Genomic DNA, 88,998 nt, shown 5'->3' with positions numbered 1-88,998 from the left:
GTAATGCCATTGAATCATTAAAGAAGCTAAAAGACACATATGCTGAATTACGAAATACAAATGAATAATTCAGAAAAAAATCGTGAGGCTTATGGTAATGCCATTGAATCATTAAAGAAGCTAAAAGACACATATGCTGAATTACGAAATACAAATGAATAATTCAGAAAAATTTGATATCGAGTGGTAAACATCAATTTAAAAAATCAAAAAACAAACAATTATGAAATTAATTAAAAGTAAAAAAAGGAATTAGACTTGCAATTGGCATAGTTTCAGGAGTATTATTAGGCGTATTAACCTCAAACATAGCTTTGTGGCTTCCCATTGGAATTACCATTGGCGCAGCGTTAGAATACTCAAAAAAAAAATTAATGTATTAACTAAGAATACGAAATAAATCATCAATCAAAAACAAACAATTATGAAATCTATTAAAAAACAAATCTTATCAAGAATGGCTTGTGTAGCCTTTACATTATTATCAAGTATAACCTATGCACAAAACACAAATTCAGAAACAACAACACAAAGGGATGGTTTCATCTTCGAATTCGTAGTAGGTGGTGGCATTATCAGCATAGAAGATAGTGCAGGTATTCAAACCTTTGACAAGGCTCAAGGAACCTTTGTTTTTCCAGATCTAAAGTTTGGCTATATGTTAAACGAAAGACTTGCTATTACTGCCTCTTTACCAGGAAACATCTACGAATTTCAGGACAATGACAGAAATTTTGGAGCATTTATCCCATCTGTACAGTATTGGGTAAAAGATCGTTGGTGGATTCATGGTGGAATTGGATTAGCCATAGACTCACCTGCACTATATGATATTAAAGACAATGTAAATGACGATTGGAATTTTGGTGCCGCTGTTATGGCAAGCACAGGTTATGAGATTTACAAAAAGAAAAATTTTGCGCTCAATATTCAGTCTAAATTGGTGCTTGGTAGTGTGTCTTTAGATGGAGGTGCGGATAGAGATGCCGTAATCTTTAATGTAGGATTAGGGTTCAGCTGGTTATAATGTTGAATTTGACTTAAACACGAATAGAAAACTAATTTTTAATTGAAACATTATGAAACGTACAATAATAATATTAGCGCTAATTATCTTTTCCACGACGATTGGTGTTGCTCAAACAACAAGTGTAGAAAAATCAACATTCGGATTACAAACTGGAGTTTTAGGAATCTGGGCATATAATGAAGCAAAACTATCAAATACTATAGCACTGAGAATTGAACTTGGTTTTGATTTTGGTATTTGGGAATCTACGTTTTACGATGATTATGATTCTCCATTTTTGCTAACACCTGTAATAGTTATGGAGCCAAGATTCTATTACAATCTCAAAAAACGCTCAGAGAACTCAAAACTAATTGAAGGAAATAGTGGCAATTTTATTGCTTTAAAAATGGGTTATCATCCAGAATTGGCGCTGTTCAATACTGACGATGCTCCTGTGGTGAGTGATTTTTCTATCATACCTACTTGGGGAATTAGAAGAAATTTAGGCAAACACTTTAATTATGAAGCAGGTCTTGGTGCCGGATTTAGCTACACATTTGCTAAACGTGCTGGTTATTTAAAGAACAAAAGTGAACTGGAATTAAATATGCACTTGCGAATAGGGTATAGGTTTTAGCAAAAACAATTATGAAAGCAATAAAATGTCTAAAATATGGCGATGTAGATAATCTGGTGCTAGGTAATGTTGAAAAACCAACACCTAAAGCTAATGAAGTACTTATAAAGATACGTGCTACTTCAGTTACCACAAGCGATGTTCTTATTCGGAGATTAAATGAACCTTTGATCTCTAGATTTATACTTCAACTCATATTTGGTTTTGGTCGTCCAAGGAATCCTGTGTTGGGAATGGTATCAGCTGGAATTATTGAGGCTAAAGGCAAGGAGGTGACAATGTTTGAAAATGGTGATGAGGTTTTTGCCTATGGTTCTATCTCGCCTACTAAACGTCGTTTTGGTTCTTACGCAGAATATATTTGTTTACCAGAAGTTTGGAATCTAGCCCTAAAACCTATAGATCTTAGTTTTGAGGAAGCTGCAGCAATCCCTTATGGTGGCTTACTTGCTTCTCACTTATTAAAAAAGACGAGCATAAACAAAGGCGACAATGTTTTAATTTATGGAGCGTCAGGAAGTATAGGTACAATGGCGATACAATTGGCGAAGTATATGGGTGCTCATGTTACAAGTGTATGCAGTAGTCGAAATTTTGAATTAGTAACCTCTTTAGGAAGTGATAAGGTGATTGACTACACAATAGAAAATGCTGAAAAACAATTAGAAACATATAAATATGTGATTGATGCTGTAGGCAATTCGAAATCATCGAAACTAAAAGAAATGAGCAAAAAAGCGTTGACTTTGAATGGCAAATATATATCCATTGATCATGGGACTCCATTAACTCCAAAAGAAGCTTTTTTGAATTTAAAAAGGTTAGCCGAACAAGAGAAACTTAGACCTGTTATTGATAGAGTATATTCTTTAGAAGAAATGGCCGAAGCTCACAAATATGTGGAGATGGGTCATAAAAGAGGAAATGTGGTAATCACTATTTAGTTGGACTATAGATAATCTCAATCCATAAATCATTAATAAAAAAACGAACAGCACATGTTTTTTAAATCACAAGAAGGTAAATCAAAAATTTTAAGTCTTTACAATCAAAAGTTGAATGAGCTGAATATTGAATATTCAGAAAAATTGATACAGAACCAATTTGGGGCTACTAATGTTATAATTACTGGGGACACTAAAAACCCTCCATTAGTGCTGATTCACGGCACAGGTGGTTGTGCACCACAAATTTTAGATTCGTTTCCAAATCTAAGCTCTAAATATTGTGTTTATGCAGTTGATGTCTTAGCCCAACCCACCAAAAGTGCTGAGAATCGATTAGATATGAAATCTTTGGATTATGGCAAATGGTTGGTTGAAGTCATTCAGAAGTTAGACCTTACGGCAGTAACATTGGTTGGGTTTTCATTTGGTGGATTTATTTCTTTAAAGACTTTAGAATTTGATGAAACCCTTATAAAAAAGGCGTACCTCATTGCGCCAGTTTACATCGTAAACGGTAACCCTTTTACAGGATTGTTTAAAATGTTTATACCCTTAAAGAAATTCACAAAAACGAATAAAAGTAAGTATCTCAAAAAAGTCATGAATGTCCTCTTTAGTGAAGCCGATGATTTTGCTTTTCAATTCATGGGGACTACGTTTCAAAATTGCAACATGGATTTTTCGCCGTTGCCGGTTATTTCAAAAAATTCAGCAAAAGAAATTAATACACCAATTACCATTTTCGCTTCAGAAAAGGATATCCTGTTTCCAGGCAAAAAAATGGTAAAACGCGCCGAAAGAGTTTTTCCGACACTAAGCGAAACAGTATTACTGGAAGGTTCAAAACATGTCCCGAATGCTAAGAATTTTAAAAAAATAGAAGATTTAATTATTGATAAAAACTAACATTGAAATGACACAAGAATTTAAATTTTCAAATTTTCCCAAATCCAATATAATTTCAATAAATGGAATTGAGTTAGAAGTATTTGAAGCAGGTAAAGAAAATATGGGTAATCCAATTGTACTTTGTCATGGCTTTCCCGAACATGCTTTCTCTTGGCGCTATCAAATACCAGCGCTTGTTCAAGCTGGTTATCATGTCATTGTTCCAAATCAAAGAGGATATGGTAATTCATCGCGCCCTAAAGAAGTAACGGCATATGATATAATCCATTTAACAGGTGATTTAGTAGCTTTACTTGATTATTACAACTACAGAGATGCTGTTTTTGTGGGACATGATTGGGGTGCAAATGTAGTCTGGAACTTGGCACTATTACATCCAGATCGTGCCAATAAAATTATAAATCTTGCCTTGCCTTACCAAGAACGAGGTGAAAAACCATGGATTCAATTCATGGAAGAGCTTTTTGGTGAAGAGTTCTATTTTGTTCACTTCAATAAAAAACCCGGAGTGGCAGATGCTGTGTTAGATAACCATGCAGAAAACTTTCTTCATAATTTATTTCGTAAAAATGTACCTCTAGCGCCACCAGAATCAGGAATGTTAATGATGAATCTTGCCAAAGCTGAAAAACCACTTGGTGAGCCTATTTTGAACGACGATGATTTGTCTGTATTTGTGACGGCCTTTAAAAATTCTGGATTTAATGGCGCTATTAATTGGTATAGAAATCTAGACCGAAACTGGCACTTAATAGCAGATATAGACCCAATCATCAAACAGCCTACACTTATGATCTATGGTAATCTAGATATGATTCCAAAATTTGAAAGGCTCCAGGATTTTGTTCCTGATTTGGATATGATTTGTTTGGATTGTGGTCATCATATTCAACAAGAATTACCACAAGAAACTAATCAATCAATTTTAAAATGGTTGACAAAATTTAATGGTTCACAAAGAATTGAAAACAAGAATGGTAATTTATAGAGAGTAGGATGAATTGAAATAAGCAATTTTGAAGGTCTCGCTTTCGCGAAAGCGGAAACTATAATAGGTATGAGTTACTTAAGAAACAGCTTAGAAAACACAGGATTTTAATTCCGAGTTTATAAAGTGTTAGATTTGCTAACTTTAAGTAGAGAGCTGTAGATCTCTGGGCATCAATAAATTAAATATAAAATTAATTAAAATAATAAAATGAAAAAACGATTAAAAATAGTATTAACAATAGGGCTACTTATTGTCTTTCAAGAAATATCGGCACAATCAAAGTTGATTCAATCGAGTGAATTTGAAACTGAAATTATTGATACCGTATATTCAGAGACATTGAAAGAATATCGAGAGTTTTGGGTTAAACTCCCTGAGAATTATAACCCAAATAGTAGTGTAAAATATCCTGTTGTTTATTTGTTAGATGGATTTTCTTTGAAAGAAAATTTAGAAGCAGTTTATGACAATTATTGGGGACATTATTTGCCTCATATGATTCTAATTGGAGTTTCTAACAAAACTGACAGGATACGGGACTTAACTACTTCACAGATTAAAATGAGACGTGGGCAGGCAATGGATAAAGAAACTGGCGGTGCTGAAAACTTTACCCAATTTATTGGAAGAGAATTAATCCCATACATTGACAATAAATATCCCTCTTCGCCTTACCGTACCTTAATTGGCCATTCATATGCAGGACTGTTTACGATACATATGCTGGTTAATCATAAACATCTCTTTCAAAACTATATAGCCATAGATCCAAGTTTGGATTGGGACGACCAAAAATTATTGAAGGAGGCAAAAGAAAAGCTGAGTTCAGAAAGTTATAATGGCAAATCTCTTTATGTGTCTTTAGCAGCAGAACAGCTACACATGTGGGATGAAGAAATAACCATGGAGAATATTATGGACGACACTTCAGAATTCACTTTGTTTACACGTTCAATCATTGACTTTTCAACTTTTGCGACCTCTCAAAAACAGAGTGGATTAAATTTCTCATGGAAGGTGTACAATGAAGATTTACATGGTACTGTTCCGCTCCCAACGATGAGAGATGGATTGATTTTTCTTTTTAAATGGTACCAGTTTCAATCTCCACAAAAATATAATAATCCTGAAACAAAAGTAGAAGAATTGGTTAAGCTATTGGAAAAACAAGAAGAAATCTATTCAACTCATTTCGGTTATCCCTTCCCTCCAATGATTGAGGAAATGTTTAGTGGCTATGGCTATATGAATTTACAAATGGGGCAACCTGAAAAGGCTTTTATATTTTTCAAATCGAATATTGATTATTATCCCAACAGCGCAAGTGCCTATAATTCAATGGCAGACTATTATGAAGCTCAAAATGATATTACTAATGCACTAAGGTTTGTGCAAAAAGCTGCTGAATTAAGTAATGACGAATACTATAAAAACAGAATTCAAGAACTAAAAAACAAATAACAAAGGCTAATATTTTGTTTAACCCGCATTATGCATTAGAACTTTGTGATGAGAATCAAAAACACAATAAATCAGGATGTTAGATTTGAAAAGCATAGCACCGCTATGGTTAGAGAAGACAACGAAACGAAGTGGCTGATTTGCAGTGTTTTTGGTTCGTAATAGATTTTCTAATTCATAATGCGGGTTTAAGTAATGCCAAAGTAGAAGTCTTATAGGAAACTACCAAGCAATCTGCCACTACTCCTACAATTTATCGTTAGCACTTATTTGAGAAAAAAATGAAACCATTAATAAAATTCATAGAAAAGAATATTTCAGGCAAAAAGGTTTTAGGACTTTTTATCTTGACCAATCTTGTTTACACCTTTATGCTGACTGTTACAATTCCCAAAACAATGAAATTCTCTAACGGAATGAAATTGTTGGATATGATGCCAACGGGATATGATTTGAATTATGTCAATGAATTATTCACTTCGCTTGGAGAAAATGGACGTTTGACGTATCTAACCAATCAAATACCTGTTGATATGATTTACCCACTGCTATTTGGACTTTCTTACTGTCTGCTAATGGGTTATTTCTTGAAAAAATTGAACAAATTAAATTCCCCATATAGTTATCTCTGCATAATACCAATAATTGCCGGAATTACAGATTATTTGGAAAATATCGGGATTATCACAATGCTAAAAATCTATCCCGAATTGAAAGAATCTGCAGTGTATACAACCAATATATTTTCAGTTATAAAAAGCATTTCAACAAGTATAGTTTTTATTGCATTCATAGTAATCTTAATAACACTTGGAATTAAAGTATTAAACAGAAAAAAAAGTGCTAACACCGTATAAAATTAATTGCTTGTATTAGCCAATTTACGAAAGTCCTCGCTGACTTTCTATCTGTGATTTATTTGTTAAATCAGGTGCTTAAACACGCAACTGACCTTATACAAAACCCTTACCAAACATATAAAACAAACTATGAAAAATTTGACATTTGTAATTTTATATATTCTTCTTTCAGGAGTACAAACCACATTTGGACAAAATGAAACAGATATTATAGTAGGAAGTAAGTTCGTTATTAAATCTAATATTTTAGATGAAGAAAGAACCTGTTTAATAAGTCTTCCTGATTCATACAATAATTCATCTGAAGTTGATAAAAAATATCCAGTTATCATATTATTGGATGGATATACTCATTTTAAAACAGCATCTGGAATAGTACATTTTATGAGTTCTAATAGGAATCGAAACAATTTAATGCCTGAAAGTATTATTATAGCCATAGAGAATGTTGACCGAGAACGAGATTTTACAGTTACAAAAATTAAGACCAAACGACCGAATAATATGGGAGGTGGAAGGAATTTTTTGAATTTCATTGAGAAAGAACTAATACCTTATATTGATAAAAAGTATAAGACAGAAGCGTTTAGAACTCTTGTTGGGCACTCTTTAGGAGGACTACTTACACTAAATTCCTATATGGATGAAAATAGCGTATTCAATGCTTACATTTCTATAGACCCAAGTATATGGTGGAATGAGGAGATGATGAAAAACAAAGTTGATTCTATTTCCTCAATATCATTAGATAAAAAACTTTATATCGCTACTGCCAATCAAGGAGAGGCTAATTACGAAAGGAATAAACAAAGACACGACTCTCTCTATACTTTAATAACAAAGAAATCGGATAAACCTCTAAATATCGAAATAGAATATTTTGAAAAAGAAAACCATCGCTCTGTACCATTAGTAGCTTTATACGAAGGGTTAAAATATATTAATCAAGAGGAATGATTTCGAAGCTGGTAATATCAACAAATACGTTTGGTAACACCGTATATAATTTATTGCTGGCTTTTTGCCTACTTGCGAAAGTCTTTGCGGACTTTCTTGGTCGGTAATTAGTTGCTTAAAACACGCAACAAACCATATACAAACACGTTGTGTGCCATTAGGGCAAAACTGTAACAATTAATCTTTTACAGAGTCCGAATTAGTATAAAATAATAAAAATAAATAATCTATGATTGCAAATACAGAACAGAAAAATTTAATTAAGACCGCTAGAATAACTGGCTTATGGTATTTAATGATGGCTATTACAGGAATTCTAGGGTTTATGGTCTTTCATTCTCAAATATTTGTGTCTGGTAATCCTGAACAAACGCTAACAAATTTAGTAGAATTAGAATCTACAGCAAGAATTAGGTTGCTATTAGAATTTGGTATAGTAATTTCTCAGGCTCTTACCGCAGTTTGGTTCTTCAAATTATTTAAAGATAATTATGAATGGGAAGCTTGGACTCTAGGTATATGGGGAATGGTAAATGCTTTAGCCATTATGATAAGTGCAATTTCAATCGCCTCAGCAATAGGTATTGCAAATTCAGAAATAAGTGCTATGGAAGACAAAGTTTTACTAATTCAGGTTTTTCAAAATATTATTTCGAATGCTTGGGGTATTGGTGGCCTATTTTTCGGGTTATGGCTATTTCCAATGGGATACATAGTTATCAAATCTAAAAGGTTGCCTGTTTGGTTAGGAAGAATAATTATTTTAGGTGGTATAGGCTATCTAATTTCTACAGTTATACACTACGCAGGAATTGATTTTAGCTTCAATAGATTTCTAACTCTACCTGCAACCATTGGAGAATTTTGGATGATAGGTTATTTACTAATTTTTGGCATAAGACCTAGCTATAAGTAATTGCTTTGCTCTCCTACTTCTGAAAATCCTCACGAATTTTTAGTTTGGTTTATACTTGCAACGTTAAGTGATTATTCACGAAACTACTCATAGCCGAAATCGTTGTGGGTAATGAGAAAAATTGAACTTTCTTGAATAAAAGTAAACAAAAAATGATTAATAAAAGTTTTGAAAAAGCAAAAGAGCGAAGCAAATTATTAGAAAATGATTTGTATAAGAATCCTCAAAAGTACCGCGTATTAACGGGAGATAGACCTACAGGTAATTTGCATCTTGGACACTATTTTGGCTCAATTATAAACCGATTAAAATTACAAAGCTTAGGAATTGAGACTTATATTTTAATTGCTGATTATCAAGTGTTGACAGATAGAAATGTTTTTAATGAAATTTCAAAATTCACCTATGAACTAACTTTGGACTATTTAGCCTGTGGATTAGACCCTGAAAATTATAAAACTCATATTTTTCCACATAGTCATATTCCTGAATTAAATCAACTAACTATTCCATTTCTGACATTAGTTTCCAGTTCAGAATTAAACAAAAATCCAACTGTTAAAGAAGAAATTACTGCTTCAGGACTGAGAAATATTAATGCAGGAATGTATATCTATCCAGTTCATCAAGCTGCTGACATTTTGTTTTGTAAAAGTAATGTGGTTCCTGTTGGAAAAGACCAATTACCTCATATAGAATTAACTCGGAAAATTGCAAAGCGCTTTAATACCAAATTCAATAAAAATATTTTTACAGAACCAGTTGCACTTTTTACTGATACCCCTACTATTCTTGGGTTAGACGGTATTCAAAAAATGAGCAAAAGTCGCAACAATTCAATTATGATAAAGTCAACAGCTGACGAAACAGCAAAACTAATAAAATCTGCCAAAACTGATTCAAGTCGTTACATATCTTACGACCCCGAAAACAGACCAGAGGTTTCCAACTTACTTAAGTTAGCTTCCTTATGTTCAGATAAAAGTCCATCCGATATTGCTCATAAAATTGGCGACCAAGGATCAGGAAAACTTAAACAGCTAACAGAAGAAGCCATAAACACATATTTTGAGCCTATTAGAAAAAAAAGAATAGAGCTTGAAAAAAATAAAGATTATGTCAGGGATATTTTGCTTAAAGGTATAAGTAAGGCGAGAGAAACAGCGATTGAAACGCTGAGCGAAGTCACTGAAGCAATGAATATGAAAATATAATGGCACCATAAAAAAAAACTACTCATCATGATAAAATCTATAGAAAATAAAAAACAAACCTGGATAACAATATTCTTATTTCTGGGTCTTGTATTTGCTCTTACTTCACCATTCCATTATGCAATAGTTAATTTATATCCATCACGAATATATGTTGGCGCTATCATGTGGTGTCCTGCAATAGCTGCATTTATTACCTTAAAAATAAGAGGTCGTAAGATTTCATCTCTAAATTGGAATTGGGGAAATTGGAAATATATACGAATGTCGTACGTTATCCCAGCCTTATATGGTATAATCACTTATGTGCTTATTTGGATTTTCGGTTTTGGAAATTTAGCCAATAGCGAAGACATTACAGAATGGGGAAAAGAACTTGGCTTATTTGGCATAGGCACTTTAAGCCCAACATCAATAACTATCATAGCTATAATGTTGTTAGCAACTATAGAGGTTATTAGAGCCTCTGCAACAACATTAGGGGAAGAAATTGGATGGCGAGGATTTTTCATCTATGAATTAAGAAAGGTTCTTTCATATACTGGTGTATCAATTTTTAGTGGATTGATTTGGTCTTTTTGGCATTGGCCATTGCTTGTTTACTATAGTAACAATGTCCTATTAGAATTTACAACGTTCACTGTCGTAATTGTTTCTATGTCACTTATTATGACGTATTACACGTTTAAATCTAAAAGCCTATGGCCAGCTGTAATATTTCACGCAGTAAGCAATGTATATATTCAAAAAATATTACCTGAATTAACCATTAAAAATGAAGGAACGGAACATTGGCTTGGCGAAAACGGAATTATGTTTGCAATTGTGACTTGTGTTTTTGGAATTTACTTTTGGAGAAAAGCAATTAAAGAAAAATTATAAATAAAAATACAGTGAGAAATACCGTGTATAATTGCTTGCCAGTTCGCTGCGCTCGTTTCATTGCTAGTTCTAGCCTACTTACGAAAGTCCTCGCTGACTTTCTATCTGCGATTTATTTGTTAAATCAGTTGCTTAAATACATAACGAATCATACACAATCACATTAAAGCCAATATAGACCAACATATGAAAACAAAAATCACAATCTTACTATCAGCACTAATTCTGATTTTGTCATGCCAACCATCAATCGAAGACACTGTTGATTTAAATGTTCAAAATTGGATTCATGGTTCTGAAAACTGTGAAGATAATATTGACCCACCAATTCAGGTCGTTAAGTATAATAGCAATACTTATATTTTACGCCAAAACAAGTGTACAAATTACGAAGCACCTTTTATGTTTCTGTTTTTTGGTGAAAACAAAGCGCTATTAATGGATACTGGAGCTACTCAAGAAGATGATATTTTTCCGATTTATGAAACTGTAAATAGAATTGTTAACGACTGGTCTAAAAAGAATGGAGTGGTCAAATTAATTGTTGCGCATACTCATAAGCATGGAGACCACTTTGCAGGCGATGGACAATTCAAAGGAAAACCGAACACTTCTGTAATAGACCTTGAGGTTAAAGATGTACAAGATTTTTTTAAGATTTCAAACTGGCCCGAAGAAATTGTAGATTATGATTTAGGAAATCGTATGATGAAAATAATACCAATTCCTGGACACCAAGCTTCTTCAATTGCGGTTTATGATACTTCGACTAAAATTCTCTTGACTGGAGACACCTTTTATCCTGGTAGACTATACATAAATGATTGGATTGCTTTTAAAATGAGTATTGAAAGACTTGTAAAATTCACCGACATTAATGAGGTTTCAACCATACTTGGAAATCACATTGAAATGACTCAAACAGCTGGTGTTGATTACCCCATGGGAACTATCTACCAGCCTAAAGAACACCAACTTCCGTTAAGTGTATTCACATTAAAAGAACTTTCAAGTGCTCTAACAAAATTAGGAGATACGCCGACAAAACAAATTCATGATAGCTTTATAATATATCCAGTTAATTAAAAATACTGACACTAACAAAGACGTATACAGCTCACAACTAATTAGATAAATGATATGGAACCACAAAAGAAATACTTTAATATTAAAATACTTGTAGAAATAGCAATTGTATTCCTAACTATATTGAGCATAAAACACCTTGCGGATTATTTCGACGTAATTGGTGCTGGCTCAATAGCAATTTGGTGTGGTATTATAGTTAGTACGATTTTCATGAAACAAAAAAAAATAAACTGGAAAGAGCTTGGGCCTAAGATTCCAAAAGGCACAAAAAATTGGATGATTAATATATTGATAGCACTTGGCACTGTAATACTAGTTTTTTCAATTATGGGACTAATTGTAAAACCAATATTGGAAAGCTTTGGTCTAACGAACCCAGCAGGTGTAGCTGATAGATTTGCCTTTTTTATGGGAAAACCTCTTGTTTTTATAGGTTACCTAATTACAGTTGTTTGGTTTGGTGCAGCCTTAGGTGAAGAATTGTTATTTCGCGGATATTTACTAAATAGATTGGTTGATTGTACTGGAAATAATACATTGGGAATAATTATAGCATTAATTATACATGCTGTAATATTTGGAATGTTACACATTTACCAAGGATTAGCAGGTGTTATTGCCACTGGTTGTATTGCCCTTATATTTGGTTCAGTCTATTTTATAATTAAGCGAAAACTTTTTCCTATAATAATTGCACATGGAATTATTAACTCCTTCAGCCTTATTGGATTATACCTAAATAATGGCGTTGTAAGTTAGAGATAAAGAATTGAATAAAACTTAAGCCAACAAAGATGGATATAAAAAAGAGGAATCCTCTACTGAGACTATCATGAAGAAAGACAATCTTTAAGTCATGAATTCTCTTGTCTTCAATCTGTAAATTTTCTTTTTAGTAATTTATCCAAGCCTCATATATTCCATAGCCTAAATTCTTAAAATTAATAACAAACGCTTATCTCTTCTTATTCGCGCTCATGTATTTCTTTTTTCTATTTTTAAAGAAAATACGTTGCTTTGCTGTTCATATGAGTTTAAGTTATACCAATAAAATATCAAAAACCCGTTTATATTGGCTTTGCCAATTGATGGGCTGGTGCTTGGTGTCAACTTATTGGGCATACACCGTATATACCAGAGATAATTATGGAATTTTTTATACATTTTTAAATTATGTTTTGGATGTGGCAATTGGAATATTCTTAACACATATGTATAGAATGTATGCTTTAAAAGCTAACTGGAGTCAGTTGCCAATTAAAAAGTTACTTATTCGTGTTATTCCAAGTATACTTTTATTAGCGCTTCTATATGTATTAATAAACAACTTAAAATGGTATGCGTATTGGACTTTTATTGCAGGCGAGGATAAAAATTTCTTTGAAGCCATCATGTACTGGGATCCAATTTTACTTACAGGACTGCGACTAATGTCTATTTGGATATTGGCGTATCACTTATATCATTACTATCAAAAAGAAGTGGTTACGGCAAGAGAGAATGCTCAACTTTCCTTAATCGCAAAACAAGCCCAGTTAGATAATTTATCAGCGCAATTGAATCCACATTTCTTATTCAACTCATTAAATTCTATTAAATCATTAGTCATCGAAAACCCAAACGTTGCAAGAAGAGCTATTGATTTATTATCAGATTTGCTGAGGTCATCCTTATATGAAAAAGACAAAGATTTAACACCTATTAAAAATGAATTGGCTTTAGTTTATGATTACATTGAATTAGAAAAGCTGCGTTTTGAGGAACGACTTCAACTAAAAACCAGTATTGAAGAAGGCGTTATTAATTATAAGATTCCTGCGTTAAGTATTCAGTTATTGATAGAAAATGCCATTAAACATGGCATTGATTTAATAGTTGATGGTGGTATTATTTACTTAAAAATTAAAAAGAAGGATAGCCATATTCATATTACAGTTGAGAATCCTGGAATAATTAATCAAAATAAAAGTGTTGGATTAGGTCTCGAAAATTTAAAAAAACGCTTAGAAATTCAATATAAAGGTAAGGCTGTTTTTAGTTTAACAGAGAATGAAAATAACCATGTCTGCGCAGAACTAATAATTCCAATGCATATAAACGATGAAAAGATATAAAACCATAATCATTGATGATGAACGTTTAGCGAGAGAAGAAGTAAAACGTGCACTAGAAAAACATAAAGAGTTTGAAATTATAGCTGAAGCTAGTCATGTAGATGAAGCCATAACTTTAATTGAAGACTTACAACCAGACCTATTGTTTTTAGATATTCATATGCCTGGGAAATCTGGGTTTGATTTATTGGAAGAACTAACCAATGTGCCTGACGTCGTTTTTACAACGGCCTATGATCAATATGCTGTAAAAGCGTTTGAGATGAATGCTTTAGATTATTTGGTAAAGCCTTTAAGAGATGAACGTTTTTCTAAAACTATTGAAAAGGTAAAGGAAGAATTGTCTAATAGGGTAAAATTAGAGCCTACCACCTTACCGATGCATCAAAAGATATTTATAAAAGATGGTGAAAAATGTCATTTTATTCCTCTCACAGATATTTATTTTATTGAATCTTTAGAAAATTATGCACGTCTCTATTTTGGTTCGGATAAAGCAATGATAAAGCGTTCTTTAAATTTATTAGCAGAAAAATTAGACCCTAAAGTCTTTTTCCGTGTGAATCGAAGCCAAATGATTAACATACATTACATCAAAGAGATTCACCCCTACTTCAATAATAAATTACAAATTATGTTAACGACTGGGAAAAAAGTAGAAGTGTCTAGCAGGCAGTCCGTTAAGTTTAAAAACTGGAATAGTTTATAAAGAGAAAATCGCTAAATTTTCTAACGTTCATTGACTTTTTATTACGCTCATGTACTTTTCCTTTTTTGATAGAAACAGACTTCTTTACTTTGTACTATAATTAATTTAAAAGCCATATTATGAAGTATTTAAAAGTAGTATTTAATATAGAAAGAATCGTATATCTAGTGCTAATTTCAGTGTTGATATCTTGTAATGAAAACACTGTTTCAGTAGCAGAACAACCTATCCTATCCGATTATACAGTTGGAGAAAAATGGACTTGGAAATATAAAGGCGTAACCACTGAAGGCGAAGTACGTTCAGAAGGGGAAGACACAAGAGAAATAGTTAATATGAATGGCGGTTTAGGTATGGTGATTGAAAAAGATACGATTCCAGTTTCGGACATTGTAAAGCCAGAAGAAAGCGAAACACCAAGATACAAATGGCCTTTAGAGGTTGGTAAAACGTGGCGATATGAAAAAAATTGGACAAGTCAAGATGGTACCACAGGAACACAAAGTCAAGATGCAAAAGTATTATCCTACAAAGAAGAAACGGTAGACGCTGGTACCTTTATGGCGTACACCATAGAATACAAGGGAACGGTTTCTAATTCTAGAGGATACAACGCACAAACAGATGAAGTTTGGTTGTATGCACCAGAACTAAAAAACTTTATTAAAATGACGCAAACTCAAGACGGCTTTTTATACAATGAAGAGTTAATCAAATATGTATACCCAAATAAGAAATAGTTCTGTTTGCTATCAATTTTCAAACGTAAAACAATGAAAAAATTAGTCCTGATATTATTTTTAATCTCAATTAGCGTTACTTCTTTTGCACAAGAATTGCCATTTAAAAAGGTGAAACTATCAGATTCAGTAGCGCTTGAAAACCAAATGCAGCAATTAGCAATACAATGTGACATTCAAAGTCTATCAGCAATAGACCAGTTTAAGTTCCAGTTAATAAGAGGTGAATATAAAGACGCCTTAACTTCAATAAAAAAAAGAATAGCAGAAACACCAAGAGATCAAAGTCAGTATTTAGATGTCTACAAGTATTATGTAGAGGCAAAGCTTTCTACGAACTTTAAAGATGCGTTTAAAAACTCTTACAGCAAATACATAAAGAATTCTGATGACATACAAGTTATTAACTTAGATAAGGCTCTGATAGTTAGAGATCCTACAGATTATTATGTGAGTAAATTTAATAATACGTATACTAGTATTAAATCAGAAAAAATAACACAGGCAACAGCTACGGATTTAGTAAAAAAATATTTTTTAAGCACTGTATTTTCATCAACTAGAGTTATTTATTTTGATGAAATTAAACAAGATCATAAACGCAGATATGTCATAAATGATAGTATCGTCATTCCTATGAAAGATGGTGCCGAAGTTTCAATGGTAGTAGTTAAACGCAAGGGAAATTCAACAGCTAAAAAATCTGCCATACTAGTGTCTTCTATTTACGCAGGCACCAATGAGGCCTCTGCCATGTTATCAGCTTCCAAAGGCTATATTGGCGTGATTGCCAATACAAGAGGAAAAAGATTGAGTCATAGCGACATAAAACCACTTGAATATGAACATACTGATGTGTATGAAGTCATTGATTGGATTAGTAAACAAGCTTGGTCTAATCAAAAAGTAGCCATGTTTGGAGGTAGTTACAATGGTTTTACACAATGGGCTTCTATGAAACACAATGTGCATCCTGCATTAAAAACCATTGTACCCATGGTTGCTATTGCACCAGGAATTGACTACCCCATGGAAAATAATGTCCTACACAATTATTCGTATTCCTGGAATTTTTATGTCACCAATAACAAGTTTTTAGATTTTGAAGCTTCAAATAATTTTAATCGTTGGAATAACTTAAAAAACACCTGGTACAAAACAGGCATTGCGTTTAACAAGTTAGATAGTTTAGATGGACAGACAAATACATTATGGAACACCTATATGCAACATCCTAGTTATGATGATTTCTGGAAAAAAATGATTCCATACAAGCAAGAATTTGCAAAAATTGACATTCCGATTTTAACCATAACAGGGTATTATGATGACTCACAAGGAGGAGCCATGTATTATTTCAATGAGCATTATAAATACGCAAAAAATCCGAATCATTATTTGTTAGTTGGGCCTTATGACCATTGGACTGCACAAACGAAACCCGAAGAAAGTCTAAGAAATTACAAATTAGACAAAGCTGCTTTAATACATATTGAAGAAGATCTAATTTATCAATGGTTTGATTATATTTTAAACGGAAAAGCAAAACCGAGTATTTTAAAAGATAAAGTCAACTTCCAAGTCATGGGTACGAATACCTGGATGCACAAACCAAGTTTAAGCGCCATGACCAATGATACTTTAACATTTCATTTAAGTGCTGATAAAACCAACGATTTTTATGCCTTAAAATCAAAAGCAAATAATTTAGAGATTCAAATGTCTGTTGATTTTAAGGATCGAAAGAGTATGACTAACACAGAGTATTATCCTTGGCCTTTGGAACGTGACCAAATCAATTTAAAAGATGGTTTAATTTTTAATTCTGAAGCGCTAAAGGAAGATGTAATTATAAATGGCTCTTTTTTAGGGAATCTTGAATTTTCAATAAATAAAAAAGATGTTGATTATTCTGTAATCGTATATGAATTGACTCCAGAAGGGAACTATTTTCATTTAAGCTATTATATTGGTAGAGCGAGCTATGCTAAAGATAGAGAACAAAGAAATTTATTGATACCGAATCAAAAGACGAAAGTGTCTTTCGACAATTCGAAACTAATCAGTAAAAAATTAGAAAAAGGGAGTCGCATTGTAGTGGTGGTTAATGTCAATAAAAACAATAATGCTCAAATTAATTATGGTACTGGAAAGGATGTTAATAAAGAAAGTATTAAAGATGCTGAAATTCCATTAGAGATAATTTTTACAGGAAACAGCAGTATTTCTTTGCCAATTTGGAACTGATTTCAATAACTGTTAGAATCTCATCTCTTAAGTAAAATAAAGTTTAAATGTGCCTTTATTTAAAGGAATAAGCGCAGATGTCATAAAGATGTCATAAGCTTGGCGCAAGTGCCAGTAAGGTTTGTATTTAATTTTGTCCCATGAACATTAAATACAAATCAATGAATAATTTTTTTACAACACTCACTTTTCTTTTCATTACATATTTTAGCGTTAGTCAGAGCTATGAATCAAAAATAGATTCCATAGTTGCTATAAGTTACAATCAAAACGAGCCTGGTATTTCAATTCTGGTAGCAAAAGAAGGAGCATCTATTTATAGTAAATCTTTTGGAAAAGCTAATTTAGAATTAAATACACCTTTACAAAAGAGTAGTGTATTTCAGATTGGTTCAATTACAAAACAATTTACCGCAGTTTCAATTTTAATGCTAGCAGAGCAAGGCAAACTGAATATTGAGGATAATATTGGAAAATACATTCCTGAATATGTCGAGATTGGAAAAGATATTACCATTCACAATCTATTGAATCATACTTCGGGAATAAAAAACAGAACACCTGTTGGTGACAAGGGTTTTATTTCTAAAACTAATATGTCACCTACAGAACTTATTGCATATTTTAAAGATGAACCTTTGGAGTTTAAACCAGGAGAGCGTTTTAAATACAGCAATGCCGGCTATATTATACTAGGGCGAATTATTGAAATCGTTTCTGGACAACCTTACAGTGATTTTATAGAACAACATATTTTTGATAAAATAGGAATGAAGAATTCATCCTGTGGAGATACGAAACAAGGTATTCCAAACCCTACTAAGGGTTATATCATTGAACAAAATGATTTTGTAAAATCAGATGATATCAATTTGTCTTTAGCATATTCCGCGGGAGCTATTTTATCTACCACAGAGGATCTTTTAAAATGGCAAAATGCATTACTTTCAAACACACTTTTAAAAGCTTCTAGTATAAAACAAGCTATGACACCAACCTCATTAAACAGTGGGAAAAGAGTACCTTATGGATATGGTTTTCGATTTTCGAAATTGGGGAATTCTCCTGTAATTGCCCACACAGGAAGTACGAAGGGGTTTACCAGTATTGCGCTGTTTTTACCTAAAGAGAAACTGTATATAACTGCATTAACCAACTGTAATTGTAAGAATGTAAATAACGTGGCGAAACAAGTTGCTGAATTATTTGTAAGTATACCAGATGATAAAATAACAGAGGCTAAGCATAATCAACCTGAGAGAAAATCAATTAATGTACCTTCTGAAATATTAAGTGACTATACAGGTACTTACGAGGTTAAACCAAATGTAAACCTTACTATAGGATTGGATAACACAAATCAATTATACTTATTAGCTCCAGGTCAAACTAAAAAGGTTGAATTATTTGCTGAAACTCAAAATCATTTTTTTGTAAAAATTGTAGATGCAGAAATCACGTTTAATAAAAATGAAGCGAATAATGTTATTAGCTTAACGATGAATCAATCTGGTCGTAAAATTATCGCAAAAAAGAATTAGGATGAAAAACAAGGAAAAAACATCTTTACAGCAAGCCATTTATTATGGTAAAGCACCCATCATAATTGCATTAATTTTAACTCCAGTTAGATATGGTTTAGAATTATTGGGATTGCCTGAAAATGCTATTTTTATTATCGGGCTACTTTGGCTTACCTTAGGGATTGCTATATATCTAGGTATTAAATTAGGTAATCAAAAACAAGCTTACAAGATTCTTTTATTAAGCTTACTTATTTACTCACCTATTTCAAGGATTCCAGTTGCTATACTTTGGTGGGTAGATACAAAATGGGAAATTGGCACTCATTATGGATTATATTATGATAATTTTGGGCAAGCGCTATTAAATCATGTGATTTATGGGTCGTTAGTTCAATTGGTTCCTGGATTTTTATTAGGAATAGTAACCATAACAATAATGAGGTACAGAAAAACTTTAACTAAAAACAAACCTTTAGAAAATGGATAATAACTATTTAGCTTTAAGAGTAAAAGAATTGAGAAACCAGAAAGGGATGTCACAAGAATTTCTAGCAGAAGAATCTGGTTTAAGTTTACGAACTATTCAACGCATCGAAAAAGGGGAATCAAACCCTACAGGTGAGTCATTGAAGCGATTAGCCAATGCCTTAAATGTAAGTCCAGATGAGTTGATAGATTGGTCCGTAAAAGAAGATAAAAAGTATTTAACGTATCTCAATCTCTCTGCACTGTTATTTCTGGTCTTTCCATTGCTAGGGGTTTTAATTCCATTTATACTTTGGACATCAAAAAAAGGTAAGATAAAAAATAGTAATAAGTTGGGTAAAGATTTAATCAATTTCGAAATCACGTGGACCATTCTGTTATTTTTTATCCCAATAGTATTGTTCACCATATCAAAAATTGGACTCACAGACCAAATAACGTTAAGTACATTTTTTATGGTTATTGGCTTTTTGTATGTCGCCAATTTAATTTTAATATTGATCAACACACTGAGAATAAACAATGAAAAAGAGGTGATATATAGTCCTCGATTTAAGTTTTTAAAATAAAAGGCAATGAATATCATCGTTAACAGCCATATAGTATCAACTCAAAAAATATAAAACTATGAAATACAAATGTCCGAAGTGTGATAATACCACTTATGAAATTGGAGAAATGAAAGCCACAGGTGGTACGTTGTCGAAAATATTTGTTACCAAACATATAAAGCAAACTATGAGAACTTTTACATTTGTGATTTTATGTATTCTTCTTTTTGGAGCACAAACGACGTTCGGACAGAATAAAACGGATATTATAATTGGAAGTCAGTTCATTATTAAATCTAGTATTTTAAATGAAGAAAGAACTTGTTTAATAAGTATTCCTGATTCATATAATGATTCAACTGAAGTGGCGAAAAAATATCCAATTATCATATTATTGGATGGATATACTCATTTTAAAACAGCATCTGGAATAGTACATTTTATGAGTTCCAATAGATACCGAAACAATTTAATGCCAGAAAGTATTATTATAGCCATAAAAAATGTTGACCGTGAACGAGATTTTACCGTTACAAAAATTAAGACATTAAATTAATTACTTCCATGCCATTTTGCCCAATCTTGCAGGTTTCCAAATAAAACGTTTTTTCCATTAGAGCCGTTGGTAAGGATAATAATACCTGATTTTGATTCAAAATCGAGCATAAAACCAGATTGCCATCCTTCATTAGAACCACCATGACCAGATAATGTAAAATCCCCAAAACGATTCATAATCATATAACCCATTCCGTAATTCCCTTTGGATAGTTCGGTAGGTTTTATCAAAAGAGCAATGCTTTCTTCTGACAAAACAGGATTTTTTGAAAATGATGCTTTTGCAAAAAGAATAAGATCATCTATTGTTGTATGCAAACCTGCTGCTGCTTGCGCATTAAAAAGGCGTAATGGGATTTCATTTCCTTCTTCATCATAGGCCTTTGCAGAATTTTTTAAAACCTTTTTACTAATATTAAAACTTGTTTGTTTCATTTTTAAAGGCTTAAAAATATGTTCTTTCATGTAATCCGCAAAAGATTTCCCACTAACGTCTTCAATAACTAATTGCAATATAGAATAACCACCACCTGAATATTTCCATTTGCTTTCTGGTTCCATAACGAGTTCTACTTTCTCATCTAGATTAGTAGTTCCGGATAACGATGCATCAATTGAAGTTAATTCATCTTTAGTTTCATAACCGTTGTAACCATGAACAGACAAACCTGCAGTATGTTGCAATAGATTCCTGATAGTTACTTTATCTGAATCAAATTCACTAGATGGTAATTTCCAATTCAAAAGATATTTTGAAGCTGGAGCATCTAAATTAAGTTTTTGGTCTTCTACCAATTTCATAATTCCCCAAGCTGTAAACATTTTTGATATAGAACCAATATTAAAGCCTGTTTTACTATTTACAATCTCGTTTTCTGATACATCAGAAAACCCATATTCTTTTTTAATAATAACGTCGCCATTTTTAATAATAGCCAATGCCAATCCAGGTACTTTATTGTCTTGCAATGCCTTTGGTGTAGTTTCATTTAAAGTTTTTAATAGTTCTTTCTCAGAACTCGTTTGAGCATTTACAAATAAGGTTGATAATGCGATTGTAATAATTGTAATTAAAGTTTTCATATGTATTTAGTTTTAAATTCGATGTAAACCTAGAGCTGAATATTCGTTAATTAGAACTATTTTGATGAAGCTAGCGTATCAAATGGTAATCAGCTCATTATGATATTTAAAGTACCTTTATCATTAAATTTGATACGTTTACAATATGAAAAGAGACGTTCATAAAATAAAAGCTGTAACCTTGAATATGCAATATAGATTTGTGTCAAAATCATAAATAAATTAAAATCATGACACATAAAAAACTTTATAAAGCAGCAGCAGTTCTATCTGTAATCATTATTATTTTGATGCTAATCTTAAGAAACGCTCAAAGCGAAATATTCGCAGTGCTTTCAAGTTCATTGGGTTTAGTAGTCTTTTACACCCTTTTGAATTATCTCTTTCAAACTGAAAAAATAAAATTTGGGACTTCTAACCTTCGATTAAAATATCTCTTTTTAGGAATAAGTATTCCGCTTTTAATATTTGCTATTGATGCTACTACAGATTTAGATGGAGGCTTTCTAAAGAATAGCGTAAGAATTCTTTTAGCAATTGCAGTTGCTTATTTAATTTTCTATTGGACCTACGAATACCGAAAAAGTATTCAAAAACTTAAAAAGGATAAATTAGAAGCCGAATTGATGCTATTAAAAAATCAAATAAATCCTCATTTTTTCTTTAACACACTTAACAATTTGTATGCCTTAATAAAAAAGGATGCTGATGCAGCTCAAGACTATGTCCTAAAATTATCAGATTTAATGCGATTCACTATTTACGATAGCGGAAAGGAAAACGTGCAGTTAAAAGATGAAATAGATTATTTAATAAATTTTATTGATTTACAAACTGCCAGATACCATAAAGACATTGATGTGAATTTTGAAAAATCAATTAAAAATCCAGAAACAAAAGTGGCACCTTTGTTATTCATTATCTTGCTAGAAAATGCTTTTAAACATGGCATTGAAAAAGCAACAGATAATGCATTTGTTCATTTACAACTTATTGAAGATGAAAATAAAATAAGTTTCACAGTTAAAAACAATTATGATGCTGAAGAATCATCAGAAGACAAAGGTATTGGGCTCAAAAATTTAAAAGATCGCTTAAATTTATTATATCCAAACACACATCAATTGTATAATAAAATTGAAGAAAACACCTATTCAACAACATTAGATATATATAAGAAATGATAAAATATATAATTGTAGACGACGAAACTGCCTCTCATGATAATATTAAAGATTATGCGAGTAATTTGTCTTATCTATCATTCCAAAAAAGTTGTTATAATGCTTTTGAAGCCCTAGACTATTTAAATAAGCATTCTATTGATCTTATTTTTTTAGATATAAATATGCCAAAGCTTTCTGGTTTAGAGTTTTTAAAAACACTTTCTAATCCGCCAAAAATTATCATTACTACAGCCTACAAGGAATTTGCCTTAGAAGGTTATGAATTGAATATTGACGATTATTTATTAAAACCATTTAATTTCAGTCGTTTTGTAAAATCTGTTAGTAAAGTTTCCGATGCATTATCAATTAAAGCCAGCCCAATACAAAATACGGAAACCATAGAAGACACTAAGATTTTTATAAAGGAAGATAAAAAATACTACCAGATAAAGTTAAAGGACATTCTGTTTTTAGAAGCCTATGGAAACTATGTAAAGATTAATATGGTTGATAAAGTGATTGTTTCTCATCAAACGCTAACATCCTTTACACATAATTTACCAGAGACACAATTTATAAGGATTCACAAATCTTTTATTATCTCAATAGATAAAATAGAATTAATTGAAGGTAATAGAATACATCTAAGGAATCACAAAATTCCAATAGGAAAAATGTATAAGCTTAATGTAAATCGATTAATAAAATAAAATCAATTTTGACATTAACCTGTAATAATTCCTAATTTAAGCCACCAACCAATAAAACAACACTATTGAGTAGCGATTTTTACAACACATCCATTTTACCATTCGCAGGAATAATTATCAAATTATGTCGAGCTTACACCAGTTCACAACAAGATTTTGAAGACTATTACCAAGAAGTGTGTTTACAAATCTGGAGGAGTAAGGACAATTTTCGCGAAGAATCGCAATGGAGCACTTGGGTGTATCGCATTTCATTAAACGTCTGTTTAACCTTACTTAAGAAAAAGAAAAACAATGTTCAGCATTTTGTGTCTGATTCTATAACTGCTGAAGAAACCGAAAACAACTACGCGTTTTCAGACGAATCTCTAAATTTATTATATGATGCCATAAGAAAACTATCGGAAATAGATAGAGCCGTTATCATGCTTTATTTGGAAGAAAAATCGCAAAAGGAAATTGCTGAAATTATAGGAACGAACCCAAATAATATTGGTGTACGTGTTAAAAGAATTAAAACTAGATTAAAAAAATTATTAGATGGAAAAATCAATTGAAAACATTTGGAAAGAAGGTTTTCTCAAGAGCGACGCACTAGTAGTCCCAAAAATAAACAATCTTTACAACCAAAAATCAATTCATATCATTGATAAATTTAAAAGAATGTTTAAAATAAATTTGATTGCCATTGTGGCATTCTCGTTTGCTTTTTTAGTCGTCTCTTTCATTATAGGAATTCCCATAACAGGTATCATATTTTTTGTTACTCTTTCAGTTCTTGTTGTTATTAATAAGAGGTTATTAAACGATTTAGAGAAAATCGATATAGGTATTAGCAGTTATCAATACTTAAAAGCATTTAACCAATGGATAAACAAACAGGTATCTATCAACAAGAGATTTTCAAGGTTTTTGTATCCAATTATATTCATGTCATTGGTTTTAGGCTTTTGGTTTAAAGATGCCGAAGGCATGCCTTTAGGTGAAAGACTTGTAAATGAAATACTTGTTGGTTTTCCAGATACCTATTTAATATTTGGAATCCCACTCATCGGAATTGTTATCGTGGCAGTCATCTTGGTTTTGCTATTCCTTGTTGGAGGTCGAATTTATAAATGGGATTTAAACATCGTTTATGGAAGACTATTCAAAAAACTAGAAGAATTGATGACAGATATAGAAAGTTTAAGAAGCTAAACACCTGAATATAAGGTGTTTTAGTGTGATTTTTTAAAATAAATAAATTTTTGGTGTAATATTTTTTGGTTTGGGCCACTAACCAAGAAAACAGTAAAAATTATGACACTATTAAATGCAATTAACTTTTTTGAAAGTTTAAAAACTGAATCCTCTAAAAAATCTGAAATTAAGATTTATACTCAATTTATTGAGATTCTTAAAAAATTAGAAAATAGAGCATTCACCGCTAATGAAATTCATTCTATAGAAATGGAACTGGATAGCTTAAAACTAAACTCAAATCCAGACAATAGAAAAAAAATCTTTAAAAACGCACTGAGTAAATTTGAGACCTATTTAAAGGACACCTTTTCCTTGACTTCTCAAGGATACTATACAAACCTGAGTGTAACTTTAGGAATGTTATTCGGAGTTATAGCTGGAATTCTAATAGGTGAGCGTTTTGAAAGGTCTTTAGGGATTTCCGTTGGCATTTGTATGGGACTATTTATTGGCGCATTAATAGGTCGCCGTAAGGATGCTCAAGCTAAAGAAGCTGGAAACGTGCTCTAAAGTAAATCTAACTAAATCTCTCTTCAAATAGCTTCGATTACTAAATTAGTAATACTATTTTTTAATACCACAAGGCTAACGAAAATTTGGCCTAGACATCACCAATCAAAATTTAACGAACATGAAAACATTAACAATTATCATACTTTTAAATTTACTCGCCATTACTAGTGCACGTTCTCAAGATATTTCAGGACATTGGAACGGAACAACCAAAAGAGGCGATAAAGAAATCACTTTTGTTTTTAATATAAAACAAGAAAACGCTACGTATTCAACTACTATGGATGTTCCAACGTTTAGAATTGCTGGCATCAAACCATCAGCTACAACTTTTACAAATGGAAAGCTAATTATTGATGGCTCTAATGTTGGAATGAACTATACAGGAGTTTTTAATACTGAAGCACAACAATTTGAAGGTATTTACAAGGAAGGTGGCATAGAAATGGTCCTAAACTTAAAAAAAGGAACTATAAAAATAGAGGATTCGAAACGGCCGCAGGAACCTGTAAAACCCTACCCTTATTATGAAGAAGAAGTCATTTTTAAAAATAATGAAGCCAACATAACATTAGCAGGTACTTTAACCTTACCCAATAAAAACGGAAAATTTCCAGTAGTAATTTTAATTAGCGGAAGTGGTCCACAAGACAGAGATGAAAGTTTTATGGGACACAAACCTTTTTTAGTATTATCAGATTATTTAACAAGACAAGGCATTGGCGTATTGCGTTTTGATGATCGTGGAGTTGGAGAATCTACAGGAAATTTTGGTAAAGCAACCACAGAAGATTTTTCCAAAGACGTTTTGAGTGCCATCGCATACTTAAAAACTAGAAACGATGTAGATATTAAAAATATAGGTTTGATTGGTCATAGTGAAGGTGGTATTATCGCACCTCTAGCGGCTAACAACTCTAAAGATGTCGCTTTTATGGTGTTATTAGCTTCTACCGGAATTTCGGGAACAGAACTATCTGTAATGCAATCTAAAACATTGAGAGAATTTCCTGTTAAAGATGAGGTGGCTTATGAAAAAAACACAAGAAAAGCGATTGCAATTGTAATCTCTAATAAGAGTAAAACAGAAATTAAAATCGAATTGACAACTCATTATAATGAGTTTTTAAGACCCATTTTAACATCATTAAACGTACCAGAAAAGAATATCAATGCATTTATAGAAAACCAACTTAAAACAAGTATACAACCTTGGTCACGCTATTTTTTACAATACAATCCTGCTGATGAAATTGAAAAATTACAAATTCCAGTGTTGTCATTAAATGGCAGTAAAGACACGCAAGTAAATGCAAAAATTAATCAAGAAGCTATAAGACAAGCACTAATCAAAGGCCAGAATAAAAATTATAAAATAGTGGAATTAGAAAACTTAAACCACTTCTTTCAGGAGTGTGAAACTGGAAAGATGGATGAATATAGAAAAATAGAACAAACATTTTCCCCAACAGCATTGAACGAAATAAAAAAATGGGTAATAGAACATCTGAAATAAGATATAAAATACTTGTAGTAACCTCTTGAGTAATTCATTGCTAGTACTCACCTACTCATGAAAATCCTTACGAATTTTCAGACTAGATTATATATTGACATGGCAATAGCAATTACCTCAATAATTGATTAATGTTTGTTTTATATAGCTTGCCAATAGGTACAACATGATCGCCCATATAAATTCTATTTCCTTCTACTCTAAAGATGTGCTTTTTTGCAACCGCAAATGATTTATGAACTTGTATGAAATCATTATCAGAAAGCAGTTCTATGGTATCCGATATTTTTTCTCGAATGCTGATAGTACTAGTACTCGTAACAACTTTGGTATAATTGCCTGAGGCTTCAATAAATAGAATATCATCTACATCTACCTGAATATGACTATTATTCTGTTTTAAAAAAATATGTTGTCCTTCAGGTTTTATAGTCTCTTTACTTTCTTTTCTTATTGTACTGGTATCAGAAGAGGTCACTTTATTAATAGCACTCAAAAAGCGTTCAAAACTAAACGGTTTTAACAAGTAATCAACAACGTTTAATTCGTAGCCTTCAATCGCAAATTCACTATACGCAGTGGTTACAATAACTTTTGGTGGAGATGATAAGGTTTTTAAAAATTGAAATCCTTTTAATTTAGGCATATTCAAATCTAAAAAAATGAGATCTATATCATGTTTGCTTAAGTAGTCAATAGCTTCTATAGCATCATAACAATCTGCTTTGAATTCTAAATTTGGTAGCATATCACAATAGCCTTTTATAATATCGTGTGCAATATGTTCGTCGTCTATAATGATATATGTAATCATAAGCCCTTAATATTCAATGTAGCGTTATAGATGGTATCTGTTTTGGAAATTGTTAAGGTATGCTTTTTTGGATATACCAATTCTAATCGTCGTTTTAGGTTTTTTAATCCAATTCCTGTTTCAGGGTTATCTTGTGTTTCATCAAAATTGTTTTCTATTTCAAAGGTCAATTCACTATTATGCGCTGTTAATGTGATATGAACATAAGCATTTTCTCTTAAATTTTCCACACCATGCTTAAAGGCATTTTCTAAAAGAATAATGAAAAGAAGTGGCATAATCTCATAATTAGTGTCGTTTGTTTCAATATTGAATTGTATATCAATCGCTTTATGATAACGCATTTTATGAAGTTCAATATAATTCTCGAGATAAGCTATTTCTTCAGACAGTAAAACCCTGTCTTTTTCGCCATCATAAATACTATAGCGCATCATATCAGAAAGTTTTAGAATGAGCTCTTGAGCTTTCTTAGAATCCTTATCCACTAATCCATAAAGGTTATTAAGCATATTAAAAAAGAAATGTGGATTCACTTGACTCTTTAAATGCATTAATTCTGTTTTTACTTTTTCATTCTTCAATCTTATTAGTGATTTGATTTGTTTAAATAGCCAATGTGCAATGGTAATAAACACAAGGATAAAGTACAATGCAATAAATTCTACAAACCCTTCTAGTTTTCCAAAAGTGTCATTAAAAATGACGATGGCTAAGCCTATAATAACCAGCGCTATTTTATATAACCGCTTGATAGTTTTCCTTTTTCTTTCTGGTATTTTAAAATTCATAATTCAATATTAATTAAATAAAACACCTCAGACAAATAAGTTGACAAACAGTATCTCATCAGTGACAAACAATCCTAAATGTGTTTTGAGGTGTCTTTATACCTTAAAAAAATGTGTTTGTCACTAATGCATGTGTTTGTGTCACTAACACTTTTTAAAGGCTAAAAACGCTTATATGTTTGTCTCAATCAATCAAAAAATGAACAGTATGGAACTCAGAATTGACAATCTATCAAAAACGTATTCAAACGGGATTAAAGCTTTACAAAACATTTCACTTGATATACCAAAAGGGATGTTTGGTCTATTAGGCCCAAATGGTGCAGGCAAGTCTACGTTAATGCGAACTATTGCAACACTGCAAGAAGCCGATTCTGGTTCCATTGTTCTTGGAGACATCGATGTCTTACAACAAAAAAATGAATTGCGACAGGTATTAGGGTATTTGCCGCAACAATTTGGCTTGTATCCAAAAATATCGGCAGAAGTATTACTCAATCATTTCGCAGTGCTTAAAGGCATCACCAATAAAAACGAACGTAAAGAATTAGTGAAAGCACTTTTGTATAAAACCAATTTATATGACGTGCGACAACAAAATCTGAAAGGGTTTTCTGGTGGGATGAAGCAACGATTTGGCATTGCACAAGCCTTACTTAACAATCCGAAGTTACTTATTGTAGATGAACCAACAGCAGGATTGGATCCTGTAGAACGCAATCGCTTTTACAATGTTTTAAGCGAGCTCGGAGAACATACTGTGGTTATTTTATCTACGCATATTGTTGACGATGTCAAAGAACTCTGCACAAATATGGCCATTATTAATCAAGGTCAAGTATGCTTAAAAGGGCAGCCGTTGCAGATACTAGAAGGCCTAAAAGATAAAGTCTATAAAAAAACAATCGAGAAATCAGAATTGAACCTATATAAAGAAAATTATCAGGTCATCAGTGAACGATTATTTCTTGGTAAACCAACCATTCATATAATAAGCGAGATCAATCCTGGAGATGGATTTACAGCCATTAATGCAGAATTAGAAGATGTGTATTTCTCAGAAATTTTCAATAGAACTAAAACTAAATCTATTTAATTATGTGGTATGAAATTTTTAAGTTCGAAATTCAATATCGAATTAAACGACCAGACACTTATGTATTCTTTTTATTTATATTTCTGTTTTCAATTGTTGGTGTAGATTTTATTTTTCAAGGTACTGAATTAGGTCTAATGAAAAGAAATTCACCCGTAGTCATAGCGAAAACAATGGGAGCTATAACCGGATTCTTTATGATTTTAGCCTCAATGATTATGGGCGTTTCTGTGTTGCGAGATTTTGAGTATGAGATAGAATCATTACTATTTTCTACACCAATCAAAAAAAGAGATTATTTAATTGGTCGGTTTTTAGGCGCATTTACTGTTTTGCTGTTTGTATTTACAGGAATTATTTTGGGTATGATGTTGGGTGAATTTATGCCCTGGAATAGTCCAGATGATCAATTGGCTTTTAATGCATTTGTTTATATGAAGACCTTTCTAATGGTAACGCTACCAACGTTGTTTTTTGGTGCATCATTGTTTTTTGTAACTGGAGCTTTAACTAGAAATTTAGTAGTTGTATACACTCAGGGTGTTATTTTGTTTGTGGTGTTTTTGTTAACCAAAGCAATTACTAATGATTTCTGGCAAGCTATTTTTGATCCATTTTCATTAACAACAACAACCTATATTACAAAAACTTGGTCGGTCTTAGAAAAGAGCACTCAAGAACTTCCATTTATTAGTGCCTTGTTATACAACAAATTATTTTGGGTTTTATTAGGTGTTATCGCATTAATCTATGGATATAAAAAATTCAATTTCAATCTGGTTAAAGAAAAGAAATCAAAACGAAAGCAAGTTCAAAAGCTGGTAGATAAAAGTACTAATTTAGTTGGTGATGTGATGATTCCTAAAGCTAAAAAACAATATGGTTTACAATCTAAATGGACACAATTAAAAGAGTTTTCGTGGTTTTATTTTATAAGTATTTTTAAACAACCATCATTTTGGGGAATAGTTATTTGCGGAATGATTATCATCTTAATCAATTCTGTAAATCTTGGAACGGTATATGGAGTTGATAGTTATCCTGCAACCTATTTTATAGTTGAGGAACTTCAGGAAACCTCTTATTTTTTCTTTATCATCATCCTTGTTTTTTATTCAGGAGAATTGGTGTGGAAAGAAAGAGGTGCGAAGTTGAATTTAATTTATGATGCTACATCCATGTCAAGTTTTGTAAGGTTAGCTGGAAAGTTTATTGGATTAAACATAATTTATGTCGTATTAATACTTGCTTTAATAAGTTCAGGGATATTATTCCAAACGCTAAGTGGCTATTATAACTATGAATTGCAAGTGTATTTTAATGGATTCTTTTTAGAAATTCTACCCCTATTATCCATTTTTACTTGCTTAGCGTTTTTCATACAATCTTTAGTGAATAATAAGTTTGTAGGTATCATTTTGGTGATTGTATTTAGTATTGTCAATGTAGCTATTGCCGTGTTGGGGTTTGATCATGATTTACACTTTTTTGGAGGAAGTTCCTTAGGTGCTTATTCAGAGATGAATGGTTATGGGCATTTTTTACAACCCTATTTACTCATTAAATTGTATTGGTTTCTTTTCGGAATCCTTTTATTAATCATAGGATCTTTAGTCGCTGTTAGAGGAAATGAAACCAATTTAATAAAACGAACAAGAATTGCTAAGTATAAGTTCAGCAAGCCACTCATAAAGTTTACTGACATCATTCTTTTTGCTTTTATAATTATTGGAGGGTTTATATTTTACAATACGAATATTTTAAATGAATATTGGAGCAATTCTGAAGCTACTGAATTTAGAGTAGCGTATGAAAAAGAATTGAAACAATTTGAATATATAACGCAACCAAAAATAGTAGACTTAAACTTACAATTAGAGCTATATCCTTCTAAACGAGACTACACAGTAGAAGGGTATTATATGTTAAAAAACACATCAATTGAAAACATAAAATCCATCCATATTCAAAAACTTCTCGAAGAAAATGTTACGATAGACAGTATCGCTTTCGAAGGTGGTTTTACGACGAATCATCAATATAAAAAGTTTGATTATTCAATTTTTAACCTGAAGAAAGCTTTACAACCTGGTGATTCTGTAAAAATGTATTTTAAGCAAAGTTTTACAACCAAAGGCTTTGAGCAAGGTCGTTCTAATACCAATATAGTTTACAATGGTACATTTTTCAACAATGAACAGTTTCCAACCTTGGGTTACAATAAAAAATATGAACTTCAAGATGAAGATGAACGACGAGATCATAACTTATCAAGGAGATCTAAAAAAGCTAAAATAGATGACCCTAAAGAATTAGTCAATGCAAGATCTGGTGGTGATTCTGATGGTATTAATTTTGAAATGATTATTGGTACATCCAAAGATCAAACGGCTTTGGTTCCTGGAGATTTATTGCAGGAATGGACAGAAAATAATCGTAATTATTTTCACTATAAAACAAATACCCCTATTATTAATTTTTACGCAATAGTTTCTGCTGACTATGAAATTAAAAAAGACAAATGGATGACAAGCAATAAGGGGATTACTGAGCCTGTCGACCTTGAAATTTATTTTCAAAAAGGACATGAATATAACATCGATAGAATGATGAAGTCTATGAAAGCTTCATTAGATTATTGTAGTAACAACTTCAGTCCTTATCAATACCAGCAACTACGTATTATGGAGTTTCCACGTTATGCAACATTTGCACAATCGTTTCCTGGAACTATTCCATTTTCAGAATCTATTGGATTTGTGTTAGATATAGATGACGAAAAAGATGTTGATATGGCTTTTTATGTGACTGCGCATGAAGTAGCTCACCAATGGTTTGGTATGCAAGTGGAAGCTGCAAATGTACAAGGACAATTGATGGTCTTAGAAACCTTATCTCAATATGCAGCATTGATGGTTTTAAAGCAACATTATTCCGAAGAAAAAGTGCAACAGTTTTTAGCGCTTCAAATGGATAAATATAAAGAAGGAATACAACAAGAAAGTAAAAAAGAACCATCTCTTACTCTCGTAGAAAATCAAGATTATGTCTATTACGCAAAAGGAGCAATCAATATGTACGAATTTCAAAAAGCAATTGGCGAAGAGAATGTGAATTTAGCATTAAAATATTTTCTTGAAGATTGGAATACAAAAAACGGCAAACTAAAAATGCAGACTGATAGATATGCGACAACTCAAGACTTACTAGAGTATTTCAGAGCAGTTACACCAAGCAATCTCCAGCATATCATCGAGGAGCTTTTTGAATCTGTGGGTGTATTAAAAAATCACTAAGGTTAAATAAATCAACTTCTCATAAAAGCATAAAACCTGTGCTTATTGTGGCAAACCATTAAAAATCTTACGTTAGCTAAGAAGATGATCAAACAAGCGGAACACATTTATAATAAAGAAAGAACATATCTAAGCTTAAAATAAAACGAACCACCATATGTTTAGATCAATAAGGAGAGGTATGCTACCATTTTCACAAAAGAATAAAGAAAATCTGCAATTTTTGACCTTCTAAAAATCCAGAAATTAACGCTAAAAAGGTTAACTTACTTGCGTATAATAAAGACATTAACAATTCATAAAACTTGAAAAGCATTTATGTCAATTTATGATAAAAACAAGTCTAGATTCTTTCAAAGAATAGTCGATATTGGCGCTGAGTACAATTTTTCTATAACTGAACTCAGATATTTACGTGTTACGAATATTGCATCTCTTTTAGGTGTAGTTTATAATGTAACTTGGATGCTAATTGCATTATTCTTGACAGACGCATTAATAATTTACGGAAGTAATACTTTTTTGGGATTAATGTTTCTAATGGCGTTAATTTTCAATTGGAAAGGGTTACGAGTCCTGGCTTCCGTTTGGCTTATTCTAGCATCTTATATGTCTGTTCTCTTATTTCTTTACTTGCTAGGGTTTTCCTCAGGAGTTGGAGTTGTTTGTTTCCTAATTATTATTCTGCCATATATGACTTTTCCTCGTAAGGCTAGGAATATAGCCCATGTCTTTAGTATTCTAGCTTGCCTAACGTTGATTGCTACAGTAATATTTCAATCAAATATAAAATCCCATTTTGGAGGATTAGATCCCTATATATCACAAATAGTTAATATCAGTATTACTGCATTGATTTGCTTCATACTAATAGCAAGTATGTCTATTTTAATAGATCAATCTGAGGAATCTTTAATGGTTGAACAGAAAAAATCAGATGATCTTCTGCACAATATATTACCCGCAAACATAATAAGAGACTTAAAAGAAAGCGGTAAAACAATTCCAAAAAGACACAAAAATATCACTGTCCTGTTTACTGATTTTGAAGGATTTACAAATCTTGTGGCGTCCATGTCAGCAATCACTTTAGTCAATGAACTCAATGATATTTTTGGTCGATTCGATGAAATTATGGAAGAAACGAAAGTAGAAAAAATTGAAACGATTGGTGATGCGTATATGGCAGCGTGTGGCCTTGAAAAAGAAACGATAAATCATGCTACTAACTGCATCAAAGCCGCACAAAAGATGCTATCCTATCTTGAGGAGAGAAATCAAAGCCATGTCATAAAATGGAGAATGAGGGTTGGTATACATTCTGGATCTGTAGTAGCAGGGGTTGTGGGCAAGAAGAAGTTCGCATACGACCTTTTTGGAGACACGATAAATACCGCCAGCAGGATGGAATCTGCAGGTGAAGTAGGTAAAATCAATATATCTTCATCCACCTATAAACTGATTAAAAATGAATTTTCGTGTATTTCTCGTGGAAAGATCCATGCAAAGGGAAAAGGGAAATTGGACATGTACTTTCTGAATCAAACTTAAAACGCATAAAATTAATCAAGAAAACAAATAGTATTTTTATGTTGCATATAATAGGATCATATTTCCAAACATAAACTTTGAAACCCTGAACTTTTCTGAACTGTGTTACGAATAATACTTCCTAAAAATGAGCAATAATTATAACTTTACTATCTATGCTTAATTCTAAAAAACGAAATAAAAAAATTATAATCAGGATAGCCTTGTTCACAGGTACTGCAATTTCCTTGTGGTTTGTGCCTTGGATTTTAGTGAAAGCTTGGATATTACCATTGCCAGATACTGTTCAAGAACAAGTTGACCAAGCAATAAGTCACGGTTTGGATGGTATGATTGTTTATGTAGATGAGGCAGGGAAACAACCAGAATTTTATACAGGTGGTTGGCACAATCGAGAACATAAAATACCTGCTAAACCCAATGCACTATTTAAAATAGCTAGTATTAGCAAGTTATATGTAGCGGTTTCCATTTCTAAGTTGGTTAATGATAACAGATTGTCACTAGATAAAACCCTTGCTGATTATTTCCCTGAATTGCTAGGTAGGATTGAAAATGCAGATAGAATAACTCTAAAAATGATGGTACAACATCGAAGCGGGATTCCAAATTTTACAGACAGTGGAGGTTACTGGGAAAACCCACCTGATAGTGCTGAGGAATCGTTAGCATTAGTATTGGATACACCCGCGCTGTTTGAACCAGGAGAAGACTATAGCTATTCAAATACAAATTATTTACTCCTTGGTTTACTTATTGACAATACGGTGGGGTATAATCATCATCAATATATCAAAGAGCAAATTTTAGTACCACTCGAACTGAATAATACATTCTTCTCGTTAAGCGAGGTAGATATAGAGGATGTGATGAGTGGTTACTACGTTGGCTATGAACCTGATTTAAAAGAGAAAGAATTCGGTATGCTGGCTACTGCGGAAGATGTTGGTATATTTTTGAGAGCATTAAACGATGGTTCTATATTCAAAGAACGAGAACGGAAAATCTATTCTGAAATTTATGAATATGAACATTCTGGATGGGTTCCAGGATATCAGAGCTTTACAGAATATCATAACAATATAGACACTGTAGTAATTCTTTTTAATAATACAACTGATGAGGATTTATTACTGTGGAATTTGTCAGAAATAATGATAAATAGAGTGGTTAGAATTGTTGAGGAAAATAGAGCAAAATAATACAGGCTTTAACGAATATCAATTTATAACGAGAACCACTTTATCCCTTGAGCATTATCAATTTCAACAACCATATATTTGATTTTTTTAGAAATTACTGTACGACAATGTGATTACAAAAATAAAATCAAAATTAACAATTCTAATAAACTCTTGGGTTCGAAGTAATAAGGGTGAGTTTTGATTTATATTGATTTTGAGATAATTAAGTCAATATCTTCCTTCAAAAAGTTTGAACTCTGTCCCTTCGAGGTCACAAGAATAAACCTAATACGTTAATTACTAACGAGTTAGGTTTTTTTTATTTTCTTGTGTGACCAATTTGTGACCAACTTTACAGATAATGAAGATAGGACTTAGAGTTAAGGAAAAGGATAGTCATGTATTTTATTGATGAGTAAAGAACTTACTCAAAAGCATTAAAATAAGTCCTCGGAGCAAATAGGATGCTACAGTAATCCTAGACGAACCTATTTGTAAACAAAAGCTTCGATTGGGTTTGATTAACCTCGTATTTAATTGCCTTGTTTTTCGATTCGATTTATTTTGAATCTAGATTGAGCATTTTTTTATGGAATTATTTTAATATAATTTCTAAAAAATGAATCATATAAATTGTTATCAAGGAACTTTAAGAGTCTAAAATTTGGTTAGTAGATAAATATTAGTATATTTGGTAAACCAATCTGGTTAACCAATTATAATGAAACTTCGAATTCCTTTTTTATTAATACTATTTTTAATAAGTATATCTTGTTCAAGTAACAGTGATTTAGATAGGCCAAGCGGATCTAATACAGATAATGGTAATGATGACAATCCTGATGTTGTTGTTTATGCAGATGTTGATTTTTCTAATTGGAAGGTGACGTTACCTGTTGATGAAGACAACAACAACAAACCAGACGAATATCAGCCAGATGAATTAAAAAACTTTGGTTACCAAGACCTTGAACCTGTGCAGCCTTATATGTATGATGATACTGAGGATTCGTCCTTAATTTTCTATACGTTTCCCGATATTTCTACAACCAATAGTTCTTATTCAAGAACTGAGCTTAGGGAATTAATTAACCCAAGCAATTCTAAAGAAAACTGGACTTTGTTAGAGGGAGGAGAAATGACAGGGCGACTAAAAATACAATCGGTTTCGGAGAATAATAATTCAGGTGATGACTACCACAAGGTTATTGTAATGCAAATCCACGGTATTATTTCTGAAGAAGATATGGCAACATATAACTTTGATGGAAATAACGGTCCTCCACTTATAAAGATTTACTGGAAAGATGGATTTGTGTGGTGTCACAAAAAATCATTGACTGACGAAACTACTACAGGATTTGACCTGTATGGAGTTTACGACGGTACATGGACTGATATAAAGGTTAATCTTGGCTATGTTGGATATGACGCTTTTGACTTTAAAATTTCAGCATCTGATGCCAGAATAGAGGTTCAGTTAAACGAAGATGAACCATATGTATATGAGGACATTAGTTTAGATAAATGGCCTTTCGAAAATTATTTTAAAGCTGGAAATTACCTCACATCTACAGATGATAATGCCTTTTCTTATGTAAAATACTACAATTTATATGTAACACACTAAATTAAATTAATATGAAATCAAAACTACTTTTTACAAATCAACTACCTAGAAGGTTTTACGTTTTATTCGCATTTTGTTTATGCCTTAATTACGGATGGAGTCAAGAACTTGTTAAAAACGGTACTTGTGACGAGCATGGAACAGGCTCTGACACGTCAAATACTAGTGATAATGCAGATGCTTGGGATATGACTCCTAATAGCACATTAAATGGTGGTATAACTAGTCCTTATAGGTACGATGCAACTACCAATCCAGATGGTTGGCGAAATGATGCTTTAGAAGATGCATTGGAAATTAAATATTTAGGTATGGCAGGTTCTTTAGATGAACAACCAGGATCTACAGGTAGTGGAAATAATGGTACTAGAGGAGTTAAACTGTATGATGATGGAAATCCAGCTATTACGGGTAGTTCTCGTCGTTTATATCAAAGGGTTGTCGGACTTACTATTGGTAATGATTATAATTTCTCTATAGATTCTCGTTCTGAAGCAGCAGGTACACCATCAGAAGTGTATATTTTAAATAATGAAATTGCAGATGAGACTGGTATTGATGCTAATGGTTATGCTGATGCATCTGTTGTTATAGGTATGGATATTACGAATGATGAAGGTGCATGGGTAACAAACACAATGTCTTTTACGGCTACAACTACTGAAGTTGTGATTTATGTTAGGTCCAATGGGTCTGTTGATGATATGACTGAGGTGTTTTATGATAATATTTCGCTTCAAGAAGATGCATTATCTGTTGACGAAGTAGACGCAAAAACATTTAATATTTATCCCAACCCAACAAAAGGTATATTAAACATAGACACTAATAATACATACTCAGATTTATCTATTGAACTATTTAATTTATTAGGTTCACAAGTATTAGAGACTAAAATTAATAGCTCAAATGAAAGTATTGATGTTTCTGGTTTAACAAAAGGGCTTTACATGTTAAAAATAAGCTCAGATACAGAAGCACTAATAACTAAAAAAATAATAATTGAATAGTGTCATATTAATTAATTTATAAAAGCCTTTTAGTCTATAAAAGGCTTTTGTTTTTAAATTACTAATTTCAACTTTATCGATATAAGAAATATGAAAAAATTAATTCTAAGCTTAATAGTAGCTGTTTTATTAATGTCTTGCGAAACTCAAAATAATACTATAGTGGTTTCAGATATTGTTACGTTAAATGAGGCTATGGAAAATAGCAGTCCTGGTGATGAAATAGTAATGCAAAATGGTGTTTGGAAAGATGTTCAAATAAAGTTTCGTGGTAAAGGTACAGAAGACAAACCCATAATTCTTAGAGCAGAAACGCCAGGTAAAGTTAGTATTGAAGGTAAATCATACTTAAAGTTTGGAGGACAATTCTTAGTAGTTGATGGGTTGCATTTTAAAAATGGTTATTCACCATCTAATGCGGTGGTTGATTTTAAGATTAGCCATAAGGATACATTAGATGAAATAGCAAACAATTGCAAGTTCACTAATAGCGTAATTGAAGATTTTAATAAACCAAAGCGCGACAATGCCGATTTATGGGTGCAATTTTGGGGAAGACATAATGAACTGAGTAATTGCTATATAGCTGGTAAAACGAATAGAGGTCCGACGGTTAGAGTAAGTATTGAGGGTATTGAAAGTATTAACAATTATCACCAAATCATAAACAATCATTTTGGGCCAAGACCTGTTAAAGGTGGTCCAAGTGGAGAAACCATTCAATTGGGTAATAGCTTTACATCTATGTCACCAAGTTATACGATGGTTGCGAACAATTTGTTTGAAGAATGTAATGGTGAAGTTGAGGTTATTTCAAGTAAAACCAACTTTAACGAATTTAAAAACAATGTATTCTATAAAAGCGAGGGTTCTTTGGTAACACGTCATGGAAACTACGTAACTATAGATGGTAACTATTTTATTGGTGATGGCGTAAATGAAAATTATGGTGGCATCAGAATAATAAATACAGGTCATTGGGTAACAAATAATTACTTTTTTAACCTTAAGGGTAAAAGTTTTAGAAGTCCATTAGCGGTTATGAATGGTATACCTAAATCACCATTAAATCGTTACAACCAAGTTACAGATGTTGTCGTGGCTTATAATACATATGTAAATTGCAGTTCACCATGGCAGTTTGGTGTTGGGCAAAATTTAGATCAAGCAGATGTTTTACCAAAGTCAGAAATACGATCTGCTAGGGCAATCAGAACTACAGTAGCCAATAATATAGTTTATAATGAGAATGGACTTGAAAGTATTGTTGTTGAAAACGATAAAGCAGATGGAGTTACTTTTAAAAATAACATTATAGATAATCAAGGTGTAAAATTCAAGGATTTTGATGGAGGTTTAGTAGAAGCTTCTTTAGATCTGAAAAAATTATCTGACAATATTTATATCCCTACTGGAGTACCTGACGATTTTGAAGCATACAATGGTTTTGATTTTAATACTATTCAAACAGATTTATTAGGTGCTTCTAGAAAAGATGACAAGAGTGTCGGCGCCATAACGGGTAAAAATGTATCTAACCCAAATATTTTAGACAAATCTAAATATGGTGCAACATGGTATTCGAATGAAATAGAACCAAAAGAGCCTAAAACGTTTAATGTTGCAAACGCTCAAGACATACAGCTTAAAATAAATGAGGCTTCAAATGGTGATATTATCTCATTAGCAGCTGGCACTTACAACTTGAACCAAACCCTTGTCATAAATAAAACAATCACAATTCAATCTATAGGCAATAATAAATCACAGTTGAACTTTACTGGTGAATCTAATACACCATTGTTTTCGTTAGAACCAAAAGGAAAGCTAACAGTGAACAACCTTGTTTTAAAAGGAAATACTTCAAATTATGCTTTTGCAAGTTTAAAGGAGAATATGTCTAACCATTTTGGGCTAACGGTTTCAAATTCTGAAATCACTGATTTCAATTACGTTCTTAAAGCTTACAAAGAATCCTTTGCAGAACGAATTACTTTTGAGGATACAACTATTTCAAATTGTGAAAATGGAATAGAATTATCAGAAGAGACCAATGATAAAGGAGATTACAATACGGAATACCTCACAATTAACAATTGTAATTTTAATAATGTTAAAGAGAATGTTATAGATTATTACAGAGGAGGTTATGACGAGTCTACTATTGGAGGAAATCTCTTGGTGTCAAACAGTACTTTTACCAATTGTGGCGCAAAAGAAGCGAATAAAATCTTACTAAACCACAGAGGTATTATAAATGTAAATATTACTAAAAATACATTTAAGAATAATCCTGTAGGGTTCGTATCAATATTATGGGGAGCCAAAAACAATGTAGAATCTGAAAATGTTTTGTCTAATTCTGGTCAGATAAAAACCGAGCAAAATCTGAAAATGAAATTGATGTATTAATCAAAATAACCTAACTAAAGATCAATGAATAAGACAAGCTTAATTATAATTATTGCACTGGTATCGTTGGCTTGTAAAAATAGTCCAAAAGAGGAAGTTTCAAATGGAGACAGGAAAATTGTTAGTAAGGCAGAATTCCCTAGTGATGTTATTCCATTTATGGACAAATGGAAAATTCTGATGGGTGATGGAACCAGATCTGATAGCTTGATAAACCTTAAGAAAGAAGGATTCTTTTTTGTGGAAAATGACAGTGAAGAAAACTGGGTAGTTTATAAAACTCCTAATTCTGGAGTAACCTCAAGGACATCTAGTAATACAAGAACAGAACTAGGCGAGAAAAGAGATTGGGTTCCTGAGGAAGGTGGCAGATTAACGGGTACTTTAAAAGTAATGCATGTCTCCACGACTGGTGATGCAACTGCAGCATCTTCTTATTCAGTGGTTATTGGGCAAATTCATAGTGGTGAAGGACATGAAAATGAGCCTCTAAAAATCTATTATAAAAAATTCCCTGGCCATACAAAAGGTTCTGTGTTTTGGAATTACGAGATTAATACAAAGGGAGATAATATTGGAAGATTTGATTATTCTACTGCAGTTTGGGGTCATGATTTTTCTGTTGTTGGTTCTAGTGCAACAGACTATCCTCCTGAGCCTGAGGATGGCATTGCACTGGGCGAAGAATTTAGCTATGAGGTTAACGTTTACAAGGGTATAATGTATTTGACTTTTACCAGTGAAGACCATAAAACGGTTCAGTTTACAAAGAGCTTAATAAAATCAGACTTTGCTACTAGGGAAGACATTCCAGAACAAGTCAAAAAAGTATATGCAAACAGAGAAAAAGGTGGAGGTGTTGAACGTGAAATTGCTTATGCTGGTGAGTTAAATTATTTTAAACAAGGTGCATATAACCAAGCAAATGCTAAAAGTACAAAATCGGAAGTTTATGGTGGTGATATTGCCAAGCAGTATGCCAATGGAAGCTACGCTGAAGTTTGGTTTAAAACTGCCACTTTGGGACCCTCAGTAAATCCAGATAATAATTAGGTTTAAACCTGTAGTTATCGCGTGATGTCATCCATTAATGGACTGACCTTATTACTTTCTAATACTAACTGTACTGATCATGGAAAATGTAAAACCTAAACAATCATTATTAAAAAAAATAATAGCAGTCATATTAGGTTTTGGACCTGGGATATTTGCTATAGGTTATACAATTGGAACAGGTAGTGTAACTTCAATGATTGTTGCAGGAAGTAAGTTTAATATGCAATTACTGTGGGTATTGTTGTTAAGTTGCTTGTTCTCAGGAGTCTTGATGTTTGCTTATGGCAATTATGGTTTACTTACTGGTGAAACTGCACTATTTGGTTTTAAAAAACATTTAAAATTTGGTAAGTATTTGGCCTTGTTGATAATTGTAGGTGTAACTTTTGGACAATGGAATTCTTTAATGGGAATATTAGGTATATCGTCTAATATTATTTTTGAAATTTTAGCACTGAATTTTGAAGGATTAAATGCCTACGAATATGAAACTGTACTTGCAACTGCTATTTTAATAATAGTAGTTTTTTATCTTTTATTACTCGTTGGTAAGTATACATTTTTTGAAAAGATTCTCATCATATTTGTCACCTTGATGGGACTGTCATTTTTCTTGTCATTATTTTTTGTTCAACCATTGTCAATAGATGTAATAAAAGGTTTAATACCTACAATTCCAGATGTACCAGGTGGTAAAATGTTGGTAGCTGCTTTTGTTGGAACTACTATGGCTGCAGCTACATTTTTATCTCGTCCATTATTTGTTAAGGGAAAAGGTTGGACAATTAAAAATTTGGACCAACAGCGAAAGGATTCAATAACTGCTGCTATATTAATATTTGTTATAAGTGGTACAATTATGGCCGTAGCTGCGGGAGCATTGTTTTATGAGGGTAAAGAGGTAACACATGTATTAGATATGGCAAATACTTTAGAACCTGTTGCAGGTAAATGGGCTGTTACAATATTCTTTTTCGGTGCTTTGAGTGCTGGACTTTCATCCATTTTCCCTTGTTTATTGATTGCACCTTTATTAATTGCAGATTACCAATCGGGTGAATTAGATACCAATTCTAAGCAGTTTAGGATAATTACATTCTTAGCGTGTTTAGTTGCTTTAATAGGACCTGCCTTTGGAGCAAACCCAATAGAAATCCAGATTTTATCTCAGGTGTTTAATGTATTTGTGTTACCTCTTGTAATATTAGGTATTATCATACTATTAAACAGTAAAAAGGTTATGAAGGATTATAAAACAAACCGTTTTGTAAATATAGGAATGTATGCGGCATTATTCTTTTCTCTTGTCATTTCATATAACGGTATCCTGGCTTTGCTAGATTATTTTTAAAATAAAAAACAATTAATTATGAATAGAAAAACAATCACATTATTGTTGTTATCATTTACTACTTTCCTATTGCTTAACACCTGTTCTGACAATGCCAAAAAATCGAGTAAAAAGAAATTTGTAAAAACTGTTTACGCCAGTGATGTGATTCCGTTTTTTGATGAATGGAATTTAATTTTAGGAGATGGGTCAAATGCCGGAATTGCAAATAATTTTGAGCACAAAGATTTCTTTTATACTATACAGGATAATAATGAAGATTGGGTGGTTTATAAGGCACCAAATGCAGGAGATACTCATGGAACTTCTAATAATTGCCGAACTGAATTGGCGCAACTTAAAAAATGGTATCCATCTACAGCCAATGACAAGCTAACTGCAACACTAAAGGTGATGAACGTTTCCTCAACAGGAGATGCCCGAGTAGCTGCGTCATACTCTGTTGTAGTGGGTCAAATTCATAGTGCAGATGGTCATGAAAATGAGCCACTGAAGATCTTTTACAAGAAATTTCCAGGACATACTAAAGGTTCAGTATTTTGGCATTATGAAATTAATACTGCTGGTGATGATAATTCGGGTAGATGGGATTATTCTTCTGCAGTTTGGGGTCATGACTTTTCTGTTATAGGAAGTGGCGAAAACACCTATCCAAAAGAGCCTAAAGATGGCATTGAATTAGATGAAGAGTTCAGTTATGAAATAGAAGTTAAGGATGGAATTATGAACTTAAAGTTTATGAGTAATAATCATGAAACAAAAACATTTACCAAGAACTTGATTAAATCAGACTTTACAACTAAATCTGATATACCTGAGCAAACTCAAAAATTATTTGTGCCAATTGGTCAAGACGGAATAGAGAGGAAAAATGCATATGCAGGTGAAGGTTGTTTTTTTAAGTTAGGCTCTTATAATCAGACCAATGGTAAATCTCCTAAAGTTAACAGAAATTGGTGCTCGGGAGCAGAAACCCATAACGGAGATATACAAAAACAATATGCAGATGGTAACTACGCTGAAGTATGGTTTAAATCAGCTAAAATATCAATTAGTAAGGCTTCAGTATCAAATGAAGGATATTTTCTCATGAATGATTAATCGTTACATTCAGATTTAAATTAAAAATTATCTGGATAATTCATAAATAATTGTATATTGGTAAACCAATCTGGTTAACCAATTATTAAATGAGATTTCAAGTCAAAATATCAGCAATATTTTTCATTTCTATAGCAAGTGTTATGTCTTGTAGAAATGAGAATCTACCAAATATTGCTCTTGATGAAGCACAAGGATTAGAAGAACACCCCAAATTAATTCTTACAGCTCAAGGTGTTAAAGACATTAGGGCACAATTGGGTAGCATTCCAATTTTTGATAATACCTTGCAAAAAGTTAAAGAAGAGATAGATGCAGAAATAGCCTTAGGTATAGAAACACCAATACCAAAAGACTATTCTGGAGGTTATACCCATGCAAGGCACAAACGTAATTGGTTTGTATTACAAAAGGCTGGAGTACTATATCAAATACTAGATGACGAAAAATATGCAAAGTATGTAAAAGATATGTTGATGCAATATGAGGAAATGTATAAGACATTACCATTGCATCCTAAAACAAGATCATATGCGAGAGGTAAACTTTTTTGGCAATGTTTAAACGATTCTAATTGGTTGGTATATGTAAGCCAGGCATATGATTGTATTTATAATTATTTAACAGAGGAGGAACGTAACATACTCGAAAACAACTTATTCAGGCCATTCGCAGATCACATTTCTATTGACAGCCCGCAATTTTATCAAAGAGTTCATAACCATAGTACATGGGGAAATGCGGCTGTTGGTATGATTGGTCTCGTTATGGATGATGAGGAGTTAATTAATCGTGCATTATATGGTATTAAGGGTGTTAATTTAGATAATAAGGCTAAAGACGATGATGGTGGTTTTTTAAATAAAGATGGTAAAGCAGGTTTCTTGGCTAATATAGAAGAACCTTTTTCCCCAGATGGTTACTATAACGAAGGGCCATATTATCAACGATATGCAATGTATCCCTTTTTGGTCTTCGCAGAAGGACTGCACAATGTAAAGCCAGAACTTAATATTTTCGAATATAAAAACGGTGTATTATTGAAGTCCATAAATGCGTTGTTGAATTTAACCGATGCAGATGGAGAATTCTTCCCGTTAAATGATGGTCAAAAAGGAATGTCTTATTACAATAGCGCTCTAGTAACTGCGGTAGATGTTTCATATCATTATGGAGATCAAAATCCAGGTTTATTAAGTATTGCAAAACAACAAAACCAGGTATTGTTAGATGATTCTGGTCTGGCAGTGGCATTAGGGATAAAAAATGGTGAAGCACAACCATTTAATAAATCCTCAATCAATCTTTCTGATGGACCTGATGGAACTGAAGGTGGCGTTGGTGTTATAAGAAATGAAGACATTGAATTGGTTTTTAAATATGCAGCCCAAGGGTCTAGCCATGGACATTATGATAAATTGTCATATTCTTTGTATGAAAATGGAGAAGAGGTAATTCAAGATTATGGATTGGCTCGTTTTGTTAATATTGAGCAAAAAGGTGGAGGGAACTATCTCAAGGAGAATAAAACTTGGGCTAAACAAACAATTGCCCATAATACTGTGACAGTAGATGAGACGTCTCATTTTGAGGGTAAGTATGAAACTGGCAGTAAATTTCATTCAGTTCTCAATTACTTTTCATCAGAAAATGAAAAAGTTCAAGTAGCCAGTGCTAGGGAGAATAATGCCTATCCTGGGACTGAAATGCTCAGAACTATGGCTATAATCAGTGATAAAGATTTTGAAAAGCCTATTACTCTGGATATAATGAAGGTAACCTCAAGTTCAATTAATGATTATGATTTGCCGCACTATTTCTTTGGACAAGTATTAGAAACTAATTTTGAATATCAAACACCAGAAACTTTATTGCCTTTAGGTAATAAAAATGGTTATCAGCATTTGTTTGTTGAAGGAACTGGTAAGTCAAATGAAGTCAACTCCAAGCTATCGTGGATGGATAATTATAGGTTTTATACATTAACAACTGTGACAAACCCAAAGGATGAATTGTTATTTACCAGAATCGGAGCAAACGATCCGGAATTTAATCTACGACGTGATCCTGCCTTATTACTAAGAAGAAAGGATTCAAAAAGCACAACTTTCGTTACGGCAATAGAATCCCATGGTAGTTATAGTCCTGTTACCGAGTCTGCTGTCAATTCAAAAAGTAGTATAAAAACAATTAGAGTAGTCTTAGATTCAGATGCTTATACTGCAGTAGAGATAAATCATGTTAATGGGAAAAGAAAAATATTTATAACATCAAACAAAAATAATTCAGAAAAAGTAAAACATAAATTAAATATTGATGATAAGAATTATGAATGGTCTGGTTCTTATTATTTCGATTAACTAAACAAATAAATTAAAAATTATGAAGCGATTTAGTGAAAAGTACATCATAACAAAAGATCTGGAATGGGAAGAACTAGGCGGAGGTGTATCAAGAAAGTTCTTAGGTTATGATAACCAAATTATGATGGTGAAAGTAAAATTCGCAAAGGGAGCGTTAGGTGCTCCGCACCAGCATTTTCATACCCAGGCAACATATTGTGTTTCGGGTAAATTTGAATTTGAAATTGATGGTGTAAAACAGATTGTTGAGGCAGGTGACGGTGTCTACATTGAGCCAAATTTATTACACAGTGCCGTATGCTTAGAAGAAGGGATGTTAATTGATACTTTTAGTCCTGTGAGAGAAGATTTCTTAAGCGGAGGAGAAGTGTCTTATTTTGGAAATAAATAGCCTTAAAAAGCATATCTAAAAAGACAATTCGTGAAGACTTTTTAGAATAACATTAAACAAAAACGACTTTTTATATATAAAACTTGTTTTTAACAAATTTTTATATATATTTGGTAAACCAATCTGGTAAACCAATTATTTAAAACAAAAAAAAGGATAGTTTCAGAGCCTATCCTTTTGTAACTACTTCTTCGTGACAGAAGACTTTTTGCAGTTAAACATGTATAACAAAAATACAAATTGATTGCATTTTAATTCATTAAGTTACATTTTTTTTAAGACTTGGCTTCAGATTAGAAAAAAATAAAATACTAATAGACTAACTTAAATGATCAATTTATGAAATTAAAAATGAGATTGACAGCAATTTGTGTGCTGTTGTTAAGTTTTGCAAGTTTTGCTCAAGAAGGTTATACCGTACAGGGTACAGTTACTGCTGCTGCAGATAATATGCCTATTCCTGGTGTAAACGTCTTAGTAGTCGGAACTACAAATGGTACTTCAACAGATTTTGATGGAAAGTATCAAATTACTGTGAACAACGGGGACGTTTTACAATTCTCCTATGTCGGTTACACCACTCAAACGGTGATAATGGATGGCCAACAAACATTAGACATTGCTCTTGCCGAAAGTACAAATGCCTTAGATGAGGTAGTTGTAATTGGTTATGGTACGCAAAAGAAGAGAAATGTAACTGGAGCAATTTCAAAGGTAACCAATGAAAGACTAGACCAGATTGCTGTACCAAGGGTAGATGAAGCCTTAGTAGGGCAAGCAGCTGGTGTACAAGTTTCTGCAACAGAAGGTGAGGCTGGTTCTGCACCAACAATCCGTGTACGTGGTACAGGTTCTGTATCTGGTAATTCTGATCCAACAATTGTAATAGATGGATTAGTTGTAGACAGTGATTTCTTAGGAAATTTAGATATGAACGAAATTGAGTCATTCGATATCTTAAAGGATGCTGCATCTACAGCAATTTATGGATCTCGTGGTGCAAATGGTGTGATAATTATTACAACTAAAAGTGGTAAAGAAGGTAAGACAAGATTTAATTACAACACTTTTACAGGTTTTAAAGAAGCTAGACAAAGTGATGCTTATTATTTCTCTGTTGCAAAAACAGCCAGAGCACAAGAAGCTGCTACAGGTACTTTATCTTCAAGAACTCAGTTAAAATTGTTGCTTGGTGTTGACGAAGATTGGCAAGATATCATCTTTGAAGGTGGTACGATTCAAAATCATGCTTTCAGTGCTAGAGGAGGAACCAAGAATACAAAATTTAGTGTTTCAATGGGATATTCTCATGATGAAGGAGTTCTGTTGACTGATGATTACAAACGATACAATATGCGTTTTAAGATTGATACTAAGTTAAGCGATAAGTTAAGTTTTGGTGCTAATATTGCTCCGTCATATTCAAACAGAAGACGTTTTGATGGTTCAACGCACGATATATTAAGACAGACACCTTGGTTACCATTATATGTAAATGAACAAGTTTTACCGTTTGTAAACAGACTTAGAGATGGTGGAAAGTATGCTGATGTACAAATAGGTGATTACGCTATACAACGTATGTTTGATGATTATGATTTAGATGCTATGATGCCAGTTGCTTCTGGTGGTACTGATATTAGTAATACCTCAAATACTAACCCAGCTGCAAAAGTGTTAGAGAGAGATAGAAATGACTATAAATTTAAGCTAGCAGGTCGTATGTATGCCAATTATGAAATTATACCAGGATTAAAATTTAATACTAATCTTGCAGGAGATTTTCAAAATACTAAAAGAGATAGATGGCAAGGTGTAGAATCTAGTAGAAATGGAGCGGCTGCGACGTCTTTAGATTTGTCTACAGAAAATAGAATTCATATCGTAACTGATAATTTCTTGTCATATGATAAGGCATTTGGAGACCATGAAATCAATGCAGTAGGTGGTATGTCTGCTGAAAAATGGGATTACACCTTTGAGTCTGTTTCAGGTGGTGGATATGATTCTGATATAGTGCGCACTATATCTGCAGCAGATCCAACAACGATTACTGCAGGGTCTTATGAGCATACAAGAAGATTATTATCATTCTTTGGTAGAGCAAATTATGCATACAAAGGAAAATATTTAGCGTCAGTGAGTTTTAGACATGACGGTTTCTCTGCATTCGGAGAGGATAATAAATATGGTAATTTCCCGGCAGTTTCAGCTGGTTGGATAATGAGTGACGAGGATTTCTTAAACGAAAGTGATGTAATAAGTAATCTTAAGGTTAGGGTAAGTTACGGTGCAACCGGTAACCCCTTAATTGATTCTGGAGACGATTTAATTGATAGTTTCCCATACTTGTCATTATTATCACCTTCTTCAGCAGTAGTTGACGGAAGTGTAAATACGGCTTTCAATCCAATTAACATTGCAAATCCAGGTTTACAATGGGAACGCTCAGTAGAAATCAATCCAGGTATTGATTTCGGATTCCTTAATAATAGAATATCTGGTTCAATTGATGTTTATAAAAGAACAAGTGATCAACTCCTTTTAGATAACCCAGTTTCTTATACCACAGGATTTGATAGTGGTTTAGTAAACATTGGTGAGGTAGAAAACAGAGGTTTCGAGTTTGAACTTAGATCTAGTAACATTGTTAAAGAAAATTTTAGATGGTCCACATCTATAGTAGGAGCACGAAACAAAAACGAGTTAACAAGTTTTGGTGATGCAAACGGACAAATATTAAATGTTGATAGTAAGCGTGCTGCAGAATGGATTAACTTAGTAGGTAACCCAATTTCATCTTACTACGGTTGGGTTGTAGATAGAGATATTCCGCTAGAATATATCGTAGATCCTTACCATCCGGTGGGAGCCGAGGCTCAAGATGTTTATGTTAAGGATTTAAATGGAGACGGTGTTATTGATGATGATGATAAGACCATATTAGGTGATCCTTACCCGGATTTTGTTTGGTCTGTAACTAACAATTTCAACCTAGGTAGTTTTGATATGAGTTTCATGTTCCAAGGAAGTCATGGTGCAGAGATTAGAAACATGGGTGATCAATATCTTTTCAATCACTTTAATAGTTCGCAAGATTTTGATCCATCAATTACTCCAGATCAAGATTTTATAAAACAAAAGATTTTTACAGATGACATTATTCAAGATGCATCATATGTTGCATTGAGAAATTTAATTGTAGGTTATAGTCTTCCAGAAAGTTTAACATCAAAACTATTTATTACAAATGCTAGACTTTATATTTCAGCTACTAACTTACTGTACTTTACTGCAGATAATTATACAGGATTCAATCCAGAATCTATTAACAATACGTCGCCAACGACATATGGTTATCAAAGAGCAGGTTCTCCTATTCAGAAGACATTTACTTTTGGATTAAATGTTAATTTTTAAATCAAACTAAAAAAGATTAAAAAAATGAAAAACATAAAATATATTTTAGTTACGATATTAACATTCAGTATGTTTACTTGCGAAGATTACCTGTCGCCAGAGCTAGAATCGTTAATTAATGCTGATATTTATTACAGCACAGAAGATGAATTAGAAAAGGGTATTATCAATATGTATGATGGTATTCAAGGTGTAAATTCTACATCTGCTAATGACTACCATGCACTTCAAGTAGAATTCTACGTTACGGAAATGCGTAGTGATAATACAAGAACAAAAGCACAAGAAGGTGAAGCGGCTCAATTTGAGTTTTATACAATAGAACCTACAAATGGTATTGTTGCTGATTACTATCGTAGTTTTTACAATGTAATTTTTAGAGCAAATACAGTACTAGCAAATCTTGGTGTTGCATCACCAGAAAACGCATTAGCATTTGAAGCTGAAGCTAAATTTGTCAGAGCTTATGCGTATTTCAATTTAGTGAGATTGTTTGGGGATATTCCTTTAGTAGACAGAGTACTTTCTGCAGATGATAAGGATATTTCTTATACAAGAGTTGCTACGTCAGAAATTTATGATTTCATAATTTCAGATTTACAGATAGCTGTATCAGGTTTAGATAACACTTATCAAACAAGAGCTTCAAAAGCTGCGGCTCAAACATTACTAGCAAAAGCCTATATGACTGTTGGTTCCAATTACGTTGAGGCACAGAATTTGTTAGAAGATGTAATGATGAGTGGATATCAATTAGAACCAGATTTTAAAGATGTGTTCTTCGATGAGTTAAATGACGAAATTATCTTTGCTGTTGGTTATGAACCAGATGGTATAGATAGTCAAAACTTCTCTGGAGAATGGCTAAACGCTGTTGGTAGAACTAGTGGTGTTAACTATACAACACAAGATTCTAGAGATGCTTTAGATGCATTAGGTGGCGACAGAACACAATACTCATATAGAGTTGATTTAGATCAGCCAACACAATTTCAAGTTGTTAAGTACATTCCAGATGGAGATGCAAGTTTAGGTATTGATCCTACATCTGTGGATCCTACGGCTGCTGGTAATGATTTTATAGTTATAAGATATGCAGATGTATTATTACTTCATGTTGAAGCAATTATGGCTGGAGGAAGCTCTACTAGTGCTCCTGCAGCACTAGAATCCTTTAGATTAGTAAGGGAAAGAGCTGGTTTAAGTGGAGATGATAACGGAACAATAACTAAGCAAGAATTATTGGACGAAAGAAGGGTAGAGTTAGCTTACGAAAATCAACGTTTGTACGATTTAATGAGATTCGGTGAGGCACAAACAATATTATCGGCATTTTCATCTGCTACTGGTGGAAGTTTTAATGCTAGTGATTTATTGTTGCCAATCCCACAATATGAGATTAATTTAAGTCAAGGTTTATTGACTCAAAATCCTGGATATTAAACTAATAAAATTAACTATGATGAAAACAATGAAATTATATGGAATAGCACTTCTCTTTATAGGTGCTTTAGCATTCCATTCTTGTGATGATTTAAAGCAATATGAACCATTAGGTGAAAATTCTATTGCTGATGCGACGCCTCCAAGTGCTGGGTTCTCCTATACCCAAGGAGCAGGTACTGATGATGCATGGAAAGAATATACGTTTGCAAATGGATCTTCTAGTGCAACAATGTACATGTGGGACTTTGGCAATGGTGATACTTCAACAGATGTAGACGGATTTACTATCTACCCAGATGAAGGTACTTATACTGTCACGTTAACAGCGTCTGATGACAATGGTGCAACGAGTACTTTTACCGACACTGTTGTGGTTGTAGAGCCAGAAGAACCAGCTGCGATTATTCCAGTAATTAAAGAATTCAGTTTTGAAGACGGTTCACCTGGAAGTGAAGATTGTGGTGACGGTAATATGGATGGTAGAGATTGTTGGAGAAATAGCGACCTTGGAGGTGTAATTCAAATTACATCAAGCCCAGTTCAAAATGGTTCTCAAGCGTCTAAATATCCATCAGCTGGTGATAGAATAGCTTATCAAGAACTTACGGTTTCACCAAACACGGATTACATAATTACGTATTACTATACGCTGAAGACAAATAATCCTGGTTCTGTCACTTTACACATGCTAGCAGGTGGTGGATATACAGATTATAACGATGCTATAGCAGGTTCAATCGCATCATTTGAAGGTACAGATCAAACAAGTTCTAGTGACTATGTTCAGGTAAACCTTCCTTTCAATACTGGTGCAAACAATGTAGTTTCAATTTTTATTACTAATCAAGGCGAAGAAGCACGGGTAGATAATATAACAATTGATGCTGTAGAACCAGATTAAGTTTAGTTATAATGAATTTTAAAACGCTTTTCATATTACTTTTTGCTTTTAGTCTTAGCTTAGGTTATGCACAATCCAATAGTGGAGAAGATGCTAAAACCGTAAAGACCGATAAAAAGAAGAAAAAGAAGAAGCGTAAGAAGAAAACTAAATTACCAAAAATAGATCTAAGTCACTGGAAGGTCACGCTTCCGGTGACCAACGATCAAGGTAAGCCTTATGAGATAGAGCCACCAGAAATTTTTGACTTTGCATCAAACGAAGTAGCCAGACCATATATGTATATAGATTCTACAAAAGGGGCAATTGTATTCCATGCAATGCCTACAGAGTCTAAAACTAGAAATACTAAGTATACAAGATCAGAGCTTAGAGAACAAATGGTGCCAGGTGATAATAATACCAACTGGACATTTAAGGATGGTGGGAGAATGAAAGCCAAAATAGCTATTGATGATGTTACAAGAGATTCTGATGGTAAATATCATAGGATTATTATCATGCAGATTCATGGTAGATTAACAAACGAGCAACGTGATCTAATTGGTGAAGATGATAACAATGCACCGCCAATATTAAAAATTTATTGGGATAAGGGTAAAATAAGAGTTAAGACAAAGGTTTTAAAATACTTAGATACAGGTTTACCTGAGATTCTGCATGAAGATGCTTGGGATAATGATGATGGATTCAATTTTGTGCAAGAAGTAGGCTTTAAAAAGTTTACGCTAGAAGTTAAGGTTACTGAAGGTAAAATGGTAATTATTCTCAATGGTAATGAATTTAAGGTATATGAAAGTATACATATGAAAAAATGGGGAGTTTTTGAAAATTATTTCAAAGCAGGAAATTATTTTCAAACAAGAGATGAAGGAGCGTATGCAAAAGTGAGATTTTATGAGCTAGAAGTAAGTCATTAAAAGATATTATTTGTGTCATGCAGTTATAGGATTCTGCCCAATTGAGTTAGTTGGTTAGATAAAAAGGGCAGAATTCTTTAACCATAATTAAAGGTATTGACAGTAATTAAATCAAATATTTTTGCATATTTTAGAGAAATAAATCTGGTTAACCAATCAACTAAATTTAAGTATGAAAACAGAAACACTACAGAAAACAGAAGGGTTAAGTCTCCAGAAAAATATAATTTTTAAAATTAAGGAACTTATAAATTATAAGAATTTAGAGCCTGGTGATAAATTGCCTTCAGAAAGAATGCTATCCGAGAAATTCGGTGTTACTAGAAGTAGTGTTAGAGAAGCAATTCAAACTTTAGAATATTATGGTCTGTTAAAATCTAGACCTCAAAGTGGCACCTTTGTTGCCAATATTGGTGTCATTGCAATGAATGGAATGATAGATGATATTTTAAGACTTGATGAACCAGATTTTAAATCTTTGGTAGAAACACGGATACTTTTGGAACTAAAAACTGTTAAGTTAGCTTCTTTGAGACGTACAGATGAAGATTTAGAACAAATAAAAGAAGCTCTAGAAGCATATACGGAAAAAGTACAGGCTGGTTTGGATGCTGTAGAAGAAGACTTGTTATTTCATCTTGCTATAGCAAAAGCAAGCCACAACGGTACCATGAATACGTTTATGCTTTCCATTACTCCAGAAATAATTACCAATTTTGAGAAGTACCATGTATGTGATAAAAACTTAGCAAATCTAGGTATTGAAGAACACAGGGCAATCTATAATGCCATTAAGGCCCAAGATCCCAAATTGGCAAAGCAAAAAATGAAGGAGCATTTTAGTGTACTTTATCAGTACTGCTATAATGTCTAAACTTTAGACTAACGCAATCAACATGAAAATTAGAGGTTTAAGGTGGTGGATTATTGGATTAATCTTCGTCGCCACAGTAATTAATTATATTGACAGAACAGCATTTGCCTTACTTTGGCCTCAAATGGGTGAAGATCTTGGCATGGATCAGTCTGATTATGCTTTTCTTTTAAATGTATTTATGGCAACTTATGCCGTAAGTAAATTTTTATCAGGCAGATTATATGATAAAATTGGTACCAGAATAGGATTTACACTTTCAATAGTAGTTTGGTCACTCGCGGCTGGGTTACATGCGGTAGCAAGAGGTATCATCTCATTATCTGTTGTAAGAGGTCTACTAGGTCTTGGTGAAGCAGGTTTGTGGCCAGGCGCTGTAAAAAGTAATGGAGAGTGGTTTCCGGTAAAGCAAAGAGCTTTGGCCCAGGGAATATTTAATTCAGGAGCATCAATAGGTAACGTTATTGCGCCTATTATCATCGTGTTTTTATATGCTAAATTTGGATGGAAGGCCACTTATGTAATATTAGGTTTGTTAGGCTTAATCTGGGTTTTACCATGGTTAATTATTAATAAGACTAGCCCTAAAGCACATCCTTGGATTACTGAAGAAGAAAGAAAACTTATATCAGAAGATAGCAGTAGTGCAGATGTTTCAAATGATGATACTCCGGAAGAAAAAAGCTTAAGTTTAGGAAAGGTTCTTAGTTTTAAAGAATCTTGGGGTGTGCTTTTATGTCGCTTTTTCATAGAGCCAATATGGTGGTTCTTTGCTGGTTGGATGCCAATATACTTAAATTCAAAGTTTAACTTAAGCATTGAAGAAATTGGAAGTACAATGTGGATTTCATATCTCATGGCAGCGGCAGGAAGTATAATTGGTGGCTTATTTACAGAAGAAGCTATAAAAAGAAGTAATGTAGATGTTGGTAGAAAACTGAGTATTGTAGTAGGTAGTGCTTTAATCATCATTGGTTTTGTAGGTATCATAATGTTCGTAAAGGAAACCAACTTTATGACCTTTATTTACTTAGCAGGTGTGGCCTTATTTGGTTTTCAGTTTGCAATTGGAAACATCCAAACCTTATCAAGTGATTTACTAAAAGGACCTTCTGTTGGAACTTTGGCTGGATTAGCTGGTACTGTTGCAGCTGTGTCACCAATGATAATGAATTGGTTCATTGGTCAAATTACAAAAGGAGGCTCGTATCTACCAGCTTTTATCGCAATTACAATATCAGTGGTATTAGCTGTTATGGTAATATTTATATTTATTAGAAAAGTAAGACTAGTAGAAAACCCAAGTACATAAAATTAGAATTATAAAACAAATTAAAGAATAACGTATATGAGTAAAATAGCAATAGTAACAGGTGCCACAGGCGGAATCGGATTTGCAGTAGCAAAACGCCTTGGTGAAGATGGTTACACAGTAATTTTAAACGGAATAGAGGATGAGGCTGGCGCTCAAAGAGTAAAAGAACTAACTGAAGCAGGCATAACAGCTGAATATTATGGATTTGATGTTACAAATGAAGATGAGGTAACTGCTAACATAAAGAAGATAGGAGATAAGTATGGTAAAATAGATGTCCTAGTCAATAATGCTGGTGGCCTTGGAGGTAGATCTAGATTTGAGGAGATGACTACCGATTTTTACAGGTTTGTTATGGCACTTAATTTAGATTCTGTGTTTTTTGCTTCAAGAGCTGCAATTCCGTACCTTAAAAAAGGAGAACACCCATCTATAATTAATTACACATCTAATGCAGGATGGACAGCTGGTGGACCAGGAGCAGGAGTTTATGGAACATCAAAAGCTGGTGTTCATGCAATCACGAGAGCTTTAGCTAAGGATTTAGCAGAATATGGTATTAGAGCTAACGCTGTTTCACCAGGAACTATAGATACACCATTCCATGCTCAAATTAAAGCTACTAAACCAGAGGTGTTTAAATCGTGGGCTAATAACATTATGTTAGGAAGACTTGGTCAACCAAAAGATGTTGCAGGAGTAATTTCTTTTTTAGCCAGTGAGGATGCATCCTTTATTACTGCTGAAACTATTCAGATTGGTGGAGGACAAGCATTAGGTATCTAAATAAATTAAAAGACCAACCAAAGCATGATCAAATTAATTGGAAAAGTTGCTGTAGTAACGGGAGGTGCAAGAGATATTGGAAAATCAATATCTATAAAACTTGCGAAAGCAGGTGCCAAGGTGGTTGTGAATTACTATAATTCTGAAGTCTCAGCCATTGAAACTGTTAATGAAATTGAAGCTTTAGGGGGAAATGCAATTGCTGTTAAAGCAGATGTTTCATTATTGCAGGATATTCAGAAATTAAAGGATGAAACCCTAAAAGCCTTTGGTGAAAAAATAGATATTTTAGTTAATAATGCTGGTGGACTTTTTGCCCGAAAAACGTTACAAGAATTCGATGAGTCATTCTATGACTTGGTCATGAATGTTAACTTTAAGTCAACGGTTTTTGTTATGCAGGCATTTGAACCATTAATGGGTCAAGGATCGTCAATAATCAATATTTCCTCACAAGCAGCAAGAGATGGAGGCGGAGGTGGTTCAGCCCTTTATGCATCTTCTAAAGGCGCAGTTACAACCTTTACTAGGTCAATGTCTAAGGAGTTAGGGCCAAAAGGAATTAGAGTGAATGCTGTTTGTCCAGGTCTTATTGGTACAAAGTTTCATGATGATTTTACCAAAGATGAAATTAGAGAAAGAGTAGCCGGTATTACACCATTGAGAAGAGAAGGACAAGCAGATGAGGTTGCAGATTTAGTAGCATATTTGGCATCTGACGAGTCATCGTTTATAAACGGAAATAATATAGATATTAATGGAGGATTAGCTTTTAGCTAAGTTTATATTTAGTTTAATCGTCAAAGTGGCTAAACTTCGGTTTAGTCACTTTTTTATTTTGAAGAATCCCTAACTATCAATTTTGCCTCTAATATATTTTTATTCAAAGTTTGTTTTAGTTCAGGTTCATTAACTCGTTCTAAAAAGGTTAAAGCTGCAAGTTTTCCAATGTCATTGCTATTTTGATCTACACTTGTAATAGAAGGTGTTACTAATGAGGTAAAAGGTTCATTACCAAAGCCTACCAACCTCATATCATTTGGTACATTTATATTACCTTCATTAAGTACTTGTAGTGCTCCCAACGCTGCATAATCACTGGCCGCATATATGGCATCTGGTCGTTTCTTCAATTTTAATAGTGCCTTCATATGCTTTCTGCCATCTTCAATTGTTAGAGAGCTTTCAACTATTAGTTCACTATCTATTGGAAGGTTATTTTTTTTAATGGCATCTACATAGCCGTTAATTCTATTGTTAAAAATTCTTGTCCTTCTATATCCGCCAATATGAGCAATACGTTTACAACCTTTTGAAACTAAATGCTCTACAATCATATGACTACTATCATAATCATTAATACCCACATAGTCTACATTCAAGTCATTTTCTCCACGATCAAACAAGATTAAGGGGATTCCTTTGGCTTTTATTTTTTCATAATATGATAAGTCTATAGTTTCGTTTGCCATTGAAGCAATAATACCATCAACCTGGGTAAATAATAGTGTATCTATATTATTACATTCTTTTTCGAAGGATTCGTTTGATTGTGTGATTATAATGTTATAACCCGCTTTATGTAATACTTCTTCCATCTGTTCTAAGACCGATGAAAAGAAATTACTATTTGTTCTTGGCACAATGACACCTACAAGATTGCTTTTGCCTTTTCTTAAAGCACTCGCAAGATGATTAGGTTGATAATTAAGTTCTTTGGCAACACGTTTAACAGCTTCTTTAGTTTCTTTACTAATTCTAGAGTCATTGTGCATGGCCTTAGAAACTGCTGCAGGTGAAATATTTAATTTATTTGCAATGTCTTTTATGGTAGTTCTTTTTTTATTCACCTAGATTTTATATATTTGCTTAAACGTTTAAGCAAAAGTAGTGTTTTAATGCCAAAAAATCAAAATAGAAGTGTTTTGATTTATTTTTAGAGTACTTGGTTAAACGATTAAGCAAAACTAATTAAACAACAAAAAGAATGAAAAAAGTAGTCACTTTTGGAGAGATTATGCTAAGGTTGGCACCTCCAGGTTTTTTAAGATTTTCTCAAGCTTCAAGTTTTGATGTGGTATATGGTGGCGGAGAATCCAACGTTGCAGTATCATTAGCAAATTATGGTGTTCCGGTTGATTTTGTTACACGTTTGCCAAAAAATGATATTGGCCAATGTGCCATGATGGAAATGCGTAAAAGAGGTGTAGGAGTAGATAAGGTTATTTATGGTGGTGAACGTTTAGGAATCTATTTTTTGGAAACTGGTGCAGTAAGTAGAGGAAGTAAAGTTGTATACGATAGAGCACATTCTTCTATTTCTCAAATTGAACCAGGTATGGTTGATTGGAAATCCGCATTTAAAGATGTTGCCTGGTTTCATTGGACTGGGATAACACCTGCAATCTCTCAAGGTGCAGCAGATGCTTGCCTTGAGGCTGTAAAGACTGCCAGCGAGATGGGAGTGACAATTTCTACGGATTTAAATTATAGAGCAAAATTATGGACCTATTGTGATGACGCACATAGAGAGAAAATAATGACTGAATTAACCTCTTATTGCGATATTGTATTGGGAAATGAAGAAGATGCAGAAAAACATTTCGGTATCCATCCTGAAGGTTTAGATGTTCATAAGCATGGTCATGATGTAAAGGCTGAAGCATTTTTATCTGTATGTAAGCAAATGATGAAAAAATTCCCAAGAGCTAAAAAAGTTATAACAACACTTAGAGGGTCAATTTCAGCTTCTCATAATACATGGGCTGGAGTAATGTATGATGGTGAAAAAATGTTCGAAACACGTCAATATCAAATTACGGATATCGTAGATCGTGTTGGAGGTGGTGATTCATTTATGGGCGGTTTGATTTATGGATTATTGAAATATCCTGATGATGACCAAAACGCACTTGATTTTGCTGTGGCAGCATCATGTTTAAAGCATACAATTAAAGGCGATGCTAATTTAGTTACCGTTTCAGAAGTAGAAAAATTAATGGGAGGTGACGCCTCTGGTAGAGTAGCAAGATAGAGTTATGGCAAATTATACTAGAATAGAAGTAGCTAATGTTATGAAGCAAACAGGTTTGGTGCCTTTGTTTTATAACGGTGATATAGAGGTAAGTAAAAAAGTGATTAAAGCAGTTTATGATGGCGGTGCAAGGCTTTTAGAATTTACTGCCAGAGGGGATTTTGCCCATGAAGTGTTTGGTGAACTTAATAAATATGTAATTAAGGAATTACCTGGAATGATAATGGGTGTTGGATCCGTTACAGATGCAGCATCAGCTTCGCGATTTATGGCTTTAGGTGCAAACTTTATTGTCACACCTGTTTTAAGAGAGGATATTGCTATAGTTTGCAATAGAAGAAAGGTAATGTGGTCTCCAGGTTGTGGTTCACTGACGGAAATATGCAAGGCAGAAGAATTAGGTTGTGAAGTCGTTAAGTTATTCCCAGGTGGTATTTATGGTCCTGGATTTGTAAAGGCGATTAAGGGACCACAACCATGGACTAGTATAATGCCAACAGGCGGTGTTTCGCCAACAAGAGATAATTTGGAAGGCTGGTTCAATGCTGGAGTAACCTGTGTGGGAATGGGTTCAAAACTTATTTCAAAGGACGAAAATGGTGAGTACAATCTTGATAAAATAGAATCAGATACGAGACGAGCTTTGGAAATTATCAGTGAATTAAAATCTTAATTTAATCCAATCATTTAAATATTGAAACGAGGTATATCCTATATGATTATAAGTGCATTGGCATTTACAATTCTTAATGCATTTGTAAAATCTTTAAGTGACTTTAGTGTTTACCAAGTGGTTTTTTTCAGGGCTTTAGGCTCTCTTTTTTTTACAATTCCATTTTTGATTAAAAACGGTATTTCACTCAGAGGTAATAGAAAAGTTTTGTTAGTTCTTAGAAGTGTATTTGGACTTATCTCCATGATTTGCTTTTTCTTATCACTTAAATACATAAACATGGGCACTGCAGTCTCCATCCGTTATATAGCTCCTATTTTTGCAGCAATTTTTGCATTTATCTTGTTAAATGAGAAAATTAAACCAATACAATGGTTCTTTTTTCTTATTGCTTTTTCAGGGGTTTTAGTTTTAAAAGGATTTGATGCCGTTCTAGAAATTGAAGGTATTTCTTATGCATTAGTTTCTGCAATTTTTGCGGGTTTGGTTTATATAACAATTCGTAAAATTGGTAGCAACGATCATCCAGTTGTTATTGTAAATTATTTTATGATTATTTCTACTCTAATTGGAGGTTTATTAGCAATTAGAGGTTGGGTAATGCCGTCTGGTTGGCAATGGTTTATATTCTTAAGTTTAGGTGTGTTTGGTTACTATGCACAATTATATATGACAAAAGCATTTCAAGTTGGAGAAACAAATCAAGTTGCACCTCTTAAATATTTAGAAGTAATATTTACTGCGATTCTAGGTTTTATATGGTTTTATGAAAGCTATAATATTTTTGCTATAATTGGAATTTTAATAATCGTTCTTGGCCTTACTCTAAATATAATTACCAAAAGTAAGTTTCGTTAGGTGCAAATCAAGTAGGCTAGAGTTCTTCAATATTAAAATCTTTAAATAAAAAAGTTTCGTCTCTTAAATCCTGTTAATTAATAAGACTTCTACAAATTCCTCATTTCTGTCTTTATTTGTCTATTTATAGGAATTTATTTTTTATGGATGTGACCAATTTGTGTCCAACTATTTACCTCCTATAAGATAGTGAAGTTTTAAAATTATGCTTCAAATGCCTAACAGAAATTCAGTCTAACGATAAAAACGGGTTACATGGGTTGAGTTGTCCGAACTTATCTCGTTTAAAATTCTAATAAAAATCACAAAAAAAGCAGTTGGTAAAAAATTGCGGAGCGTATTGTCGCCAAAGTATTCGTGTATGGTTTTTGTTGCGTTGAGACTAAGATAGCAAAAAGGAAGCTCATTGTTCTGCAACGAGGATTTACCGTAAGGAAAATCAGAAGCAATAAACTAATGTCGTTGTTGTGTACTTTCGTGCATATATAATTATCTGGTATTGATGTTTTAAATCAAATCATAACCTCACTAACTTGTATTACAGGCTCGATATCAGTGAAGTTTGGCAAATCACCCATTATTTTGTCAGCATTGGGACCAAAAGCGTTTTCAAATTCTTCCACAGAATTGAAATACATATTACCCATTCCGGCATAAGGAGCAGATGATCCTGGCGCACCACCACCGATTCCTTTTTCAACTGTTGCACCTTTAAGTGCATTACCTAGTAGAGTACCAACCATCGGAACATGTTTATTACAATAATAGTCCATGTCAAATTTTTTTCCTTCTGAGTTTGGATATACTACACTTACTTTAATCAAACCTTTTTCCATTTTTATATATCTTTATATTGTTATGTTAACCTACAAGTTAAGGCTTTTAATTACATAATCTTTAATATAAAATTTTAACATGATTAATTAGGCCTTTTACCGGCATGACGTGCAATGTTTTTGTGTTTGGTTTACTTCGTCAGTTCGCTTCGCTCACGTGTTGCGTTGGTAAGAACTAAATTAGCAAAAGAAAACGAACCAGTGGAAAATCTTTATAATTTTCAGAGTAAGTACATAACCCGCAAATGACTATACACGTTGTTGTGTTTCCGTTTTCTGAAAACATCCTTCAATATGCTTTTAGACCCTACTTGTTTAACAAAGACAATGATTATGTCGTAGAACTTTAATGATAATTTCACCTGAATTTCTCCTTGTTGAATACTCTTTTTGAACCCCTTCAAAGAGAGCAATATTATAATCCATATATTGTGTTTTAAATTTGAGAATCCTAGATGGAAGGAAAACAGCCCTATTTTAAATTAATTGTTTTGATAATGGCTGGAACTTCTTCATTTTATTTGCCTTTCGGAATAGCAAGAGTTTTTAGACCTACTTTTTTAGATGTTTTTTCCATTACTAATCTTGATTTAGGCTTATGTTTTTCGGTATATGGAGTAATTGCTTTGTTTTCTTATTTTTTTGGAGGGGGACTAGCAGATCGTATTGCACCAAACGTCTTGATAGCTAGCAGTCTGTTTATGACGGCAGCAGGAGGCCTGTATATGGCTACTTATCCATCTATTTTTGGTCTTAAGGTTTTATATGGATATTGGGGTTTTACAACCGTTTTTCTATTCTGGGCAGCTATGATAAAGGCAACAAGGATGTGGGGAGGGTCATCAAATCAATTAAGAGCTTTTGCTTTTTTAGATGGAGGAAGGGGATTAGTTGCGACATTGTTGGGTTCCATGGGTGTGCTTGTTTTTGGTTCAATGCTAACCGAAGGAATTGCAACAATAAGTATTGATGATAAAAAAAATTCATTTAGCTCGGTAATTTACATTACGAGTGCGTTTGTGATTATTGTTGGTATATTATGTCTTATATTTTTACGCAGCAAGGGTACGGATGATGCAATGATAAAAGATAAAATAGGGCTTGGCCAGATAGTTGAAGTTCTTAAAATCCGGTCAGTATGGTATTTAATGGTCATTATTTTATGCGCATACTTTGGATATAAGGTCACAGATATTGGATCACTATATGCGAATGAAGTGATGGGTTATGACGAAATCAGCTCGGCGAACCTGGCAACCTTTCTATTGTTCTTACGGCCAGTTATGGGTTTAATGATTGGCCTTTTTGCAAGCTCAATTAAGAGTGCCAATTTTTTAGTAATAAGTTTTGTTTTTTTGCTCGCCGGATCCAGCATATTCGCCAGTGGGGTCAATTCACCAAACTTGAACCTGCTTTTTCTTATTTCTGTAATTATTTTAGCAGTAGGCGCTTATTCGGCAAGGACTCTGTACTTTGCCGTTTTACAGGAAGGTAGAATACCTTTGTATCTTACCGGAACAGCTGTTGGTATAATTTCTTTTATTGGATATACACCTGATATTTTTTCAGGTCCTTTAATAGGTGTCTTACTTGATAATAACCCGGGAGAATACGGACATCAATTGGTTTTTGCTGTGCTTGGGATTTTCTCCATTATAGGGTTAATTGCGGCTATTGGTTTTAAGAGATTTGTATATAAAGGAAAGTCCTTAAGCTAAACAGATACATTTTCTTTTTGCATAATATCATCTATTATCCTCTAACGATGATTTCTGATAATGAAGCACAACGGTCTCGTATAACCGTATGTTGCGTCCATAAGTCTTAGGACTTCATCCGTAGAAAATACAGTGGCTTGCTTTTTTTAATTTAATGTACATCTAACTGTTATATTCGCATTTTACCAGTCATTTCGTCTATTCTTATAAGAAATACAATCGGTACATCTTGATTATAAATTTTACTCGAAAATTCACTAATATAATCTAGATCTTTACGCTCCTTGCTTAGAATAATACTTTTAATACCTAATGAAAATTCATGTAGATAAAGTTTTGAAGTGCTACCACTAATTTCATCATATTTACCATGTACTAAAACCGATTGCCATTTTTTTGCTGCAATAACATCTGCAACTGCTAACGAAATATTGATTTGCTTTCTCATTGCATTGATTTTATGCCCTAAACCAGAATAGCAAATGATGTAATTTTCTTTCTCATTGAAGTAATAGGTAATAGGAATAGTATAAGGTAAGTTATTACTGACGTAAGAAAGATATCCTAAATAATTATTCTTAAGAATATCTTTACATTGATCTTTATCTATATTTTTAATCATGATGGAATTATTATTCCATTAAGATACTCACTATACACTTTAATTTTACTGACATAAATCAGTTTTAATTTTTTATAGTCAATTAGTTATTAATGAGATAGGGTTAGTGGTAAAATGCAAACCGCATGTATACTGACATTTGTCATTAACGGTTTAAAACAATTTTTATAATTTAATAGAAAATGAAATCACAATGAAAAATATACTTTTACTTACAGATTTCTCTGAAAATTCCATAAATGCAATGGAATATGCACTACAGTTGTTTAGTAATGAATTATGTGAATTTTATGTGTTAAATGTACAAGATTCATTGAGTTATACTTCTGATGATCTTATACATAGTAAACCAAATGAAAGTATTTATGATACCTTAATAGCAGATAATAAAAGTAAACTAAAAGCCCTTGTTGCACAGCTTAAATTGCACTCAAACGAGCGTCTTCATAATTTTAAGTCAATAGTAGATTATGATGTATTTATAGATTCAATTAAACAATTAATCAATAAGTATCAAATAGGATTTGTCGTTATGGGTACCAATGGTGCGTCCAATATTAAGGAGTCTTTGTTTGGAAGTAATGCGCTTAAAGTTTTAAGAAATATAGATTGTAATACACTCGTAATACCTGATGGTTTTAAATATAAGAAACCGAAGAAATTATTATTGGCTTTAGATACGGATGATTATGTAGATCATATTACGGTACGGGAAATTATAGAGTTAATGGAGAAGTTAAATGCGAGTATAGAAATAAAGAGGTTTGTGGCTTCAGAAGACAATGTAAATGCTAAAATAAATACGGATAAAGAGTTGTTGTTAGAGCTGATAAATGAAAATAAATTTACATATGACGTTATTTCAGATATGACCTTGTCTAGTATATTAATAAACTCTACAAAATCTAAGGATACCGATGTAATTACTTTAGTCGGTCAGTTTAAAGGTTTCTTTGAGCGTTTGTTTGGTAACTCCGATAAAACTCAGATTAGCAAAAATTTAGATTGTCCGTTAATGATTTTTCATAATTAATTTCAATAATGTCTTCTTTTGTTAGATAGCTAACATTTTAATTCTATTCTCAGTTATATGTTTGTCTTGAACAAATTAAATAACGAGCAATGATTAAAAAAACAATTTTAGGAATATTGGCATTAGGATTTATTGTCGTATCCTGCAGTAGTGATGATGATGGTACACAGCCAGTTGTACCAAATGCTGGAACTTTAGAAGGTGGTCCATTTACATTTTGCGTAGATGGTGCGGCTGATATGGTAAGTGGTATTTCTCTAAATAATACCAATGTAGCTGGTACAAACAGTACTTATGTTATAACCGATGATTCGGGTAATATACTGGGGCTTCCTCCAAATTTAGATGCCGTACAAGGAGTTGATTTTGATGGTGCTGGCGGAGGCGTTTGTCTTATCTGGTACCTTAGATATGAAGACGATATTAATGGGTTAGAAGCTGGTCTTAATGCAAATAATCTTACAGGTACATTTGACCTTTCTAATTCAATTACTGTAACAAGAAATGCACCTGAAGCCGGTACTTTATCTGGTGGTCCCTTCACTTTTACAGTAGACGGAACTCCTGATATGGTAAGTGGTATAACTTTAGATAATCCTGATGCTTCTGGAACAAATAGAACTTATGTAATTACAGATGATCAAGGAAACATCCTAGGATTACCACCAACTTTGACAGATGTAGAAGGGGTTGACTTTGATGGTGCAGGAACAGGTGTTTGTCTAATTTGGTACTTAAGATATGAAGATGGTTTAGAAGGACTTGCTCCTGGAATGAATGCAAATAATTTAGTGGGTTGTTTTGATCTATCTAATTCAATTCAGGTAACACGTAATTAATTATTGAAAAAGAGAATTTACCGCAATGCGATAAATTATATTGAGTTTTAAAAGGCTACCGTAAGGTGGTCTTTTTTAATTAAAGTGCATTTTTTGTTACATAGGCACGCCATCCAATAATCGCAAGTTGCAATTTGGATGCTTTACCAAGGTCCAGTTGTTTTTTACTGAATGAAGGCAGAATAGATTTATTTAGTTTGGCTAAGGCTTTGAAGAATGTTTTTTTCATGAATTTTAAAGCGAAGTTTTAATATTACGATACGCTTTAAAACAAAAATAGTAAAACTTATTCTAGAACTAAGTTTTACTTTTTTTTGATTGGTTGATTGGCCGGTTTTAAATTAGATCATTGAAAAAACAATATCTATGATCAGTTTGGCTAATGTCATCATAATTACTTTGGTTTAGAGGTTAATATTATACGTTTTTGTTTGATTGAGTTGTCAATATATAATCAGAACAAATAATCCTCCAAACGTTTTATTATAAATCCACGAATTTGCATTTAACATTATAATTAAAAAAATGGTATTGATTATAAATTTATGTGACTTGTCTATAAAAAAATTAATAATATTAACTTAAAACTATAATTATAATTTCAATGTGTAATAATTGTAGGGTGTTTTTGAAATGTATTTTGAATTTGTAGAGGCAATATGTTCAAAAAAGTTCAATAATTGGTCATTTCATCTTTTGTGACAAAAATTAAACTGATAAATATCATATAATATTTGCCTTGGTTTTACTATTCCATTTTCTATTTAATAATTTAACATTCAGTCAATGTTATAAGATTATCTTTATAAAAATTTTTAATATGAAATCATTTTTAGGCGTTTTAGCATTTGTTATTTCGGGTGTTATAAGTGCGCAAGTTTTGGTAATAAATGAATTAGATTCTGATAACCCAAGTACGGACACTGCAGAATTTGTTGAGATTAAATCTCAGACTCCTAATTTTTCTACTGATGGCTTTATTTTAGTGTTCTTTAATGGGTCTACAAGTGGTGGTGACTCTAGTTACTTGGTAATTGATTTAAATGGTTATGAAACTGACAATAATGGATTGTTGGTTGTAGGTAGTGAAGGGGTTTCTCCATTTCCTCAGTTAATAATATCTGAGAACGTAATCCAAAATGGAGCTGATGCAGTTGCAATTTATCAAGATTCACCTATTGCCTTTCCTGAAGGTACTGTTGCAAATATTACAAATCTTGTAGATGTGTTGATATATGATACAAGTGATGCTGATGATCTCACATTAATTGATATTTTTAATGATGATCCAAATTTTGCTAGTATAACGCAAATCAATGAAGGATCAAGTGGAAGCGTGAATTCCATTCAGAGAAATAATGATGGAACTTACTTTACGGCTACGCCAACACCAAGACGATTAAACGATGGCTCTGGCACACCAATAAATCCTATTTCAATTTCTATTGTACAAACTCAATATAATGAAGGTGAATCTTTTGAAATTACATTTACAAGTGAAGCCAATGTTACTTCTAACCTCAATTTTGACATTACTTTAAACAATTTTGGATTTAATACTTCGGATTTTACAGGAAACACGAGTTTAACTATTCCTAATGGGCAGAATACAACAAGTACTACAATTTCTTTAGTGGATGATTCTGATGATGAGGGTGATGAGGTTTTAGAAATTAGTTTTGTTTCTTTAATTGAACCTATAGTCGCGTTTAATAATAAAGTAGAAATAAGGGTTGTAGATAATGATTTTACCATGGCGCCTTGGGGAACACCTTTAAGCCCTACTACAGGACAGGTTACAAGTACGCAGCCAAATGGTTATTACGATTCATTAGATGGACTGTCAGATATGGCTTTACGCCAAGCATTACAAGATATCATAGCAGATCCAAATACAGTAAGAGCACAAACTTATGCTGATGTAATTGACATTTTAAAGGAGGCAGATCAGAATCCAGAAAACAGTAATCAGGTTTGGTTGGTTTATTCAGAAGAAGGTAGACCTAAATTAGATTTACAAACAGGAAGCTCTAATACTGGTAAATGGAACAGGGAACACACTTTTCCTAGATCTCGAGGAGGTTTTAATGATATTGAAGAAGATGAAATAGCCGATGGCATAAATGTGTTTTGGGAAACTAAAGCAGATTCATTACGTCATGCTAACTCAGATGCTCATGCTTTAAGAGCTGCAGATGCGGCTGAGAATAGTTCAAGAGGGAATCAACATTATGGACAATATATTGGTCCTACTGGTACACAGGGAAGTTTTAGAGGCGATGTAGCCAGAGGTGTTTTATATCTAGAAATAAGATATAATGGGTTAGAGGTTGTAAATGGATTTCCAAGTACTGTAGGTCAGTTAGGTGATTTGGTAACCTTATTGGATTGGCATAGAAATGATCCTCCAGATGATTATGAAATGAATAGGAATAATGTGATTTATAATTGGCAACAAAATAGAAATCCGTTTATTGATCAGCCAGACTTGGTTGAATATATCTGGGGCAACAATGTTGGGGAAGAATGGAATCAACAATTATCCATAGCCGATTCTAATTTGGAAACTTTAACTATGTTTCCTAACCCAACAAATGGTAGGTTGTATCTCGAAGGATATAACGAAAAAATCAGTTTAGAGCTGTACTCAATAGATGGAAAACTAATAAAAACCTATAATGATATACAAAATCATGTAGATTTTAACCTGGTTTCTGGAATGTATCTATTAAAAATTAGTGGATACGGTAACCAAATTATAACAAAGAAGTTATTGATTAAATAGAAAAAGCCAAACTCAATTTTTTGAGTTTGGCTTTTCTTTTTTATTTGGTGGTTCTTCTAATTCCTTGACCTAACAACTAGATTGTCACCAATAACTCCATATTCTATTTCCGAAATTCCATCATTATCTTTATAACTTGCGCTACTCTGATTACCCTTGTCATTTTTTAAGGTAATTTTAATACCGGTAATCTCACCTGCTTTGTTTCTTTTTATTTTAGAGTATTTAACCGTAACTCCCAGATCTTCTAGTTTTGATTTATTAGCATCAAGTACACTTTTAGGAGTGTTCTTAGAAATAATACCCAATGTCGCATTTTTTGAAATGTCATCATCACTTATAAAAGTATAACCAGATACTCCTGTTGTAACTTTCCAAGGACTTTTCTGATTGTTTTTTGATTTTTCTATCCATATAGTATCATGATCTTTATATTCAATTCTATTGGCTTTTATCTTTTTAGATTCCCAACTGTTCGTTTTAGTAAGAAATTTATAGTTATTGTCTTTTAACCTTACGACTACGACCCCATCCTTGCCTTTACTACCATAAATTTCAGTTGCAGAATCACCTTTTAGAACATTAATATTTGCGATGTTATCTGGATCAATAGCTTGCAATTCTATATCAGAGACAATTTCATCACCAATAATTATTAAGGGTTTAGAGTTGTTTCCTGAAGCAAAAACAGATACACGATTACTTCCTTTGCCACCAGGTGTCGAGATTTTATCCTTATCACCTTTTTTGATTTTTATCTTTTTGTCACCTTCAAAATAATTGTCGGTCTTGATGATAAATTCTTTTTTTGAGTTTGTAGAGTCAATAATGTATTCTTTTATTACATGCACATCAGTATCTACATCATGATCCTTATGAAGACCCTTGACTTTGTGTTTTCCATCAAAGTGAAACTCGTTGCCTGCTTTAACTCTGATTTTATAAACTTTACCACTATCTTCTTCTATTTCAATGATTTCGTCTTCGTCGCCTTCTTTAAAGAAAAAAACATTTGCTTCATCATCTCCAGATCTGTTCTCAAAAATTACATCTTCAACCATAATTACTTCTTTTTCATTAACTGCACCTACACTAAAACTGCCATCATCGCTCATGTTGAATTTAAATGGTTTAATGCCTTCATCACTGCTTATGGTATAATTCGCTGAGCCATTTTCAGTTTTAAAATCAATATCAATATCTATAATTTCGTTATTATCATTACGCTTTATGCGGTTAATCGTCATGGTGATACCATTAGATTTCAATTCTTTTTTTATTACTTCCAATTGTTCTTCAGTAGTATCTTTATTAAATACTATTTCAATTTGTTTACCTTCAGTTTTTTCTGATTCAATTGGTTTAAGTGTCATATAGTCTTCAGACTCAATATAGATTGTTTCAGTATTCATACTCATTAATAAACCTGCTAATATGGGTAATATTAAAAAGTATCTCCATTGTTTTTTTCCGTTTGATCTCGATTTTTGTAACATAACTATTCGTTCTTTGATTAATGAATTATAAAAATTATTTGATAATGAAATTTGTTGATCGGCAATACTTGTTTTTAACAACAAGTGCTGGTATTCTTTGGTATTAGCAGATTCTAAATGGGTTTCAAAATCTGCAATATATTCTAGATTTTGCCTAACGTCCCTTCTGTACAACCAAACAATTGGATTGAACCAAAAGATAGAGCATGCTAATTGCGCAAAAAGTATATCAATTGAGTGTAACTGATTTGCATGTACTTTTTCGTGGGTAAGCATTAGTTGAAGTTCCGTTTGATTAAATGATTTAGGATTGTAAACTATCCACTTAAAAAATGAGAAAGGCGAAATTTTATTATTTACAATTACATAGGTGTAAATACCATCTTTATTTTTAGGATTAGTCAATAATAGCCAAATTAATGAGCCAAATTGAAACATGAAATGAACTAAAAATATAACTAAGCCTATAGCATAAACGCCAAGTAATAAATTCATCCAATTAAAGGATTCCTTTTGTACTTTATTTAATAGTGGAGCATTTTCAGAAAACGTATAAAGTTGCTGGGATACTGTTTGAGGTTCTACTGTTACATGGATAGGTATAATTATCAAAGGAAGTAACAAGGAAATTAATAAACCGCCTAACAAGTACCAGCGATTATGATTAAAAAAGGTTTCCTTTCTCAAAAAGAAAAAGTAACAGACATAGAAAACTGCCAAAACTATAGTTGCTTTTAATAGATATTCCATAATTATTTTTTGTTTTCGATTAAAGCAATTATCTCTTTAAGCTCTTTTACACTAATTTTTTCTTCTTTAGCAAAAAAGGAAACTACATTTTTATAAGAGCTATTGAAATAATTTTCAATCGCTGTAGTCATAAATCGCTTTTTGTAGTCTTCCTTAGAAACAATAGGGAAGTATTGATGTGTTTTACCAAATGCATTATAATCCACATATCCTTTTTCTTCTAAATTTCTAATAATTGTGGAAAGTGTATTATAATGTGGTTTATCATCATTTATTTCAGCTAACACATCTTTCACAAAAGCTCTTTCCAGCTTCCAGAGTATATGCATTATTTGTTCTTCCTTATTGGTAAGTTTCTGCATTTTTGTTGAATTATAATTTCAATGGTAAATATATAACTATTTTTATAGTTATAGAACTAAAATAATAGTTATTTAACGAAATTTTTAGTTTTACACTGGAATGAATTACAAATGCTATCTTCGCATTTTTAAAGAATAGAAGGTTTTATAATAGATAAAATAGATGAGTATTTTCCTTGTTATTGCTGGATTAGCTTTGTTGGTTGTTGGTGGAGATTTTTTGGTTAGGGCTTCCGTTGGTCTATCTTTTAAACTGAAAATATCAAAATTAGTTATAGGTATGACTGTTGTTTCTTTTGCAACATCTGCACCTGAACTTTTGGTCAGTTTACAGGCTGCGTTAGATGGTATTTCGGATATTTCACTAGGTAACGTTATAGGTTCTAACATTGCCAATATTGGTTTGGTATTAGGTATAACAGCAATTATAACTCCATTAGCTGTAGATAGAGATTTTTACAGGTTTAATTGGCCAATGATGATGATTGCGTCTTTTGCGCTTTATTTCTTTTTAAAGAATGATAATGTACTTACTTCATTAGAGGGACTTATTTTATTTTTTGGACTAATAGGATTTTTAGTTATTCTCATAAGAAACTCGAGAAAGTCTAGTAGGGTGAACTTAGAAGAGGTGGATGAGGCCTTAGCAGAAGTGTCTAATTTTAAAATAATTATTTGGTTACTCATAGGATTTGCAGGCCTATATTATGGATCTGAATGGTTGGTCGATGGTGCTAAGCAATTGGCTAAAGCAGTAGGTATTAGTGATTATGCAATATCAGTAACTGTAATAGCTATAGGTACAAGTGTGCCCGAATTGGCAGCTTCAGTTATTGCGGCTTTAAAAAGTGAAAAGGCAATATCACTTGGTAACTTAATTGGTTCTAATATATTTAATATAGCTTCGGTTTTAGGATTAACTTCAATTATTAAACCTATAGTTGTGAATCCACAAACTCCAGAAATACTTTCAACCAACATATTTTGGATGATTGGTTTTGCTTTTATATTGGTGCCTTTTATTTTAATTCCTAAGCGATTTGAAATTGGAAGACTTAAAGGTGTATTACTTTTTGGAGCTTATATCCTGTTTATATTTCTTGCTTTGAAATAAAAAAAGCCCACAGATGCGAGCTTTTTTTTATTAGTAATAGCAGATATTATTTAATATTTGCGCTTTTTACAGTCTTAATTATTCTACCTGCGATTTTGTATGGGTCGCCATTGGAAGCTGGTCTTCTATCTTCCAACCAACCTTTCCAGCCTTTTTCAACTGTAATAATTGGAATACGAATTGAAGCGCCTCTATCAGAGATTCCATAACTAAAATCATTTATAGAAGCAGTTTCATGCAGTCCTGTTAAACGCTGGTCGTTAAATTCACCATAAACTTCGATATGTTCTTTTACAACTGGTCTAAATGCTTCACAAATTTTCTCATAAACTTCCTGGCTACCACAAGTTCTCAACGTAGTATTAGAGAAGTTAGCATGCATACCAGAACCATTCCAGTCCATATCTTTTCCTAGTGGTTTAGGATGGTATTCTATATAGTAACCATATTTTTCAGTTAGTCTGTCTAATAAATAACGAGCAACCCATATTTCGTCACCAGCTTTCTTAGCCCCTTTTGCAAATAATTGAAATTCCCATTGACCAGAAGCAACTTCTTGGTTAATACCTTCAAAATTCAACCCCGCAGCAATACATGCGTCTGCATGCTCTTCAACTAAGTTTCTGCCATGGGTGTTTCTGCCACCAACAGAGCAATAGTACATACCTTGTGGTGCAGGGTAACCACCAACAGGGAAACCTAATGGCAATTGGGTGTTTCTATCCATAATAAAGTACTCTTGCTCAAAACCAAACCAAAAATCATTATCATCATCATCAATGGTAGCTCTACCATTTGACTCATGTGGTGTTCCGTCAGCATTCAATACCTCAGTCATTACTAAATAACCATCCTTTCTTTCAGGATCAGGGTAAATTGCAATTGGCTTTAAAAGGCAATCTGACGAATCTCCTGTAGCTTGTCTTGTTGATGAACCATCAAATGACCAGATAGGACAATCTTCCAATTTTCCACTGAAATTTTCTTCAACTTTTGTTTTACTTCGCATGTTTTGAGTTGGCTTATAACCATCAAGCCATATGTACTCTAATTTAGATTTACTCATCACTAATTTATTTATAATTTGACCTTGCAAATATTAATATTTTTTTTAATTACTCAAAAAATATAGGGTATTTTAGTTGTAATGTTATTAATAATTGTTGATAACCCCTTTTTTTGATGGGTTGCTATGCCAAAAATTTAATTATTCTTATTTTTGACCTAAAATTTTACTAATATGTCAACACTTAGATTTCATGCTTTAAAAGAGTCTTTAAAAAGAGTACCATTAGTCATTAATGAAAAGCAAAGACGTTCAGAAATATTTGGTTCAAATGTATTTAATGAAACCGCAATGCGTCAATATCTGAGTAAGCATGCACTTAATGGAATATTGCAAGCTGTTGAAAAAGGCACCAAGATAGATAGAGTAACTGCAGAACACATTTCAACTGGTATGAAAGAGTGGGCTATCTCAAAAGGGGCAACGCATTATACACATTGGTTTCAACCACTAACTGGTGCAACAGCGGAAAAGCATGATGCTTTTTTTGAAACTACTGATGGAGGATTAGCAATAGAACGATTTGATGGAAGCCAACTTGTGCAACAAGAACCTGATGCATCCAGTTTCCCACATGGTGGTATAAGGAATACTTTTGAAGCAAGAGGATATACAGCTTGGGATCCTACATCACCTGCATTTATATATGGTACTACTTTATGTATACCAACCGTATTTGTAGCATATACAGGTGAGGCACTAGATTATAAGACACCTTTATTAAGAGCATTGCAGTCTATAGATAGCGCGGCGACAGCAGTTTGTAAATATTTTGATAAAAATGTAAGAAAGGTTAGTGCATTATTAGGTTGGGAGCAAGAATACTTTCTAATTGATAATGCACTTGCAACCTCTAGACCAGATATTGTCTTAACAGGACGAACATTACTTGGCCATTCTCCAGCTAAAGGACAACAATTGGATGATCATTATTTTGGCACCATTCCTTCGCGAGCCATGGCCTTTATGCGCGATTTAGAAAATGAATGTATGTTGTTAGGTATACCTGCAAAAACCAGGCATAATGAGGTCGCTCCAAATCAATTTGAATTAGCACCAATTTATGAAGAGGCCAATTTAGCTGTAGACCACAATTCCTTATTAATGGATATTATGCAGAAAGTGGCGAAACGGCATAATTTTCTAGTCCTAATGCATGAAAAACCATTTGCTGGAGTCAACGGTTCTGGGAAACATAATAATTGGAGTTTAAGCACAGATACTGATGTTAATCTTTTGTCGCCAGGTAAAACACCAATGAGTAATTTACAGTTTTTAACCTTCTTTATTAATACCATTAAAGCAGTATTAACTTATGAGGAATTATTAAGAGCGGCTATAGCCTCTGCTAGTAATGACCATCGGTTAGGTGCAAACGAAGCGCCACCTGCAATAATCTCAGTATTTATAGGTGAGCAATTAACAAATGTTTTACAGGAACTTGAATCTGTTACTAAAGGGAAACTATCACCAAAAGAAAAGACTGATTTAAAATTAAATGTAGTTGGTAAAATACCAGAAATACTATTAGATAATACGGATAGAAATAGAACATCACCGTTCGCTTTTACTGGAAATAAGTTTGAATTTAGAGCTGTTGGGTCTTCAGCAAATTGTGCAAATCCGATGACTGTTTTAAATTCTATAGTTGCCAAACAACTAATTGATTTTAAAGTTGAAGTAGATCAATTGATAGATAAAAAATCAATGAAAAAGGATGATGCCATATTCAATGTTTTACGAGAATATATTAAGTCCTCAAAAACTATTCTATTTGAAGGCAATGGTTATAGTCCTGAATGGGAAAAAGAAGCTAAGAAAAGAGGCTTAAGTAATAACAAGACAACACCTGAAGCATTAAAGGTGAAAATTGCAAAATCTACCATAGATCTTTTTGAAAATTTAGGCGTAATGAACAAGGTAGAATCTCAGGCGCGCTATGAAATAGAAATTGAAGAATATATACTGCGAATTCAGATTGAAAGTAGAGTGTTAGGAGATATTGCTAGAAACCATGTGGTTCCTACAGCTGTACGTTATCAAAATATTCTAATTGAAAATGTTACAGGACTAAAAAATATCTTTGGAGATAAGTTTAAGAGTCTAGCTCAAGAACAACTGACATTAATTGAAGAGATTTCAGGTCATATTGAAGCTATAAATTCATTGGTAACAAATATGGTAGACGCGCGTAAATTATTTAATAATCAAGGTGATATAAATAAGAAAGCAAAAGGGTATTGTGAGAAGGTAAAGCCATTCTTTGAGCAGATACGTTACCACAGTGATAAATTAGAATTAATGATTGATGATGAGCTTTGGCCATTGACCAAATACAGAGAACTTTTGTTTACCAATTAACCTCAAGTAGTTAAACAAAAAATACCTTGTTTTACTCATATTGTTGGTGATTTTGTAGGTATACTTACGTATATTTTGATATCAAAATCATCTTTTTTATGTCGTTTGTCGATAACAAAGGCTAATTATCGAAAAGGTAGTCTTTTAATGACAAAAAACTGATTGCGATCAGTTTTGACGGTAGATTATTTAGTATGTTTGTAATGCTATTAATCAATACTTATAAATATGAAGAAGTTACTCTTAAGCGTAGCTATTCTTATCGGTGCAACCTTAATTCTTTCTCAAGACAATTCTGAAGATTTGAATAATGTCACTAATGACGAAGTTGTAAATATACAGTCTAAGCTACAGGCTGAATCTTAAAAATTTAAATAGACAATAGAGTTTAATTAGTCTTATTTAGATAAAAAAAGATAAAACCAATGGTTTGGTTTTATCTTTTTTTATGCCTTGAGATTTAGATTGTTATGTTAATTTGAAGATTATTTTTCTATATTGCGTCAATCCTAATTCGCATTTATTAGTGATAAACTTATTAACACTTAAACTATGAATACCAAATCTAGACTGCTTTTTTTAAGTATTTTATTTTCTGTATTAAGTATTAACGGCATCATTGCTCAAGAAGACGAAGAACAATCTTCAGAAGATGAAAAAGAATTTCAAAAATTAGATTTTTATAATTTTAGGGGCACCAATACTATTGATCTAGGTATTGGAGGTTCTACACTTTTTGGTGATTATGAAGATACATCTTTTGGTTTTTATTATAGAGCAGGTTATAAACGTGCCTTGTCTCCGTTCTTTTTTGTTGGACTAACTGCAAACGGATATAATTTATCCTATAATGATATAGATCAAAGTTTGCTCTCTGTGGATTTTAATTTAGAATATTTATTTATGCCATCAGAAATGTTTACACCTTTTATCTATGGTGGAATTGGGATGAACATGGATTCTGAAACTGATGTTAATGCTATGAAGGCACAGGTTGGTTTTGGATTTGAGGTCTTATTAGTAGAGAAAGTAGGATTCAAGTTTTTTTATGAATATAATTATGGGTTTGATGATGAAATTGAAATACTAATAGCAGACGGCGATAATGATAAATTTATGCGTCTTGGTATTGGAGTGAATTACTATTTCGGTGGTTCTAACCAAAAAGATAAGATTCAAAAAGGTGTAAAGACTATTAAGAATTCAAACCCAATTATACCAGATAATTAATATCTATTCTTACTTTTGCATAACCTTAAACTTTCTAGTTCTTCATGAGTAATTCGGTTAGTAAAAGATATGCGCAAAGAGGAGTTTCTGCCTCTAAAGAAGACGTACATAATGCCATTAAAAATATTGATAAAGGTTTATTTCCTAAGGCTTTTTGTAAGATCGTCCCAGATTATTTAACCAATGATGAAGATTATTGTCTAATAATGCATGCTGATGGCGCAGGTACAAAATCGTCATTAGCATATATGTATTGGAAAGAAACTGGCGACCTTTCAGTTTGGAAAGGGATAGCTCAGGATGCCCTTATAATGAATATTGATGATTTGCTCTGTGTTGGAGCTACTAACAACATTATGTTGTCTTCTACAATAGGAAGAAATAAAAACCTTATACCTGGAGAGGTTATATCTGCAATAATTAACGGTACTGAGGAATTAATTGAAGATTTAAAATCTTTTGGAGTCACCATCCATTCAACAGGTGGCGAAACGGCTGATGTTGGTGATTTGGTAAGAACTATTATAGTTGATTCTACCGTTACAGCACGTATGAAGCGAGAGGATGTAATTGATAATGCCAATATTTCTGAAGGTGATGTTATAGTGGGATTAGAATCTTTTGGCCAGGCAACTTATGAAACTGAGTATAATGGAGGTATGGGAAGTAACGGATTAACTTCTGCTAGACATGATGTATTTTCAAAGTATTTGGCAGTAAAGTATCCTGAGAGTTTTGATAGTGCAGTACCTAGCGAATTAGTATATTCTGGGAATACTGAGCTTACAGATACTGTTGAAAATTCTCCAATCGACGCTGGTAAATTAGTTTTATCGCCTACTCGTACGTATGCACCAATAGTTAAAGCTATTTTAAATAAGTATTCTAATGATACTATTCATGGAATGGTTCATTGTAGTGGTGGTGCGCAAACTAAAATTCTTCATTTTATTGATAATCTACATATTATAAAGGATAATTTATTTAAAGTGCCACCTTTGTTTAGATTGATTCAAGAGCAGTCTAATACTGACTGGAAAGAGATGTACCAGGTCTTCAATTGTGGTCACAGATTAGAGCTTTATTTAAAACCTGAAATTGCAGAGGACGTTATATCCATTTCAAAATCTTTCAATGTCGATGCCAAAATAATTGGAAGGGTTGAAGCATCAGAAAAGAAAAAACTTTCCATACAGAGCGAATACGGAACTTTTGAGTATTAAACGAATGAAAGTTTGCAGATACTTAATTCTATTCATTAGCATAGGTATTTTTACTGATGTAATTCATGCACAACCGGACTCTCTATTTTTAAGTCTTGTTGAAGAAAACAATTTAGGTTGGAATATTAATGAGGAAGTAGGTTTATATTTTAACCAAGTGTCATTTACAAATTGGAACGCTGGTGGTGCCAATTCTATATCTGCGATTTTCAATGGTAAAGCCGAAGCCAACTATAAAAATGACAAACTATTCTGGAATTCATCCTTATTGCTTAGATATGGTATAAATAAACAGGAAGACGAACCAATTAGGAAAACGGATGATGCTATTTCAATAATTTCAAATGTTGGTTTTCAATCAAACCCAGATAGTAATTGGTTTTATTCCATAAGGTTTAGTTTTAATACGCAATTTGCAAATGGGTTTAACGATCCCGACGAAGATCCTATTTCCACATTCATGGCGCCTGGATATTTGTTTTTGGGTGCAGGTATGGAATATGGTAAAGCAATAGAGAAATTTTCACTGTATGTTTCTCCGTTTACCATGAAAAACACTTTTGTATTAGATGAGGATTTAGCAAATTCTGGTGCTTTTGGTGTAAATCCTGCAATCTATGACACAAATGGAAACCTCCTGAATAGAGGTGATAGAGTAAGAACTGAATTGGGGATTTTAATTACCAATCAGTATCAAGAAGAGATTATGGAGAATGTAAAGGTGAATAGTTTATTGCGATTATATACCGATTATCTCAATAGTTTTGGAAACATTGATCTCGAATGGGAAGTCAATTTTGATTTCAAGGTCAATAAATATATCAGCGCTATATTTGGGTCCCATTTAAGATATGATGACGATATTAAAACTGAAGTAGTACGCAATGACATTACTAATGAAGATATTGTAGTAGAAGGACCTAAGTTGCAGTGGAAACAATTACTCGGTATTGGAGTCGTTATTGATTTAGATGAGTTTATAAGTAATAATAATAGTGGTGATAATTAATTCTCACTTCATTCAATTATTTGTAATCTTCTAAATTGGTTAGTTTGTTAATCTGTATTGTTACCTCTTTTTTAAATAAACCCTTTTATCAGAGAAAGAAATGTGCAAGTAATAATACTATCTAAAATAAAGACTATTAAAAGAAATTTTAGATTGCTTACACCTCGTATTCGGTAGTAATTTAATCTTCTTCTTAAGGTTCTGTCATTTAGCATTATCCATAATAAGAAGGCTAAGAATAATTTTGTGCATAAAGCTAGAATTAACTGAGGGTTTATAACAGTAATCGCTAGTGTCACTAAAAATGACCATAAAGCGAGGGGTTTGTAATAGTTTAGTATGGATGCAAATTGCTTTAGCATATAACCTATAACGCATAAACATAAAAAAATATTTTTTCAGAGTTGTTATCTCTCCAGCAATCCAATATAATCCATAAAAAATTGTACTTTTGAAATTCAATTTTAGAAGATAAATGATAGAGAAAATCCAAATTGTAAAACAGCGATTTGATGAGGTAAATGACCTTATAATACAGCCAGATATTATCGCAGATCAAAAGCGATATGTTAAGCTTAATAAGGAATACAAGGACTTAAAGAAAATTGTAGATAAAGGTGTTATTTACAAAGAACTGCTAGATAATATTTCTGAAGCAGAAGAGATAATTGCGGATGGCTCTGATGAGGAAATGGTAGAGATGGCTAAAATGCAATTAGATGAAGCTAAAGAAGCTTTACCAGAAATAGAAGAAGACATAAGATTTCTTTTAATTCCCAAAGACCCAGATGATGCTAAAAATGTTGTTGTTGAGGTTAGAGCAGGTACAGGTGGAGATGAGGCAAGTATTTTTGCAGGAGACTTATTCAGAATGTACTCTAAATATTGCAGTGATAAAGGTTGGAAGATCGATGTGGTTAGTCAAAGCGACGGAACATCAGGAGGATTTAAAGAGATCATTTTTGAAGTATCTGGAGAAGATGTTTACGGTACTTTAAAGTTTGAAGCTGGAGTTCACCGTGTGCAACGTGTACCACAAACCGAAACTCAAGGTCGTGTACATACAAGTGCTGCAACGGTTATGGTATTGCCAGAAGCTGAGGATATAGACTTTGAACTAGATATGACAGAGGTTCGGATTGAGCGTACAACATCTACAGGTCCTGGTGGTCAGTCTGTAAATACAACATATTCGGCCATTAAGCTTCATCATGAGCCTACGGGTATGATTGTAAGTTGTCAAGATCAAAAATCATCGCATAAAAATTTAGAAAAGGCACTTAAGGTATTAAGGACTAGGCTTTACGATTTAGAATTAGAAAAGCAAAGACAAGCAGATTCTGCTAAACGAAAAAGTATGGTGAGTTCAGGAGACAGAAGTGCTAAGATTAGAACCTACAATTATCCACAAGGTCGTGTAACAGATCACAGAATAGGATTAACTTTATACGATCTTTCGAATATCATAAATGGTGATATTCAAAAAATAATAGATGAATTAATGCTAGCTGAAAATACGGAGCTATTAAAAGCTAGTGATGATGTAATTTAATTTTAAGCCTCTTAGCGAGGCTTTTTTAATATATGACAACTACCCAGTTAACAGAACAAATCCGCAAAAAACAATCCTTTTTATGTATAGGATTAGATGTTGATTTGAACAAAATCCCTAAACACTTACTCGAAGAGGAAGATCCTATTTTTGCGTTCAATAAGGCAATTATTGATGCAACACATCATTTATGCATTGCTTACAAGCCAAATACTGCTTTTTATGAAGCCTATGGCATCAAAGGTTGGCAAGCTCTAGAAAAGACTATTAATTATTTAAATACAAAGCATCCTGATATATTTACCATTGCTGATGCTAAACGCGGTGATATTGGTAATACAAGTTCTATGTATGCAAAGGCCTTTTTCGAGGATTTAGGGTTTGATAGTGTTACTGTTGCTCCTTATATGGGTAAGGATTCTGTTGAACCATTTTTAGCATTTGAAGAAAAGCATACTATTCTTCTAGCACTTACTTCAAATAAAGGGGCTTTCGATTTTCAGACTAAATATCTTGATGGAGAGGAACTGTACAAACAAGTATTAGAAACTTCTAAAGATTGGACAAATTCTAAAAATTTGATGTATGTGGTTGGAGCAACAAAGGCAGAATTTTTAGGAGATATTCGAAAAATTATTCCAGATAGTTTTTTATTAGTTCCAGGAGTTGGTGCTCAAGGTGGTAACTTGCAAGATGTTTGTAAATATGGCATGAATAAAGAAGTTGGATTGCTTATTAATTCATCACGAGGAATAATTTATGCGTCTAATGGTAAGGATTTTGCAGAAGCATCAGCAAAAAAAGCTTCAGAATTACAGAGTCAAATGAACGAAATGTTGTCTTTGTAACTTTTGACTTTTTCTAAAAGCATAAAAAAGTCGGTATAAACATACCGACTCTTCTAAATAACTGTACTGACTTCTGTAAGACTTATTAAACTAATCTTTTGCTCAACGAAGATGCGTGTTTTTTAACCTATCAATGTAATGTTAATATTAGCTTTTAATTAAATGTAGTTTAATACCTTAGGAAAAACTATATCAATCATGAAGAACGTATTAATATTACTTTTTGCATTTTTTAGTTATTATTCTGCTTTTGGACAAAACCAATCTTGTGTTTGTTGTACCGAAAAGCATGCCGAATTTGATTTTTGGATTGGAACATGGGAAGTGACAGGTCCCAATGGCAATAAAGTAGGGAACAATATACTTACCAAAGTAGAAAATAAATGTGTGTTAAGAGAGAATTGGACTAGTGCGACACCTGGATACACAGGAACTAGTAATAGTTTTTATAATTTAAAAACTAAACAATGGGAGCAAATCTGGATCGATAATCAAGGTGCCAGTTTATATCTTAAAGGCAATAGAAAAGGAAATCAAATGATTTTAAAAACTGATAAAGAGACTAATGCCCAAGGCAAAACTTTTTTTCACCAAGTAACATGGTCAGCCAATGAAGATGGTACTGTACGTCAGCTATGGGAAACCTACACTGAAGGTGCAGATGTAGTTATTGCTTTCAATGGTTTATACAAGCGTAAGCAATAGTTTATGCTAATTGCATTTCTGCACTTTCAAATTCTATTTCTTTTAGTCTTGATAGAATTTTATTAGCTTCATAAGAGGATATATCGCTTTGTGCTTGGTCACTTTGACTCAAATTATATGCTTCTTCAATAAGGTAAATATATTGAAGGTATAAATCATTTCTTTTTTGGAGCCCCTTTTTAAAATATTCCACGGTTAGTTAATTTAGTATTTCTTTGTGAAAATTATAAAAAATGATATAGAATACATCGTTTTGTTTAAAAATTTTAACAAAACATTAAACAATTATTGATCTTGTAGTGCAAATACCTTTTTTAAGAGATCTGTTGTTCTGGAAGATAAGTTAGTTCTAATTTCCTTTTCTTCAACCGCTATCATTAAATAAACACCTTCAAGTGCTTCATTAGTTACGTAATCCGTTAGGTCTGGATTTACGTCATTGGTGAAAGGTAAATTATTGTATTTTGTAATTAGATTATTCCATATTTGATCAGCACCAACCTTACTGAAAGAATTGTTTATTACCGGCTTAAATTTGTTATATAATTCCGTTTTGGTTTTGGTTGTGAGATATTGTGTTGCAGCATCGTCTTCACCTAGTAATATATTTTTAGCATCATTGAAGGTTATTTCTTTTACGGCATTGACAAATATTGGTGTAGCCTCTTTAACAGCATCTTCAGCAGCTCTATTAATAGCCTTTAACCCTTCATCTGCAAGATTATCTAATCCAATTGTTCTTAATGCCTTATCTACCTTTTGTAATTCTTCAGGTAATAATATCTTAACCAATTCATTCTTGTAGAAACCATCTTTTAAGGTTAATTTAGATACTTGCTTATCAATTCCATTATTTAATGCTTGTCGTAATCCAGATGCTATATCAGCATTACTTAATACACCGCCAGATTCAGGTAGTTGGTTTACAACTTGTTGCAATTCGGCACAAGAAAGAAAGGTAATTAGCGCTAGTAGGATTGTAATTTGCTTTTTCATGGATTTAGGTTTTATATCTTTAACAAAATTAATATAATAATTGATGAAGGTATTTAAATACATACTTATATGTTGTTTTTTGTTTGTTATTAGCTGTGGCGATAGTAAAGTCAATAATGATAATGGTTCAATCAAAAATGAGAATCAAAATTTCAATCAGTATATTACCGTTTTAGGTATAGCACAGGATGCTGGTTATCCACAAATAAATTGTAAAAAGGAATGTTGTACTAGATATTTTAATGAATTAGAATCTAAGAAACTTGTGTCTTGTTTAGGGCTTATAGATACGATGGCTCAAAAGAAATGGTTATTTGATGCAACCCCAGATATTATAGAGCAAACAAATGTGTTAAACAAGCAACATTTAAGTAATGATAATGTAATTGATGGTATTTTTTTAACTCACGCTCATATTGGTCATTATACTGGTCTGATGCAATTAGGAAGAGAGGCTTTGGGTGCTAAAAATATTCCTGTTTTTACAATGCCAAGAATGAAATCTTATCTTGAAAAAAATGGACCTTGGAGTCAATTGATTAATCTTAAGAATATTGAGTTACAATCTCTCAGTAACGACTCAACAATCCTACTAAACAAGTCATTAAAGGTCACGCCATTTATAGTGCCTCACAGAGATGAATATTCTGAAACTGTTGGATACAAAATAGAGGGAAATAGTAAGTCAGCCATTTTTATACCAGATATAGACAAATGGGATACTTGGGAAAGATCGATAATTGATGAAGTTAAAAAAGTTGATTATGCTTTTTTAGATGCTTCGTTTTTTAGGGATGGCGAATTAGAAAGGGATATGAGTAAAATTCCGCATCCATTTACCACACAAACCACAAGTCTCTTTCAAAATGAATCAATGGAGACCAAAAACAAAATCTATTTTATTCATTTTAACCACACCAATCCAACTATAAGAGATAGTCACCCTTTAAAGGATAGTATTCAAAGTTTAGGATTTAATTTTGCTAAGCAAGGTGACAATTTTGAGTTATAATAGGCGTTAGAAAAAAGGTAATTAATTTTAATTATTACTTTTAGCACAGTATTTGATTAATCCCTAGTAAATTATATTAACATATGAGTCGTTTAAATAGAAAACACTTGTCATTAGCTATAATTTGCGTCCTAACAGCAACTTATGCTTTTGGTCAAATAAAAATTTCAGAATTTTTACAAGATTCTAAAATTGCGTCAGCAGACAACAACAAACTTTATTTTGTAGATTTTTGGGCTACTTGGTGCACGCCATGCATTACTGCTAAAGAGCATTTGGGAGTTCTACAAAAAAAATATCCAGAAGAATTATATATTATTTCACTTTCAAAAGAAAATCCACTTGTTGTGGAGCGTTTTCTAAAAAAGAAATCAACTGATCTTGCGGTTGCGATAGATAATTATGGCGAAACATTTAAAAAGCATAATGTTAGAATATTACCAGATGGTGTATTATATAATGCAAATGGTGATATACTCTGGCGAGGAGGAGCACCAGATCTAAAAGACTATATGGTAGCTAATTATTTAAGACGAAATAAATCAAGATCTACAATAGATCAATTTGTTGATATAATTACCGTTAAAGAAGAAATAGCTGCTGAATATATACCAAATAAAGAAATTGAGGTGACCTTATTGCCAAACAATAATGAAGAATTAGAGATAATAGATAACGGAAATTACCTTAAACTTAATGGGGCCTTGTCTGATATAATTAGTTATTTGGCAAAGATTTATAAAAACCAGATTGAAGTATTGCCAGAATTGGATAAGTATTACCAGGTATACTTTAAAAAACCATATAATGCTAATGAAAACCTCGCTTTTAAATTAATTACTGAACTCGGTTTAGGAATTGATAGGCAATTTGAAGATGGAGAGGTCATGAAATTTACTGCGGAGTCGCCAAAATTTTGGGATACGGACCAAATTAATTGGGGAATAAATAATACTAAATTCTTAGTAGGAGATTCACAAATTCAAGGTGATAATGTATCGTTGAGGGATATGGCTTATCAGTTAGCATATGTCCTAGATATGCCAGTTATTGTGCCAGAAGATACAAGTATAAGTCTAACACTTCACGACTGGGACATTCATTATAAGTTTTATCAATTGATGCAATCTAGCCTAGAAGATGATTATGGCATTATTGTGGAAAAGAAAATACTTTCATACCCAGTTTATTACATACTAAAAAAAGCTCCCTAAAGGGAGCTTTTTCAATCTTAAAACCAAATTATGGACGTATAATTAGTTACTTAAAACTCTAAATTCTGTACGTCTATTTCTTTGATGCTGATTTTCGGAACAGTCAACACCGTTAGAACATCTGTTAGTCAATCTAGATTCACCAAAACCTCTTGCAGATAATCTGCTTCTAGAGATTCCTTTAGAAACTAAGTAGTTTACAACAGAATTTGCTCTTTGTTGCGATAAAGATTGGTTAAAATCATCATTTCCTCTTGAGTCTGTATGAGACATTATTTCAATACTGACATTAGAATCACTTAATATTGGTAATAATGTATCGTCAATAGTCTTTTTAGAAGAAGGCGTTAATCTAGCGCTACCTAATTCATAAAAAATTGGTAATACATTTGGATCTAAAAGCTCACAATCAACCTCTTCCCATGTAGTGATACCACCTTTTTTATCAAGTATTGTTCTAGTAACAGTTTGATATTGTGCTGGCACTGTAGAAGTAGTTGTAGAAGCCGGAGTATCAATTACTCTTCTTTTTATTGTAGTGTATTCAGCAGGAATTTCAATTTCATCCATTCTTGCTGGAGTCTTAACTACACGCTTTTTGTAAGTTGTAGATTGCTCCCCAACAGGAACTGAATTAGTACTAGCATCTGATGCCAAAGTTGTAAAACTTACATCTCTAGACTGAGCAGGATATTCTACAAAACATGCAGCAACACAATCTTCCTTGTTTACTGATGGACAATCGTCTAAAACTTTGTATTCCCATCCAGATGTTTTAGGATAGATTTCAAACGTTCTTGAATCTTTACCGAAAGATGCCGGTACGACTCTGAGGTCGGTTCTTCCTTCTTGTTTTACATAAGGAACTTCAACTGTTTCATAAACAGCAGGTACATAAACAAACTTCTTAGAAGCCTCTTTAACTAAAACGCTCTCCTCTACAGTTTTGTACGTTGCAGGTACAACTTTTAATGTAGTATAGGCAGGATAAGTTTGAATCGTTTCTTCAACTTCCTTAAACTCATCTTTAGTGATACATTTTACGTAGCACTTTCCTGGTTCAGGATTTGTTGGAAGACCTTGTGCTTGAGAAAATCCTATCCCAGCCACAAAGCATACTAATAGTAATAATTTTTGTTTCATTGAATTAAATAGTTAATGGTTATAGTGTATTATACGTAGGTCTTATACGCCACGCATTAATTAAGACACAGCATTTTTAAAAGAGTCACTTCTATTGTTATAAAAATGTGTTTGAAAGCGAATTTTTATTCCAATTATTTACTGATTAGGTCAGTAATAATAGGAGTTAGGAAGATTAAGAAAAAATCACAGTCTTGTTATTGAATACCATCACTTTTCTATTGGCGTGTAATTTAATTGCGTTAGACAACACAATTTTTTCTAAATCTCGACCTTTTGCAATAAGATCACTTATGGAATGTGTATGAGAAACATGCGCTACATCTTGTTCAATAATTGGTCCAGCATCAAGTTCTTCTGTAATATAATGGCTTGTGGCTCCAATAATTTTCACACCTCTTTTAAAAGCAGAATGGTAAGGTTTTGCTCCTACAAATGCTGGTAAAAATGAATGGTGAATATTGATAACTTTATTCGGGTATTTATCAATAATGAAGTTAGATACAATTTGCATATAACGCGCAAGGACTACAAAATCAATATTATGAGATTCCAATAACTCTAATTGTTTTTTCTCAGCTTCATGTTTATTGTCCTTTGTAACAGCAACATGATAAAATGGTATATTAAAACTTTCAGCAATTTGTCTTAAATCATTATGATTACTAAGTATAAAAGGAATCTCTAAGAACAACTCACCGGAGTTGTATCTCCCTAAAATATCGTAAAGACAATGATCGTATTTTGACACAAATAAAGCCATTTTAGGCTTTCTCTCTGCAGAATACATGCGCCATTTAAGTTCAAACTTTTCAGCGAGCGATTTGCTAAATGCTTCTTTAAAGTTTTCGATGGAGAAGGAATCTGAATTAAACTCACATTCTAATCTCATAAAAAAAATATCTTGTTCTCTATCAACATGTTGGTCTATGTAGACAATATTCCCATCATTTATTGCCATAAAATTAGTGACAGAAGCAATAATATTTGGTTGATCCTTACAGTGAATTAAAAGTGTTATTTTATTCATGAAATAGTTCTAAATCGATGGTCTAAATTTAGTTAAAATACTACGACACATACAAGAAGATTCATTTTTAGATTATTGATAAAATTTAAGGTATTTTTTTGAATATTTCGTAAATTTGTCGTTCAATTAAGTCAGTTTTTTACGAATGGAACAAGTAGCTCCTTATAAGCCAAAGAATAAAGTAAGAATTGTTACTGCAGCATCACTATTTGATGGTCATGACGCGGCAATAAATATTATGCGTCGTATTATCCAAGCTACTGGTGTTGAAGTGATTCATTTAGGTCATGACAGAAGTGTTGAGGAAGTTGTTAATACTGCCATACAAGAAGATGCAAATGCTATTGCTATGACCTCTTACCAAGGAGGTCATAATGAGTACTTTAAATATATGTATGATCTACTACAAGAAAAAGGAGCTGGTCATATTAAAATCTTTGGTGGAGGAGGTGGTGTAATCCTTCCAGAAGAGATTAAAGATTTAATGGATTACGGTATAACCAGAATCTATTCACCAGATGATGGGAGGGAAATGGGATTGCAAGGAATGATTAACGATTTAGTTCAACAATCTGATTATGCAATTGGAGATGCACTAAATGGAGAAGTTAACGTTTTACAAAATAAAGATGATAAGTGCATTGCACGTGTAATTTCATCTGCAGAGAATTTTCCGGAAATTGCAAAAGATGCTTTAGAAACTATCCATAAAAAAAATAAAAATTCAAAAACTCCAGTATTG

General features: G+C 32.7%; 81 protein-coding genes (1 of these 81 cut by a window edge). 67 read left to right on the top strand and 14 right to left on the bottom strand.

All coding sequences use genetic code 11. The annotated features are described in order from the left end of the window. Positions 1–39: 39 nt before the first annotated feature. The 22 genes from ACFWV9_RS08290 (at position 40) to ACFWV9_RS08185 (ending at position 20,804) form a co-directional block, all read left to right on the top strand. On the top strand, positions 40–162 hold the full coding sequence (locus tag ACFWV9_RS08290) for a hypothetical protein (RefSeq protein ID WP_290206430.1): 123 nt from the start codon (positions 40–42) through the stop codon (positions 160–162). A gap of 262 nt (positions 163–424) precedes the next feature. Beyond that, positions 425–1,027, top strand: coding sequence for a hypothetical protein (locus ACFWV9_RS08285; RefSeq protein WP_186844088.1), 603 nt, complete (start codon positions 425–427; stop codon positions 1,025–1,027). Between the two features lie 52 nt (positions 1,028–1,079). Then, positions 1,080–1,649, top strand: coding sequence for a hypothetical protein (locus ACFWV9_RS08280; protein ID WP_186844087.1), 570 nt, complete (start codon positions 1,080–1,082; stop codon positions 1,647–1,649). A gap of 11 nt (positions 1,650–1,660) precedes the next feature. After that, positions 1,661–2,593: an NAD(P)-dependent alcohol dehydrogenase gene (locus tag ACFWV9_RS08275; protein WP_186844086.1), complete on the top strand. Its 933-nt coding sequence runs from the start codon at positions 1,661–1,663 to the stop codon at positions 2,591–2,593. 54 nt (positions 2,594–2,647) lie between these two features. After that, positions 2,648–3,502 carry an alpha/beta fold hydrolase gene (locus ACFWV9_RS08270; protein WP_186844085.1) on the top strand — a complete coding sequence of 285 codons (855 nt, stop codon included), beginning with the start codon at positions 2,648–2,650 and terminating at the stop codon, positions 3,500–3,502. Between the two features lie 7 nt (positions 3,503–3,509). Continuing rightward, positions 3,510–4,493 (top strand): alpha/beta fold hydrolase, encoded by a 984-nt coding sequence (locus ACFWV9_RS08265; RefSeq protein ID WP_186844084.1) that lies wholly within the window; start codon positions 3,510–3,512, stop codon positions 4,491–4,493. Positions 4,494–4,703: 210 nt separating this feature from the next. Then, complete coding sequence (locus tag ACFWV9_RS08260; protein WP_186844083.1) at positions 4,704–5,957, top strand: alpha/beta hydrolase-fold protein; 1,254 nt, start codon at positions 4,704–4,706, stop codon at positions 5,955–5,957. A 281-nt stretch (positions 5,958–6,238) separates the two neighbouring features. Continuing rightward, positions 6,239–6,814: a hypothetical protein gene (locus ACFWV9_RS08255; protein WP_186844082.1), complete on the top strand. Its 576-nt coding sequence runs from the start codon at positions 6,239–6,241 to the stop codon at positions 6,812–6,814. Positions 6,815–6,946: 132 nt separating this feature from the next. Then, the gene (locus ACFWV9_RS08250; protein WP_186844081.1) at positions 6,947–7,774 is read left to right on the top strand and encodes an alpha/beta hydrolase; all 828 of its coding nucleotides are present in this window, start codon (positions 6,947–6,949) and stop codon (positions 7,772–7,774) included. 229 nt (positions 7,775–8,003) lie between these two features. Next, the gene (locus tag ACFWV9_RS08245; protein ID WP_071339919.1) at positions 8,004–8,690 is read left to right on the top strand and encodes a DUF4386 domain-containing protein; all 687 of its coding nucleotides are present in this window, start codon (positions 8,004–8,006) and stop codon (positions 8,688–8,690) included. A gap of 131 nt (positions 8,691–8,821) precedes the next feature. Then, positions 8,822–9,904 (top strand): tryptophan--tRNA ligase, encoded by a 1,083-nt coding sequence (gene trpS / locus ACFWV9_RS08240; protein WP_222611298.1) that lies wholly within the window; start codon positions 8,822–8,824, stop codon positions 9,902–9,904. A gap of 27 nt (positions 9,905–9,931) precedes the next feature. Next, a complete protein-coding gene (locus tag ACFWV9_RS08235; protein ID WP_186844080.1) occupies positions 9,932–10,786 on the top strand; it encodes a CPBP family intramembrane glutamic endopeptidase in 855 nt (284 codons plus the stop codon). A gap of 186 nt (positions 10,787–10,972) precedes the next feature. After that, entirely contained in the window at positions 10,973–11,872 is a 900-nt protein-coding gene (locus tag ACFWV9_RS08230) for an MBL fold metallo-hydrolase (protein WP_186844079.1), read from the top strand. Positions 11,873–11,926: 54 nt separating this feature from the next. Further along, the gene (locus tag ACFWV9_RS08225; protein ID WP_186844078.1) at positions 11,927–12,634 is read left to right on the top strand and encodes a CPBP family intramembrane glutamic endopeptidase; all 708 of its coding nucleotides are present in this window, start codon (positions 11,927–11,929) and stop codon (positions 12,632–12,634) included. 329 nt (positions 12,635–12,963) lie between these two features. Then, positions 12,964–13,989, top strand: coding sequence for a sensor histidine kinase (locus ACFWV9_RS08220; RefSeq protein WP_299105120.1), 1,026 nt, complete (start codon positions 12,964–12,966; stop codon positions 13,987–13,989). Beyond that, complete coding sequence (locus ACFWV9_RS08215; protein WP_186844076.1) at positions 13,976–14,698, top strand: LytR/AlgR family response regulator transcription factor; 723 nt, start codon at positions 13,976–13,978, stop codon at positions 14,696–14,698. Before ACFWV9_RS08220 ends, ACFWV9_RS08215 begins: the two co-directional genes overlap by 14 nt. 119 nt (positions 14,699–14,817) lie before the next feature. Continuing rightward, on the top strand, positions 14,818–15,438 hold the full coding sequence (locus ACFWV9_RS08210) for a hypothetical protein (protein WP_186844075.1): 621 nt from the start codon (positions 14,818–14,820) through the stop codon (positions 15,436–15,438). Positions 15,439–15,471: 33 nt separating this feature from the next. Then, positions 15,472–17,685, top strand: coding sequence for a CocE/NonD family hydrolase (locus ACFWV9_RS08205; protein ID WP_222611297.1), 2,214 nt, complete (start codon positions 15,472–15,474; stop codon positions 17,683–17,685). 161 nt (positions 17,686–17,846) lie between these two features. Continuing rightward, positions 17,847–19,226, top strand: coding sequence for a serine hydrolase (locus ACFWV9_RS08200; protein WP_186844074.1), 1,380 nt, complete (start codon positions 17,847–17,849; stop codon positions 19,224–19,226). A 1-nt stretch (position 19,227) separates the two neighbouring features. Next, positions 19,228–19,698, top strand: a complete 471-nt coding sequence (locus ACFWV9_RS08195; protein ID WP_186844073.1) for a hypothetical protein — start codon at positions 19,228–19,230, stop codon at positions 19,696–19,698. Further along, positions 19,691–20,266, top strand: coding sequence for a helix-turn-helix domain-containing protein (locus ACFWV9_RS08190; protein ID WP_186844072.1), 576 nt, complete (start codon positions 19,691–19,693; stop codon positions 20,264–20,266). The genes ACFWV9_RS08195 and ACFWV9_RS08190 overlap by 8 nt, the downstream gene beginning before the upstream one ends. A 58-nt stretch (positions 20,267–20,324) precedes the next feature. After that, a complete protein-coding gene (locus ACFWV9_RS08185; RefSeq protein ID WP_246457469.1) occupies positions 20,325–20,804 on the top strand; it encodes a zinc ribbon domain-containing protein in 480 nt (159 codons plus the stop codon). Here ACFWV9_RS08185 and ACFWV9_RS08180 read toward each other — a convergent pair. After that, positions 20,801–21,889, bottom strand: coding sequence for a serine hydrolase domain-containing protein (locus ACFWV9_RS08180; protein WP_100818301.1), 1,089 nt, complete (start codon positions 21,887–21,889; stop codon positions 20,801–20,803). The genes ACFWV9_RS08185 and ACFWV9_RS08180 overlap by 4 nt on opposite strands. Before the next feature lie 230 nt (positions 21,890–22,119). Between ACFWV9_RS08180 and ACFWV9_RS08175 the strand changes: the two genes are divergently transcribed. The 6 genes from ACFWV9_RS08175 (at position 22,120) to ACFWV9_RS08150 (ending at position 27,039) form a co-directional block, all read left to right on the top strand. After that, the gene (locus ACFWV9_RS08175) at positions 22,120–23,073 is read left to right on the top strand and encodes a sensor histidine kinase (RefSeq protein WP_052823525.1); all 954 of its coding nucleotides are present in this window, start codon (positions 22,120–22,122) and stop codon (positions 23,071–23,073) included. Then, positions 23,070–23,768, top strand: coding sequence for a LytR/AlgR family response regulator transcription factor (locus tag ACFWV9_RS08170; protein WP_044633815.1), 699 nt, complete (start codon positions 23,070–23,072; stop codon positions 23,766–23,768). The genes ACFWV9_RS08175 and ACFWV9_RS08170 overlap by 4 nt, the downstream gene beginning before the upstream one ends. 65 nt (positions 23,769–23,833) lie before the next feature. Further along, complete coding sequence (locus ACFWV9_RS08165; protein WP_186844071.1) at positions 23,834–24,325, top strand: RNA polymerase sigma factor; 492 nt, start codon at positions 23,834–23,836, stop codon at positions 24,323–24,325. Further along, the gene (locus ACFWV9_RS08160) at positions 24,309–24,965 is read left to right on the top strand and encodes a hypothetical protein (protein WP_186844070.1); all 657 of its coding nucleotides are present in this window, start codon (positions 24,309–24,311) and stop codon (positions 24,963–24,965) included. Before ACFWV9_RS08165 ends, ACFWV9_RS08160 begins: the two co-directional genes overlap by 17 nt. A 102-nt stretch (positions 24,966–25,067) precedes the next feature. Beyond that, positions 25,068–25,520, top strand: a complete 453-nt coding sequence (locus ACFWV9_RS08155; protein ID WP_186844069.1) for a hypothetical protein — start codon at positions 25,068–25,070, stop codon at positions 25,518–25,520. 121 nt (positions 25,521–25,641) lie between these two features. Then, a complete protein-coding gene (locus ACFWV9_RS08150) occupies positions 25,642–27,039 on the top strand; it encodes an alpha/beta hydrolase family protein (protein WP_186844068.1) in 1,398 nt (465 codons plus the stop codon). 112 nt (positions 27,040–27,151) lie between these two features. Here ACFWV9_RS08150 and ACFWV9_RS08145 read toward each other — a convergent pair whose 3' ends face one another. Both ACFWV9_RS08145 and ACFWV9_RS08140 read right to left on the bottom strand, forming a co-directional pair. After that, positions 27,152–27,853: a LytR/AlgR family response regulator transcription factor gene (locus tag ACFWV9_RS08145; protein ID WP_186844067.1), complete on the bottom strand. Its 702-nt coding sequence runs from the start codon at positions 27,851–27,853 to the stop codon at positions 27,152–27,154. Then, a complete protein-coding gene (locus ACFWV9_RS08140; protein ID WP_186844066.1) occupies positions 27,850–28,644 on the bottom strand; it encodes a sensor histidine kinase in 795 nt (264 codons plus the stop codon). Before ACFWV9_RS08140 ends, ACFWV9_RS08145 begins: the two co-directional genes overlap by 4 nt. A gap of 208 nt (positions 28,645–28,852) precedes the next feature. Here ACFWV9_RS08140 and ACFWV9_RS08135 point away from each other — a divergent pair, with 208 nt between their 5' ends. The 20 genes from ACFWV9_RS08135 to ACFWV9_RS08040 all read left to right on the top strand — a co-directional run bounded on the left by ACFWV9_RS08135 (position 28,853) and on the right by ACFWV9_RS08040 (position 57,527). Further along, positions 28,853–29,740 carry an ABC transporter ATP-binding protein gene (locus ACFWV9_RS08135; RefSeq protein ID WP_186844065.1) on the top strand — a complete coding sequence of 296 codons (888 nt, stop codon included), beginning with the start codon at positions 28,853–28,855 and terminating at the stop codon, positions 29,738–29,740. Positions 29,741–29,742: 2 nt separating this feature from the next. Further along, entirely contained in the window at positions 29,743–33,036 is a 3,294-nt protein-coding gene (locus ACFWV9_RS08130; protein WP_186844064.1) for an ABC transporter permease/M1 family aminopeptidase, read from the top strand. A gap of 318 nt (positions 33,037–33,354) precedes the next feature. Next, positions 33,355–34,587, top strand: coding sequence for an adenylate/guanylate cyclase domain-containing protein (locus ACFWV9_RS08125; protein ID WP_186844063.1), 1,233 nt, complete (start codon positions 33,355–33,357; stop codon positions 34,585–34,587). A gap of 155 nt (positions 34,588–34,742) precedes the next feature. Further along, entirely contained in the window at positions 34,743–35,789 is a 1,047-nt protein-coding gene (locus tag ACFWV9_RS08120) for a serine hydrolase domain-containing protein (RefSeq protein WP_115816073.1), read from the top strand. 703 nt (positions 35,790–36,492) lie between these two features. Further along, positions 36,493–37,401 (top strand): polysaccharide lyase family 7 protein, encoded by a 909-nt coding sequence (locus ACFWV9_RS08115; protein ID WP_411894750.1) that lies wholly within the window; start codon positions 36,493–36,495, stop codon positions 37,399–37,401. Positions 37,402–37,412: 11 nt separating this feature from the next. Then, a complete protein-coding gene (locus tag ACFWV9_RS08110) occupies positions 37,413–38,411 on the top strand; it encodes a T9SS type A sorting domain-containing protein (protein ID WP_411894749.1) in 999 nt (332 codons plus the stop codon). A 90-nt stretch (positions 38,412–38,501) separates the two neighbouring features. Next, positions 38,502–40,823: a chondroitinase-B domain-containing protein gene (locus ACFWV9_RS08105; RefSeq protein ID WP_411894748.1), complete on the top strand. Its 2,322-nt coding sequence runs from the start codon at positions 38,502–38,504 to the stop codon at positions 40,821–40,823. A 24-nt stretch (positions 40,824–40,847) separates the two neighbouring features. Next, positions 40,848–41,876: a polysaccharide lyase family 7 protein gene (locus ACFWV9_RS08100; RefSeq protein ID WP_411894747.1), complete on the top strand. Its 1,029-nt coding sequence runs from the start codon at positions 40,848–40,850 to the stop codon at positions 41,874–41,876. Between the two features lie 79 nt (positions 41,877–41,955). Further along, positions 41,956–43,230 (top strand): Nramp family divalent metal transporter, encoded by a 1,275-nt coding sequence (locus tag ACFWV9_RS08095; protein WP_411894746.1) that lies wholly within the window; start codon positions 41,956–41,958, stop codon positions 43,228–43,230. 18 nt (positions 43,231–43,248) lie between these two features. After that, positions 43,249–44,331 (top strand): polysaccharide lyase family 7 protein, encoded by a 1,083-nt coding sequence (locus ACFWV9_RS08090; RefSeq protein WP_411894745.1) that lies wholly within the window; start codon positions 43,249–43,251, stop codon positions 44,329–44,331. Positions 44,332–44,420: 89 nt separating this feature from the next. Then, positions 44,421–46,691, top strand: coding sequence for an alginate lyase family protein (locus ACFWV9_RS08085; protein WP_411894744.1), 2,271 nt, complete (start codon positions 44,421–44,423; stop codon positions 46,689–46,691). 22 nt (positions 46,692–46,713) lie between these two features. Further along, positions 46,714–47,085 (top strand): cupin domain-containing protein, encoded by a 372-nt coding sequence (locus ACFWV9_RS08080; RefSeq protein WP_411894743.1) that lies wholly within the window; start codon positions 46,714–46,716, stop codon positions 47,083–47,085. Between the two features lie 339 nt (positions 47,086–47,424). Then, positions 47,425–50,505, top strand: coding sequence for a SusC/RagA family TonB-linked outer membrane protein (locus ACFWV9_RS08075; protein ID WP_411894742.1), 3,081 nt, complete (start codon positions 47,425–47,427; stop codon positions 50,503–50,505). A 24-nt stretch (positions 50,506–50,529) separates the two neighbouring features. Next, positions 50,530–51,948 carry a RagB/SusD family nutrient uptake outer membrane protein gene (locus tag ACFWV9_RS08070; protein ID WP_411894741.1) on the top strand — a complete coding sequence of 473 codons (1,419 nt, stop codon included), beginning with the start codon at positions 50,530–50,532 and terminating at the stop codon, positions 51,946–51,948. 19 nt (positions 51,949–51,967) lie between these two features. After that, positions 51,968–52,852: a PKD domain-containing protein gene (locus tag ACFWV9_RS08065; RefSeq protein ID WP_411894740.1), complete on the top strand. Its 885-nt coding sequence runs from the start codon at positions 51,968–51,970 to the stop codon at positions 52,850–52,852. A gap of 11 nt (positions 52,853–52,863) precedes the next feature. Next, complete coding sequence (locus ACFWV9_RS08060) at positions 52,864–53,772, top strand: polysaccharide lyase family 7 protein (protein ID WP_411894739.1); 909 nt, start codon at positions 52,864–52,866, stop codon at positions 53,770–53,772. 172 nt (positions 53,773–53,944) lie between these two features. Then, the gene (locus tag ACFWV9_RS08055; RefSeq protein WP_411894738.1) at positions 53,945–54,646 is read left to right on the top strand and encodes a FadR/GntR family transcriptional regulator; all 702 of its coding nucleotides are present in this window, start codon (positions 53,945–53,947) and stop codon (positions 54,644–54,646) included. A 22-nt stretch (positions 54,647–54,668) separates the two neighbouring features. Beyond that, positions 54,669–55,958 carry an MFS transporter gene (locus ACFWV9_RS08050; RefSeq protein WP_411894737.1) on the top strand — a complete coding sequence of 430 codons (1,290 nt, stop codon included), beginning with the start codon at positions 54,669–54,671 and terminating at the stop codon, positions 55,956–55,958. 36 nt (positions 55,959–55,994) lie between these two features. After that, positions 55,995–56,747 carry an SDR family NAD(P)-dependent oxidoreductase gene (locus tag ACFWV9_RS08045; RefSeq protein ID WP_411894736.1) on the top strand — a complete coding sequence of 251 codons (753 nt, stop codon included), beginning with the start codon at positions 55,995–55,997 and terminating at the stop codon, positions 56,745–56,747. 24 nt (positions 56,748–56,771) lie between these two features. Then, positions 56,772–57,527 carry an SDR family NAD(P)-dependent oxidoreductase gene (locus ACFWV9_RS08040; RefSeq protein WP_411894735.1) on the top strand — a complete coding sequence of 252 codons (756 nt, stop codon included), beginning with the start codon at positions 56,772–56,774 and terminating at the stop codon, positions 57,525–57,527. Positions 57,528–57,580: 53 nt separating this feature from the next. Here the strand turns inward: ACFWV9_RS08040 and ACFWV9_RS08035 are convergent, their stop codons facing one another. After that, positions 57,581–58,597 (bottom strand): LacI family DNA-binding transcriptional regulator, encoded by a 1,017-nt coding sequence (locus ACFWV9_RS08035; RefSeq protein ID WP_411894734.1) that lies wholly within the window; start codon positions 58,595–58,597, stop codon positions 57,581–57,583. Positions 58,598–58,734: 137 nt separating this feature from the next. On the opposite strand from ACFWV9_RS08035, the gene ACFWV9_RS08030 reads away from it, so the two are divergent. From ACFWV9_RS08030 to ACFWV9_RS08020, 3 genes are read left to right on the top strand one after another with little or no spacing between them, the layout of a single operon-like run. After that, positions 58,735–59,781, top strand: a complete 1,047-nt coding sequence (locus tag ACFWV9_RS08030) for a PfkB family carbohydrate kinase (RefSeq protein WP_411894733.1) — start codon at positions 58,735–58,737, stop codon at positions 59,779–59,781. A gap of 4 nt (positions 59,782–59,785) precedes the next feature. Then, complete coding sequence (locus ACFWV9_RS08025; RefSeq protein ID WP_411894732.1) at positions 59,786–60,454, top strand: bifunctional 4-hydroxy-2-oxoglutarate aldolase/2-dehydro-3-deoxy-phosphogluconate aldolase; 669 nt, start codon at positions 59,786–59,788, stop codon at positions 60,452–60,454. Between the two features lie 21 nt (positions 60,455–60,475). Continuing rightward, positions 60,476–61,312 (top strand): DMT family transporter, encoded by an 837-nt coding sequence (locus ACFWV9_RS08020; RefSeq protein WP_411894731.1) that lies wholly within the window; start codon positions 60,476–60,478, stop codon positions 61,310–61,312. Positions 61,313–61,824: 512 nt separating this feature from the next. On the opposite strand, the gene ACFWV9_RS08015 is transcribed toward ACFWV9_RS08020, so the two are convergent. Then, the gene (locus ACFWV9_RS08015) at positions 61,825–62,148 is read right to left on the bottom strand and encodes an EthD family reductase (RefSeq protein ID WP_411894730.1); all 324 of its coding nucleotides are present in this window, start codon (positions 62,146–62,148) and stop codon (positions 61,825–61,827) included. A 455-nt stretch (positions 62,149–62,603) separates the two neighbouring features. Between ACFWV9_RS08015 and ACFWV9_RS08010 the strand changes: the two genes are divergently transcribed. Beyond that, positions 62,604–63,866 (top strand): MFS transporter, encoded by a 1,263-nt coding sequence (locus tag ACFWV9_RS08010; protein ID WP_411894729.1) that lies wholly within the window; start codon positions 62,604–62,606, stop codon positions 63,864–63,866. Positions 63,867–64,035: 169 nt separating this feature from the next. Here ACFWV9_RS08010 and ACFWV9_RS08005 read toward each other — a convergent pair whose 3' ends face one another. Beyond that, the gene (locus tag ACFWV9_RS08005; RefSeq protein ID WP_411894728.1) at positions 64,036–64,488 is read right to left on the bottom strand and encodes a pyridoxamine 5'-phosphate oxidase family protein; all 453 of its coding nucleotides are present in this window, start codon (positions 64,486–64,488) and stop codon (positions 64,036–64,038) included. Between the two features lie 193 nt (positions 64,489–64,681). Between ACFWV9_RS08005 and ACFWV9_RS08000 the strand changes: the two genes are divergently transcribed. Further along, positions 64,682–65,521 (top strand): universal stress protein, encoded by an 840-nt coding sequence (locus tag ACFWV9_RS08000; RefSeq protein ID WP_411894727.1) that lies wholly within the window; start codon positions 64,682–64,684, stop codon positions 65,519–65,521. An 89-nt stretch (positions 65,522–65,610) separates the two neighbouring features. Next, entirely contained in the window at positions 65,611–66,360 is a 750-nt protein-coding gene (locus ACFWV9_RS07995; RefSeq protein WP_411894726.1) for a hypothetical protein, read from the top strand. A gap of 79 nt (positions 66,361–66,439) precedes the next feature. Here ACFWV9_RS07995 and ACFWV9_RS07990 read toward each other — a convergent pair whose 3' ends face one another. Next, entirely contained in the window at positions 66,440–66,589 is a 150-nt protein-coding gene (locus ACFWV9_RS07990; protein ID WP_411894725.1) for an SsrA-binding protein, read from the bottom strand. Positions 66,590–67,180: 591 nt separating this feature from the next. On the opposite strand from ACFWV9_RS07990, the gene ACFWV9_RS07985 reads away from it, so the two are divergent. Beyond that, positions 67,181–69,145 (top strand): endonuclease, encoded by a 1,965-nt coding sequence (locus ACFWV9_RS07985; RefSeq protein WP_411894724.1) that lies wholly within the window; start codon positions 67,181–67,183, stop codon positions 69,143–69,145. 56 nt (positions 69,146–69,201) lie between these two features. Here ACFWV9_RS07985 and ACFWV9_RS07980 read toward each other — a convergent pair whose 3' ends face one another. Both ACFWV9_RS07980 and ACFWV9_RS07975 read right to left on the bottom strand, forming a co-directional pair. Continuing rightward, positions 69,202–71,391 carry a M56 family metallopeptidase gene (locus tag ACFWV9_RS07980; RefSeq protein ID WP_411894723.1) on the bottom strand — a complete coding sequence of 730 codons (2,190 nt, stop codon included), beginning with the start codon at positions 71,389–71,391 and terminating at the stop codon, positions 69,202–69,204. A gap of 2 nt (positions 71,392–71,393) precedes the next feature. Beyond that, complete coding sequence (locus ACFWV9_RS07975; protein WP_411894722.1) at positions 71,394–71,753, bottom strand: BlaI/MecI/CopY family transcriptional regulator; 360 nt, start codon at positions 71,751–71,753, stop codon at positions 71,394–71,396. A 163-nt stretch (positions 71,754–71,916) separates the two neighbouring features. On the opposite strand from ACFWV9_RS07975, the gene ACFWV9_RS07970 reads away from it, so the two are divergent. Then, the gene (locus ACFWV9_RS07970) at positions 71,917–72,867 is read left to right on the top strand and encodes a calcium/sodium antiporter (protein WP_411894721.1); all 951 of its coding nucleotides are present in this window, start codon (positions 71,917–71,919) and stop codon (positions 72,865–72,867) included. Between the two features lie 46 nt (positions 72,868–72,913). On the opposite strand, the gene ACFWV9_RS07965 is transcribed toward ACFWV9_RS07970, so the two are convergent. Then, positions 72,914–73,933: a glutamine synthetase beta-grasp domain-containing protein gene (locus ACFWV9_RS07965; protein WP_411894720.1), complete on the bottom strand. Its 1,020-nt coding sequence runs from the start codon at positions 73,931–73,933 to the stop codon at positions 72,914–72,916. Positions 73,934–74,107: 174 nt separating this feature from the next. On the opposite strand from ACFWV9_RS07965, the gene ACFWV9_RS07960 reads away from it, so the two are divergent. From ACFWV9_RS07960 to ACFWV9_RS07925, 8 genes are all read left to right on the top strand, one after another. After that, a complete protein-coding gene (locus ACFWV9_RS07960; RefSeq protein ID WP_411894719.1) occupies positions 74,108–76,294 on the top strand; it encodes a glutamine synthetase III in 2,187 nt (728 codons plus the stop codon). Between the two features lie 228 nt (positions 76,295–76,522). Beyond that, the gene (locus ACFWV9_RS07955; RefSeq protein WP_411894718.1) at positions 76,523–76,660 is read left to right on the top strand and encodes a hypothetical protein; all 138 of its coding nucleotides are present in this window, start codon (positions 76,523–76,525) and stop codon (positions 76,658–76,660) included. A 186-nt stretch (positions 76,661–76,846) separates the two neighbouring features. After that, a complete protein-coding gene (locus ACFWV9_RS07950) occupies positions 76,847–77,524 on the top strand; it encodes an outer membrane beta-barrel protein (RefSeq protein ID WP_411894717.1) in 678 nt (225 codons plus the stop codon). 44 nt (positions 77,525–77,568) lie between these two features. Continuing rightward, complete coding sequence (locus ACFWV9_RS07945) at positions 77,569–78,747, top strand: AIR synthase related protein (protein ID WP_411894716.1); 1,179 nt, start codon at positions 77,569–77,571, stop codon at positions 78,745–78,747. A 4-nt stretch (positions 78,748–78,751) separates the two neighbouring features. Further along, on the top strand, positions 78,752–79,756 hold the full coding sequence (locus ACFWV9_RS07940; RefSeq protein WP_411894715.1) for a DUF3078 domain-containing protein: 1,005 nt from the start codon (positions 78,752–78,754) through the stop codon (positions 79,754–79,756). A gap of 475 nt (positions 79,757–80,231) precedes the next feature. Then, a complete protein-coding gene (prfA, locus tag ACFWV9_RS07935; RefSeq protein WP_411894714.1) occupies positions 80,232–81,308 on the top strand; it encodes a peptide chain release factor 1 in 1,077 nt (358 codons plus the stop codon). A 32-nt stretch (positions 81,309–81,340) separates the two neighbouring features. Then, complete coding sequence (pyrF, locus tag ACFWV9_RS07930) at positions 81,341–82,156, top strand: orotidine-5'-phosphate decarboxylase (protein ID WP_411894713.1); 816 nt, start codon at positions 81,341–81,343, stop codon at positions 82,154–82,156. A 198-nt stretch (positions 82,157–82,354) separates the two neighbouring features. Continuing rightward, positions 82,355–82,861, top strand: coding sequence for a hypothetical protein (locus ACFWV9_RS07925; RefSeq protein WP_411894712.1), 507 nt, complete (start codon positions 82,355–82,357; stop codon positions 82,859–82,861). Between the two features lies 1 nt (position 82,862). On the opposite strand, the gene ACFWV9_RS07920 is transcribed toward ACFWV9_RS07925, so the two are convergent. Both ACFWV9_RS07920 and ACFWV9_RS07915 read right to left on the bottom strand, forming a co-directional pair. Further along, complete coding sequence (locus ACFWV9_RS07920; protein WP_411894711.1) at positions 82,863–83,054, bottom strand: Lacal_2735 family protein; 192 nt, start codon at positions 83,052–83,054, stop codon at positions 82,863–82,865. Between the two features lie 92 nt (positions 83,055–83,146). Next, a complete protein-coding gene (locus ACFWV9_RS07915; RefSeq protein WP_411894710.1) occupies positions 83,147–83,857 on the bottom strand; it encodes a DUF4197 domain-containing protein in 711 nt (236 codons plus the stop codon). 43 nt (positions 83,858–83,900) lie between these two features. Between ACFWV9_RS07915 and ACFWV9_RS07910 the strand changes: the two genes are divergently transcribed. Continuing rightward, positions 83,901–84,869, top strand: coding sequence for an MBL fold metallo-hydrolase (locus ACFWV9_RS07910; RefSeq protein WP_411894709.1), 969 nt, complete (start codon positions 83,901–83,903; stop codon positions 84,867–84,869). An 83-nt stretch (positions 84,870–84,952) separates the two neighbouring features. Continuing rightward, on the top strand, positions 84,953–86,083 hold the full coding sequence (locus ACFWV9_RS07905) for a TlpA family protein disulfide reductase (protein WP_411894708.1): 1,131 nt from the start codon (positions 84,953–84,955) through the stop codon (positions 86,081–86,083). A 42-nt stretch (positions 86,084–86,125) separates the two neighbouring features. On the opposite strand, the gene ACFWV9_RS07900 is transcribed toward ACFWV9_RS07905, so the two are convergent. Together ACFWV9_RS07900 and purU are read right to left on the bottom strand one after the other, a co-directional pair. Beyond that, complete coding sequence (locus tag ACFWV9_RS07900) at positions 86,126–87,226, bottom strand: OmpA family protein (protein WP_411894707.1); 1,101 nt, start codon at positions 87,224–87,226, stop codon at positions 86,126–86,128. Between the two features lie 175 nt (positions 87,227–87,401). Then, positions 87,402–88,256 carry a formyltetrahydrofolate deformylase gene (gene purU, locus ACFWV9_RS07895; protein ID WP_411894706.1) on the bottom strand — a complete coding sequence of 285 codons (855 nt, stop codon included), beginning with the start codon at positions 88,254–88,256 and terminating at the stop codon, positions 87,402–87,404. Positions 88,257–88,401: 145 nt separating this feature from the next. On the opposite strand from purU, the gene ACFWV9_RS07890 reads away from it, so the two are divergent. After that, positions 88,402–88,998: the start of a methylmalonyl-CoA mutase family protein gene (locus ACFWV9_RS07890; RefSeq protein WP_411894705.1), read on the top strand. Its footprint extends 2,811 nt past the window's final position; only the first 597 of its 3,408 coding nucleotides appear in the window; its start codon is at positions 88,402–88,404; the stop codon falls past the right edge of the window.

This window comes from Winogradskyella sp. A2 (genome assembly GCF_046762865.1).
Classification (GTDB): domain Bacteria; phylum Bacteroidota; class Bacteroidia; order Flavobacteriales; family Flavobacteriaceae; genus Winogradskyella.
Note: the sequence above shows the minus strand (reverse complement) of the source record. Positions and strands in the feature narration are given on the sequence as shown.

What these genes read in the sequence shown, in the direction of transcription:
- ACFWV9_RS08290 (WP_290206430.1), top strand. Translation starts at nt 40, where the DNA reads ATGCTGAATTACGAAATACAAATGAATAATTCAGAAAAAAATCGTGAG.
- ACFWV9_RS08285 (WP_186844088.1), top strand. Translation starts at nt 425, where the DNA reads ATGAAATCTATTAAAAAACAAATCTTATCAAGAATGGCTTGTGTAGCC.
- ACFWV9_RS08280 (WP_186844087.1), top strand. Translation starts at nt 1,080, where the DNA reads ATGAAACGTACAATAATAATATTAGCGCTAATTATCTTTTCCACGACG.
- ACFWV9_RS08275 (WP_186844086.1), top strand. Translation starts at nt 1,661, where the DNA reads ATGAAAGCAATAAAATGTCTAAAATATGGCGATGTAGATAATCTGGTG.
- ACFWV9_RS08270 (WP_186844085.1), top strand. Translation starts at nt 2,648, where the DNA reads ATGTTTTTTAAATCACAAGAAGGTAAATCAAAAATTTTAAGTCTTTAC.
- ACFWV9_RS08265 (WP_186844084.1), top strand. Translation starts at nt 3,510, where the DNA reads ATGACACAAGAATTTAAATTTTCAAATTTTCCCAAATCCAATATAATT.
- ACFWV9_RS08260 (WP_186844083.1), top strand. Translation starts at nt 4,704, where the DNA reads ATGAAAAAACGATTAAAAATAGTATTAACAATAGGGCTACTTATTGTC.
- ACFWV9_RS08255 (WP_186844082.1), top strand. Translation starts at nt 6,239, where the DNA reads ATGAAACCATTAATAAAATTCATAGAAAAGAATATTTCAGGCAAAAAG.
- ACFWV9_RS08250 (WP_186844081.1), top strand. Translation starts at nt 6,947, where the DNA reads ATGAAAAATTTGACATTTGTAATTTTATATATTCTTCTTTCAGGAGTA.
- ACFWV9_RS08245 (WP_071339919.1), top strand. Translation starts at nt 8,004, where the DNA reads ATGATTGCAAATACAGAACAGAAAAATTTAATTAAGACCGCTAGAATA.
- ACFWV9_RS08235 (WP_186844080.1), top strand. Translation starts at nt 9,932, where the DNA reads ATGATAAAATCTATAGAAAATAAAAAACAAACCTGGATAACAATATTC.
- ACFWV9_RS08230 (WP_186844079.1), top strand. Translation starts at nt 10,973, where the DNA reads ATGAAAACAAAAATCACAATCTTACTATCAGCACTAATTCTGATTTTG.
- ACFWV9_RS08225 (WP_186844078.1), top strand. Translation starts at nt 11,927, where the DNA reads ATGGAACCACAAAAGAAATACTTTAATATTAAAATACTTGTAGAAATA.
- ACFWV9_RS08220 (WP_299105120.1), top strand. Translation starts at nt 12,964, where the DNA reads ATGGGCTGGTGCTTGGTGTCAACTTATTGGGCATACACCGTATATACC.
- ACFWV9_RS08215 (WP_186844076.1), top strand. Translation starts at nt 13,976, where the DNA reads ATGAAAAGATATAAAACCATAATCATTGATGATGAACGTTTAGCGAGA.
- ACFWV9_RS08210 (WP_186844075.1), top strand. Translation starts at nt 14,818, where the DNA reads ATGAAGTATTTAAAAGTAGTATTTAATATAGAAAGAATCGTATATCTA.
- ACFWV9_RS08205 (WP_222611297.1), top strand. Translation starts at nt 15,472, where the DNA reads ATGAAAAAATTAGTCCTGATATTATTTTTAATCTCAATTAGCGTTACT.
- ACFWV9_RS08200 (WP_186844074.1), top strand. Translation starts at nt 17,847, where the DNA reads ATGAATAATTTTTTTACAACACTCACTTTTCTTTTCATTACATATTTT.
- ACFWV9_RS08195 (WP_186844073.1), top strand. Translation starts at nt 19,228, where the DNA reads ATGAAAAACAAGGAAAAAACATCTTTACAGCAAGCCATTTATTATGGT.
- ACFWV9_RS08190 (WP_186844072.1), top strand. Translation starts at nt 19,691, where the DNA reads ATGGATAATAACTATTTAGCTTTAAGAGTAAAAGAATTGAGAAACCAG.
- ACFWV9_RS08185 (WP_246457469.1), top strand. Translation starts at nt 20,325, where the DNA reads ATGAAATACAAATGTCCGAAGTGTGATAATACCACTTATGAAATTGGA.
- ACFWV9_RS08180 (WP_100818301.1), bottom strand. Translation starts at nt 21,889, where the DNA reads ATGAAAACTTTAATTACAATTATTACAATCGCATTATCAACCTTATTT.
- ACFWV9_RS08175 (WP_052823525.1), top strand. Translation starts at nt 22,120, where the DNA reads ATGACACATAAAAAACTTTATAAAGCAGCAGCAGTTCTATCTGTAATC.
- ACFWV9_RS08170 (WP_044633815.1), top strand. Translation starts at nt 23,070, where the DNA reads ATGATAAAATATATAATTGTAGACGACGAAACTGCCTCTCATGATAAT.
- ACFWV9_RS08160 (WP_186844070.1), top strand. Translation starts at nt 24,309, where the DNA reads ATGGAAAAATCAATTGAAAACATTTGGAAAGAAGGTTTTCTCAAGAGC.
- ACFWV9_RS08155 (WP_186844069.1), top strand. Translation starts at nt 25,068, where the DNA reads ATGACACTATTAAATGCAATTAACTTTTTTGAAAGTTTAAAAACTGAA.
- ACFWV9_RS08150 (WP_186844068.1), top strand. Translation starts at nt 25,642, where the DNA reads ATGAAAACATTAACAATTATCATACTTTTAAATTTACTCGCCATTACT.
- ACFWV9_RS08145 (WP_186844067.1), bottom strand. Translation starts at nt 27,853, where the DNA reads ATGATTACATATATCATTATAGACGACGAACATATTGCACACGATATT.
- ACFWV9_RS08140 (WP_186844066.1), bottom strand. Translation starts at nt 28,644, where the DNA reads ATGAATTTTAAAATACCAGAAAGAAAAAGGAAAACTATCAAGCGGTTA.
- ACFWV9_RS08135 (WP_186844065.1), top strand. Translation starts at nt 28,853, where the DNA reads ATGGAACTCAGAATTGACAATCTATCAAAAACGTATTCAAACGGGATT.
- ACFWV9_RS08130 (WP_186844064.1), top strand. Translation starts at nt 29,743, where the DNA reads ATGTGGTATGAAATTTTTAAGTTCGAAATTCAATATCGAATTAAACGA.
- ACFWV9_RS08125 (WP_186844063.1), top strand. Translation starts at nt 33,355, where the DNA reads ATGTCAATTTATGATAAAAACAAGTCTAGATTCTTTCAAAGAATAGTC.
- ACFWV9_RS08120 (WP_115816073.1), top strand. Translation starts at nt 34,743, where the DNA reads ATGCTTAATTCTAAAAAACGAAATAAAAAAATTATAATCAGGATAGCC.
- ACFWV9_RS08115 (WP_411894750.1), top strand. Translation starts at nt 36,493, where the DNA reads ATGAAACTTCGAATTCCTTTTTTATTAATACTATTTTTAATAAGTATA.
- ACFWV9_RS08110 (WP_411894749.1), top strand. Translation starts at nt 37,413, where the DNA reads ATGAAATCAAAACTACTTTTTACAAATCAACTACCTAGAAGGTTTTAC.
- ACFWV9_RS08105 (WP_411894748.1), top strand. Translation starts at nt 38,502, where the DNA reads ATGAAAAAATTAATTCTAAGCTTAATAGTAGCTGTTTTATTAATGTCT.
- ACFWV9_RS08100 (WP_411894747.1), top strand. Translation starts at nt 40,848, where the DNA reads ATGAATAAGACAAGCTTAATTATAATTATTGCACTGGTATCGTTGGCT.
- ACFWV9_RS08095 (WP_411894746.1), top strand. Translation starts at nt 41,956, where the DNA reads ATGGAAAATGTAAAACCTAAACAATCATTATTAAAAAAAATAATAGCA.
- ACFWV9_RS08090 (WP_411894745.1), top strand. Translation starts at nt 43,249, where the DNA reads ATGAATAGAAAAACAATCACATTATTGTTGTTATCATTTACTACTTTC.
- ACFWV9_RS08085 (WP_411894744.1), top strand. Translation starts at nt 44,421, where the DNA reads ATGAGATTTCAAGTCAAAATATCAGCAATATTTTTCATTTCTATAGCA.
- ACFWV9_RS08080 (WP_411894743.1), top strand. Translation starts at nt 46,714, where the DNA reads ATGAAGCGATTTAGTGAAAAGTACATCATAACAAAAGATCTGGAATGG.
- ACFWV9_RS08075 (WP_411894742.1), top strand. Translation starts at nt 47,425, where the DNA reads ATGAAATTAAAAATGAGATTGACAGCAATTTGTGTGCTGTTGTTAAGT.
- ACFWV9_RS08070 (WP_411894741.1), top strand. Translation starts at nt 50,530, where the DNA reads ATGAAAAACATAAAATATATTTTAGTTACGATATTAACATTCAGTATG.
- ACFWV9_RS08065 (WP_411894740.1), top strand. Translation starts at nt 51,968, where the DNA reads ATGAAAACAATGAAATTATATGGAATAGCACTTCTCTTTATAGGTGCT.
- ACFWV9_RS08060 (WP_411894739.1), top strand. Translation starts at nt 52,864, where the DNA reads ATGAATTTTAAAACGCTTTTCATATTACTTTTTGCTTTTAGTCTTAGC.
- ACFWV9_RS08055 (WP_411894738.1), top strand. Translation starts at nt 53,945, where the DNA reads ATGAAAACAGAAACACTACAGAAAACAGAAGGGTTAAGTCTCCAGAAA.
- ACFWV9_RS08050 (WP_411894737.1), top strand. Translation starts at nt 54,669, where the DNA reads ATGAAAATTAGAGGTTTAAGGTGGTGGATTATTGGATTAATCTTCGTC.
- ACFWV9_RS08045 (WP_411894736.1), top strand. Translation starts at nt 55,995, where the DNA reads ATGAGTAAAATAGCAATAGTAACAGGTGCCACAGGCGGAATCGGATTT.
- ACFWV9_RS08040 (WP_411894735.1), top strand. Translation starts at nt 56,772, where the DNA reads ATGATCAAATTAATTGGAAAAGTTGCTGTAGTAACGGGAGGTGCAAGA.
- ACFWV9_RS08030 (WP_411894733.1), top strand. Translation starts at nt 58,735, where the DNA reads ATGAAAAAAGTAGTCACTTTTGGAGAGATTATGCTAAGGTTGGCACCT.
- ACFWV9_RS08025 (WP_411894732.1), top strand. Translation starts at nt 59,786, where the DNA reads ATGGCAAATTATACTAGAATAGAAGTAGCTAATGTTATGAAGCAAACA.
- ACFWV9_RS08015 (WP_411894730.1), bottom strand. Translation starts at nt 62,148, where the DNA reads ATGGAAAAAGGTTTGATTAAAGTAAGTGTAGTATATCCAAACTCAGAA.
- ACFWV9_RS08010 (WP_411894729.1), top strand. Translation starts at nt 62,604, where the DNA reads ATGGAAGGAAAACAGCCCTATTTTAAATTAATTGTTTTGATAATGGCT.
- ACFWV9_RS08005 (WP_411894728.1), bottom strand. Translation starts at nt 64,488, where the DNA reads ATGATTAAAAATATAGATAAAGATCAATGTAAAGATATTCTTAAGAAT.
- ACFWV9_RS08000 (WP_411894727.1), top strand. Translation starts at nt 64,682, where the DNA reads ATGAAAAATATACTTTTACTTACAGATTTCTCTGAAAATTCCATAAAT.
- ACFWV9_RS07995 (WP_411894726.1), top strand. Translation starts at nt 65,611, where the DNA reads ATGATTAAAAAAACAATTTTAGGAATATTGGCATTAGGATTTATTGTC.
- ACFWV9_RS07990 (WP_411894725.1), bottom strand. Translation starts at nt 66,589, where the DNA reads ATGAAAAAAACATTCTTCAAAGCCTTAGCCAAACTAAATAAATCTATT.
- ACFWV9_RS07985 (WP_411894724.1), top strand. Translation starts at nt 67,181, where the DNA reads ATGAAATCATTTTTAGGCGTTTTAGCATTTGTTATTTCGGGTGTTATA.
- ACFWV9_RS07980 (WP_411894723.1), bottom strand. Translation starts at nt 71,391, where the DNA reads ATGGAATATCTATTAAAAGCAACTATAGTTTTGGCAGTTTTCTATGTC.
- ACFWV9_RS07975 (WP_411894722.1), bottom strand. Translation starts at nt 71,753, where the DNA reads ATGCAGAAACTTACCAATAAGGAAGAACAAATAATGCATATACTCTGG.
- ACFWV9_RS07970 (WP_411894721.1), top strand. Translation starts at nt 71,917, where the DNA reads ATGAGTATTTTCCTTGTTATTGCTGGATTAGCTTTGTTGGTTGTTGGT.
- ACFWV9_RS07965 (WP_411894720.1), bottom strand. Translation starts at nt 73,933, where the DNA reads ATGAGTAAATCTAAATTAGAGTACATATGGCTTGATGGTTATAAGCCA.
- ACFWV9_RS07960 (WP_411894719.1), top strand. Translation starts at nt 74,108, where the DNA reads ATGTCAACACTTAGATTTCATGCTTTAAAAGAGTCTTTAAAAAGAGTA.
- ACFWV9_RS07955 (WP_411894718.1), top strand. Translation starts at nt 76,523, where the DNA reads ATGAAGAAGTTACTCTTAAGCGTAGCTATTCTTATCGGTGCAACCTTA.
- ACFWV9_RS07950 (WP_411894717.1), top strand. Translation starts at nt 76,847, where the DNA reads ATGAATACCAAATCTAGACTGCTTTTTTTAAGTATTTTATTTTCTGTA.
- ACFWV9_RS07945 (WP_411894716.1), top strand. Translation starts at nt 77,569, where the DNA reads ATGAGTAATTCGGTTAGTAAAAGATATGCGCAAAGAGGAGTTTCTGCC.
- ACFWV9_RS07940 (WP_411894715.1), top strand. Translation starts at nt 78,752, where the DNA reads ATGAAAGTTTGCAGATACTTAATTCTATTCATTAGCATAGGTATTTTT.
- prfA (WP_411894714.1), top strand. Translation starts at nt 80,232, where the DNA reads ATGATAGAGAAAATCCAAATTGTAAAACAGCGATTTGATGAGGTAAAT.
- pyrF (WP_411894713.1), top strand. Translation starts at nt 81,341, where the DNA reads ATGACAACTACCCAGTTAACAGAACAAATCCGCAAAAAACAATCCTTT.
- ACFWV9_RS07925 (WP_411894712.1), top strand. Translation starts at nt 82,355, where the DNA reads ATGAAGAACGTATTAATATTACTTTTTGCATTTTTTAGTTATTATTCT.
- ACFWV9_RS07915 (WP_411894710.1), bottom strand. Translation starts at nt 83,857, where the DNA reads ATGAAAAAGCAAATTACAATCCTACTAGCGCTAATTACCTTTCTTTCT.
- ACFWV9_RS07910 (WP_411894709.1), top strand. Translation starts at nt 83,901, where the DNA reads ATGAAGGTATTTAAATACATACTTATATGTTGTTTTTTGTTTGTTATT.
- ACFWV9_RS07905 (WP_411894708.1), top strand. Translation starts at nt 84,953, where the DNA reads ATGAGTCGTTTAAATAGAAAACACTTGTCATTAGCTATAATTTGCGTC.
- ACFWV9_RS07900 (WP_411894707.1), bottom strand. Translation starts at nt 87,226, where the DNA reads ATGAAACAAAAATTATTACTATTAGTATGCTTTGTGGCTGGGATAGGA.
- purU (WP_411894706.1), bottom strand. Translation starts at nt 88,256, where the DNA reads ATGAATAAAATAACACTTTTAATTCACTGTAAGGATCAACCAAATATT.